Source organism: Kineosporia rhizophila (assembly GCF_021277265.1).
Classification (GTDB): domain Bacteria; phylum Actinomycetota; class Actinomycetes; order Actinomycetales; family Kineosporiaceae; genus Kineosporia; species Kineosporia rhizophila.
On record NZ_JAJSOH010000027.1, the window covers coordinates 1 to 105695 of the forward strand.

At 71.3% G+C, this 105695-nt stretch carries 100 protein-coding genes and 1 riboswitch; of the genes, 41 read left to right on the plus strand and 59 right to left on the minus strand.

All coding sequences use genetic code 11. The annotated features are described in order from the left end of the window. From LWF15_RS28265 to rpsD, 4 genes are all read right to left on the minus strand, one after another. Positions 1-1084, minus strand: a 1084-nt coding sequence (locus LWF15_RS28265) for a methyl-accepting chemotaxis protein (RefSeq protein WP_232813998.1), incomplete at its 3' end; no start/stop codon positions are given. A gap of 122 nt (positions 1085-1206) precedes the next feature. Then, entirely contained in the window at positions 1207-2031 is an 825-nt protein-coding gene (locus LWF15_RS28270) for an SGNH/GDSL hydrolase family protein (RefSeq protein WP_232813999.1), read from the minus strand. Positions 2032-2076: 45 nt separating this feature from the next. After that, a complete protein-coding gene (locus LWF15_RS28275) occupies positions 2077-2769 on the minus strand; it encodes a (2Fe-2S)-binding protein (protein ID WP_232814000.1) in 693 nt (230 codons plus the stop codon). 184 nt (positions 2770-2953) lie between these two features. Beyond that, positions 2954-3562 carry a 30S ribosomal protein S4 gene (gene rpsD / locus LWF15_RS28280; RefSeq protein WP_232814001.1) on the minus strand — a complete coding sequence of 203 codons (609 nt, stop codon included), beginning with the start codon at positions 3560-3562 and terminating at the stop codon, positions 2954-2956. A 361-nt stretch (positions 3563-3923) separates the two neighbouring features. Between rpsD and LWF15_RS28285 the strand changes: the two genes are divergently transcribed. From LWF15_RS28285 to LWF15_RS28310, 6 genes are all read left to right on the plus strand, one after another. Then, entirely contained in the window at positions 3924-4358 is a 435-nt protein-coding gene (locus LWF15_RS28285; protein WP_232814002.1) for a DUF2470 domain-containing protein, read from the plus strand. A gap of 88 nt (positions 4359-4446) precedes the next feature. After that, positions 4447-4851, plus strand: a complete 405-nt coding sequence (locus tag LWF15_RS28290; protein ID WP_232814003.1) for a RidA family protein — start codon at positions 4447-4449, stop codon at positions 4849-4851. An 18-nt stretch (positions 4852-4869) separates the two neighbouring features. Then, a complete protein-coding gene (locus LWF15_RS28295; protein ID WP_232814004.1) occupies positions 4870-6261 on the plus strand; it encodes an acyl-CoA synthetase in 1392 nt (463 codons plus the stop codon). An 11-nt stretch (positions 6262-6272) separates the two neighbouring features. Continuing rightward, positions 6273-7211 carry a ribose-phosphate diphosphokinase gene (locus tag LWF15_RS28300; RefSeq protein WP_232814005.1) on the plus strand — a complete coding sequence of 313 codons (939 nt, stop codon included), beginning with the start codon at positions 6273-6275 and terminating at the stop codon, positions 7209-7211. 70 nt (positions 7212-7281) lie between these two features. Further along, entirely contained in the window at positions 7282-7806 is a 525-nt protein-coding gene (locus LWF15_RS28305; protein ID WP_232814006.1) for a MarR family winged helix-turn-helix transcriptional regulator, read from the plus strand. A 220-nt stretch (positions 7807-8026) separates the two neighbouring features. Next, on the plus strand, positions 8027-9007 hold the full coding sequence (locus LWF15_RS28310) for an EAL domain-containing protein (RefSeq protein WP_232814007.1): 981 nt from the start codon (positions 8027-8029) through the stop codon (positions 9005-9007). Between the two features lie 15 nt (positions 9008-9022). Here the strand turns inward: LWF15_RS28310 and LWF15_RS28315 are convergent, their stop codons facing one another. Further along, a complete protein-coding gene (locus tag LWF15_RS28315; RefSeq protein WP_232814008.1) occupies positions 9023-9835 on the minus strand; it encodes a TrmH family RNA methyltransferase in 813 nt (270 codons plus the stop codon). Positions 9836-9847: 12 nt separating this feature from the next. Next, positions 9848-11425, minus strand: coding sequence for a cryptochrome/photolyase family protein (locus tag LWF15_RS28320; RefSeq protein WP_269810970.1), 1578 nt, complete (start codon positions 11423-11425; stop codon positions 9848-9850). 72 nt (positions 11426-11497) lie between these two features. Between LWF15_RS28320 and LWF15_RS37875 the strand changes: the two genes are divergently transcribed. Continuing rightward, the gene (locus LWF15_RS37875; RefSeq protein WP_232814010.1) at positions 11498-12703 is read left to right on the plus strand and encodes a lytic transglycosylase domain-containing protein; all 1206 of its coding nucleotides are present in this window, start codon (positions 11498-11500) and stop codon (positions 12701-12703) included. Here LWF15_RS37875 and LWF15_RS28330 read toward each other — a convergent pair. Genes LWF15_RS28330 through LWF15_RS28340 form a run of 3 tightly spaced genes read right to left on the minus strand, consistent with a single transcriptional unit; the run spans position 12676 to position 15194 of the window. Continuing rightward, a complete protein-coding gene (locus LWF15_RS28330; protein ID WP_232814011.1) occupies positions 12676-13809 on the minus strand; it encodes an SPFH domain-containing protein in 1134 nt (377 codons plus the stop codon). The two genes, LWF15_RS37875 and LWF15_RS28330, sit on opposite strands and share 28 nt — an antisense overlap. 2 nt (positions 13810-13811) lie before the next feature. Then, positions 13812-14363, minus strand: a complete 552-nt coding sequence (locus tag LWF15_RS28335; protein WP_232814012.1) for an NfeD family protein — start codon at positions 14361-14363, stop codon at positions 13812-13814. A gap of 42 nt (positions 14364-14405) precedes the next feature. Then, positions 14406-15194: an ABC transporter ATP-binding protein gene (locus LWF15_RS28340; protein ID WP_232814013.1), complete on the minus strand. Its 789-nt coding sequence runs from the start codon at positions 15192-15194 to the stop codon at positions 14406-14408. Between the two features lie 125 nt (positions 15195-15319). Here LWF15_RS28340 and LWF15_RS28345 point away from each other — a divergent pair, with 125 nt between their 5' ends. Next, entirely contained in the window at positions 15320-16129 is an 810-nt protein-coding gene (locus tag LWF15_RS28345) for a hypothetical protein (RefSeq protein ID WP_232814014.1), read from the plus strand. 128 nt (positions 16130-16257) lie between these two features. Here LWF15_RS28345 and glgA read toward each other — a convergent pair whose 3' ends face one another. After that, positions 16258-17439: a glycogen synthase gene (gene glgA / locus LWF15_RS28350; RefSeq protein ID WP_232814015.1), complete on the minus strand. Its 1182-nt coding sequence runs from the start codon at positions 17437-17439 to the stop codon at positions 16258-16260. A 47-nt stretch (positions 17440-17486) separates the two neighbouring features. On the opposite strand from glgA, the gene glgC reads away from it, so the two are divergent. Both glgC and LWF15_RS28360 read left to right on the plus strand, forming a co-directional pair. Next, positions 17487-18728: a glucose-1-phosphate adenylyltransferase gene (gene glgC / locus LWF15_RS28355; RefSeq protein ID WP_232814016.1), complete on the plus strand. Its 1242-nt coding sequence runs from the start codon at positions 17487-17489 to the stop codon at positions 18726-18728. Between the two features lie 49 nt (positions 18729-18777). Further along, complete coding sequence (locus tag LWF15_RS28360) at positions 18778-19548, plus strand: LLM class F420-dependent oxidoreductase (RefSeq protein WP_232814017.1); 771 nt, start codon at positions 18778-18780, stop codon at positions 19546-19548. Here LWF15_RS28360 and LWF15_RS28365 read toward each other — a convergent pair. The 6 genes from LWF15_RS28365 to LWF15_RS28390 form a co-directional block, all read right to left on the minus strand. Next, positions 19545-20516 carry an NAD(P)-dependent alcohol dehydrogenase gene (locus LWF15_RS28365; protein WP_232814018.1) on the minus strand — a complete coding sequence of 324 codons (972 nt, stop codon included), beginning with the start codon at positions 20514-20516 and terminating at the stop codon, positions 19545-19547. The two genes, LWF15_RS28360 and LWF15_RS28365, sit on opposite strands and share 4 nt — an antisense overlap. Beyond that, positions 20464-21138, minus strand: coding sequence for a DUF2306 domain-containing protein (locus LWF15_RS28370; RefSeq protein WP_232814019.1), 675 nt, complete (start codon positions 21136-21138; stop codon positions 20464-20466). Before LWF15_RS28370 ends, LWF15_RS28365 begins: the two co-directional genes overlap by 53 nt. Before the next feature lie 95 nt (positions 21139-21233). Beyond that, positions 21234-21899, minus strand: coding sequence for a response regulator transcription factor (locus LWF15_RS28375; RefSeq protein ID WP_232814020.1), 666 nt, complete (start codon positions 21897-21899; stop codon positions 21234-21236). Beyond that, positions 21896-23050, minus strand: a complete 1155-nt coding sequence (locus LWF15_RS28380; protein ID WP_232814021.1) for a sensor histidine kinase — start codon at positions 23048-23050, stop codon at positions 21896-21898. Before LWF15_RS28380 ends, LWF15_RS28375 begins: the two co-directional genes overlap by 4 nt. 190 nt (positions 23051-23240) lie before the next feature. After that, positions 23241-23873 carry a class I SAM-dependent methyltransferase gene (locus LWF15_RS28385; protein ID WP_232814022.1) on the minus strand — a complete coding sequence of 211 codons (633 nt, stop codon included), beginning with the start codon at positions 23871-23873 and terminating at the stop codon, positions 23241-23243. Further along, positions 23870-24817 (minus strand): NAD(P)/FAD-dependent oxidoreductase, encoded by a 948-nt coding sequence (locus tag LWF15_RS28390; RefSeq protein WP_232814023.1) that lies wholly within the window; start codon positions 24815-24817, stop codon positions 23870-23872. The genes LWF15_RS28385 and LWF15_RS28390 overlap by 4 nt, the downstream gene beginning before the upstream one ends. Before the next feature lie 93 nt (positions 24818-24910). On the opposite strand from LWF15_RS28390, the gene LWF15_RS28395 reads away from it, so the two are divergent. From LWF15_RS28395 to LWF15_RS28405, 3 genes are all read left to right on the plus strand, one after another. After that, positions 24911-25513 carry a helix-turn-helix domain-containing protein gene (locus tag LWF15_RS28395; protein WP_232814024.1) on the plus strand — a complete coding sequence of 201 codons (603 nt, stop codon included), beginning with the start codon at positions 24911-24913 and terminating at the stop codon, positions 25511-25513. Positions 25514-25635: 122 nt separating this feature from the next. Then, a complete protein-coding gene (serB, locus tag LWF15_RS28400; RefSeq protein ID WP_232814025.1) occupies positions 25636-26961 on the plus strand; it encodes a phosphoserine phosphatase SerB in 1326 nt (441 codons plus the stop codon). Continuing rightward, positions 26958-27536, plus strand: a complete 579-nt coding sequence (locus LWF15_RS28405; protein WP_232814026.1) for a SixA phosphatase family protein — start codon at positions 26958-26960, stop codon at positions 27534-27536. The genes serB and LWF15_RS28405 overlap by 4 nt, the downstream gene beginning before the upstream one ends. Before the next feature lie 85 nt (positions 27537-27621). Here LWF15_RS28405 and fabI read toward each other — a convergent pair whose 3' ends face one another. Both fabI and fabG read right to left on the minus strand, forming a co-directional pair. Further along, positions 27622-28395 (minus strand): enoyl-ACP reductase FabI, encoded by a 774-nt coding sequence (gene fabI, locus LWF15_RS28410; protein WP_232814027.1) that lies wholly within the window; start codon positions 28393-28395, stop codon positions 27622-27624. 70 nt (positions 28396-28465) lie between these two features. Next, positions 28466-29170, minus strand: coding sequence for a 3-oxoacyl-[acyl-carrier-protein] reductase (fabG, locus tag LWF15_RS28415; RefSeq protein ID WP_232814028.1), 705 nt, complete (start codon positions 29168-29170; stop codon positions 28466-28468). Positions 29171-29533: 363 nt separating this feature from the next. Here fabG and LWF15_RS28420 point away from each other — a divergent pair, with 363 nt between their 5' ends. From LWF15_RS28420 to LWF15_RS28430, 3 genes are read left to right on the plus strand one after another with little or no spacing between them, the layout of a single operon-like run. Next, positions 29534-30514, plus strand: coding sequence for a quinone oxidoreductase family protein (locus LWF15_RS28420; protein ID WP_232814029.1), 981 nt, complete (start codon positions 29534-29536; stop codon positions 30512-30514). Further along, positions 30507-32021 (plus strand): TldD/PmbA family protein, encoded by a 1515-nt coding sequence (locus LWF15_RS28425; RefSeq protein ID WP_408624211.1) that lies wholly within the window; start codon positions 30507-30509, stop codon positions 32019-32021. Before LWF15_RS28420 ends, LWF15_RS28425 begins: the two co-directional genes overlap by 8 nt. Then, a complete protein-coding gene (locus tag LWF15_RS28430) occupies positions 32018-33412 on the plus strand; it encodes a metallopeptidase TldD-related protein (RefSeq protein ID WP_232814031.1) in 1395 nt (464 codons plus the stop codon). The genes LWF15_RS28425 and LWF15_RS28430 overlap by 4 nt, the downstream gene beginning before the upstream one ends. Before the next feature lie 69 nt (positions 33413-33481). Here LWF15_RS28430 and LWF15_RS28435 read toward each other — a convergent pair whose 3' ends face one another. Further along, positions 33482-34246, minus strand: coding sequence for an SDR family oxidoreductase (locus LWF15_RS28435; RefSeq protein WP_352396661.1), 765 nt, complete (start codon positions 34244-34246; stop codon positions 33482-33484). A 172-nt stretch (positions 34247-34418) separates the two neighbouring features. Between LWF15_RS28435 and LWF15_RS28440 the strand changes: the two genes are divergently transcribed. After that, positions 34419-35273 (plus strand): prephenate dehydratase, encoded by an 855-nt coding sequence (locus tag LWF15_RS28440; RefSeq protein WP_352396662.1) that lies wholly within the window; start codon positions 34419-34421, stop codon positions 35271-35273. Here the strand turns inward: LWF15_RS28440 and LWF15_RS28445 are convergent. The 5 genes from LWF15_RS28445 to LWF15_RS28465 form a co-directional block, all read right to left on the minus strand. Beyond that, complete coding sequence (locus LWF15_RS28445) at positions 35264-36184, minus strand: SURF1 family cytochrome oxidase biogenesis protein (protein ID WP_232814034.1); 921 nt, start codon at positions 36182-36184, stop codon at positions 35264-35266. The genes LWF15_RS28440 and LWF15_RS28445 overlap by 10 nt on opposite strands. Continuing rightward, entirely contained in the window at positions 36181-36387 is a 207-nt protein-coding gene (locus LWF15_RS28450) for a hypothetical protein (protein ID WP_232814035.1), read from the minus strand. Before LWF15_RS28450 ends, LWF15_RS28445 begins: the two co-directional genes overlap by 4 nt. Positions 36388-36547: 160 nt before the next feature. Continuing rightward, positions 36548-36994, minus strand: a complete 447-nt coding sequence (locus LWF15_RS28455; protein ID WP_232814036.1) for a DUF3099 domain-containing protein — start codon at positions 36992-36994, stop codon at positions 36548-36550. Between the two features lie 185 nt (positions 36995-37179). Further along, the gene (locus tag LWF15_RS28460; RefSeq protein WP_231442330.1) at positions 37180-37398 is read right to left on the minus strand and encodes a helix-turn-helix domain-containing protein; all 219 of its coding nucleotides are present in this window, start codon (positions 37396-37398) and stop codon (positions 37180-37182) included. Between the two features lie 180 nt (positions 37399-37578). Continuing rightward, positions 37579-39177 (minus strand): ABC-F family ATP-binding cassette domain-containing protein, encoded by a 1599-nt coding sequence (locus tag LWF15_RS28465; protein WP_232814037.1) that lies wholly within the window; start codon positions 39175-39177, stop codon positions 37579-37581. A 186-nt stretch (positions 39178-39363) separates the two neighbouring features. Between LWF15_RS28465 and ypfJ the strand changes: the two genes are divergently transcribed. Continuing rightward, entirely contained in the window at positions 39364-40278 is a 915-nt protein-coding gene (ypfJ, locus tag LWF15_RS28470) for a KPN_02809 family neutral zinc metallopeptidase (protein WP_456298978.1), read from the plus strand. Here ypfJ and LWF15_RS37880 read toward each other — a convergent pair. The 11 genes from LWF15_RS37880 to LWF15_RS28525 form a co-directional block, all read right to left on the minus strand. Beyond that, a complete protein-coding gene (locus tag LWF15_RS37880; RefSeq protein ID WP_232814039.1) occupies positions 40224-41516 on the minus strand; it encodes a GGDEF domain-containing protein in 1293 nt (430 codons plus the stop codon). The two genes, ypfJ and LWF15_RS37880, sit on opposite strands and share 55 nt — an antisense overlap. 38 nt (positions 41517-41554) lie before the next feature. After that, positions 41555-42886: a GGDEF domain-containing protein gene (locus tag LWF15_RS37885; RefSeq protein WP_232814040.1), complete on the minus strand. Its 1332-nt coding sequence runs from the start codon at positions 42884-42886 to the stop codon at positions 41555-41557. 3 nt (positions 42887-42889) lie between these two features. After that, a complete protein-coding gene (locus tag LWF15_RS37890; protein WP_232814041.1) occupies positions 42890-44122 on the minus strand; it encodes a GGDEF domain-containing protein in 1233 nt (410 codons plus the stop codon). 59 nt (positions 44123-44181) lie between these two features. Next, a complete protein-coding gene (locus LWF15_RS28490; protein WP_232814042.1) occupies positions 44182-44529 on the minus strand; it encodes a metal-sulfur cluster assembly factor in 348 nt (115 codons plus the stop codon). Continuing rightward, complete coding sequence (gene sufU, locus LWF15_RS28495; protein ID WP_232814043.1) at positions 44526-45026, minus strand: Fe-S cluster assembly sulfur transfer protein SufU; 501 nt, start codon at positions 45024-45026, stop codon at positions 44526-44528. Before sufU ends, LWF15_RS28490 begins: the two co-directional genes overlap by 4 nt. A 1-nt stretch (position 45027) precedes the next feature. Next, positions 45028-46308 carry a SufS family cysteine desulfurase gene (locus LWF15_RS28500; RefSeq protein ID WP_232814044.1) on the minus strand — a complete coding sequence of 427 codons (1281 nt, stop codon included), beginning with the start codon at positions 46306-46308 and terminating at the stop codon, positions 45028-45030. A 79-nt stretch (positions 46309-46387) separates the two neighbouring features. Further along, entirely contained in the window at positions 46388-47146 is a 759-nt protein-coding gene (gene sufC / locus LWF15_RS28505) for a Fe-S cluster assembly ATPase SufC (protein WP_232814045.1), read from the minus strand. A 6-nt stretch (positions 47147-47152) separates the two neighbouring features. After that, positions 47153-47497, minus strand: a complete 345-nt coding sequence (locus LWF15_RS28510; protein ID WP_232814046.1) for a non-heme iron oxygenase ferredoxin subunit — start codon at positions 47495-47497, stop codon at positions 47153-47155. Then, entirely contained in the window at positions 47494-48666 is a 1173-nt protein-coding gene (gene sufD / locus LWF15_RS28515; protein WP_232814047.1) for a Fe-S cluster assembly protein SufD, read from the minus strand. The genes LWF15_RS28510 and sufD overlap by 4 nt, the downstream gene beginning before the upstream one ends. Before the next feature lie 48 nt (positions 48667-48714). Further along, positions 48715-50127, minus strand: coding sequence for a Fe-S cluster assembly protein SufB (sufB, locus tag LWF15_RS28520; RefSeq protein ID WP_232814048.1), 1413 nt, complete (start codon positions 50125-50127; stop codon positions 48715-48717). Next, positions 50105-50923: a helix-turn-helix transcriptional regulator gene (locus LWF15_RS28525; protein WP_232814049.1), complete on the minus strand. Its 819-nt coding sequence runs from the start codon at positions 50921-50923 to the stop codon at positions 50105-50107. Before LWF15_RS28525 ends, sufB begins: the two co-directional genes overlap by 23 nt. Positions 50924-51132: 209 nt before the next feature. On the opposite strand from LWF15_RS28525, the gene LWF15_RS28530 reads away from it, so the two are divergent. The 15 genes from LWF15_RS28530 to LWF15_RS28600 all read left to right on the plus strand — a co-directional run bounded on the left by LWF15_RS28530 (position 51133) and on the right by LWF15_RS28600 (position 66694). Continuing rightward, complete coding sequence (locus LWF15_RS28530) at positions 51133-52134, plus strand: ABC transporter ATP-binding protein (protein ID WP_232814050.1); 1002 nt, start codon at positions 51133-51135, stop codon at positions 52132-52134. A gap of 11 nt (positions 52135-52145) precedes the next feature. Continuing rightward, positions 52146-52931 (plus strand): ABC transporter permease, encoded by a 786-nt coding sequence (locus LWF15_RS28535; RefSeq protein ID WP_269810993.1) that lies wholly within the window; start codon positions 52146-52148, stop codon positions 52929-52931. Position 52932: 1 nt separating this feature from the next. Then, positions 52933-53478 (plus strand): flavoprotein, encoded by a 546-nt coding sequence (locus LWF15_RS28540; RefSeq protein ID WP_232814052.1) that lies wholly within the window; start codon positions 52933-52935, stop codon positions 53476-53478. Between the two features lie 592 nt (positions 53479-54070). After that, complete coding sequence (locus tag LWF15_RS28545; protein ID WP_232814053.1) at positions 54071-55744, plus strand: ABC transporter substrate-binding protein; 1674 nt, start codon at positions 54071-54073, stop codon at positions 55742-55744. Then, entirely contained in the window at positions 55737-56573 is an 837-nt protein-coding gene (locus LWF15_RS28550; RefSeq protein WP_232814054.1) for an ABC transporter permease, read from the plus strand. Before LWF15_RS28545 ends, LWF15_RS28550 begins: the two co-directional genes overlap by 8 nt. Then, positions 56570-57667, plus strand: a complete 1098-nt coding sequence (locus tag LWF15_RS28555) for an ABC transporter permease (RefSeq protein ID WP_232814055.1) — start codon at positions 56570-56572, stop codon at positions 57665-57667. The genes LWF15_RS28550 and LWF15_RS28555 overlap by 4 nt, the downstream gene beginning before the upstream one ends. 1 nt (position 57668) lies before the next feature. Continuing rightward, the gene (locus tag LWF15_RS28560; protein ID WP_232814056.1) at positions 57669-58352 is read left to right on the plus strand and encodes an alpha/beta fold hydrolase; all 684 of its coding nucleotides are present in this window, start codon (positions 57669-57671) and stop codon (positions 58350-58352) included. Further along, the gene (locus LWF15_RS28565; protein ID WP_232814057.1) at positions 58349-59341 is read left to right on the plus strand and encodes an ABC transporter ATP-binding protein; all 993 of its coding nucleotides are present in this window, start codon (positions 58349-58351) and stop codon (positions 59339-59341) included. Before LWF15_RS28560 ends, LWF15_RS28565 begins: the two co-directional genes overlap by 4 nt. Further along, on the plus strand, positions 59338-60336 hold the full coding sequence (locus tag LWF15_RS28570; RefSeq protein ID WP_232814058.1) for an ABC transporter ATP-binding protein: 999 nt from the start codon (positions 59338-59340) through the stop codon (positions 60334-60336). The genes LWF15_RS28565 and LWF15_RS28570 overlap by 4 nt, the downstream gene beginning before the upstream one ends. Further along, on the plus strand, positions 60326-61084 hold the full coding sequence (locus tag LWF15_RS28575; protein WP_232814059.1) for an amidohydrolase family protein: 759 nt from the start codon (positions 60326-60328) through the stop codon (positions 61082-61084). Before LWF15_RS28570 ends, LWF15_RS28575 begins: the two co-directional genes overlap by 11 nt. After that, positions 61081-61509, plus strand: coding sequence for a cytidine/deoxycytidylate deaminase family protein (locus LWF15_RS28580; RefSeq protein ID WP_232814060.1), 429 nt, complete (start codon positions 61081-61083; stop codon positions 61507-61509). The genes LWF15_RS28575 and LWF15_RS28580 overlap by 4 nt, the downstream gene beginning before the upstream one ends. 13 nt (positions 61510-61522) lie before the next feature. Continuing rightward, positions 61523-62308: a creatininase family protein gene (locus LWF15_RS28585; protein ID WP_232814061.1), complete on the plus strand. Its 786-nt coding sequence runs from the start codon at positions 61523-61525 to the stop codon at positions 62306-62308. Between the two features lie 12 nt (positions 62309-62320). Then, positions 62321-62950 (plus strand): cyclase family protein, encoded by a 630-nt coding sequence (locus LWF15_RS28590; RefSeq protein ID WP_232814062.1) that lies wholly within the window; start codon positions 62321-62323, stop codon positions 62948-62950. Positions 62951-62965: 15 nt separating this feature from the next. Beyond that, the gene (locus tag LWF15_RS28595; RefSeq protein WP_232814063.1) at positions 62966-64645 is read left to right on the plus strand and encodes a gamma-glutamyltransferase; all 1680 of its coding nucleotides are present in this window, start codon (positions 62966-62968) and stop codon (positions 64643-64645) included. A 462-nt stretch (positions 64646-65107) separates the two neighbouring features. Then, on the plus strand, positions 65108-66694 hold the full coding sequence (locus LWF15_RS28600; protein WP_232814064.1) for an amidohydrolase: 1587 nt from the start codon (positions 65108-65110) through the stop codon (positions 66692-66694). Between the two features lie 4 nt (positions 66695-66698). On the opposite strand, the gene LWF15_RS28605 is transcribed toward LWF15_RS28600, so the two are convergent. The 7 genes from LWF15_RS28605 to LWF15_RS28635 all read right to left on the minus strand — a co-directional run bounded on the left by LWF15_RS28605 (position 66699) and on the right by LWF15_RS28635 (position 73567). Beyond that, the gene (locus tag LWF15_RS28605) at positions 66699-67760 is read right to left on the minus strand and encodes a dipeptidase (protein ID WP_232814065.1); all 1062 of its coding nucleotides are present in this window, start codon (positions 67758-67760) and stop codon (positions 66699-66701) included. A gap of 56 nt (positions 67761-67816) precedes the next feature. After that, positions 67817-68518 (minus strand): PilZ domain-containing protein, encoded by a 702-nt coding sequence (locus LWF15_RS28610; protein WP_232814066.1) that lies wholly within the window; start codon positions 68516-68518, stop codon positions 67817-67819. A 120-nt stretch (positions 68519-68638) separates the two neighbouring features. Beyond that, a complete protein-coding gene (locus LWF15_RS28615; RefSeq protein ID WP_232814067.1) occupies positions 68639-69286 on the minus strand; it encodes a fasciclin domain-containing protein in 648 nt (215 codons plus the stop codon). Positions 69287-69420: 134 nt separating this feature from the next. Then, positions 69421-70128, minus strand: a complete 708-nt coding sequence (locus LWF15_RS28620; RefSeq protein WP_232814068.1) for an anti-sigma factor — start codon at positions 70126-70128, stop codon at positions 69421-69423. Next, positions 70121-70723 (minus strand): ECF RNA polymerase sigma factor SigK, encoded by a 603-nt coding sequence (gene sigK / locus LWF15_RS28625; protein ID WP_232814069.1) that lies wholly within the window; start codon positions 70721-70723, stop codon positions 70121-70123. The genes LWF15_RS28620 and sigK overlap by 8 nt, the downstream gene beginning before the upstream one ends. Positions 70724-70834: 111 nt before the next feature. Further along, positions 70835-72055 carry a magnesium and cobalt transport protein CorA gene (locus LWF15_RS28630; protein ID WP_232814070.1) on the minus strand — a complete coding sequence of 407 codons (1221 nt, stop codon included), beginning with the start codon at positions 72053-72055 and terminating at the stop codon, positions 70835-70837. Between the two features lie 24 nt (positions 72056-72079). Then, a complete protein-coding gene (locus LWF15_RS28635) occupies positions 72080-73567 on the minus strand; it encodes a glutamate-cysteine ligase family protein (protein ID WP_232814071.1) in 1488 nt (495 codons plus the stop codon). Between the two features lie 204 nt (positions 73568-73771). Between LWF15_RS28635 and LWF15_RS37895 the strand changes: the two genes are divergently transcribed. Together LWF15_RS37895 and LWF15_RS28645 are read left to right on the plus strand one after the other, a co-directional pair. Then, positions 73772-75034: an exonuclease SbcCD subunit D gene (locus LWF15_RS37895; protein WP_232814072.1), complete on the plus strand. Its 1263-nt coding sequence runs from the start codon at positions 73772-73774 to the stop codon at positions 75032-75034. Further along, positions 75034-78360, plus strand: a complete 3327-nt coding sequence (locus LWF15_RS28645; protein WP_232814073.1) for an AAA family ATPase — start codon at positions 75034-75036, stop codon at positions 78358-78360. The genes LWF15_RS37895 and LWF15_RS28645 overlap by 1 nt, the downstream gene beginning before the upstream one ends. Before the next feature lie 11 nt (positions 78361-78371). Here the strand turns inward: LWF15_RS28645 and gcvP are convergent, their stop codons facing one another. Next, positions 78372-81296 carry an aminomethyl-transferring glycine dehydrogenase gene (gcvP, locus tag LWF15_RS28650; protein WP_232814074.1) on the minus strand — a complete coding sequence of 975 codons (2925 nt, stop codon included), beginning with the start codon at positions 81294-81296 and terminating at the stop codon, positions 78372-78374. Positions 81297-81388: 92 nt separating this feature from the next. Continuing rightward, positions 81389-81477: riboswitch (glycine riboswitch) on the minus strand. 282 nt (positions 81478-81759) lie between these two features. On the opposite strand from gcvP, the gene LWF15_RS28655 reads away from it, so the two are divergent. After that, a complete protein-coding gene (locus LWF15_RS28655) occupies positions 81760-82566 on the plus strand; it encodes a ParA family protein (RefSeq protein ID WP_232814075.1) in 807 nt (268 codons plus the stop codon). A 73-nt stretch (positions 82567-82639) separates the two neighbouring features. On the opposite strand, the gene LWF15_RS28660 is transcribed toward LWF15_RS28655, so the two are convergent. From LWF15_RS28660 to LWF15_RS28700, 9 genes are all read right to left on the minus strand, one after another. Then, positions 82640-83161, minus strand: coding sequence for a MerR family transcriptional regulator (locus LWF15_RS28660; protein WP_232814095.1), 522 nt, complete (start codon positions 83159-83161; stop codon positions 82640-82642). Between the two features lie 267 nt (positions 83162-83428). Next, a complete protein-coding gene (locus LWF15_RS28665; protein ID WP_232814076.1) occupies positions 83429-83917 on the minus strand; it encodes a bifunctional nuclease family protein in 489 nt (162 codons plus the stop codon). A 64-nt stretch (positions 83918-83981) separates the two neighbouring features. After that, the gene (ftsR, locus tag LWF15_RS28670) at positions 83982-84620 is read right to left on the minus strand and encodes a transcriptional regulator FtsR (RefSeq protein ID WP_232814077.1); all 639 of its coding nucleotides are present in this window, start codon (positions 84618-84620) and stop codon (positions 83982-83984) included. Positions 84621-84724: 104 nt separating this feature from the next. Continuing rightward, positions 84725-85198, minus strand: a complete 474-nt coding sequence (locus LWF15_RS28675) for an FHA domain-containing protein (RefSeq protein ID WP_232814078.1) — start codon at positions 85196-85198, stop codon at positions 84725-84727. Positions 85199-85324: 126 nt separating this feature from the next. Next, positions 85325-85711 carry a glycine cleavage system protein GcvH gene (gcvH, locus tag LWF15_RS28680; RefSeq protein ID WP_232814079.1) on the minus strand — a complete coding sequence of 129 codons (387 nt, stop codon included), beginning with the start codon at positions 85709-85711 and terminating at the stop codon, positions 85325-85327. An 18-nt stretch (positions 85712-85729) separates the two neighbouring features. Continuing rightward, a complete protein-coding gene (locus LWF15_RS28685; protein ID WP_232814080.1) occupies positions 85730-86962 on the minus strand; it encodes a DUF881 domain-containing protein in 1233 nt (410 codons plus the stop codon). 3 nt (positions 86963-86965) lie between these two features. Then, the gene (locus tag LWF15_RS28690; RefSeq protein WP_232814081.1) at positions 86966-87298 is read right to left on the minus strand and encodes a small basic family protein; all 333 of its coding nucleotides are present in this window, start codon (positions 87296-87298) and stop codon (positions 86966-86968) included. Further along, complete coding sequence (locus LWF15_RS28695; protein ID WP_232814082.1) at positions 87295-88182, minus strand: DUF881 domain-containing protein; 888 nt, start codon at positions 88180-88182, stop codon at positions 87295-87297. Before LWF15_RS28695 ends, LWF15_RS28690 begins: the two co-directional genes overlap by 4 nt. Further along, positions 88179-88790 (minus strand): CDP-alcohol phosphatidyltransferase family protein, encoded by a 612-nt coding sequence (locus LWF15_RS28700; protein ID WP_232814083.1) that lies wholly within the window; start codon positions 88788-88790, stop codon positions 88179-88181. The genes LWF15_RS28695 and LWF15_RS28700 overlap by 4 nt, the downstream gene beginning before the upstream one ends. A gap of 242 nt (positions 88791-89032) precedes the next feature. Between LWF15_RS28700 and LWF15_RS28705 the strand changes: the two genes are divergently transcribed. Beyond that, complete coding sequence (locus LWF15_RS28705) at positions 89033-91288, plus strand: putative bifunctional diguanylate cyclase/phosphodiesterase (protein WP_232814084.1); 2256 nt, start codon at positions 89033-89035, stop codon at positions 91286-91288. On the opposite strand, the gene LWF15_RS28710 is transcribed toward LWF15_RS28705, so the two are convergent. Beyond that, on the minus strand, positions 91282-92841 hold the full coding sequence (locus tag LWF15_RS28710; RefSeq protein WP_232814085.1) for an amino acid permease: 1560 nt from the start codon (positions 92839-92841) through the stop codon (positions 91282-91284). The two genes, LWF15_RS28705 and LWF15_RS28710, sit on opposite strands and share 7 nt — an antisense overlap. 196 nt (positions 92842-93037) lie before the next feature. Here LWF15_RS28710 and LWF15_RS28715 point away from each other — a divergent pair, with 196 nt between their 5' ends. Further along, positions 93038-94225: an RtcB family protein gene (locus LWF15_RS28715; protein ID WP_232814086.1), complete on the plus strand. Its 1188-nt coding sequence runs from the start codon at positions 93038-93040 to the stop codon at positions 94223-94225. A 71-nt stretch (positions 94226-94296) separates the two neighbouring features. On the opposite strand, the gene LWF15_RS28720 is transcribed toward LWF15_RS28715, so the two are convergent. Then, on the minus strand, positions 94297-95121 hold the full coding sequence (locus LWF15_RS28720; protein WP_232814096.1) for a PHP domain-containing protein: 825 nt from the start codon (positions 95119-95121) through the stop codon (positions 94297-94299). A 34-nt stretch (positions 95122-95155) separates the two neighbouring features. Here LWF15_RS28720 and LWF15_RS28725 point away from each other — a divergent pair, with 34 nt between their 5' ends. The 3 genes from LWF15_RS28725 to argG all read left to right on the plus strand — a co-directional run bounded on the left by LWF15_RS28725 (position 95156) and on the right by argG (position 98957). Continuing rightward, entirely contained in the window at positions 95156-96010 is an 855-nt protein-coding gene (locus LWF15_RS28725; RefSeq protein WP_232814087.1) for an NAD-dependent protein deacetylase, read from the plus strand. Positions 96011-96206: 196 nt separating this feature from the next. Continuing rightward, positions 96207-97448, plus strand: coding sequence for a matrixin family metalloprotease (locus LWF15_RS37900; RefSeq protein WP_232814088.1), 1242 nt, complete (start codon positions 96207-96209; stop codon positions 97446-97448). A gap of 93 nt (positions 97449-97541) precedes the next feature. Continuing rightward, the gene (gene argG / locus LWF15_RS28735) at positions 97542-98957 is read left to right on the plus strand and encodes an argininosuccinate synthase (protein ID WP_232814089.1); all 1416 of its coding nucleotides are present in this window, start codon (positions 97542-97544) and stop codon (positions 98955-98957) included. 72 nt (positions 98958-99029) lie between these two features. Here the strand turns inward: argG and LWF15_RS28740 are convergent, their stop codons facing one another. The 5 genes from LWF15_RS28740 to LWF15_RS28760 all read right to left on the minus strand — a co-directional run bounded on the left by LWF15_RS28740 (position 99030) and on the right by LWF15_RS28760 (position 105521). After that, on the minus strand, positions 99030-99686 hold the full coding sequence (locus LWF15_RS28740; RefSeq protein ID WP_232814090.1) for a hypothetical protein: 657 nt from the start codon (positions 99684-99686) through the stop codon (positions 99030-99032). A gap of 115 nt (positions 99687-99801) precedes the next feature. Further along, positions 99802-100827, minus strand: a complete 1026-nt coding sequence (locus LWF15_RS28745) for a class I SAM-dependent methyltransferase (RefSeq protein ID WP_232814091.1) — start codon at positions 100825-100827, stop codon at positions 99802-99804. 111 nt (positions 100828-100938) lie between these two features. Then, positions 100939-101415 carry a phosphoribosyltransferase gene (locus tag LWF15_RS28750; RefSeq protein ID WP_232814092.1) on the minus strand — a complete coding sequence of 159 codons (477 nt, stop codon included), beginning with the start codon at positions 101413-101415 and terminating at the stop codon, positions 100939-100941. Between the two features lie 28 nt (positions 101416-101443). Further along, on the minus strand, positions 101444-102916 hold the full coding sequence (locus LWF15_RS28755; protein WP_232814093.1) for a DUF7379 domain-containing protein: 1473 nt from the start codon (positions 102914-102916) through the stop codon (positions 101444-101446). Then, positions 102894-105521 (minus strand): CHAT domain-containing protein, encoded by a 2628-nt coding sequence (locus LWF15_RS28760; protein WP_232814094.1) that lies wholly within the window; start codon positions 105519-105521, stop codon positions 102894-102896. The genes LWF15_RS28755 and LWF15_RS28760 overlap by 23 nt, the downstream gene beginning before the upstream one ends. Positions 105522-105695: the final 174 nt, after the last annotated feature.

A 105695-nucleotide genomic window follows, 5' to 3' on the forward strand; every position in this document is an offset into this window, starting at 1 on the left:
TCACGTCGCCGATCTCCCGGGACGACTCCCCCAGCTTGTTCATCGTGCTGGTGGTCGACTCCACCGCGCTCACCGCCGCGGTGGCCTCGCGGGCGGCGTCGCCCGCGCTGCGGGCGATCTCGCCGATCGAGGCGCCCATCTCCTCCGAGCCGGCCGCCACCGTCTGGATGTTCGCCGAGACCTCGTTGGCCGTGGCCGAGACCGAGCCCATCTGCGCCGACGAGCGGTCCGAGGTGGCCCCGACCTCGGTGAAGATGCCGCTCAGGGTGGTCGCCGAGTCGCCCAGCCGGTTGCTGGAGTCGACCAACTGCCGGAAGATCTGCGCCAGCTTGAGCCGCATGTTCTCCAGTGCCCCGGCCATCTGGGCCAGTTCGTCCTTGCCGTGCGCCGGCACCGGGTGGGTCAGGTCCCCGGCCGAGATCTGCTCGACCGCCGTCTTCAGGGCCTCGATGCCACCCGCGATCCGCCGGCCGTAGGCCAGCAGCAACCCGCCGATCAGCAGGGCGGTGACCACGCACAGGGTGAGCGTGGTGATGTTGCTGCTGCGGCCCGCGTCGTCGATGTCCGCGTCGAGCTTCTGCACCCGGGCGTAGGCGGTCTCCAGCGCGGCGGCGATGGCCTCGTTGGCCGCCGTGCTCTTGGCGGTGAAGTCCTCGCCCTGCTGCGCCGTCTCGGCCGCGTTCTTCGGCGGGGCCAGGCCGACCAGGAAGTCGCCCAGGTCGGTGTAGGCCGTGCCGACGGCGGCGATCTGCTGCTTCAGGTCGTCCGGGATGTCGAGGCCGGCGCTCGAGGCCACCAGTTCCTTCATCTTCGCGATGTCGGTGTCCAGGACCGAGCGGTACTGTTCGGAGGCCTGCGGCACGTAGGTGATGATCGTGTTGTCCAGCACGATCTTCGTCCCGGTGTTCTCCATGTCCTTGACGTTCACGTACGCGACGATCGTCTGCTCGTACTGGTCCCGGGAGTCGGTCTGGGAGCGGTGCGAGACTGTGACCGCCACCACGATCGCGGCCAGGGCCAGCACGGTGATGGCGACCAGGACCCGGAACACGATCCGGATCGGCCAGGCCGAGAGACGAGACATCAGGCAGCAACTCCGTTCAGCGCAGAGCGCGCCCGCGGGTACGCGGAGCGGGCCCCTCGGGTGGACGTAGTTGACATCGACGCGCGGCAGGCTTTCTGAAGGCGCCCGACGCGGCCGTACGCCTAGGGGCGGGCCGTGATCTCCACCAGATCGGGACGTTTCGGCAGAAGCGCGTCACCGCTGGAGACGCCCCGCAGCCGCCGCCCCACCCAGGGCAGCAGGAAGGTACGGGCCCAGCGCAGGTCGCCGGCCAGGTCGTTGACGCGCCCGGCGGCGACCTTGGCCGGGAGCGGTTCGCGCCACCAGCCGGTGTCGCCGGCCAGGAGGGCCGGGTCGTCCAGGCCGAGGCTCTCCATCACCGCCGCCGCGATCCGGGCGTGACCTTCCGGGGTCAGGTGCAGGCGGTCCTCGTGCCACAGCCGGCGGTCGCGCAGCACCTGCACGTCGCCGATGTCGGCGAGAACGCAGCCGTACCGGTCGGCCACCCGCCGGGCACAGGTGCTGAACGCGGCGAACGGCCCGTCCAGCCGGCTCCGGCGCGGGCTGCGGCTGGTGTCGCGGGGTGTGCCGCCGACCGTGAACAGCAGCACCTGGCTGCCGTTCTCACGCAACCGGGCCACCGTCTCCTCGTACTTGCCCAGCAGCCGCGGCACGTCCACGCCGGGGCGCAGGATGTCGTTGGCGCCGGCGTGGAAGGAGACCAGGGCGGGCTTGAGCGCCATGGCCACCGGCACCTGCTCGGCGATCACCTGGTCGAGCAGCCGTCCGCGGATGGCGAGGTTCGCGTAGCGCACCCGGCCGTTGGCGGTGGCCAGCCCCTCGGCCACCCGGTCGGCCCAGCCGCGGTGCCGCCCGTCCGGTCCCAGCTCGTCGTGCAGGCCCTCGGTGAACGAGTCGCCCAGGGCGACGAACGTGTCCAGGGTCGAAGCGTCGGCGTTCATGGCCATCAGTGACTCCTTGAGGACGATCGGTCGGGCTTTGGGCGAGCCGGTTCAGTAGGGGCTGTTGCGGGCGTGCGCCTGCAGACGTTCGGCGCGTTCGGCCGGGGTCTGGCGGGGGCAGCTCAGGCACTTGCCCATCGGGACGCGGTAGAGCAGACAGCACGAGACGCGGTGGACGTAGGTGCGCGATGCACCGGCCCGGCCGGGAACCCGGACGAAGCGGGGAGACGGCTTCAGCCGGAGGGAACCGGCCGCGATGTCGTGGGCGAGCCGCTCCGCGGCGTCGGCAGCCCCGGTGACCTGCGTCTCAGCCAGCAGACGGGTGGCCAGGGAATCCGACGTAATCGCCCACAACGACTGGGGAGTGACCCCACCGACGCGCCCGAGAGCGTCCACCATCGGGGCGACCGCGTGATCGAGGTGAGCCCCGAACGCCGACCCGCCGGGCTCGAGAGCCGGGCCCGGGACGACGCGTTCGAGACCGGCCCGCCGGGGCGACAGACGCACGTCCTGGGCCCGCACCGAGGTGGCCCGGCCGAGCAGCACGTACTCGTGCACCGAGGGGCCGAGCAGGACGGCGCTCGCCGAGTACCACCAGAGGGTGGCGTTGAGGCGGGGTTCGGTGCAGCCGTAGAAGGTGCCGGTGTCACGCACCTGGCCGGACAGCCAGTCCTCGTCGAGCAGCAGGCTGCCGGGCAGCAGGGCGACGGGTCCGGGCAGGCCGCCGGTGCTGGCAGCGCCCATGGCCCGAACTCCCATCAAAGGATCTGATGTTCCCTCCCGGGTGACGAAGGTCACGGCAAGAAGCCAACGACCGTAGCGGTGCAGGGACCCAAAGTTCCGGGCCCTGCACCGCGTACGTCACCCGTGGAGGTGAACAGTCAGAGGTCGTGCTGGTCGTGCTGGTGGTGCGGGTACTACGGGCGGATCAGCGCGAGTAGTACTCGACGACGAGCTGCTCGTTGCAGGTCACCGGAACCTCTTCGCGCGCCGGCTGGCGGACCAGACGGGCGTGCAGCTGCGGCAGCAGCACCTCGAGGTAGGGCGGCGTGGTGGCGAGCTGGTGCGCACCGGCGGCGGCGACCTGGAACGGCGTCTTGTTCCGGCTGCGCGGCGCGACCGCGATCACGTCTTCCGGCTTGACCTGGTACGACGGCTTGTCGACGAGGATGCCGTTGACGGTGATGTGGCGGTGCGTGACGGCCTGACGGGCCTGGTAGATGGTGCGGGCGAAGCCGCTGCGCAGCACCAGGGCGTCGAGCCGGGTCTCCAGCGAGGTGACCAGCGCCTCACCGGTCTTGGCGGCGCTGCGGTGGGCCTTCTCGAAGGCCCGGGCCAGCTGCGTCTCGCTGATGTTGTACTGGTAGCGCAGGCGCTGCTTCTCGAGCAGACGGACCTTGTAGTCCGAGGTGGACTTGCGGGCCCGGCCGTGGTCACCCGGCGGGTAGGGACGCTGCTCGAAGTACTTCACGCACTTCGGGGTGAGCGGGATGCCGAGGGCGCGAGACAACTTCGCCTTGGGACGGGGGTTATTCACTGACTGATCTCCACGGTAGGTTAGGTAAGGCTTACCTATGTTGCTGGAGGCGCAAGTGGACACTCGCACGCACACCCCCACCCGCCCGTCACAGGCGGAAAGAGCTCGAACTGTTCTGGCCGCGGCCGCCTCGGTGTCGGTCCGGTGGGACGGCGGTCGCGTCGACCTTCTCGGGTGTCATCACGACGACCCGTTGGGCGACGTGATCCTAACGCTTGAAACGAGCAGCACGTTAGCTCGGGCAGCGCAAGCAGCCCGAGGGACTTCCGAAGAAGATATTGCAGTCACCGTAGAGCTTACCGAACTCTGCGCGGTCAGTGTGCGCGACCGGGTCCGGTCGAGGGTCTGCCTGGGTGGCTGGATGTCGATCCCTCACCCGGTCCGGCCGGGGCGCGCCGCCTCCACCGGCTCGGTGGGCCTGCGGATCGACGTGGCCGAGGTCATGCTCGAGGGGGACGGCCGCCACGACTGGGTCACGGTGGAGGACTACCGGCGCGGCGAGCCGGACCCGCTGCACCTGGGCGCCGCCGAGCAGCTGCAGCACCTGGTCGCCCACCACCCGGACGCGATCGACACGCTGTCCCGGCTGTGCGAGCCGCAGGCCCTGCTCGGGGTGGTCCGGGTGCTGCCGGTGGCCCTGGACCGTTACGGGATCGTGCTGCGGGTGGAGAAGCTGCGCGAGCACTGCGACGTGCGCCTGCCGTTCCGCCGCCGGGTCGACACCGGCACCGAGGCGGCGGCCGAACTGCGTCACCTGCTGGCCGAGGGCAGCCGCCGGCGCCCGTGCGCCCGCTGAGAACACCGAGGGGTGGGGCGTCTGCAATGCTGGGCGCCCGCTCTTTCCGCGTTTCCTCCCCCTTACCTTTTTGCGAAGGATCGTCTTCATGACCGAGCGCTCCGCCCTCACCCCGGCCGACGCCGCCGCCCCCACCCTGCCCTTCTCCGTCGGGGTGCGGGTGGGCAACACCGTGCAGGTCTCCGGTCAGGCGCCGACCGACCCGCAGACCGGTGAGTTCGTCTTCGTCGGCGACGTGAAGGCGCAGACCGTGCGCGTGCTGCAGAACGTCGAGGCGGTGCTCACCGCGGGCGGCGCGACCTTCGACGACGTGATCATGCTGCGCGTGTACCTGACCACCCGCGACCACTTCTCGGCGATGAACGAGGCCTACGCCGAGTACCTGACCGGCCGCTGCGCCTCCGGCGTGCTGCCCTCGCGGACCACCGTGATGGTGGGCCTGCCGCACCCGGACATGCTGGTCGAGATCGACGCCCTGGCCGTGGTCGGCTGAACCTGGTGAACTGACCGCATGGCTGAGCTGCTGACCTCGCTGACCTCACAGACCTCGCCCGGCTCACCGGCGCAGGACCGGGCCGAGGCCCTGAGGGTCGGCGAGGTCGGCCTCGGCCGGGCGCAGTTGCTGGCCGCCGCCGGGGCGGTGGCCGATCGGGTGCACGGCGCCGGCGCGGTGGCGGTCGAGGCCACCGCGGACGCCCGTACCGTCACCGCGATCGTCGGGTGCCTGCTCGCCGGGGTCCCGGTGGTCCCGGTCCCGCCCGACAGCGGGGAGACCGAGCGGGCGCACATCCTGAACGACTCCGGTGCCGAGCTCACCCTTCGCGCCGAGGACGTCGACCTCACCGCCCAGGGCCGGGGCAGCCACCCCGAGCCGGCCGGGGAGAGCACGGCGCTGATCCTCTACACCAGCGGCACCACCGGTGCACCCAAGGGCGTGCCGGTCACCCGCTCGGCCATCGCCGCCGGTCTGGACGCACTGGCCGACGCCTGGTCCTGGACGCCGGAAGACCGTCTGGTGCACGGGCTTCCGATCTTCCACGTGCACGGCCTGGTGCTGGGCGTGCTCGGCCCGCTGCGGGTCGGCTCGCCGCTGGTGCACACGGTCCGGCCGAGACCGGCCGCCTACGCCGAGGCCGCACAGGCGGGCGGGTCGCTCTTCTTCGGCGTGCCCACGGTCTGGTCGCGGATCGCGGCCGACCCGCAGTCGGCCGACGCCCTGCGCGGGGCCCGTCTGCTGGTCTCCGGCAGCGCTCCCCTGCCGGTGCCGGTCTTCGAGCGCCTCACCCGGCTCACCGGGCACCAGCCGGTCGAGCGCTACGGGATGACCGAGACGCTGATCACCGTGAGCAGCCGGGCCGACGGCGAGCGCCGCCCGGGCCAGGTCGGGGTGCCGGTGCCGGGCACGCAGACCCGGCTGGCCGACGACGACGGCACGGTGCTGCCGCACGACGGCGAGGCGGTGGGCGAGCTGCAGATCCAGGGGCCCACCGTGTTCTCCGGTTACCTGCACCGGCCCGAGGCCAACGCGAAGGCGTTCACCGCCGACGGCTGGTTCCGCACCGGCGACGTGGCCACGATCGGCGCCGACGGCTGGCACCGGATCGTCGGCCGGGCCTCCACCGACCTGATCAAGAGCGGTGGCTACCGGATCGGCGCCGGTGAGATCGAGGACGTCCTGCTCGGCCTGGCCGGGGTGCGTGAGGTGGCCGTGATCGGTGTGCCGGACGAGGACCTGGGCGAGCGGGTCCGGGCCTTCGTGGTGGCCGACGGGCTCACCTCGGAACAGGTGATCGACCATGTGGCGCAGCGGCTTTCGGTGCACAAGCGGCCGCGTGAGGTGGTCTTCGTGAGCGAACTGCCGCGTAACGCCATGGGCAAGGTGGTCAAGCAGCGTCTGCGCTAGGGTCTGCGCATGTGAGAGACATCGCCATCTTCTCCGGCAGTGCCCACGTCGAGCTCGCCGAGGAGATCTGCCAGTACCTCTCGGTGCCGCTCCTGCCCTCCCGCACCTCCCGCTTCGCCAACGACTGCCTCGAGGTGCAGTTGCAGGCCAACTGCCGCGAGCGGGACGTCTACCTGATCCAGCCGCTGGTGCCGCCGGTCCAGGAGAACCTGGTCGAGCTGCTCCTGCTGCTGGACGCCGCGCGGGGCGCCTCGGCCGCCCGCACCACCGTGGTGATGCCGCACTACGCCTACGCGCGCTCGGACAAGAAGGACGCGCCGCGGATCTCGATCGGCGGCCGGCTGGTGGCCGACCTGCTGAACACCGCCGGGGCCGGGCGGGTGCTCACCATGACCCTGCACTCGCCCCAGGTGCACGGCTTCTTCAGCGTGCCGGTCGACCACCTGCACGCCCTGCGCGAACTGGCCGCCCACTTCCAGCCCTACGACCTGTCCAACACCGTGGTGGTCTCCCCCGACCTGGGCAACGCCAAGGCGGCCACCGCCTTCGCCCGCATCCTCGGGGTGCCGGTGGCGGCCGGGGCCAAGCAGCGCTTCTCCGACGACCAGGTGGTGATCACCGACATCATCGGCGACGTCACCGGCCGGGACGTGATCGTGCTGGACGACGAGATCGCCAAGGGCAGCACGGTGTTCGAGCTGCTGGAGCGGCTGCGCGAGCGCGGCGCCGGGCAGATCCGGGTGGCCTGCACGCACGGGCTGTTCTCCTCCAACGCCCTGGACCGGCTCCAGGCCCAGCCGGACGTGCTCGAGGTGATCTGCACCAACACCGTGCCGATCGGCAAGGAGAAGCGGGTGCCCAAGCTCGAGGTCCTCTCGATCGCCCCCGCGCTGGCCGAGGCGATCCGGCGGATCCACAACGGGGAGTCGGTGTCCTCGCTGTTCCACTGAGGTCAGCCCATATGGGTGAGCGTTCAACCTTCCCGCGCGCGGTTACAGACCGAAAGGTACAGTGCTGCGTATGGCGCAACCGCGGTGGCTGGACGAGGAAGAGCACCACACCTGGCGTTCCTATCTGGCCGCCACCCGGCTGCTGGCCGCCCAGCTCGACCGCGAGCTGCAGCACGACTCGGGCATCCCGCAGTCGTACTACGAGATCCTGGTGCGCCTGTCCGAGACCCCCGGCCGACGGCTGCGGATGAGCGACCTGGCCGACGCCAGCGACTCCTCCCGCAGCCGGCTCTCGCACGCGGTGGCCCGGCTGGTGGCCAACGGCTGGGTCGAACGGGAGAGCTGCCCGACCGACCGGCGGGGGGCCTTCGCGGTGCTCACCGACGCCGGGTTCGAGGCGCTGTCCAACGCCGCCCCGTCGCACGTGGCCAGCGTGCGCGCGCACCTGTTCGACCGGCTCACCCCCGAGCAGGTGGTGCAGCTCGGCCAGATCAACGACGCGATCCTGGCCGGCCTGCGGGAGGCCTCGGCCGAGATCGACCAGGAGTGCACCGCCCGCGAGCAGGAGCGCACTGCTCCTCCCCAGGTGGCCTGAGACCGACCCGACCCGACTTCGGTCGGCGCGCAGACTCGTCCTCAGTTGGCCCTTTTCGGTGCCGCCGCGCTCTGTGGTCCCGATCTGCTCCGGCTGGCCCCGATCGTCCCCCGGCGGCAAACGACGGCGAGCCGGACAGTTTCACCATATTGACAGAGCGTTATCGAATGTTGACGTCCAGTAATGGACTGTGGTGCGCAAGCGCCCTAGCGTGTCGGCCGTGACGACTGTCCTTCCGGGGCGCCCCCAAGAGGATCCGCCGGCGTACTCGACCTCGTCGGAACTCGCCGTCATCGCGCCGCGCGAGCCCGAGATCGCCGAGCCGATCGCGCAGACCCTGGCGCGGCCCGCGACCATCCGCAGCATCCACCGGCCGGTGGTGGCCCTGGCCGACGGCACCTGTCTGGGCTACCAGGCCACGGTGCGGGTCGGGGACTGGGCCGCCCGCTCGGCCGCGCCCTACTTCGAGGCGGCCGCCCAGGCCGGGCTCTCCGGACAGCTCGGGGCCCTGGCCCTGCAGTCCGCGGTGCGCGAGCGGGTCGCCCTGCCCGCGGACAAGTTCCTGGCCGTCGAGATGGACGCGGACGCCCTGACCCACCGCGACGTGCTCGACGTGCTGGAGCGGGCCGGTGAGATCAGCGACCTGGTGCTGAGCCTGATCAGCCCGTACCTGGCCCCGCGGCACCCGGCGATCGAGGTGGTCTCCGAGCTGCGCGGGCGGGGCCTGCTGGTCGCGGCCGGGGCCGGCGGCGCCGGGCTGGACGACCTCACCGCGCTCGAGCACCTGGTGCCCGACCTGGTGCGGGTGCCCGCCGAGCTGGTGCGGGACGTGCACCTGCACGCGGTGCGGCGCCGGCTGGTGGAGAACGTGGTCGACCTGGCCGAGGAGCTCGGCGCGGCGGTGCTGGCCGAGGACGTGGAGAGCCTGGACGAGGCGAGCGTGCTGCGTGGCTGCGGTGTCCGGCTGGCCTCGGGCTGGCTCTTCGGACGGGCCCGGCCGGGTTTCGCGCCGCCCTCCCCGGAGGTCTGCGAGTGGCTGCGGGTCTGGAACACCCGGCCTGGGCTGATCCCGCGGCAGTTCGTTCCGTCGCCGCCGCTCTCGCCCGAAAGTCCCTCGGAAGGGGGCCGTTACATCGACCTGGACAGCTATCGCGTGCCCGAGCCGGTGACCACCGACGAGGACGGCCCGCGCCTGCTCTGAGCAGCTGCTGACCGCCTACCCCACGCGCAGGCTCCACATCGCCACGGCCGCCGCCGCGGCCACGTTGAGCGAGTCCACGCCGCCGGCCATGGGGATGGTGACGGCCCGGTCGGCGTGCTCGATCGTGACCGGGCTCAGGCCGTCGCCCTCGGTCCCCAGGACCAGGGCGACCTTCTCCGGGGCCTTGGCCACGTACTCGTCCAGGCTCACCGCGTTCGGGCCCAGGGCCAGGGCGGCCACGTCGAAACCGGCCTTCTGCAGGTCGTCCATGCCGCCGGGCCAGGGGTCGATCCGGGTCCACGGCACCTGGAACACCGTGCCCATCGAGACCCGCACCGAGCGCCGGTAGAGCGGGTCGGCGCAGCGCGGGGTGACCAGCACGGCGTCGGCCCCCAGGCCGGCCACCGAGCGGAAGATCGCGCCCACGTTGGTGTGGTCGGTGATGTTCTCCAGCACCACGATCCGCCGGGCGCCGGCCACCACCGACTCCACCGAGGGCAGGACCGGCCGGTGCATCGCCGCGATCGCGCCCCGGTGCACGTTGAACCCGGTGATCGCCTCGACCAGGTCGATCGGGCCGGTGAACACCGGGGCCCCGGCCGCCTGCACGTCGCGGACCAGGTCGTCGAGCGAGTCCCGCCACTTCTCGGCCAGCATCATCGAGCGCGGCCGGTGCCCGGCCCGCAGCGCCCGGCGGATCACCTTCTCGCTCTCGGCCATGTAGAGGCCGCCGGCCGGCTCGAGCCGGGTGCGCAGCACCACGTCGGTCAGGCCGACGTAGTCGCTGAGGCGTTCGTCGTGCGGGTCGTCCAGGTGGATCAGGGTCACCGGACGATTTTATTAGGGTGCCGAGGCGCCCCGGTGACGCTCCTGCTCCAGCACCGCCTCGAGGTCGTTCAGCCGGCCCATCCCGGCGTACGACCGGCTCATCCGGTGGTTGTTCGCGAACTCCTCCCGGTTGCGGTCGAGGAAGGCCCAGTAGCCGGCGGTGAACGGGCAGGCGTCCGGGCCCAGCCGCTTCTTCGGGTTGTACCGGCAGCCGCCGCAGTGGTCGCTCATCCGGTTGATGTAGGCACCCCCGGCCGCGTAGGGCTTGGTCATCATCGCCCCGCCGTCGGCGTGCAGGGCCATCCCGACCACGTTCGGCACCATCACCCAGTCGTAGCCGTCGACGAAGGCCCGGTGGAACCAGTCGGTGACCGCCACCGGGTCGTAACCCTGCTGCAGGGCCCAGTTCCCGAGGACCATCAGCCGGGGGATGTGGTGCGCCCAGCCGTCCTCGCGGACCGAGGCCAGCGCGCTGGACAGGCACTTGGCCCCGACCTCGCCGTCGGGGTCAAGCTCGGCGAACCACTTGGGCAGCTTCCGGCGAGCCTTCAGGTGGTTGCGTCGCCGGTAGTCGTCACCGAAGTGCCAGTAGACGTGCCAGACGTAGTCGCGCCAGCCGACCACCTGCCGGACGAAGCCCTCGGTGCTGGCCAGGCCGGCGTCGCCCTCGTGGTAGGCGCGCTCGGCCCGCTGGGCGACCTCGACCGGATGCAGCAGGCCGAGATTCAGCGGCACCGAGAGCAGGGAGTGCGCCATCCAGCGGTCGTCGGTCAGGATCGCGTCCTCGTAGGGGCCGAAGTCGTGCAGCCGGGTGGTGACGAACGACTCCAGGGCCTTCAGCGCCTCGTCGCGGGTGACGGCGAAGCGGCGGGGCCCGTCCTCGCCGAGGAACTGGATGCCCTCGTCCCGTTCCCAGCGGTCCAGGTCGGCCCGGACCTGCTCATCGATCTCGTCCTCCTCCGGCCACCAGGGGGCGTCGAGGCCCCTCGCCTGGGCGAGGGTGGGTGCCTTGGGCGGAGGTTCGCGGTTGTCCTGGTCGTAGTTCCAGCGGCCGCCGACCGGCTCGCCGTCGCCTTCCAGCAGAAGACGATGGTGCTTGCGGACGTCGCGGTAGAAGTCCTCCATCAGCAGCTTGCGGCCACCGCGGCGTTCGGCCCAGTCGGCGAACTGCGCCTCGTCGACGGCGTAGCCGCGGGAGGGAAGCATCTCGACGTCCAAGGACCCGATCAGGCGGCGGGCGGCGTAGGTGGTGGGGGCGCAGACGCTGAGCCCGGACGTGTCCGGGGGCAGGCCTTCCCGGTAGGTGCGGGTCTGCTGGAAGGTGGCCTGGTCGCCCAGTTCGGCGGCGCGGTGGCGCAGGGCCGAGAGGACGAGATGGGCCTTGCGGCGGTGGAATCGGCGGCGCCGGAACACCTGCTGCGACTCGATCAGCAGCACCGGCTGGTCCGGCGAGTCCAGGTAGTGCGGCCCGAGCTGGTCGGCGAACAGCCACCGCCGGGCCTCGGCCTGCTTGCTGCTGGATCGCTTCTGACCTGCGTTCTTGTCCCCGCCCACGGCGACCACCCTGCCGTTCGGCGGGCTCGGCGGCATCCCGAGGCGTTGCGGGTGAGTGGGACGGGGCCGAGGGTCAAGGCGGGGCGGGAGGAGCCCGACTGTTGTGGGGTGGAGGGGATCGAGCCGGGCGCCGGGCACCGCCGACCCGGCCTGCGCCTGGCCGGGTCGTGCGGGGGGATCGTCGGCCTTCTGGTTGCGGCCGTGGTGTTCGCGGCGCCGGCTGGGGGTCGTGAACCTGCGCGCGGGCAACCCGTTGCCATTGCTTTCACCACCGACACCTCGGCAGGCACCTCGGCAGGCGCCGAGGCCCGGGCGAAGCGCGCCCGGGCCCGGGTGGAGGCCCTGGTCGAGGAGTACACCGACGCAGAGCGGGCCGTCGCCCGCGGGCTTACCCGGTTGTCGAAGTCTTTCGAGGCGGCGGACGCAGCCGTTGTGGACGCCGACCAGGCCGCCGCCGCGCGGGCCGCGGCGGAGGTCCAGCGGGGGCAGGACATCCGCGCGATCTACGCCTCCGGCGGCTCGGCCGGGCTGACCGCGACGCTGCTGGCGGCCGACTCCCCCACCGAACTGCTGTGGTGGCAGAGCACCAACCAGCGGCTGCTCAGCGGGGTGATGACCTCGAACGAGCGGAGTCTGCGCAGTGCCGACGCCGACTCCCGGCTGGCCGAGCGGCGGGCGGCCGAGGCCGAGCGGGCGGCGGACGAGCACCTGGCCGCCCTGAACGAGCTGCAGGCCGAGGCCGACCGGGCGGAGAGTACGCTGCAGGACGCCCGGCTCACGCTGCGGCGGCTGGACCGTCAGGCGAAGCAGGCCCGCGCGGCGGAGCAGGCGCGGGCGGAGCTGGCGCGGGCGCAGCGCACGGCCCGGGCCGACCGGCAGACCGCCACCGGAAAGGTCACTGCGCTGGGCATCCCCACCGAGTACGAGCTGGCCTACCGGGCGGCGGCGGGCGCCTGCCCAGGGCTGCGGTGGACCCTGCTGGCGGCCGTGGGTCAGGTGGAGAGCGGGCACGGGCGCAACGTGGGGCCCTCCTCGGCCGGGGCCAAGGGACCGATGCAGTTCATGCCGGCCACCTTCGCGGCCTACGGGGTGGACGGCGACGGTGACCGGGTGGTCGACATCTGGGACGCCGAGGACGCGATCTTCTCGGCCGCCCGCTACCTGTGCGCCACCGGCCTGCGCGACACCACACGCGACAGCGCGGCCCGGGACCGGGCCGCGCTGTACGCCTACAACCGTGCGGGGTGGTACGTGGACCTCGTGCTCTCGACCGAGCAGTCGATCATCTACGCGTTCTCGGGGGGCGTGCCGTAACCGCTCGGCCCCGGGCCGGGGGGCGTGGCCGAGCTGCCCAGGCCACCGGCCCCCGACACCTTCCGTGCGTCCGCGTCGGCCTCGGCCGAGGCCCCGGCAGCTTCCTGCCGGGCCCGCTCCAGCGCCTCGTTCGGGTCTTCCAGCTCGGTGCCGTCGAACGGGTTGTCGCTGATGCCGGTGTCGCGCTCGCGGTACCGGGCCGCCGACGGCGCCGCGATCGTCTCCGGGTCTCCCCCGAGCGCGCCGCTGATGCTGCCCAGCGCCTGGGTGAGCTCGGTCGGCACGATCCACATCTTGCTGGCCGTGCCGTTGGCGATCTGCGGCAGCATCTGCAGGTACTGGTAGGCCAGCAGCTTGGGGTCGGCGTCGCCGCGGTGGATCGCGTCGAACACCTGCAGGATGGCCTTGGACTCACCCTGGGCCTTCAGCACCGCGGCCTGGGCCTGGCCCTCGGCCCGCAGGATGGCCGACTGCTTGTCCCCCTCGGCGGTGAGGATCTGTGACTGCTTGACGCCCTCCGCGTTCAGGATGGCCGCGCGCCGGTCCCGCTCGGCCCGCATCTGCTTCTCCATCGAGTCCTGCACCGAGGCGGGCGGGTCGATGGCCTTGAGCTCGACCCGGTTCACCCGGATGCCCCAGCGGCCGGTCGCGTCGTCCAGCACCCCGCGCAGCTGCCCGTTGATCTGGTCGCGGCTGGTCAGCGTCTGCTCCAGGTCGAGCGAGCCGATCACGTTGCGCAGCGTGGTGACGGTGAGCTGCTCGATGCCCTGGATGTAGTTGTAGATCTCGTAGACCGCGGCCTTGGGGTCGGTCGGCTGGAAGTAGATCACCGAGTCGATGCTCACCACCAGGTTGTCCGATGTGATCACCGGCTGCGGCGGGAACGAGACCACCTGCTCGCGCATGTCGACCACGGCGCGCGGCCGGTCGACGAACGGGACCAGGAAGTGCAGGCCCGGTTCCAGCGTGCGCGAGTACCGGCCCAGCCGTTCGACCAGCACGGTGGTGGCCTGCGGGACGATCCGGATCGCCTTCGCGATGGTGGTGCCGACCATCAGCACCACCAGGGCGAGGACGACGAGGAGCACGATATCGCCTGGTTCCATGACTACTGCCTTCCTTCGGGGCTCTCGGGACGCTCGGGACGCTCGGACTGCGGGGAGGGCTCGTCGGCCAGCTCGGGGATCTCGGCGAGCTCGGGGATCTGCGGGATCTCCTGGTTCGAGGCCACCACCGCGGTGGCCCCGTCGATGCGCACCACGTGCACCGGGCTGTCCACCTCGAGGGTGAGGCCACCGGGCAGGATCCGCGCGGTCCAGGTCTCACCGGCCAGCTTGACCAGCCCGGTGTGCTCGGTGACCGGCTCGAGCACCAGCGCCGGGGCGCCGACCAGCGCGGCGGTACCGGTGACGGTGTCCTGCCCGCGCGTCATCCACGCCTTCAGCGGCGGGCGGACCACCCCGATCAGCACCCCCGAGGCGAGCGCGAAGGCCAGCACCTGCAGCGGCAGACCGCCCCCGAGGGCGTCGGCCCCGGCCGCGGCCAGGGCGCCACCGGCCAGCATCAGGAAGAAGAAGTCGAGCGTGGTGATCTCGACCAGGCCGAGCACCACGGCCGCACCGATCCAGATCAGCCAGGCCTTGTCGCCCCAGTCGTCCACCCGCACTCCTCCGCTTGGTCCCGGCGGAGGGTGACCCCTCCGCTACTCCTGACGCAGAACCGCCGTCCAGCGTTGCGCCACCTGCTGCACATTCAGAGGAACGTCGAAGGTCTTGGTCAGGTTCTCGTCGTTCAGCGTGGCTCCGATCGGCCCGGCGGTGACCACCTGACCGCCCCGCAGCATCAGCACGTGGGTGAACCCGGGCGGGATCTCTTCGACGTGGTGGGTGACCAGGACCAGCACCGGCGAGCGGCGGTCGCCGGCCAGCTCGGCCAGGTCGCGCACCAGGGTCTCGCGGCTGCCCAGGTCCAGGCCCGCGGCCGGCTCGTCGAGCAGCACCAGTTCCGGGTCGGTCATCAGCGAGCGGGCCAGCTGGACGCGCTTGCGCTCGCCCTCGCTCAGGGTGCCGAAGGTGCGCTCGACGAGGTGCTCCACCCCGAAGGCGGCGAGCAGGTCACCGGCCCGGCCGTGGTCGAGCTTGTCGTACTCCTCGCGCCACCGGCCGGCGATCGCGTAGGCCGCGGTGAGGACGACGTCGCGCACCACCTCCTCGGCCGGGATGCGTTCGGCCAGAGCGGCACTCGCCAGGCCGATCCGCGGACGCAGCTCGAAGACGTCGGTCCCGCCCAGGGTCTCGCCCAGGATCACGGCGCTGCCCCTGGTCGGGTGCATGCGGGCCGCGGCGACCTGGAGCAGCGTGGTCTTGCCGGCGCCGTTGGGGCCCAGCACCACCCACCGCTCCCCCTCGCTGACCTGCCAGCTCACGTCGTCCAGGAGTGCGTTGCCGCCACGCATGATCGTGACGCCGTCCAGATCCAGCACGTCGGCCATGCGAGGACCCTATGACACCGGCGATCACCCGCGCCCCCGGGTGGGCCGGTTGTGCGCAGATCCGCCGCAGATCACAGTTCTCAGGACCGGCCGGTGGGGTGCCGGACAGGCTTTAGGCTGACGTGATGCTGTTGCTGCCCCGGTCCGCCCGTCTCGCCGCCTGGGGCACCGCCGTGCTCGCCGACGGTCTGGATCCCGCCCTGGCGGTGGCCGCGGTGACCCGTGACGACGAACCGCACGAGGTCACCGCCGACTTCGAGGTGTCGGCCACGCTCGGTCTGGCGCCCAAGGGCGGTCTGCTCGGACTGCTCACCAGCCTCCAGCGGCACGGCACCCCCAGTCTCACCGTGGCTCTGCCCGCCCCCTGCGACCTGCTCGGCCTGCCCGGCCCGCCGAGCTTCAACGAGGCCGCGGTGGAGGCCGGCGAGTGCGTGCTGACCGGCGAGGGCCCGGACGGGCCGGGCGGCCCGGCGATCGGGATCGTGGCCGAGATCACCGAGTTCGGCTCGGTCTACGAGCCCGGCGCGATGGTCTCCTGGCAGGCGCACTCGGTCGGCCGGCGCCGGGTCACCGACCTGGGCAGCGTCGGCGAGGCCGACCGTGAGCTGCGCACCGCGCTGGCCGAGGCGATCGAGGAACTGGGCCGGCTCGACGTGGCCCGCTGGCGTGAGGACGCGGCGGTGCGGGTCGCGGCGATCCGCGACGGCGGGCTGGAGCAGGGGATCATCCCGCCCACCACCCCGCAGCGTTGCGTGCAGGTGCTGGCCCGGGCCGCCCGGGTGCGCGCGATCGTGGAACTGGCCAGCGAGGACGACGGGGCCGCGGTCACCCAGCACGAGGCCGAGCGCCGCGCCCAGGCCCTGCGCCGGCTCGACGGGGTCTCGCGCCGGGCGATGGTCGCCGCGGTGAACGGGATGCTCGAGAAAGACGACTGAGGACTTCGGTCCCCGGCGAACGCAGTGGGACTCGATCGGTGGAGCCGGTAGTCCGGTTCGGAGCGGGGACGCCGGCCGGTGCGGCCCGCCACCCGAGCGGGACCGCAGCGGACCGACGTCTTCAGGCTCTACAGCACCGAGCGGTAGACCTCGAGCGTGCTGTCGGCGATCGCCGACCAGGAGAAGTGCTCCTCGGCGCGCTGCCGGCCGGCGCGGCCCCACGCCCGGGCCCGTTCGCGGTCGGTGCACACCTCGGTGAGCGCGGCGGCCAGGTCGGCCACGAACCGGTCCGGATCCAGCGGGGTTCCGGTGCCGTCGCTGACCTGCTCGATCGGCACCAGCAGGCCGGTGACGCCGTCCTGCACCACCTCGGGGATGCCCCCGGTGGCGGTGCCGACCACGGCCGCCTCGCAGGCCATCGCCTCGAGGTTGACGATGCCCAGCGGCTCGTAGACCGACGGGCAGACGAACGCGGTGGCCGCCGACAGCACCGTGCAGAGCTCCTCGCGGGGCAGCATGCGCTGGAGCCAGACCACCCCGTCGCGGGTCTTCTGCAGGTCCTCGACCAGGGCGCTGACCTCGGCCATGATCTCCGGCGTGTCGGGGGCCCCGGCGCACAGCACCAGCTGGATCTCCGGCGGCAGCTGGGCGGCCGCCCGCAGCAGGTAGGGCAGGCCCTTCTGCCGGGTGATCCGGCCCACGAACACGATGCTCGGGCGCTCGGGGTCGATCCCCAGGGCGCGCACCGTGGCCTCGTTCTCGATCCGCTTCCAGCCGGAGAGGTCGATGCCGTTGTGGACGACCCTGACCTTCTCCGGGTCGACCGAGGGGTAGGAGCGCAGGATGTCGTTGCGCATCCCGGCACTGACCGCGATCACCGCCGAGGCGGCCTCGTAGGCCGTCTTCTCGGCCCAGGAGCTCAGCGCGTAGCCCCCGCCCAGCTGCTCGGCCTTCCACGGCCGCAGCGGCTCCAGGCTGTGCGCGGTGAGCACGTGCGGCACCCCGTGCAGCAGTCCGGCCAGGTGCCCGGCGAGGTTGGCGTACCAGGTGTGCGAGTGCACCAGGTCGGCCCCGGCGCAGTCACCGGCGATGGCCAGGTCGACCCCGAAGGTGCGCAGGGCGGCGTTGGCACCGGACAGCGTGGCCGGCTCGGGGTAGGCGGTCACCGACCGCTCGTCGCGCGGTTCGCCGAAGGTGCGGACCTCGACGTCGATCCTGCTGCGGAGAACCTCGACGAGATTCTCCACGTGAACACCCGCCCCTCCGTAGACATCCGGCGGGTATTCACGAGTGAGAACGTCGACGCGCATGGGCACCACCGTAGTGCGGACGAGGACCTACGGCCTATGGTCAGCACATGGCGAATCCGAAGGTTCTGGCGATCGTTCTGGCCGGCGGGGAAGGCAAGCGGTTGATGCCACTCACGGTGGACCGCGCCAAACCCGCCGTACCCTTCGGAGGCGTCTACCGCCTCGTCGATTTCGCGCTGAGCAATCTGGTCAACTCCGGGTACCTGCGGATCGTGGTGCTGACCCAGTACAAGTCGCACAGCCTCGACCGGCACATCGCCCAGGCCTGGCGGATGTCGACCCAGCTGGGCAACTACATCGCGCCGGTGCCGGCCCAGCAGCGGGTGGGCAAGCGGTGGTACCTGGGCAGCGCGGACGCGATCTACCAGAGCCTGAACCTGGTGAACGACGAGAAGCCGGACATCGTGGTGGTGGTCGGGGCCGACCACGTGTACCGGATGGACTTCGCCGCGATGGTCCAGCAGCACATCGACTCGGGGGCGGGCTGCACGGTGGCCGCGATCCGCACGCCGATCGAGGAGGCCAACCAGTTCGGTGTGATCAAGACCTACGACGAGGACCCGCGGCGGATCGAGGCGTTCCTGGAGAAGCCGACCGACCCGGTCGGCCTGCCGGACTCGCCGAACGAGGTGCTGGCCTCGATGGGCAACTACGTGTTCGACGCCAAGGCCCTGATCGAGGCGGTCACCAGCGACTCCGACGACCCGGGCTCGCGGCACGACATGGGCGGCGACATCGTGCCCTACTTCGTCGGCCGGGGTGAGGCCGCGGTGTACGACTACAAGGACAACGACGTGCGCGGCTCGACCGACCGCGACCGCCACTACTGGCGTGACGTGGGCACCATCGACGCCTACTTCGAGGCGCAGATGGACCTGGTGTCGGTGCACCCGGTGTTCAACCTCTACAACTACGACTGGCCGCTGTACACCCACCAGGGCCCCTGGCCCCCGGCCAAGTTCGTGCACGGCTGGCAGGGCCGGATCGGGCACGCGGTGAACTCGATCGTCTCGCCCGGCACGGTGGTCTCCGGCTCGTTCGTGGAGAGCTCGGTGCTCTCGCCCAACGTCAACGTCCGCTCCTGGTCCACGGTCAGCGAGAGCGTGCTGATGGACGGGGTGGACATCGGCCGGCACGCGGTGGTGCGCCGGGCGATCCTGGACAAGAACGTGATCGTGCCCGAGGGCGCCCGGATCGGGATGGACCCGGACGCCGACCGCGAGCGGGGCTTCGTGGTCACCGAGTCGGGGATCACGGTGATCGGCAAGGGGCAGCGAGTCACCGTGTAGCCGTGTCCTGCCTGCCCGGGGCGTCTGGTCACGCCTACAGTTTCGCGGCGTGACCATTCGTATTGCAGTGCAGTTGAAGCCGCAGCACTCGGACTACGCCGACATCCGCCGGGCGCTGGCCCGGGCCGAGGAGGCCGGGGTGGACGTGGTCTTCAACTGGGACCACTTCTTCCCCCTGTACGGCGAGAGCGACGGCAAGCACTTCGAGTGCTGGACCATGCTCGGCGCCTGGGCCGAGGCCACCTCCCGGGTCGAGATCGGCGCGCTCGTCACCTGCAACAGCTACCGCAACCCGGAGCTGCTGGCCGACATGGCCCGCACCGTCGACCACATCTCCGGCGGCCGGCTGATCCTGGGCATCGGGGCGGGCTGGTTCGAGCGCGACTACGACGAGTACGGCTACGACTTCGGCACCCCGGGCCGCCGGCTGGCCGACCTGGAGCAGGCCCTGCCGCGCATCCAGGCCCGCTGGAAGAAGCTCAACCCGGCTCCGGTGCGCGACATCCCGATCCTGATCGGTGGGGGCGGCGAGAAGAAGACGCTGCGCTACACCGCCCGGCACGCCGACATCTGGCACTCCTTCGGTGACGTGGAGACGCTGCGCCGCAAGGGCGCGATCCTCGACGAGTGGTGCGGCACCGAGAACCGCGCCCCCTCCGCGGTGGAGCGTTCGATCGGGGTGGACAAGGCACCCGAGGAGGTCGGCGACGAACTGGTGGCGGCCGGGGCCACGCTGTTCACCCTCGGCCTGGACGGCCCCGACTTCGACCTCGGCCTGACCCGCGAGTGGCTGGCCTTCCGCGACCAGAAGAACGGTTAGGGCACCTCGATCACGGCCTTGCCGCGAGTGTGTCCCTGTTCGAGTTCGGTCAGGGCCCGGGCGGTCTCCGGCAGGGCGTAGGTACGGCTGATCACCGGGCGCAGCCTGCCCTCGGTGATCAGCCGGTTCACCTCGAGCAGGTCGTCCCGGTGCTCACGGGTGGGCAGCAGGGTGATCCGGGGCCCGACGAACCAGTTCAGCACCACGCCGCGCAGCATCGGTCCGATCGGCCCGAAGAAGCCGCCGGGGGTGCCCCCGTCGTTCAGCACCAGGGTGCCGGTGGGGGTAAGTGCTTTGAGGACGATTCTGGGCGCCTTTGCGCCCGCGTTGTACAGGATGGCGTCGTAGCGTTCGGGAGCGGCGGTGAAGTCGCTGGCCCGGTAGTCGAGCACCTGGGCCGCACCGAGCTCGCGGGCCAGGTCGGCGTTGGCGGCGCTGCACTCCGCGGTCACCTCGGCCCCCAGGGCGACCGCGACCTGCACCGCGAAGTGCCCCACCCCACCCGAGGCCCCGGTCACCAGCACCCGCTGCCCGGCCCGCACCCCGGCGATGTCACGGATGCCGCGCAGAGCGGTGGTCGCCGCGACCGGCAGAGCGGCGGCCTCGGCGAAGCTCAGAGCCACGGGTTTGGGCGCGATCTTGGTCACGTCGGCCACCGCGTACTCGGCGAAGGCCCCCGCCACGAACCCGTAGACCTCGTCACCGGTTTCCACCCCGGAGACCCCCGGCCCGACCCGTTCCACCACCCCGGCCGCGTCGAGCCCGGCCACCCGATTCCGGGGCCGCCGCCCGCCCATCCCGGGGCGGGCGATCACCGGAGACCCCCGCAGCAGGTGCCAGTCGGCAGGATTCAGCGCCGCCGCCCGGACCCGCACGAGAACCTGCCCCTCCCCGGGAACCGGCTCACCGACGTCTTCAAGCCGCAAGCTTTCCGGCGGGCCGAACCGTTCCTGCACGATCGCTTTCATGCCTGCTCCTCCTCGATCCGGCTGCGCGTGAGCGCAGGTACCACTCGGCCACCGCAAGATTGATCAGCCACCCGGCCGCCATCGCGAGCGCCCGCAGCAGCCCGCCCGGCTGGTGCCCGAGCGCCACCGCGAACGGGCCGACGGTGAGCACCTGAGTACCTGCCCCCAGGCCGATTGCGTAGCCCCACAACATCCAGCGTTGGTGGCTGCGGAAGTTCCGGCGCCGGGCGGCGCGGTAGCCCAGGTAGAGGGACACCGCCATACCGATGCCGAAGACCAGCCGGAAAGCGTTCAACAGGGCGCTGTCCCACTCCGGCAGGTCGTAGGCCAGGGTCATCCACAGTCCGCTCAGCGCTGCGGCCATCCCGGCCGGCAGCAGCACGACCCGCCCGAGCCGACCGTGGCCCCGGCGATGCCCGGTGACCTGGAAGGCCCCGAGCACACAGAACAACGTCGCCCCGACGATGTGCACCACGATCGGCACCGGGGAGTGGAAGAACCGGGCGTTCTCCTCGGTGATCCGGGCCCCGCCGGTCAGCTCGCCGAGCCGGGTCGCGCCGGCCACCACCGGGATCGCGGTGAGCAGCAGCAGTCCGGTGAGTGTCGTGTTGTTCCTGGCCATGCGGTCAATGGTGGACGCGGGTGGGTCACCGTCTCATCGGAGCCGAGGCCGGACCTATGCCGTACCGCGGACCGAGCCGGCGCTCGTACTTTCGGTCAGGAACGGCGCCCGGCCCGGCCGGTCTCGTAGGCCCAGATCGCGATCTCCACCCGGTTCCGCACCCCGAGCTTGGCCATCAGGCTGGCGATGTGCGTCTTCACCGTGCTCAGGCTGATGTGCAGCTCGGCCGAGATCTCGGCGTTGGTGCGGCCCTGGGCCACGGTGAGCAGGATCTGCTCCTCACGGTCGGTCAGCGGCTCCACCGGCTGCTGCCCGCCGGTGCGCGGCCCGGACGAGGCGAAAGCGGTGAGCAGCCGGGCGGTCACGCTGGGCGCGATCAGGGCGTCGCCGGCCGCCGCGGCGTGCACGGCCTGGGCCAGCAGCGCCGGCCCGGCGTCCTTGAGCAGGAAGCCCCGGGCTCCGGCCCGCAGTGCTGAGTACACGTACTCGTCCAGGTCGAAGGTGGTGATCACGACCACCGCGACCGGGTCCGGCACGTCCGGGCCGGCCAGCCTGCGGGTGGCCTCCAGCCCGTCCATCCCCGGCATCCGTACGTCCATGAGGACGACGTCGGGCTTCAGCGAGCGCGCGGCCTCCAGCGCCTGCAGGCCGTCCGCGGCCGTGCCCACCACCTCGATGCCGGGCTGGACCTGCAGGATCATCTGCAGCCCGGTGCGCACCAGCTCCTGGTCGTCGGCCACCAGCACGCGAATGTCGTTCATACCGACCAGCCTGCCCGGGGTAGCAGCGCCGTCACCACCCAGCCCCGGACGTCTCCTGGCCCGGCTGCGCAGGTTCCTCCCAGAAGGTGCGCACGCTCGGCCATCCCGATCAGCCCGTACCCCGGCGAGAGCGCCGGACGTACGGCCGCGACCGGCTCCCCGTCGTCGGTCACTGACAACCGAAGGTGCTCGGGGTCTCCTTCGACCAGCACCTCGATCCGGGTGGCGCCGCGAGCATGGCGCCGCGCATTCGTCACTGCTTCCTGAGCCAGCCGATACACCGCCGAACCGACCCCGGGAGGCACCTCACCGACGTCCCCAATGATCTTGACCTCGACCGCCGGCCCCTCGCCCGGACCGGCCAGCTGGGCGATGTCGGCGACCCCCGGGCTGGGCAGCAGCTCGGCCTCCTCGTCGCGACGCAGCATCCGCACCATCGTGCGCATCTCGGTGAGCACCTTCGACGCCTCGGCCTCGATCACGCCCAGGGCCTGCACCGCCGGCTGCTGGTCGCCCGTCACCGCCGCCTGGGCCAGCCCGGCCTGAGCCCGGATCACCATGGCCGAGACGTGATGCGCCACCACATCGTGCAGGTCACGAGCCAACTGCTCCCGCTCCAGCAGCTTCACCCGCTCCAGCTCGCGCTCGTAGGTGCCCGCGCGATAGCGCACCGCCAGGGCCACCGCGCCCAAGGTGGTGAGAACTCCCGCCCCGCCCAGCAACTCGACCCACTCGGTGGCCCCGGCCGGGTCGTACACCTGCCACAGGAGCAGCTTGACCGCCACGAAGGCCAGGCCGATCACCGCCTCCCGCCCCGATCCCCAGCGCAACAGCGCATAGATCAGGAGCAGCATCGCCGCGAGCGCGCCCATGTCCGGCTCGCGCCCCCCGGCGGCTATGGGGACGACCGTAAGCACGGTGAACGCGATGGCGACGGTGTGCATGGGGTACGCCCGGCGCCAGTAGAGCAGCGGGGTGAGCGCCAAGGTTGTGACGACCGAGAGGACGCGGTTGGGCAGGTCGGGACGGAGGACGCCTTCCAGCAGGGTGACCAAGGCCGCCGCGAACACCAGCGCGGCGTCGAACCGGTGGGGGGCGCGGGCGCCGGGCGGACGGGGTGCGTTCCAGATGGAGCGCAGGAGGGCGGTCACGGTTTCAAGGTAGGCGACGTCGGGCCAGGGCGGATCGGCCGGAAGTACGCCTGAATCTGGGGACCGCGCAAAGCCCGCCCTCCCCCAACGCCTCCGGCTCCGGGCGGTACCCCCACCGGGAAGACACAGGCAAGATCGGGAAAGGTTGAGGCGCGGAGCCAGAGCCCACCCGACTCCGCAGTTCTCCGCCTCAGATCCGCCGGGCCCGGAACACCGTGTCGTGGATGGTGATCTCGCGGCCTTCCGGATCGGTGGCCGGGCGCGGCCGGGCCTCGGAGGTGAGCACCTCCCAGCCGTCCAGGTCGAGCGCGGCGGCGATCTGCTCCGCCGTCCAGAAACCTTCCGGAACGTTCGGGCGTCCCATGGTGGTCTCCAGATCCAGCGGGCTGTGCAGCACGATCAGCAACTGCCCGCCCGGCGCCACCGCACTGGCCAGACGGCGGAACAGGTCCTGCCCGCTCTGGTGCAGGAAGTGGCTGGTGACCAGGTCGTACTGGCCGCGCGGCGGGGTCCAGGTGCGCAGGTCGGCGTGGATCCACTCGGTGCGGGTGGCGATCTCCTGGCCCAGTTCCGCGGCCCTGGCCGCGTTCTTCTCCAGCACCACCGACGAGAAGTCGGCGCCGGTGACCCGCCAGCCGCGCGAGGCGAGCCAGAACACGTCACCCCCCTCACCGCAGCCCGCATCGAGGGCCGAGCCCGGGGCCAGGTCCGAGATCTCGTCCACCAGCTGCGGATTCACCCGGCCGCTGAACAACGGCTCCGCCGCGCGATACCGCTCTTCCCAGGCCGGGGCCTCGAACCAGATGCGCGGGTCCTGACTCACTGTGTGCCCGCCATGGCTGCCCGGACCTCTTCCTGGATCAGGTCGCCGTTGATCGCCGCCCCGGCCATCAGGCCCTGCCCGGCCGAGACCATCACCTGCGCCATCGGATTCGCCACGTTGCCGGCCGCCCAGACCCCGGGCACCTCGGTCCGGCCGGTCGGGTCCACCTTCAGCGAGGTACCCAGCACGAAGCCCTCCACCTCCATCGGGGCGGTCTCCAGCCCCAGCCCCTTGAGCCCGTCCAGCCGGGCCTCGAACCTGGGCCCGACCGCCACAACCTGCCGCGCGACAACCTCGCCGGAGGTCAGCCGCAGACCGGTGACGCCGCCGGGCACGCTCTCCACCGCGGCCACTTCGCCCTCGACCACCCGTACCCCGACCGCCGCCAGCTGCGCCCGGCCGTCGGCACTGATCTCCGGACCGGTGTGGGCGAACACCACCACGTCGGCGGACAGTTGCCGGAACATCAGCGCCTGGTGCACCGCCATCGGGGTGGTGGCCAGCACGCCGATCGCCTGGTCGCGGTGCTCGTAGCCGTGGCAGTAGGGGCAGTGGATGACGTTCTTGCCCCAGTGCTCGGCCAGACCCTCCACGGCAGGCAGTTCGTCTTTCAGGCCAGTGGCGATCAGCAGCCGGCGGGCCTGCACCTCGCGACCCTCGTCCAGGGTGACCGCGAACCCGGAGTCCCGGCGTGAGACCTCGCTCACCCGGCCCTTGACGGTGGTGCCGCCGTACCGGGCCACCTCCTCGCGACCGACGGCCACCAGCTCCAGCGGGTTCAGGCCTTCCCGGCCCAGGTAGTTGTGGATGCCCTCCGCCGGGGCGTTGCGCTGCTCCCCCGCGTCGATCACCAGCACCGATCGGCGCGAGCGCCCCAGCGCCACCGCCCCGCTCAGCCCGGCCGCACCGCCACCGACCACCACGACGTCGTACTTGTCGTTCATCTCGGACCACCTCTCTGGGAACGTCTGTGCCGCAAAGGTGCGCCTCGAGTTCCAGGGTTGACAAGCTTTGTTGCCGGAACGGCAAATAGAGGGGTGAGCGACACCGGTGACTTCGAGGACGTCCTGCACGCCGTGGGCCCCCGGCTGCGCCTGCTGAGGCAGCAGCGCGGCACCACGCTGGCCGAACTGGCCGAGGAGACCGGCATCTCGGTGAGCACGCTGTCCCGTCTGGAGGCCGGGCAGCGGCGCCCCACCCTGGAACTGCTCCTGCCGCTGGCCCGGGCGCACCAGGTGCCGCTGGACGAACTGGTCGACGCCCCGCCCACCGGCGACCCCCGGGTGCAGCTGCGCAGCTTCGAGCGCAACGGCGCGGCGTACCTGCCGCTGACCCGCCGGCCCGGTGGTCTGCAGGCGTACAAGATCGTCTATCCACCCCACTTCCCCGGTCGCGAGCCCACCCCGGAGGACCAGCGCGTGCACGAGGGCTACGACTGGATCTACGTGCTGCAGGGCCGCCTGCGACTGGTTCTCGGCGAGCACGACTTCGTGCTGGAGCCCGGCGAGGTGGCCGAGTTCGACACCCGCACCCCGCACTGGATGGGCAATCCGGGCGACCGGCCGGCCGAGGTGATCGGTCTGTTCGGGCCCCAGGGCGAGCGGCTGCACGTGCGCGCCCGGCCCCGGGCGGGCACCTGAGCGAGGCCACCCGCACGGGTGGGAAAGGCGGGTCCGATGGGATGAAGCCCGGCTGAAGTCAGGCCGAAGTCAGAGAGGGTGGGATGGTTTCAATCCGGCAACGCTCGACTAGCCTCGATGCCGTGACCACGCAGCAGGACGTCATCCCCGCCCTCCCGGCGCCCGCCCCGGCGGCGCCCCGCACGGTGCTCTTCACCCTGACCGGCCCGGACCGCCCGGGCGTGACCACGGCCGTCTTCCAGGTCCTGACCCGTTCCGGGGTCGAGGTTCTCGACGTCGAGCAGGTCGTGGTGCGCGGGTACCTGACGCTGGCCGTCCTGGTCACCGCGGGCGCCGACGAGGCCGGGATGATCTCGGCGGTACGCCTGGTCGGCGGCGAGCTCGGGCTGGACGTGAGCGGCGAGCCGGGTACCGGCGACAACTCCCCGCGCCGGCGCAACCGGCTGGCCGTCACCCTGCTCGGGGCGCCGCTGCGGCCCTCGGCGGTGGCCGGGGTGGCCGGGCGGATCGCCGAGCACGGCGCCAACATCGACCGGATCCGCCGGATCTCCCGGTTCCCGGTGACCACGCTCGAGCTCGACGTCTCCGGCGGCGACGGTGAGGTGCTGCGCCGCGAGCTGGCCGCCGAGGCGATGGCGCACGGCGCCGACCTGGCGGTGTGCCCGGCCGGGCTGGCCCGCCGGGGCCGCCGACTGGTGGTGATGGACGTGGACTCCACGCTGATCCAGGACGAGGTGATCGAGCTGCTCGCGGCCCACGCCGGGCCGGAGGCGGAGACGAAGGTGGCCGCGGTCACCGAGCGGGCGATGCGCGGCGAGCTGGACTTCGAGCAGAGCCTGCACGAGCGGGTGGCCTGTCTGGCCGGCCTGCCCGAGAGCGTGCTGACCGACGTCTACCGTTCGGTCCGGCTGAGCCCGGGCGCCCTCACCCTGACCCGCACCCTGCGCCGCCTGGGCCTGACCCTGGGCGTGGTCTCGGGCGGGTTCATCGAGGTGGTCGCCCCCCTGGCCCGCGACCTGGGCATCACCCACGTACGGGCGAACCAGCTGGGGATCGAGGACGGGCGGCTCACCGGCCGGGTGGTCGGCGAGGTGGTCGACCGGGCCGCCAAGGCCGCCTCGCTGCGGCACTTCGCCGAGCTGGAGGGCCTGCCGCTCTCGCGCACCGTGGCCATCGGCGACGGCGCCAACGACCTGGACATGCTGGCCACCGCGGGCCTGGGGGTGGCGTTCAACGCCAAGCCGGTGGTGCGTGAGCAGGCCGACACCGCGGTCACCGTGCCCTACCTCGACGCCGTGCTCTACCTGCTGGGCATCCCGCGCGCCGAGATCGAGGACGCGGACGAGGAGCCGGACACCATCCCCGACAGCACCCCGGCAGGCACATCGGCAGGCACATCGGCAGGCACATCGGCAGAGCTCGAGGACACCGGAGGGACCCGACGATGAGCACCACCACCCCGACCCGCAGGCTGATCCTGATCCGGCACGCCAAGGCGGAGCAGCCGACGCCGGGGCAGGCCGACACCGACCGTCCGCTGGCCGCCCGGGGCCTGCTCGACGCCGAGGTGGGTGGGCACGAACTGGCCCGGATCGCGGTGCCCGACGTGGTGTTCTGCTCCCCCGCCCGGCGCACCCGCCAGACCTGGCGCTCGGTGCTCGACGGCCTGACCACCGAGGTGAAGAGCCAGGAGGGCCCGGCCGAGCCGCATCCCGAGGTGCACTACGTGCCGGCGCTCTACGAGGCCGGCACCTTCGACGTGATCGAGACGGTGCGCCAGGCCGCTCCGTCCGCCTCGGTGGTCGTGGTGGTCGGGCACGAACCGGCCATGTCCGAGACCACCGTCGCCCTGGCCGGGGCGGGTTCCGACCCCGACGCGGTGCAGCACGTCAAGAACGGCTACCCCACCGGCGGCATCGCGGTGCTCGCGGTGGAACGCGAGTGGGCCGACCTGGCCCCCGGCGACGGGCGGCTGGAGCAGTTCGTGGTGCCGCGCGCCGAGGGCGGCGGCTCGATCGGCTGAACCACCTACCAGACCCAACGATGGACGCCCGAGTCGCCTCGGGCGTCCATCGTTCGGTTCTGGGGTTCCGGGGTTATGGACGTTTCTAGACGTTGCCGGCCATCGCCTGGAACCCGCCGTCCACGTACACGATCGTGCCCGTGGTGGAGGGGAACCAGTCGGACAGCAGGGCCACGCAGGCCTTCGCCGTGGGCTCCGGGTTGCGCACGTCCCAGCCCAGCGGGGCGCGGGTCTGGAACAGCTCGTCGAACGCCTCGAAGGTCGGGATCGCCTTCGCCGCGGTGGTGCGCAGCGGGCCGGCCGCCACGATGTTGCTGCGGATGCCCTTCGGGCCCAGGTCGCGGGCCACGTAGCGGCTGGTCGACTCCAGGGCGGCCTTGGCCACACCCATCCAGTCGTAGGCCGGCCAGGCGATCCGCGCGTCCAGGGTGAGGCCGACGATCGCGCCGCCCGACTTCATCAGCGGCAGCGCGGCCACTGCCAGCGACTTGTAGCTGTAGGCGGAGATCTGCAGCGCGGTGGCGACGTCCTCCCACTCGGTCTTCAGGAAGTTGCCGCCCATCGCGGTCTGCGGGGCGAAACCGATCGAGTGCAGGACACCGTCGAGGCCGTCGACGTGCTCACCGACGCGCTCGGGCAGCTTCTGGAGGTCCTCGGTGCTGGTCACGTCCAGCTCGATCACCGGCGGGGTCTTCGGCAGCCGCTTGGCGATGGCCTGGGTGAGCTTCATCTGCCGGCCGAAGGAGCTGAGCACCACCTCGGCGCCCTCCTGCTGGGCAACCTTCGCGGCGTGGAAGGCGATGGACGTGTCCATCAGCACACCCGTCACGAGCAGCTTCTTGCCCTCGAGCAGTCCCATTCGTGCAGTCCCTTTCAATTGACGCGAAAGCGCCCGCGGCCGGTCTGGCCGCGGGCGAAAAGCTGGGGGCTCAGTGGCCCATACCGATGCCACCGTCGACCGGGATGACCGCGCCGGTGATGTAGGCGGCCTGCTCGGAGGCGAGGAAGCGCACCGTGGCGGCGATCTCGTCGACGTTGCCGAAACGCCCGGCCGGGATCCGGCTCAGGTACTCGTTGCGCAGCTTCTCCGGCAGTTCGGCGGTCATGTCGGTGTCGATGAAACCGGGCGCCACCACGTTGGTGGTGATGCCCCGGCCGCCGATCTCCCGGGTGATCGCCCGGGCCATCCCGACCAGACCCGACTTGGTGGCCGCGTAGTTGACCTGACCGGGCGAGCCCATCAGCCCGACCACGCTGCCGATCAGGATGATCCGGCCCCGGCGGGCCTTGATCATCGACTTGCTGACCGCCCGCACGCAGCGGAAGGTGCCGCCCAGGTTGGTGTCGACGACGGTGTCCCAGTCGTCGTCGCTCATCCGCATGAGCAGGGTGTCGCGGGTGACGCCGGCGTTGGCCACCAGCACCTCGATCGGGCCCTGGTCGGCCTCGACCTGGGCGACCGCGTTCTTCACCGACTCGGCGTCGGTGATCTCGCAGATCACGCCCTTCAGCCCGGCCGGCGGCTCGCCGCTGCGGTGGGTCACGGTGACGTCGTCGCCGTCCTCGGCCATCGCGCGGGCGATTGCCAGCCCGATCCCCCGGTTACCACCTGTCACCAGCACGCTGCGCGCCACGATCACCCTTCCAGGAGCGGAATCTCTTGTCTGTCCGGTCACACCACGCTCAGCCCGTGTTCGCTGTCCGTGACGCCCGGCCGGTCGGACCGGAATCGGCGACCGAAGGCCCGGGGTGACGTTATCCGACCGTGGAACCGCGACGCACCAGCGCACCGGGGGCAAAGGTCGGATCGGAAAACTGTAGGAACCGTACAAGGACGGCTTCCCGGCGCCCGGTCCGCACCGGAACAGACAGTGTTGCCCGGGCCCGGCGATTCGCCCGGGTGTGCGACCTGGACCACACCGCGGCCGCCAAAGGGGTAGGTTCGCGCCGTGCGAGCTGTGCAGATATCCGAGTTCGGCGGACCCGAGGTACTCAGGGTGACCGACCTCGAGGACCCGGCGCCGGGCGCGGGCGAACTGTTGGTCGAGGTCGACTCGGCGGGGGTGAACTATGCCGACACCCACCAGGCCGAGGACACCTACCTGACCCGTCAGACGCTGCCCTTCGTGCCCGGCGGCGAGGTGGTCGGGCGGGTCCTGACCGACCCCACCGGCACCTTCGCGGAGGGCACCCGGGTGCTGGCCCTGACCGCGGGCGGCGGCTACGCCGAGCGGGCCGTGGCCAAGGCCGCGCTGGCCTACCCGGTGAGCGACGAGCTGGGCGACGCCCAGGCGCTGGCCCTGCTGGTGCCCGGCACCACGGCCTGGCACCTGCTGCGGCGCAGCGCCCAGCTGAACCCGGGCGAGACCGTGGTGGTCCACGCCGCGGCCGGCGGCGTCGGCACGATGGCCGTGCAGCTGGCCCGGGCCTGGGGCGCGGGGCCGATCGTGGCCACCGCCTCCGGCGAGGCCAAGTGCGAGCTGGCCCGTTCGCTCGGGGCCACCACCGCGATCGACATCTCGGCCACCACCACGGCCGAGGAGGTGCGCGAGGCGCTGCTGCAGGCCACCGGCGGCAAGGGCGCCGACGTGGCGCTGGAGATGGCCGGCGGCCACGTGTTCGACGGCACCCTGGCGGCGATGCGCCCGCTGGGGCGGCTGGCGGTCTTCGGCATCGCCTCCAAGACCCCGCCGGAGCCGGTGCAGGTGGGCCGGCTGATGAAGCGCTCGATCACGCTCACCGGTTTCTGGCTCCCGCACGCGGTGGCCCGGCCCGGGATGCTGGCCGGCGCGCTGGAGGAGCTCAGCTCGATGGTGCGGGCCGGGGTGCTGCGCCCGATCGTGGGCGGCAGCTACCCGCTGGCCGAGGCCGGCCGGGCGCACGAGGACCTGCGCAGCCGCCGCAGCACCGGCAAGCTCGTGCTGGACGTCTCCGGCCAGGGCCGTCCCACCCCGGTGAAGGAGAACCCCGCTGACTGAGCAGGCGATCGACCAGGACTTCCTCGACCTTCCCCTCGACACCCTGGCCGACGCCGCGCTGCAGCACGCGCGCACGGCCGGGGCCGGTCTGCTGCAGCACGCCGACCTGCGGGTGCAGCGGATGCGCACGTCGACCACGCAGATGCGCGACGCCCGGCTCTCGTCCAGCTCGGACTCCTCGGCCGCCGGGCTGGCGGTGCGCGTCCTGCTCGACGGGGTCTGGGGTTTCGCCGCCACCGACGAGCTCACCCCGGCCGCCGCGGTGGCCACCGCCGAGCGGGCGCTGGAGGTGGCCCGCATCTCCCGGCCCCTGGTGGCCGAGCGGGTCGAGCTGGCGCCGGAGCCGGTGCACGCCGACGCCCGCTGGGTCTCGTCCTACCGGCAGGACCCGTTCGCCGTGCCGGCCGCCGAGCGCACCCGGCACCTGGCCGGCTGGTCGCACCCGCTGCTGGCGGCCGCGGGCGTGGACCACTGCGACGTGCTGCTGCACATGGCCAAGGAGCAGAAGTACTACGCCGACCTGGCCGGTACCGTCACCCGGCAGCAGCGGGTGCTGGTCGAGCCGGAGATCACGGTCGTGGCGATCGCCGCCGACGGCCCGGAGTCGATGCGCTCGCTGGCCGGCCCGACGGCACGGGGCTGGGAGTACCTCACCGGTGACGGCTGGGACTGGGACGCCGAGATCGCCGGCCTGCCGGAGCATCTGGCCGAGCGGGTGAAGGCGCCGAGCGTGCAGGCCGGCGACTACGACCTGGTGATCGACCCGACCAACCTGTGGCTGACCATCCACGAGTCGGTCGGCCACGCCACCGAGCTGGACCGCTCACTGGGCTACGAGGCCGCCTACGCCGGAACCAGTTTCGCCCGCCTCGACGGGATCGGAGCGTTCCGTTACGGCAGCCCGCTGATGAACGTCACTGCCGACCGCACGGTCGAGCACGGCGGCGCCACCACCGGTTTCGACGACGAGGGCGTGGCCACCCGCTCGTGGGACCTGGTCTCCGAAGGAGTGCTCCAGGGCTTCCAGCTCGACCGGGCGATGGCCGCACGCTGCGGTTTCGAGTCCTCGAACGGCTGCGCCTACGCCGATTCGGCGCTCAACGTGCCGGTGCAGCGGATGGCCAACGTCAGCCTGCGGCCCTCGGCCGACGCCACCACCACCGCCGACCTGATCGCCGGGGTGGAGAACGGCCTCTACGTGGTGGGCGACAAGTCCTGGTCGATCGACATGCAGCGGTACAACTTCCAGTTCACCGCGCAGCGCTTCTACCGGATCCGGGGCGGCAAGCTGGCCGGCCAGGTGAAGGACGCGGCGTACCAGGGCTCCACGCCCAGCTTCTGGGGTTCGCTCAAGGGCCTGGGCGGGGCCGGCTCCTACTACCTGGGCGGCGCCTCGAACTGCGGCAAGGCCCAGCCCGGTCAGTCGGCCTGGGTCAGCCACGGCGCCCCAGCAACACTTTTCGAGCAGGTCAAGGTGCTGAACACGCGCGCTGAGGGGGGCCGATGACCACGTCCGCGGAGCTCGTCGAGATCGCCCTGGCCGAGGTCGGCCCGGGTCTGGGTGCGGCCGTGCTGGTCTCGCAGTCGTCCACGGTGAACCTGCGCTGGGCGCTGAGCGGGCTGACCACCAACGGCCTCACCAGCTCCCGCACCGTCACCGTGATCGTCGGCGCCCCGGTCTCCGGCGGTACCAGCGCCGGGGTCCTGAGCCGGGAAGGGCTCGACGCCGAAGGCGTGCGGGCGCTGGTCCGCGACACCGTCGCCCTCGCCCGTGAGGGCGAACCGGCCGAGGACGCAGCGCCTTTCGTCACCGGTGACCAATTGCCCGGATTCACCGACCCGGCCGCCGAGACCGGCGCCTCCACCCTGGCCGGGGTGGCCGAGGCGCTGGGCGAGGTGTTCGGCCGCTCGCGGGCGGCCGGGCGCGAGTCGTTCGGTTTCGCCCTGCACGAGGTGGTCACCACCTGGCTGGGCACCACCGGCGGCCTGCGCTACCGGCACGAGCAGCCCCGCGGCACCATCGAGCTGACCGGAAAGGCCGCGGCCCGCAGCCGTTCCGCCTACGTGGCCGGGGCCACCCGCGACTTCAGCGACGTGGACGTGCTGGCGCTGGACGACGAGATCGCCACCCGGCTGCGCTGGCAGGAACGCCAGATCGAGGTCGAGCCGGGCCGTTTCACCACCATCCTGCCGCCGACCTCGGTGGCCGACCTGATGATCTACTACCTGTGGTCGGCCGACGCCCGCTCGGCGCACGAGGGCCGCAGCGTGTTCTCGAAGCTGGGCGGCACCGGGGGCGGCACCCGGGTCGGCGAGAAGATCAGCGACACCCCGCTCAGCCTGCTCAGCGACCCGTACCACTTCGGGCTGGGTTGCGCCGACCGGGTTCTGGCCGGCGCCTCCTCCCCCACGGCCTCGGTGTTCGACAACGGCCTGCCCGCGCCCGCGGCCACCTGGCTCGACCAGGGCACGATCAGCGCGCTGCCCACCACCCGGTTCAGCTCGGAACTGACCGGTCTGCCGGTGGTTCCGCCGGCCGACAACCTGGTGCTCACCGGGACCGACGGCACCGGAAGCACCCTGGACCTGCTCGAGGGGGTCGACCACGGGCTGCTGCTGAGCTCGATGTGGTACATCCGCGAGGTAGATCCGCAGACCCTGCTGCTGACCGGGCTCACCCGGGACGGCGTCTACGTGGTCGAGAACGGCGAAGTGGTGGGCGCCACCAAGAACTTCCGCTACAACGAGAGCCCGGTCGACCTGCTGGGCCGGGTCGAGGCGTACGGCGCCACCGAGATCTGCCTGAGCCGCGAGTGGGGCGAGTGGTTCACCCGCACCGCCATGCCGGCCCTGCGGATCGAGGGCTTCAACATGTCCACGGTGGCCGAGGGGTCCTGAAAGGCAACCACTTTGAGGACGTTTGTGGGCACCCATAGTGCTCACAAACGTCCTCAGGTTCGGCAGTTTCTAGAGCCCGTGGGAAAGGCCGCCGTCGACGGTCAGCATCGTGCCGGTGACGAAACTGGCTGCGGGAGAGAGCAGGAACACTGCGGGCCGGGCGAACTCCAGCGGTTCGCCGTAGCGCCCCAGCGGGATCCGCGATTCCTGTTGCCGCCGGGCCTCTTCCGGACGGCCACCGGACGCGTCCAGGGTGCGCACCCGGTCGGTGTCGATCCGGCCGGGCAGGATGCCGTTCACCCGGACGTTGCGCTCGCCCAGCTCGTTCGCCAGCGACTTGGCGGCCATCGCCAGACCGGGCCGCAGCCCGTTCGACAGGGCCAGGCCCGAGATCGGCTCGCGGACCGAGGTGGAGAGCACCATCACCACCGAGCCGCCCTCGCGCGAGGCCAGCTTGCCGATCGTGCGGGCCAGCCGGAGCGGGCCCAGGAAGGTCTCCTCGAACGCCACCCGCCAGGCGCCGTCCTCCAGGTCCATCACGGTGCCCGGAGCCGGCCCGCCCACGCTGATCAGCCCGCCGTCGAGCCGCCCGTAACGCGCCACCGCGGCTGCCACCAGGCAGGTCTCGATCCCGGGATCACTCAGGTCACCCGGCACCGCGATCGCCCGTTCCGAGCCCCCGAGCGCGGCCGCGGTGGCCTTGAGCTCCTCCTCGTTGCGGGAGCAGAGCACCATCCGCGCCCCCTCCGCCGCCAGCAGCTCCGCACAGGCCCGCCCCAGCCCCTTGGACGCCCCGGTGACCACGTACACCCGGTCCGACAGCCCCAGATCCATCGAGTTCATCCCGTTCTTCACGCGCGCGACGGCGCCCCCTGACGCACAGTGACTGATCGAACACTCTAGAGTGATTGGCCGGGCGGATCGTGCTGCACACCTCGTCCGATCGGACGGGCCTGAAAGTACTGTGCTCGCGGCCGGAGCCATGCGGCATCATTTGGGCATCATGATGACCCGTACCCGGCGGATCGCGTTCCAGGGAGACCTGGGCGCCAATTCGCACATCGCCTGCCGTGACGTCTATCCCGACTACGACCCGCTGCCGTTCCGCACCTTCGAGGAGTGCTTCGGGGCGCTCGGCGACGGCACGGCCGACCTGGCGATGATCCCGGTGGAGAACTCGACGGCGGGCCGGGTGGCCGACATCCACTACCTGCTGCCCAAGTCCGACGTGCACATCATCGGCGAGTTCTTCCTGCCCGTGCGGCACCAGTTGCTCGGCCTGCCGGGCGCCCGGCTGGAGGCGGTCAAGACCGCCCGCAGCCACCCGCAGGCCCTCGACCAGTGCCGTAACTCACTGCGTGAGCTGGGGATCACCCCGGAGGTGGCCACCGACACCGCGGGCAGCGCCCGTGAGCTGGCCGAGTCCGGTGACGAGTCGGTCGCCTCGATCGCCACCACGCTGGCCGCCGAGGTCTACGGCCTGGAGATCCTGCGCGAGAACATCGAGGACGAGGACCACAACACCACCCGGTTCATCATCCTGTCCCCCGAGAACCTGCGGGCCGCGCCCGGAGTCGGGCCGATCGTGACGACCTTCGTGTTCGGGGTGCGCAACATCCCGGCGGCGCTGTACAAGGCGCTGGGCGGTTTCGCCACCAACGGGGTGAACATGACCAAGCTGGAAAGCTACATGGTGGGTGGGCAGTTCACCGCCACCCAGTTCCTGGCCGACATCGACGGCCACCCGGACGAGCCGCACGTGGCCCGGGCGTTCGAGGAACTCGGCTTCTTCGCCGAGGTGCGGATGCTCGGTGTGTACCGGGCCAGCCCGTTCCGCGAGCGGCAGCGGCCTCAGCGGTAGGTGGCGCGGGTCAGAGTCGGGGGACCCTCGTCCTCCGGCTCCGCCTCGTCGTCCTCCGCCTCCTCGTCGCGACGGCGCACCTCCCGCACCAGCGCCACGCCGAACAGGATGTAGGCGATGATCGCGAAGCTGTCCCACTGCACCGAGTAGGACAGGTTGATGCCCAGCCCCGTCTCCGGCGCCTCCGCCGCCTCCGGCGTCTGCGGCGCCGGCGGGTCCTCGCTGACCAGCGCACCGTAGGCCTGCACCACCGGATCGGTGAGCCCGGCCTGCTCGGTCAGCGCGGGCACGTTGATCCGCACCGCCTGTCCGGCCGGGGCACCCCGGTCGGACGTGGGCTCGCTGGGGCGCAGCCGGGCCACCACGGTGACCTCCCCCGACGGCGGGGCGGGCACGCTGTCGGGCCGGGAGGCGTCGGTGTTCCCGGCCGGGATCCAGCCCCGGTCGACCAGCAGCACCGAGCCGTCCTCGGCCCGCAGCGGCACCACCACCAGGTAGCCGTTCTGCTGGTCCCCGCCGCTGACCCCGACCTGCCCGGCCTGGCCGGCCTGCTCGTGCGGCCGGTTGCGGATCAGCACGGTCTTCTCCGGCAGGTACTCACCGGTGACCTCGACCGGGCGCCACTGGAGCTCGCCGGGCAGGGCCGCGCCCGGGGCCAGCAGATCGGCCAGCGGCACCGGCGCGGCGTCGTAGTTGGCCTCGATCACGTGATTGCGCTCGGAACGGGCCTCGTGCCGGCTGAACTGCCAGCGCCCCAGGAAGACGAACACGATCGAGATCACCACGATCCCGGCCAGGGCCACGGCCCAGCCGCGCTCGCGCAGCAGACCGGCCGCCGCCCGCGCGGTGCCCCAGAATCCGCGCCGAACGGTCGGGCCGGGCTCCTGCTCCGGTGTGGTCTCGGGACTCATGCCAGCTCCTGGGTGCTCACCGTGTCGCGCAGAAAGCCCCGCAGACTCAGGAACTCCTCCAGCGAGAGGCGGTGCTCGTCGCACGCCGTCCAGATCTTGCGGCGATCGGGCGTGTGCAGCTTGGGGTTGTTCCACCGCAGGGCCCACACCGCGGGGCGCCGGCACCCGCGGGCGCTGCAGATCGGGTCGTGCGGTTCGCTCACCCGGGACAGTCTGCCAAAAGGCGAACGCCGGGCGGCCACGGGGGATGCCGCCCGGCGTTCTGGTGCGCGGCCCGACGGGGGATGCAGGCCGCGCCCAACAAGTATGACACGACTCGGTGTCAGTCTGACCCACGAATCAGCGGGGCCATTCGTGTGACGCTCACTCGGACTGATCGGGCGAGACGGGCGAATCCGGGCGTACCGAACCGGGATTCGTTCCCGGGGCAGCAGCGGAATCCCGCGAATCGGGCGCATCCGGACCAGCCGGGCGCTGGGGCGGATGGATCGTCATGGTGATCTCATCGTCGGCCACCGGCGGCAGCACGTAACGGGTCTGCGGGGTGACCGGCGGCGCACCCGGCCCGCCGCGCTTCTTGTCCACCGCGTTGGCCATCACCACGGCCACGTAGGGCAGGACGACCGCGCCCAGCGCGAAGATCCACCAGGACCAGTGGCCCCAGCGGGCGTGCACCACGATGGCCATGACGACGCAGACCACGCGCAGGCTCATCGAGATCAGGTAGCGACGGATCCGCGCGTCCAGATCGTCCGAGTGCGGAGAGACGGCTCCGGTGATGCTGTGGACCGGTTGCTCGCCTCTGTTCACCAGACCAACCGTACGCCTGACGGCGAACACTTCCAGTCGTGGGTGACGACCGGGCCGACGGCCCGGGAGCGCAGGTGGTACGACGCGCCCCCGGCCGTCGGCACTGCTCGGACTCGGTGAGGAGTCCTGATGATCACAAACTTCGGATCGCTGACGTGCTCTTGGTGCGGTTGGTGCTGTACGGGCTAGTGCTGTTTGGCCTTTCCGCGGGTCGCCCCGCCACGGCCGCGCAGCTGAACCTCGTTCTCCGTGAGGATGCGATGGACGAAACCGTAGGAACGTCCTGTCTCCTCCGCCAGGGCCCGGATACTCGAGCCCGACGTGTACTTCTTCTTCAGTTCGCCCGCCAGCTTCGAACGGTCGGTGCCCGTGATCCGGGCTCCCTTCTTGACACTCTCGGCCACGAATCCTCCTCGAACGTGTGTCGTTCCCGACCATGGTGATCTCGAGTCGGTGATCCGGCCATTCGACGCGCCACGCAAAGTGACGCCTCGGACATTCTTTTCAGGCACACGCAGGGCAGATGAATCGGAATCCGTTGTGCGGCGGGGTGCTGCCGGGCCGGGTGTGACGGCTGCGCGGACTCAGGCGAGGGTGACCAGATCGAGGTAGTCCTTGCTCCACAGGTCCTCCTCGCCGTCGGGCAGCAGAACCACCCGTTCGGGGTTCAGTGCCTCCACCGCGCCCTCGTCGTGGGTGACCAGGATGATCGCGCCCTCGTAGCGGCGCAGGGCGTCCAGGACCTCCTCCCGGCTGGCCGGGTCGAGGTTGTTGGTGGGCTCGTCGAGCAGCAGCACGTTGGCCCCGGAGACCACCAGGGTGGCCAGCGCCAGGCGGGTCTTCTCACCGCCGGAGAGCACCCCGGCCGGCTTCTCCGCGTCGTCGCCGCTGAACAGGAACGAGCCCAGCACGGTGCGCACCTGGGTGTCGGTCAGGTCGGGCGAGGCCGAGCGCATGTTCTCCAGCACGGTGCGGTCGGTGTCGAGCGTCTCGTGCTCCTGGGCGTAGTAGCCCAGCCGCAGGCCGTGACCGGAGATCACCTCGCCGGTGTCCGGCTTCTCGATGCCGCCGAGCATCCGCAGCAGGGTGGTCTTGCCGGCGCCGTTCAGGCCCAGCACCACCACCCGGGAGCCGCGGTCGATGGCCAGCGAGACGTCGGTGAAGATCTCCAGGCTGCCGTAGCTCTTGCTGAGCCCCTCGGCGGTCAGCGGGGTCTTCCCGCACGGCGCCGGCTGCGGGAAGCGCAGCTTGGCCACCTTGTCGGCCTTACGGGTGTCCTCCAGGCCGGACAGCAGCTTCTCGGCCCGCTTGGCCATGTTCTGCGCGGCGGTGGCCTTGGTGGCCTTGGCCCGCATCTTGTCGGCCTGCTGGAGCAGGATCGAGGCCTTCTTCTCGGCGTTCTGGCGCTCGCGGCGGCGGCGCTTCTCGTCGGTCTCGCGCGCCTCGAGGTACTTCTTCCAGCCCACGTTGTACACGTCCAGCGCGGAGCGGTTGGCGTCCAGGTGGTAGACCTGGTTCACCACCACCTCCAGCAGCTCCACGTCGTGGCTGATCACGATCAGCCCGCCGTTCCAGACCTTGAGGAAGTCGCGCAGCCAGGCGATCGAGTCGGCGTCCAGGTGGTTGGTCGGCTCGTCGAGCAGCAGGGTGTCGGAGCCCGAGAACAGGATCCGGGCCAGCTCGACCCGGCGGCGCTGACCGCCCGAGAGGGTGCCCAGCGGCTGCTCGAGCACCCGGTCGGGCAGGCTCAGGCTGGCGCAGATCGTGGCCGCCTCGCTCTCGGCCGCGTAACCGCCGCCGGCCGTGAACTCGGCCTCCAGCCGGGAGTAGCGTTCCATCGCGGCGTCCCGGGTCTCGTCGACCACGCTGGCCATCTCGCCCTCGGTCTCGCGCATCCGGCGGATCACGTCGTCGAGGTTGCGGGCGCTGAGCACCCGGTCGCGGGCCAGGATCGACAGGTCGGCGGTGCGCGGGTCCTGCGGGAGGTAGCCGATCTGGCCGGTCCGGGACACCGTCCCGGCCGCGGGCTGGCCCTCCCCCGCCAGCACCTTGGTCAGGGTGGTCTTGCCGGCCCCGTTGCGGCCGACGAGGCCGACCCGCTGGCCCGGGCCGACCCGGAACGTGGCGTTCTCCACCAGCAGGCGGGAGCCGGCGCGCAGCTCTACGGCGTTGGCGGTGATCATGTGGGACCTACTCCTGCGGGAAGATCTCGGACGGCTGAAACCTGCGCCCGGTGCTTACCTGTCAGTGAGCAGTCGAACCGGACCAAACGTGGCCCCAGCATTCTACGCGGGCGGCCTCGCCGGTACGCCAATGCATATCCGTGCGGAGCAGCTCCGCCCAGTACGCGACAGGGGAAAACGGTGGGTATCGAGTTCGACGACGATCGGGTGGACGTCGGTGGAGTGGACGACCGGCGCGGTGGCGGCGGGATCGGCCTGGGCCGCGGCGGGGCCGCCATCGGTGGCGGCGCCGGGGTGGTCGGCCTGGTGATCTACCTGCTGGTGGCGGTGCTCGGCGGCGGCTCCCCCGAGGGCGGCGGGCTGCCGCAGCTGGGGGCGGGCAGCGCGAACAGCACCGGCCAGCAGGAGTCGCGCGAGGAGCTGTCCGACCGGTGCAACGCCGAGGGGGCGCTGAAGAAGTACACCGACTGCCGGCTGATCAAGGTCTACGACATCGCCGACAACACCTGGGAGGACGAGTTCGGCAAGCGCGGCCTGGAGTACCGGCCCGCCTCGCTGGTGTTCTTCGCCGACGCCGTGAGCACCGGCTGCGGGCAGGCCTCGGCGCAGGTCGGGCCGTTCTACTGCCCGGCCGGTGAGGAGATCTACCTCGACCTGGACTTCCTCGACCAGCTGCAGCGCGAGTACGGGGCGCCCGGGGAGTTCGCGCAGGCCTACATCGTGGCCCACGAGTACGGCCACCACCTGCAGACCGTGCTGGGCACCGAGCAGCAGGTCCGCCAGGCCCAGAAGAGCAACCCGGACGCCGAGAACGAGTACTCGGTGGCGATGGAGCTGCAGGCCGACTGCTACGCCGGGGTCTGGTCCACCCTGGCCGACCAGCAGAGCAGCGGGATCGACCTGACCCGGGAGAACATCGCCGAGGCGCAGAAGGCGGCCGAGGCGGTGGGTGACGACCGGATCCAGAAGAAGGCCACCGGCTCGGTCGACCAGGACTCCTGGACGCACGGCTCGGCGGCCCAGCGCAAGCAGTGGTTCACCACCGGCTACTCCAGCGGTGACATCGACCAGTGCGACACGTTCGGGGCGATGGGGCTCTGAGTCTCCGGCCGGTGGCTGGCCCGCCGGCCGGCGCCGTCGAGCAGGGCCGGGCCGAACACCACCACCCGGTTGCGGCCCAGCTCCTTGGCCCGGTAGAGCGCCACGTCGGCGAACTCCACCAGCTCCTCGGTGCCGAGGCGGCCGTCGTCCAGCGCCAGGCCCAGGCTGGCGCTGATCCGCACGGTGCGCCCGGCCAGGCCGAAGGGTTCCTCCAGGACCCGCCGGATCCGCTCGGCGAGCGCCTCCCCGGCCGCGGTGATCACCACGAACTCGTCGCCGCCGAGCCGGGCCAGCACGTCGGAGCTGCGCAGGACGGCGGTCACCCGGTGGCCGACCTGGCAGAGCAGGTCGTCGCCGGCGCCGTGGCCGAGGGTGTCGTTGACCGCCTTGAACTTGTCCAGGTCGAAGTAGATGATGCCGAGCGTGCGCCCGGCCCGCCGGCTGCGGGCCAGGGTGCTGGCCAGGTGGTCGGAGAACAGCGCGCGGTTGGGCAGGCCGGTCAGCGGGTCGCGGGTGGCCTGGTGCCTGAGCTCGGCGTTGGCCTCGGCCAGGCGCAGGTTCATCTGCTCCACCGCCTCCCGCTCCTGCCGCAGCTCGCCCACCAGCAGGGAGTTCTGCCGGGCCAGGAGCCGGGCCCCGGCCACCTGCTGGTAGCCGTAGCGGGCCAGCGGTGGCGCTCCTCCGGCCCCGAACACGACCAGCGCGACCAGGCCCCAGTTCTGCTGCAGGGCCAGGCCCAGCCCGCCGGTCAGCACGATGGAGGCGTGGAAGAGGCGGTAGGCGCCCGGGGTGGCCGCGCAGAACAGCAGGTTGGCCGCGTTGGCGAGCACCAGCACGGTGATCGGGACGGCGATCAGCTCGGGGGCCGCCTCGACCGGCCGCAGGAACACGCAGCCGCTGCCCCAGGCCGCTCCGGTGACGCACTGCCCGAGGGCGAACCGGCGGGCGATCCGGGCCGGTGAGTGCCCCACCTCCAGGGCCCGGGCCGGGCCGGTGACCAGGGCGGGCACGAAGAACTGGAAGATCAGCAGCCAGGCCAGGCAGAGCAGGCTCCAGACCACCAGGCCGGTGGTCGGGCCCTGGGACAGCAGCATGATCGCGTCGACGGTGCCCAGCAGGCCGAATCCGAGCAGGTTGCTGAACCGCGCCGCGTCGCCCGACTGGATCAGCAGTTCCCGGCGGACGACATCGTCGAGTTCAGGGTCCGGGGCCCGGACCACCTGCAAGATGTCCTGCACCCCTCAGGCCTCGACATCCGCAGGCACCCGATTGAGCCCTACGGCGGGGGCGGTCGGTCGGTCACCGGGTCCTGACGCGGCCGGGGCAGGGGCGGCGGCGGCCGCCCGGCCAGCAACCGGTTCAGGTGCTCCTCGTCGATCCGCCCGATCCGCCCGGTCCCGGCCCGCATCCCCGGCCCGTACACCGCCACCTGGTTCCCGCCGAGCTCCTTGGCCCGGTACAGGGCCACGTCGGCGCGCTCGACCAGGCGCTCGCCGTCCAGGGCGTCGTCGTCCAGGGCCACCCCGAGACTGCTCGAGACCCGCACCGTCCGCTCCCCCAGGTCGAACGGCTCCTCCAGCACGGCCCGGATCCGCTCCGCCACCCCGGCCGGCTCGCTCTGCCCCGAGGTCAGGACGACGAACTCGTCACCGCCCAGCCGGGCCAGCACGTCGGAACCGCGCAGCACCCCGCCCACCCGGTCGCCGACCTGGCGCAGCAGGTCGTCCCCGGCGCCGTGGCCCAGGGTGTCGTTGACGATCTTGAACCGGTCGAGGTCGAAGAAGATCACCCCGAGCGCCCGCCCACCGGCCCGGCTGCGGCCCAGGGCGCTGGCCAGGTGGTCGAAGAACAGCGAGCGGTTGGGCAGGCCGGTCAGCGGGTCCCGGGTGGCCTTGTGCTCCAGTTCGGCGTTGGCCTCGGACAGCCGCAGGTTCACCTGCTCCACCGACTCGCGTTCCTGCCGCAGTTCACCGGCCAGCAGTGCGTTCTGCCGGGCCAGCAGCATGGCCCCGGCCACCTGCTGGTAGCCGTACCGGGCCACCGGCAGGGCGGCGAACGCCGCGAACACGATGTAGCCGGCCAGGCCCCACAGCCGCTGCGAGGCCAGCCCGGCCAGCCCGACGAGCACGATGCTGACGTGGAAGGCCCGGTAGGCGTTGGGGGTGGCGGCGCAGAACAGCAGGTTCGCGGAGTTGATGATGACCATGACCACCACCGGTGCCGCGGCCAGGACCGGGTTGTCCTCCTCGGCCCGCAGGAACAGCGCGGAACTGCCCCACATCGCGCCCGCCCCGGCCTGGAAGAGCACGAACCACACGGCGGGGGCAGCCGTCGAGGCGCCGGGCCGGGCCCGGGCCGGGCGGATCACCAGGGCCGGGACCAGCCAGTGGTACCCGGTGAGCCAGAGGGCGGCCAGGGCGCTCCAGGCCAGCAGCCCGGCGGTCGGTCCCTGCGACCAGAGCATCACCAGATCCGTGGTGGCCAGCAGACCGCCGCTCAGCAGGCTGCACAGGCGCCCGGCGACCGCGGACTGGACCAGCAGCTCCCGGCGCACGACATCGTCGAGTTCCGGGTCCGGGGCCCGGAGCAGCTGCCAGATGTCCTGCACCCGTCAGGACTCGACACCCGGACGCGGCCGATTGAGGGTCTGGTCGAACTCACTGACCCGATTGCGGCCCTGCTGCTTGGCCCGGTACAGGGCCAGATCGGCGCGTTCGACCAGGTCCTCGCCGCTCAGCCCGGTCTCGTCGACCGCCACCCCGAGGCTGCCGGAGATGCTCACCGGGTTGCCGGACAGGCTGAACGGCACCTCCAGCACCTGCCGGATCCGCTCGGCCACAGCGGTCGGTACCTGGGCCCCACCGCCCCCGAAGTCGTGGGTCAGCACGACGAACTCGTCACCGCCGAGCCGGGCCAGCACGTCCGGGCTGCGCAGCACCGCCGTCACCCGGTCGGCCACCTGGCACAGCAGGTCGTCGCCGGCGCCGTGCCCCAGGCCGTCGTTGACCGCCTTGAACCGGTCCAGGTCGAAGTAGATCACCGCGACCGGGGTGGCGTTCCGCCGGCCGTGCCGCATCGAGCGGTCGAGGTGGTCGAAGAAGAGGGTGCGGTTGGGCAGCTGGGTCAGCGGGTCGCGGGTGGCCTGCTGCCGCAGCTCGGTGTTGGCCTCGGACAGCTCCAGGTTGATCCGCTCCACCGCCTCCCGCTCGGCCCGCAGGTCGCTGGCCAGCACCGCGTTCTGGCGGGCGACCAGCTGGGCCCGGGCCACCTGCTGGTACATGTACCGGGCCAGCGAGAAGGCGGCCAGCAGGGTCAGCCCGTTCAGGGCGGCCACCCCGCTCTCGCCGTGGGCGACCAGCCCGAGGGTGGCGGTCAGCAGCGCCCCGAGGTGGAAGGAGAGCCACGGCAGCGGGGTGCCGGAGGCGAAGACCACGTTCGCGGCGACCGCCAGGGTGGTCGCCGCACACGACACCGAGACCACCGCGGGCTCGCCCGGGACCGGCGCGACGATCACCGGCAGCAGCCCCCAGCTCAGGCCGCCCGCGCCCTGCAGCACGACGAAGGCGCCCAGCCGGCTGCGGTAGGGGCGGCCCGGGCCGGCGACCAGCCAGCCGACCCCGAACACGTAGACGACCGCCGTCGCGACCGCCAGGACCGACCAGACCAGGCTCTGACGGGCCGAGGCCCCGCTCGCCCCCAGCACCACGAACACCACGGCGGTCACCGGCAGGCCGAGCAGACCGCTCAGCCGGGAGGCCTGGGCCGACTGGGCCAGGAGCTCCCGGCGGACGACGTCGTCGAGCACCGGGTTCGGTGCCACCACGAGCCGCCAGATGTCCTGCACCCAGGGTGTTTCGTCCGCCCGCCCGGCCTCATTGAGCCGGGCGGGGTACTACCGGCGGATCAGAGGTTGAAGCCCAGCGCCCGCAGCTGCTCGCGGCCGTCGTCGGTGATCTTGTCCGGGCCCCACGGCGGCATCCACACCCAGTTGATCGCCATGCCCTTGACCAGCGGGTCGAGCGCGGTCTGGGCCTGGTCCTCGATCACGTCGGTCAGCGGGCAGGCCGCCGACGTCAGGGTCATGTCGATGGTGGCGTGGTTGTGCTGGTCGATCGTGATGCCGTAGACGAGCCCGAGGTCGACCACGTTGATGCCGAGCTCGGGGTCGACGACGTCGCGCAGCGCCTCCTCGACGTCGGCCACGTCGGCCGGCCGGTCGGCCGGGTTCGTGTCCACTACCTGCTCGCTCATGACGCTTCCTTTGCTGTAGCGGTCGGGCTGTCCTGGCGGGAGGCCTCGATACGCAGCAACGCGTCCTCGAAGGCGGTCCATCCCAGGATCGCGCACTTGACGCGGTTGGCGTGCCGGCTCACCCCGGCGAAGGCCACGGCGTCGCCGAGCACCTCCTCGTCGGGGGTGGCCGTGCCGCGGCTGCGCAGCATGGCCCGGTAGTCGGCGAGGATGCCGCGGGCCTCGTCCACCGGCTTGCCGACGATCAGGTCGTGCATCACCGAGGTGGCGGCCTGGCTGATCGAGCAGCCCTCACCGGTCCAGGCCACCTCGTCGACGCGCTGCCCGCCGAGGGTCAGCTGCACGGTGACCTCGTCACCGCACAGCGGGTTGTACTGGTGGCTGCGCACGGTGCTGGCCGGGTCGAGAACGGCGTCGTCGGCCAGGTCGGTGCGCCCGTGCTTCTCCTTCGAGTGATCCAGGATCACCTGCTGGTAGAGGGCTTCGAGAGAGGACACGTCAGCTCCTGCCGAAGAATCCGCGGACGGTGCCGAGCGCCTGCACGAAGCGCTCCACGTCGGCGTCGGTGGTGTAGAGATAGGCGCTGGCCCGGGTGGAGGCGTTGACCCCGAACCGCCGGTGCACCGGCTGGGCGCAGTGGTGGCCGACCCGCACCGCGACCCCGGCCGCGTCGAGCACCTGGCCGACGTCGTGCGGGTGCACGCCCTCGACCTCGAAGGCCACGGTGGCGGTGCGGTCGGCGGCGTCGGCCGGGCCGATCACCCGTACGCCCTCGACCCCGGCCAGGCCGTCGAGCATGAGCTGGGCCAACTGGTGCTCGCGGGCCGCGATCCGCTCCATGCCCACGTTGCTCAGGTAGTCGACCGCGGCGCGCAGCGCGACCGCCTGCGCCACCGGCGGGGTACCGGCCTCGAAGCGCTGGGGCGGCTCACGGAAGGTGGTGCTCTGCATCGTCACCCGCTCGACCATCGACCCGCCGGTGAACACCGGGGGCAGGGCCTCGAGCAGTTCGGGACGGGCGGCCAGGCCACCGATCCCGGTCGGGCCGAGCATCTTGTGTCCGGAGAACACGGCCGCGTCGACGCCCAGCTCGGTCAGGTTCACCGGAAGGTGCGGCACCGACTGGCAGGCGTCGAGCACGGTGAGGGCGCCGACCGCGCGGGCCCGGGCGGCCAGCTCGGCGACCGGGGTGACCGTACCGAGAACGTTCGAGGCGTGCGCGAAGGCGAGCACCTTCGTCCGGGAACTGATCAGTTCGTCGATGTCCGACAGGTCGAGCCGGCCGTCGTCGGTGAGCGGGATCCAGCGCAGGGTGGCGCCGGAGCGGGCCGCGGCCCGCTGCCAGGGCACCAGGTTGGCGTGGTGCTCCAGCTCGGTGACCAGGATCTCGTCACCCGGCCTCAGCGCGTACCGGCCGGCCTCGGGGTCGGTCAGCGCGAAGGCCAGCAGGTTCAGGCCCTCGGTGGCGTTGCGCAGCCAGACCAGGCCCTCGGTGGGCACGCCGACGAATCCGGCGACCCGCTCCCGAGCGTCCTCGAAGGCGTCGGTGGCCTCGCCGGCCAGGGTGTGGGCGCCCCGATGGACAGCGGCGTAGGAGGTGGTGGCGAAGTCGTACTCGGCCTGCAGCACCTGCTTCGGGCGCTGCGAGGTGGCACCGGAGTCGAGGTAGACCAGCTGCGCGCCGTCCGCCACCGTGCGGTGGAGGATCGGGAAGTCCGCGCGGATCGCCTCTACCTCGGCCGCGGCCAGGGGCTGGGCCTCGGTGTGCGTGAGGGTCACGTCGGATCCTTAGTGTTCAGATCGAAATTGGGGACGTCCGTGCGCGAGGCGCGCACGGACGTCCACCATCGGTTGTTGCTCAGACGGACGCGCTGGTCCAGCGGTCGTACCCGTTCGCCTCGAGCTCGTCGGCCAGCTCGGGACCGCCTTCGGCGGCCACCTTGCCGTCGACGAACACGTGCACGAAGTCCGGCTTGATGTAGCGCAGGATCCGCGTGTAGTGCGTGATCAGCAGGACGCCGACCTCGCTGTTCTCACGCACCCGGTTGACGCCCTCGGAGACCACCTTGAGCGCGTCCACGTCGAGGCCCGAGTCGGTCTCGTCGAGCACCGCGAACTTCGGCTTCAGCAGCTCCATCTGGAGGATCTCGTGGCGCTTCTTCTCACCGCCGGAGAAGCCCAGGTTGACGTCGCGCTCGGCGAACTCCGGGTCCATCTTCAGGTCGTCCATCGCGCTCTTGACGTCCTTGACCCAGTGCCGCAGGCTCGGCGCCTTGCCGTCGATCGCGGTCTTGGCCGTGCGCAGGAAGTTCGACACGGTGACACCGGCCACCTCGACCGGGTACTGCATGGCCAGGAACAGGCCGGCCCGGGCGCGCTCGTCCACGCTCATCTCGAGCAGGTCCTCGCCGTCGAGCGTGACCGTGCCGGAGGTGATCGTGTACTTCGGGTGCCCGGCGATGGAGTACGCCAGGGTGGACTTGCCGGAGCCGTTCGGGCCCATGATCGCGTGCGTCTGCCCGGAGGCGATGGTCAGGTCCACGCCGCGCAGGATCTCCTTGGGGCCCTGCTCGGTCTCGACACTGACGTGCAGGTCGCGGATTTCCAGTGTGGCCATGACGGTTCAGTTCTCCTTGGCAGTTTCAGCGTTCACAATGACGTCGGTGTCGACGTACACGTCGTCCCCCTCGACCGAGACGGCGTACACGTCCACCGGGGTGATGGCGGGCAGTGCGGTGGGCTTGCCGGTGCGCAGGTCGAAGGCCGAGCCGTGGAGCCAGCACTCGATGGTGCAGTCCTCGACCATTCCCTCGGAGAGCGAGACGGCGGCGTGCGTGCACAGGTCGGCGACCGCGTGCACGTCGCCGTTGGCCTGGCGGGCCAGCGCGACGAGCTCGCCACCGACCCGCACCTGCACGGCCTCGCCCGGGGTGAGGTCGTTCAGTGACGCGACGCGCTCGCGGGTCACTTGCTGTCCTCGGTGACCGCGCTGATCGCGGCCTCGGGCTCGCCGCCCAGCTCGGCCTCGATCGCGGTGAGCAGGCGCTCCTGCAGGTCGGGGACGCCGATCTTGTGGATCAGCTCGGCGAAGAAGCCGCGCACCACCAGGCGGCGGGCCTCCTCCTCCGGGATACCGCGGGCCTGCAGGTAGAACAGCTGCTCGTCGTCGAACCGGCCGGTGGTGCTGGCGTGCCCGGCGCCGAGGATCTCGCCGGTCTCGATCTCCAGGTTCGGCACCGAGTCGGCCCGGGTGCCGTCGGTCAGCACCAGGTTCCGGTTCATCTCGTAGGTGTCGGTGCCCTCGGCCGAGGCGCGGATGAGCACGTCACCGATCCAGACCGTGTGCGCGCCCTCGCCCTGCAGCGCGCCCTTGTAGACCACGTTGCTGCGGCACTTGGGGGCGCTGTGGTCGACGAAGAGCCGGTGCTCGTGGTGCTGCCCGGCGTCGGCGATGTAGAGGCCGGCCATCTCGGCGTCGCCGCCCGGGCCGGTGTACTCCACGTTCTCGACGAAGCGGACCAGGTCGCCGCCCAGGGTGACCTGGGTGGAGGCGATCGTCGCGTCCTTGCCCAGGCGCACGTTGACGTGCTGGGCGTGGACCGCGTCCCGGTCCCAGCCCTGCACGCCCACCAGCGTGAGCCTGGCGCCGTCGCCGACGAGCACCGACAGCACGCCGGAGTAGCGGGCGCTGCCGCTGTGCTCGATCACGATCTGCGCGCGGGAGTTGGCGCCGACGTCGAGGACGACGTGGCCCCAGACGATCTTGTCGCTGTCGTCACCGTGCAGCTTGATCACGACCGGCCGGTCGAGCTCGGCGTTCTGCTTCACCCGGACGACGACGGCGCCGTCCTTGGCGTTCTGCAGGGCCAGCGCACCGACCCGGTCGAACACCTTGGGCAGGGTGCGCAGGAACGGGTCGCCGGCGCCGACGGTGGTCAGCTCGACGCCCTCGGGCAGGTCGGTGGTCCAGGTCAGGTGGCCGTCGGAGGGCTGGTCCTCGAGCAGGCCGCGCAGCCGGTCCAGCGGGGTGAACCGCCACTCCTCCTCGCGCCCGGTCGGCGTCGGGAAGTCCGCGACGTCGAAGCTCGAGCGGTGCAGCTCGACCGGTCCGCCTTCGATCGTGTAAGTCTCAGTCATGGCTCTCTACTTGTGGTTTGAGGGTGGGGCAGGCGGGGCAGGGCGGACCTAGCCGACCGCGCCCTCCATCTGCAGCTCGATCAGGCGGTTCAGCTCGAGCGCGTACTCCATCGGCAGCTCCCGGGCGATCGGCTCGACGAAACCGCGCACGATCATCGCCATCGCCTCCTCCTCGGTCATGCCGCGCGACATCAGGTAGAACAGCTGGTCCTCGCTCACCTTCGAGACCGTGGCCTCGTGACCCATCGCGACGTCGTCCTCGCGGACGTCCACGTAGGGGTAGGTGTCGGAACGGCTGATCGTGTCGACCAGCAGCGCGTCGCAGCGCACGGTGCTGGCCGAGTGGTGCGAGCCCTCGAGCACCTGGATCAGGCCGCGGTAGGAGGTCCGGCCACCGCCGCGGGCCACCGACTTCGACACGATGCTCGAGGAGGTGTGGGGGGCGGCGTGCACCATCTTGGCGCCGGCGTCCTGGTGCTGGCCCTCACCGGCGAACGCGATCGACAGCGTCTCGCCCTTGGCGTGCTCGCCGAGCAGGTAGATGGCCGGGTACTTCATGGTGACCTTGGAGCCGATGTTGCCGTCGACCCACTCCATGGTGGCGCCCTCGGCCGCGGTGGCCCGCTTGGTGACCAGGTTGTACACGTTGTTCGACCAGTTCTGGATGGTCGTGTACCGGACCCGGGCGTCCTTCTTGACCACGATCTCGACCACGGCCGAGTGCAGCGAGTCGGAGCTGTAGATCGGCGCCGTGCAGCCCTCGACGTAGTGCACGTACGAGCCCTCGTCGGCGATGATCAGGGTGCGCTCGAACTGGCCCATGTTCTCGGTGTTGATCCGGAAGTAGGCCTGCAGCGGGATCTCGACGTGGACGCCCTTGGGCACGTAGATGAACGAGCCGCCGGACCAGACCGCGGTGTTCAGCGAGGCGAACTTGTTGTCGCCCACCGGGATCACCGTGCCGAAGTACTCCTGGAAGAGCTCCGGGTACTCGCGCAGGCCGGTGTCGGTGTCGACGAAGATGACGCCCTGCTTCTCGAGCTCCTCGTTGATCTGGTGGTAGACCACCTCGGACTCGTACTGGGCGGCGACGCCGGCGACCAGGCGCTGCTTCTCGGCCTCCGGGATCCCCAGCTTGTCGTAGGTGTTCTTGATGTCCTCGGGCAGGTCGTCCCAGGAGGTGGCCTGCTTCTCGGTGGAGCGCACGAAGTACTTGATGTTGTCGAAGTCGATGCCCGACAGGTCGGAGCCCCAGCTCGGCATGGGCTTCTTGCCGAACAGCTTCAGGCCCTTGAGACGCTGGTTCAGCATCCACTCCGGCTCGTTCTTCTTGGCCGAGATGTCGCGCACCACGGCCTCGGAAAGGCCACGCTGCGCGGCAGCTCCGGCGACGTCGGAGTCGGCCCAGCCGAACTCGTAGTTACCGAGGCCCTCGAGTTCAGGATGCGAAACGGTGCTCATCGGCTGCGTTCTCCTCGCAAGATGTGACGTCCGGCTCGACGCGTGCTGGCGGCCGGCTGGTCGCGGTGCTGGTGTTCGGGTTCTGGCTGAGCTTGGAGGTGACCGCGCTCAGAGGGATGTGGGTGGTGCAGACGTGCTCGCCGTGCGCCAGCGTGGCCAGACGCTGCACGTGGACCCCCAGAAGACTGGAGAACGCGTGCGTCTCGGCCTCGCACAGCTGCGGGAACTGCGCCGCGACCTGCTGCACCGGGCAGTGCCCCTGGCAGAGCTGCTTGCCGGTGACCTGGGTCTCGCCCCGCCGGCCCCGCTCCTCCACGGAGCGGACGCTGGCGGCGTACCCGTCGGTGCTGAGGGCCTGGGCCAGGGCCCCGGCCCGGTGGAGCGGATCGGCCCCGGCGGCCTCGACGGCCGGCCGGTACCGCTGGGCCAGCCGCTCGGCCCGCACGGTGGCGAACTCGCGCACCGCCTCGGGCCCGGCCGTCTCGGCCAGGAACTCCAGCAGGTGGACGGCCAGGTCGTCGTAGGCGGTCGACATGGCCGAGTGGCCGGTGTCGGTGAGCACGAACAGGCGGGCCGGACGGCCCCGGCGCCGCGGAGCTCCCTCCGGCGGGTCCCAGGTGCAGACCAGGCCCTGTTCGGTCAGGGTGTCGAGATGACGGCGCACCGCCGCGGGCGTCAGCCCCAGCGTGCCCGCCAGATCACTTGCGGTGACCGGACCGTGATGGAGGATCTCGCGGGAGACCCGGTCACGGGTCCCCCGGTCCTCCGTCCGATCGTCCAGATCAGTCTCCGCCATTTCCACCACATCAGTGTGACGTTATTCGGCGCCCGGCTCAAGCCGATCCGCCGGGGCAGGCGCTCACCAGTTCTGTCTGGTGCGTCACGGAAGGTAAACCTAACTACCACCGTCCCGGAACCCGTGCCGCACAAGGAAACCACGAATTGCCGGGCCCGCCGTGCGGGGCCGGAGCCACCGCGTCCGGCGCTCTTCCCTATGGTGGAGGTGTGCCAGGTTCTCCAGCGTCATCCTCGGGCAGCACCGGGGCCAACGGTGCCGCCGTCGAGGTGAGCGCCCTGGTGAAGCGTTACGGGACGAAGGTCGCCGTCGACGGCGCCTCGTTCACCGCCGCCGCCGGAGCGGTCACCGCCGTCCTCGGGCTCAACGGCGCCGGCAAGACCAGCACCATCGAGTGCTGCGAGGGGCTGCGCCGGCCCGACGGGGGCAGCGTGCGCGTGCTGGGCCGCGACCCGGTCACCGACGGTGCCTGGCTGCGCCCCCGGGTCGGCGTGATGCTGCAGGACGGCGGCATGCCCCAGGCCGCCCGGGCCGGCGACGTCCTCGAACTGGCCGCCGCGATGTACGCCCGGCCGCACCCGGTGAAGGACCTGGTCGAGACCCTCGACCTGGGTTCCCGGCTGCGTACCCCGGTGCGCCGCCTGTCCGGCGGCGAGCGTCAGCGCCTGGCCCTGGCGGTGGCCCTGGTCGGCCGCCCCGACGTGGCCTTCCTCGACGAGCCCACCGCCGGTCTCGACCCGCAGGCCCGGATCGCGGTCTGGGAGCTGATCGGCCGGTTACGCCGTTCGGGGGTGGCCGTGGTCCTGACCACGCACCTGCTCGACGAGGCGGAGCGGCTGGCCGACCACGTGGTGCTGATGGCCGAGGGCCGGGTGGTCGCCGCGGGCACGCCGGGCGAACTCACCGGCGGAACCGAACGCACCCTGAGTTTCGGGGCGCCGGCCGGTCTGGACCTGACCGAACTGGCCCCCCTGCTGTCCGCCGGGATCGCTGCCACCGAGGTGCGGCCCGGTCACTACGTGGTCGCGAACCGCACCCCTGAGGCCCATCTGCTCCCCGGCGACGTGGCCGCCACCACCGCGTGGTGCGCCCGGCTGGGGATCATGCCCGAGGGTCTGGTGCTCGGCCGGAGGAGTCTGGAAGACGTGTTCCTGGAGATCGCCGCCCGCCGCTCCGGCGCCGCACAGGTCGTAGGGGTGGTCGGGGCGTGAGTGCTCTGGAGATGACGGTGCCCGGTTCCCAGACGGCGCTCAGCGGCGACGGTGACGAGCGCGCGGCCCCGCCGCTGCGCCGGGTGCTGGCCCAGGCCCGGTTCGACGCCCTGGCCATGCTCCGCAACGGTGAGCAGCTCCTGCTCACCGTGATCCTGCCGTTGTTCGTGCTGGCCGGCCTGGCCCGCAGCGGAGTGGTCGACCTGGGCGAGGGCCGCCGCATCGACCTGGCCACCCCGGGTGTGCTGGCGCTGGCCCTGATCTCGACCTCGTTCACCGGCCAGGCGATCAGCACCGGCTTCGACCGCCGGGCCGGCCTGCTGCGTCTGCTGGGCACCACTCCCCTGGGCCGCTCCGGGCTGATCGCCGGCCGCCTCGGCGCGGTGGCCGCGGTCTCGGCGATCCAGGTGGTCCTGCTCGGTGCGGTCGGCCTGGCCCTGGGCTGGCACCCGGCCGCCTCCGGCCTGCTGCCCGCCCTGCTGGTCGGGGTGCTGGGCTCGGCCGCGTTCGTCAGCCTGGGCCTGCTGCTGGCCGGGACCCTGCGCGCCGAGGCCGTCCTGGCCGCGGCCAACCTGATCTGGGTGCTGCTGCTGGCCGGCGGCGGCGTGGTGCTGGCCGCCGACCAGCTCGGGCCGCTGGGCGACGTGGTGCGCTGGCTGCCCTCCGGTGCGCTCGGCGACGGCCTGCGCGTGGCCCTGACCGACGGAACCTGGCCCTGGGCCGACCTTCTGATCCTCTCCGCCTGGACCGCCGCGGGCACTGCGGCCACGATCCGCTGGTTCCGCTGGGACAGCTGACGTGCCCGTCCTGAGCCTGATCGCCTGCGCCGCCGGGGGTCTGGCCGGACTCCGCCCCGGCCTGGTCGAACCCCTGGCCGAGGCGGGCTGGCAGGTCGCGATCACGCTGACCCCCACGGCCGGCACCTGGCTCTCGGAAGACGGCGAGGCCGAAGCACTGGCCGAGCTCACCGGTCTGCCGGTGCGCTGGACCTCCCGTCGCCCCGGCCAACCCCGCCCCCACCCCGAACCGGATGTCTGCGCGGTGGTTCCGGCAACCGCGAACGCCGTGGCCAAGCTGGCCCTGGGCATCAGCGACAACCAGGCCATGACCGCGGCCAACGAGATGATCGGCCGCCCCGACGTGCCGGTGGTGCTGTTCCCTTGCATCAACCTCGCCCACACCCGCCACCCCGCCTGGCCCGGTCACATCGCCGCCCTACGCGCGGCCGACGTGCACCTGCTGACCGGCGAACACTGGTGGCCCCTTACTTCCCCCCGCCAGGAACCCGGCCTCCCCTGGGCCCGCATCCTCACCGAGATCCAGACCGCCCTACCCCGCCCCTGACCTACCCCTGCGTTCCGAAACGCAGCGATAAGCAAGTCACGGGCCACCTCTCATCGAGACCCAGCGGCAAGGCCGGAACGATCTACGGCCTACACCTCAACAAAGTGTCGCTATAAGGCTCCTTATTCATACCTAGGCGCCTGAACAATCGATCAAAAGCCTGTTATCACGTAGAGGCAGGCGTTCACGAGTGCCAGGTTCGTACCCACTCGTGGCGCCAGGTGCACCCCGCCGGTACGCACCGCCTCACGGGCCACCGGCGTTCGCCCCGGGTCGACGCAGACCAGTGCGGCAGCACGGTCGGGACGCTCCCGCCTCGACCCACACCCAGACCAACCGCGAATTAGCTCCCGACCACCCCGGCGGGCACCCACCAGCCCCGAGCCCCGAGCCCCGAGCCCCGAGCCCCGACGCCACCCCTAACAGCCCAAGGCTGGCGCACCAGAAGCACCACCCAACCCTCCGCGGCCTCGCAGATCACTCTAGACGCGACCTCCTATTCAGGATACGTTCCCTTCATAGATGGATCCAATCTGCGTCGATTGCTATCCAGGCTGTCCCCTGCCGACCTGCCCGTCTCGTAGGAGCTCTCATGCCGCGACCCGCCAGCGCCGCACCCCAGCCGTCCTCCGGATCCACCCCCGAAGACGTCTCGCGAAGGACCATGCTCCGTGGAGCCGGCCTTCTCGGGATGGGCCTGACCTTCGGCCTCAGCGGCCTGCTCTCGGCCTGCGGCGTGGCCGCGGGCGACGACACCGCCGAGGCCGGCGAGAACCGGACCGGGGGCACACTCACGCTCGCCGTCGACGGCACCAGCGCGGTGAACGACCCGGCGTTCTACACCACCCTCGGCGACTGGATGGCGGTCGACTGCATCTGCCGCGGCCTCACCTTCATCGACTTCGAGAGCAACGAGCCGCAGCCGGACCTGGCCGAGTCCTGGGAGGTCTCGGACGACCAGCTCACCTACACCTTCAAGCTCCGCAGCGGGGTGAAGTTCCACGACGGAACCGATTTCACCTCCGCCGACGTGCTCGCCAGCCTCGGCCGGCAGTTCGACGAGAACGACAAGACCCTCCCCGAGGGCTCCTCCCGCCCGCTGCGCAGCCTCGGCGACAACGTCAAGTCGCTGACCGCCCCCGACGACCTCACCGTCCAGATCGTGCTCGGCGTGCCGGACCGGATGATGCTCTCCGACCTGTCCGACATCGGCGGCCGGATCATCTCCAAAGCCGCTCTGGACAAGGCCGGTTCGGACATCGGCAAGGCGCTGGTCGGCACCGGCCCGTTCAAGTTCGTCTCGGCCACCCCCGGCCAGTCGGTCGTGCTCGAGGCGTTCGACGGCTTCCGGCTCGGCCGCCCGCCGATCGACCGCCTCGTCCTGCAGCAGGTCACCGATCCCTCCACGATCGTGAACTCGCTCATCTCGGGCGACATCTCGGCCACCCAGTTCACCCCGTACTCCTCGCTGCAGTCGCTGGAGAAGAACGACGCGGTCACCGTGCAGGACACCACCATGGGCTTCGACGCGATCATGCTGATCGACGCCCGCCGGATCACCGAGCTGGAGGTCCGCCAGGCGATCAACCTGGCGGTCAACCGGGAGGCCATCGTCTCCCAGGCGTTCTTCGGAAAGGCCCAGCTGCCGGAGGGTTACACCATCCCGCCCTCGCAGGACGGCTACGACCCGAGCCTGGCCGACCTCAGCGCCTACGACCCGGCGAAGGCCAAGCAGCTGATCGAGCAGGCCGGCGCCACCGGGCGCACCGTGCACCTGATGGCGGCCAGCGACAGCTGGCACCCCAAGGCCCAGCAGATCGTCGAGCAGAACCTCACCGACATCGGGCTGAAGGTCGAGGTCACCTCGGTCGACCCGGCCACCTACTTCGGGCGGGTCACCGATCCCGAGGACGACGCCCACGACCTGATGATCTGGGAGCGCAACTCCTACGTCCCCGACCCGGACAACATGGTCGGCTCGATGGCCAGCCCGTCCGGCGTCTACGGCGACTACGCCACCGGCATGGTCACCCTGAAGGGCGCCGAGAAGTTCGCCGACGAACTGTTCGCGGCCAAGAACCTCGAGGTCGGCGACGAGCGCACGGCCACCTACAGCGACATCCAGCGCCGCTGGGCCGAGCAGTACATGACGCTGGTGATGCTCGCCTACTCCACCAACCCGGTGGTCAGCGGCGCGAACGTCCAGGGCATCAGCCCCAACGCGCTGGGCAACCACCGGTGCTTCATGGAGAAGGCGAGTGTCTGACCTGCTGAGGAACCGCCGGATCGCCACGAACTGGCTGTCGATGCTGTCGTGGCTGATCCTGGCGTTCTTCGTCCTCGTCGCGCTGTTCGGCCCGTTGCTGGTCAGCGCCGACCCGGTGCGCCAGAGCAGCGACCCGTTGCTGCCGATCGGCAGCGGCGGGCACCTGCTGGGCACCGACGACCTGGGCCGTGACGTGCTGGCCCGGCTGGTGCACGGCTCCCGGCCGCTGCTCACCGTGGCCGTGCTGGCCACCGCCCTGGCCACGCTGATCGGCCTGCTGGTGGGGGTGGCCGCCGGGTACTTCGGCGGTCTGGTCGACCAGGCCGTGATGCGCACGGTCGACCTGGCCCTGGCCTTCCCGTCGATCCTGCTGATCATCCTGCTGGTGGCCGGCGCCGGGGCCGGCCCGACCACGCTGGTGATCGGCATCGGGGTCTCGCTGGCGCCGGGGCTGGCCCGGCTGGCCCGGGCGCTGAGCGCGCGGGAGGCGGCCCGCGACTACGTGCTGGCGTCGAAGCTGGGCGGCAGCCGGGGCCCACGGATCATGCTGCAGGAGATCCTGCCGAACATCGCCGGGCCGATGATGGCGCAGGTGGTCATGACCCTCTCGATCGCCGCCGGGTTCGCGGCCGGTCTTTCCTACCTCGGGCTGGGCATCCCGCCGAGCACCCCCGACTGGGGAAACATGGTGCAGGCCGGGCAGGAGTTCGTGCTCACCACCCCGTCGCTGACCGTGCTGCCCGCCACCGCCACCCTGATCTTCGTGGTCGCCTGCAACTTCGCCGGTGACGACCTGCGCGACGCGCTCGACCCCCGGGGGCTCACGTGACCATCGCTCCAGTCTCCCGGGTTTCGGCCAAGCAGCCCGGTAAACGCCTGCAGCGGGCCACCACCGGCTTGCCTCGGATGATCGCGCTGCGCCTGCTCACGGTACCTCTGGTGCTGTGGGCGCTGGCCACCCTGGTCTTCGTGGCCCTGCGGCTGCTGCCCGGATCGCCCGCCAAATCCCTGGCTGCGGGCGGCGCCTCGGACCAGACCGCGGCGCAGATCACCGCCAACGCCGAGGAGATCACCCGCAACCTGGGTCTGGACAAGTCGCTGCCCGAGCAGTACCTGATCTATCTGAAAGACCTGCTGAGCGGCGACTTCGGCGAGTCCTACTTCGGTGGCAACGACGTGCTCGGCCTGATCGGCAACGCGCTGCCGGCCACGATCGAGCTGACCGTGGCGGCCATGCTGATCGCGGTCGCGATCGGCGGCGTCACCGGGTTGTGGGCGGCGCTGCGCAAGGACACCTGGGTGGACACCGCCACCCGGGCCGCCGCCACCGTCACCTTCAGCCTGCCCTGGTTCGCCCTGGGCGTGCTCGGCATCGTGGTGTTCGGCGTGTGGCTGGGCTGGCTGCCGGTGATCGGCCGGGTGCCCAACCGCCTGGAGTACGACCCGTTCACCAACTTCGTCCTGCTCGACGCGATCCTGCAGGACCGGCCCGAGCTGATCTGGCCGTGGATGCAGCACCTGATCCTGCCCGCCTCCACCCTGGCCCTGTCCACCGCGGGTTTCATCACCCGGATCGTGCGGGCCAGCGTGCTGGAGGTGCTCGGCGACGACTTCGTGCGCACCGCGCAGATGAAGGGCCTGGACGAGCAGCAGGTGGTGCGCCGGCACGTGCTGCGCAACTCCGCACTGCCGATCATCACCGTGCTCGGCCTCCAGTTCGGCACTCTGCTGGGCGGTTCCACGGTCACCGAGACCGTCTTCTCCTACCCCGGCGTGGGCGTGCTGCTGGTCGACGCGGTGCTGCAGCGCGACTACCCGGTCGTGCAGGGCGCCGCCCTCGCGATCGCCCTCCTGTTCACTTTGGTCAATGCGGCCGTGGACGTCCTGTACCTGGTGCTGGACCCGCGGCTGGGAGAGAGCTGAGATGGAAATCGTTCTCGTGCACGGCGCCGGCGGTACCCCCACCACCTGGACCCTGGTGCTTCCAATGGTGGACGAACGTGGGCACGCGGTCACGGCGGTCACCAATCCGTTGACCTCCCTTGAGGACGACATCGCCACCACCACGGCGTGGATCGACGAAAACACCACCGAAGACGTCCTGCTGGTCGGCCACTCCTACGGCGGGGCGGTGATCACCGGAGCCGGCCACCACCCGAGGGTCAAAGGTCTGGTCTACGTGGCGGCCTGGGCGCCGGACGAGGGCGAGTCGATCCAGGACATCCTGGTGAACTATCCCGAAGCACCGGTGAGCAAGCACATGGGCCGCGGGCCGAACGGCGAGTGGTTCTCCCAACGCACGCCGGAGTACTACGCGGAGATCGCCTGGGACCTGCCGGAAGAGCGCCGTACGGTCTGGGACGGCGAGTCCCGCAAGAGCTCCAACCTGATCTTCGAGCAGAAGTCCGCCTCCCCCGCCTGGCGGGCGAAGCCGGCCTGGTACCTGGTCGCCGCCCAGGACAAGACCCTTCGGGTGGACACCCAGCGCGACATGGCGGCACGGATCGGCGGCCCCACCTACGACGTGGACGGCAGCCACTTCGTGCCGCAGGTCAGCCCGGGCCGGGTCGCCGACCTGATCGACGAGGCCGCGGAAGCGCTCTCGTGAGCACCGTTCTCAGCATCCGCGACCTCAGGGTCGAGTTCGACGTACCGGCCGGCCGGCTGCCCGCGGTGAACGGGGTGAGCCTCGACCTGCAGGCCGGCGAACTGCTGGCGCTGGTCGGCGAGTCCGGCTCGGGCAAGTCCGCCCTGACCATGGGCCTGACCGGGCTCAACCGCGGCCCCCGCAGCCACATCTCGGGCACCGCCGACTACCAGGGCACCGACCTTGTCGCGGCGAACACCCGGCAGCTGCAGAAGATTCGCGGGGCCGGTATCGCCGTGGTGTTCCAGGACGCGCTGGCGGCCCTGAACCCGGTGCAGCGGGTGGGCCGGCAGGTGGCCGAGATGATCCGGCAGCACCAGGACATCAGCAAGGCCGACGCCACCCGCAAGGCCGAGGACCTGCTCCGGGACGTGGGTATCGCCAACCCGGCCCAGAGCGCCCGGGCCTACCCGCACCAGCTCTCCGGGGGCATGCGCCAGCGCGTGATGATCGCCATCGCGCTGGCCAACGACCCGGGGGTGCTGATCGCCGACGAGCCCACCACCGCCCTCGACGTGACCATCCAGGCCCAGGTGCTGGCCCTGCTGAAGCGGATGCAGTCCGAGCACGGCAGCGCGATCGTGCTGATCACCCACGACCTGGGCGTGGTGGCCGAGGTGGCCGACCGGATCGCGGTGATGTACGCGGGGCGGATCGTCGAGATCGGCACCCGCGACGAGGTGCTGGGCAACCCGCAGCACCCGTACACGATCGGTCTGCTCAACTCCATGCCGCGGATCGAGGGCCCCCGGCCGAAGCGGCTCAGGGCCATCCCCGGCAGCCCGCTCACCGGTGTGAACCGGCCCGAGGGCTGCGCTTTCGCCCCGCGTTGCCCGCAGGCCGAAGACGGCTGCACCCAGCGGCCGGAACTGGAGCAGCGGCACGGCGAACCGGGTCACCTGGACGCCTGCCTGCGCAACGACGAGGCCCGGAAGGCCGGTGCGGCATGAGCACCCCGCTGCTGAAGCTGACCGGCCTGCGGGTCGAGTACACCCGCCCGGGCGGCCGCCGGGTGCGGGCCGTGCGCGACGTCGACCTGGAGATCGCCGAGGGTGAGACCCTCGGCCTGGTCGGCGAGTCCGGCTGCGGAAAGTCCAGTCTCGGCCGGGCCGTGCTGCGGGCGATCGAGCCCCAGGCCGGGCGGATCGACTTCCTCGGGCTGGACATCACCCACCTGCGCGGGGCCGCGCTGCGCCGGGTCTGGGCCGACCTGCAGATGATCTTCCAGGACCCGTTCGGCTCGCTCAACCCGCGCCGGAAGATCGTCGACATCATCGCCGAGCCGGTGATGCGGGCTCGCGGCGCCACCCGCGCCGAGGCCGAGGACCGCGCCGGCGAACTGCTCGACCTGGTCGGCCTGGGCCGCGAGGCCGGGCACCGCCGCCCGCGGGAGTTCTCCGGCGGTCAGCGACAGCGCATCGCCATCGCCCGGGCCCTGGCCCCCTCGCCCCGGTTCGTGGTGGCCGACGAGCCGGTCTCCGCCCTCGACGTCTCGATCCAGGCCCAGGTGGTCAACCTGCTCGCCGACCTGACCGAGGAGAGCCGGCTGACCTGCCTGTTCATCTCGCACGACCTGGGCGTGGTGCGGCAGCTGGCCGACCGGGTGGCGGTGATGTACCTGGGGCAGATCATCGAGGTCGCCGAGCGCGACGCGTTCTTCGCCGGCCCGGCGCACCCCTACAGCAGTGCCCTGCTGGCCTCGGTGCCCCGGGTCACGGCCAAGGCCGAATCCCGGCCGGCCCAGTTGCCGGGCGACCCGCCGGACCCGGCCGACCCGCCCAGCGGGTGCCTGTTCTCCACCCGCTGCCCCAAGGTCACCGACCTGTGCCGCACCGAGCAACCGGTGCTGCGGGAACTCGAGCCGGGACGAAGCGTCCGTTGTCATTTTCCGCTAGCCACAGCAGGTCTGGAAACCAGCAAGGAGCACGCCCACAGTGATCATTGATGCCTACAACACCACCCAGGACGTCCGGGGCCGCTCCGACTACCTGACCGGCGCCCGGCCGGGCGAGAAGCCCCCGGCCCACGTGCCCTTCGACCCGCAGCGGATCCTGACCCGGATGGACGCCGCCGGGGTGGACATGGCGATGGTGTGCTCGCTGGCCCAGCGCATCGAGAACGACTTCCTGATCGGCATGGTCGCCGAGTTCCCCGACCGGTTCATCGGTTTCGGCCAGGTGATGCCCCAGGCCGACAACGCCCTGGAGGAGATCGAGCGGTTCGCCGCGGCCGGCCTGAAGGGCCTGAAGCTGCACCCGAGCATGCACGGCTACCACGTGGCCGACCACGGCCTGCTCGACCCGGTCTTCGAGAAGTGCGCCGAGCTGGGCCTCCCGGTGCTGATCAACGCGCTCGACGACGCGTTCTGCGCCCCGCTGGCGATCGAGGAGATCGCCAAGGACCACCCGGGCGTGCCCACGATCATCGCGCACATGGGCGCGGTCTGGAACGTGCCCGAGGCGATCATCGTGGCCGAGCGCCAGCCGCACGTGTACCTGGAGACCTCGGCCACCCTGATGAGCGACGTGAAGCGGGCCTACGCCCGGCTCGGCGCCGAGAAGATCCTGCTGGGCAGCGAGTGGCCGGGTTCGGACTTCGACCTGGAGCGGATGAAGATCGCCAAGGCGATCCCCGACGAGGCCGACCGGGCCCTGGTCGAGGGCGGCAACTTCGCGAAGATCCTCGGTCTGTGATCACCCGCCTGGTGGCCCCTTCGGCCATGTCCGCGGCCGACGTCGAACTGCTCGAACGGGCCCAGGACGTCCTGGGCCGGGTCTGGGTGGACGGTCGCCACGAAGTCGCCACGGCTTTGCGGACGAGCGACGGCGCCATCCACACCGGCGTACACGTGGAGGGTTCCTGCCGACGTAGTTCGATCTGCGCTGAGGGGGTGGCCATGGGGACGGCCGTGGGCGCGGGCGTGCTGTCTATCGAGGCCGTGGTGTCGGTCCAGATCAAACCCGCCGACCGGTTCCGAGTCATCGCCCCCTGCGGGGTGTGCCGGGAACTGATCAGCGACTACTGCCCCGACGCGCGGGTCTGGGTGACCGCGGGCGAAGAGATCAAGGCTTACGCCGCGCTCGATCTCCTGCCGGAGAAGAGCAGACGCAAATGGTGAATGGAGGACGTTCGTGAGCGACTTGGGTGGCTCGGGTGGCACTGGCAGCCCGGTGCGTTGGGAACAACAGACCTGGCCGGAAGCCGGCGAGGTGGTGAAACGCACCGACGCCGTGATCATCCCGGTGGGGGCGATCGAGCAACACGGCCCGCACCTGCCCCTGGCCGTGGACACGCTGATCTGCCAGGCCGTGGCCGAGGGGGTCTCGGCCCTCACCGGCGTCCCGGTGCTCCCGCCGGTCACCTACGGGGTCTCCGGTTCGCACGGCGACTTCCCCGGCACGGTGGCGCTGCGCCCCGAGACGCTGATCGCGGTGATGGAAGACCTGATCGACTCGCTGTACGCCTCGGGCGTACGACAGTTCGTTCTGCTGAACGGGCACATCTGGAACAACGGTTCGCTCGACGTGACCGCTGAGAAGCTGCGGGTGCGGCACAAGGACGCCCGGGTGCGGGCGCTGGGCTACGTGACCATGTACCCCGGCCCCGAAGTGAACGGCCGGGTGCAGTTCGGCCGGGGCCTGATGCACGCCAACTTCTTCGAGACCTCGGTGATGCTGCACCTGCACCCCGAACTGGTGCACATGGAGAGGGCCACTTCCCACGTGGACGTGGACTCGTTCTGGGACTACCGGATGGACCAGGTCAGCGACACCGGCGTGTGGGGCCGCGAGGTGGCCGAGGCCGACCCCGACCATGGCAAGACCGAGTTCGAACGGTGCGTACGCACCACCGCCGAGGCGGTGGCCAAGGCCGTGGCCGAGTCCTGGCCCGACCCCACGCACCGCCCCAGCGTCTAGGAAGGAACCCGCATGAAGATCTACGACATCACCCTGCCCATCCACCCGAAGATGCTGCACTGGGGCCGCAAGCCCGAGGTCGAGGTGGTCGAGTCGGTGGCGAACGGCGACGCCAGCAACGTGACTCGCTGGCGCATCGGCGCTCACACCGGCACCCACGTGGACGCGCCCGCGCACTTCGTCGACGGTGCCACCCCGATCGACAAGGTCTCGCTCTACTCCCTGGTGGGCCCGTGCATCGTGGCGGACCTGACGCACGTGGAAGGCGAGGTGCTGCCCGAGCACTTGGAGGCCGCCGGGGTGGCCGGGCACAAGCGCGTCCTGCTGAAGACCACCAACTCGGCCGGCCCGCTCAAGCAGACCGAGCGCGCCGAGACCTGGGTGGGCGTGGGCCCGGAGGCGGCCAAGTGGCTGGTGGCCAACGAGGTCGAGCTGATCGGCACCGACTACATGACCCTGGAGCACCACACCCGCACCGACACCTGGGACTCCCACCACGTGCTGCTCAACGCGAACGTGCTGATCCTGGAGAACGCCGACCTGGACGAGGTGGCCCCCGGGGAGTACGAGTTGGTGTGTCTGCCGGCCAAGCTGGTCGACGCCGACGGCTCGTTCACCCGGGCCATCCTGATCGAGCGCTGAGGTAAGGAAACCGAGATGACTGGTGTAGCGATCGCGGCCCCCCACTCCGACGCGGTCACCGCCGCCGAGGCCGTGGTGAGCAAGGGGGGTGGGGCGGTAGACGCGGCGATCGCCGCCGCTGCCGCCCTGACCGTGGCCTACCCGCACCAGTGCTCGATCGGCGGTGACCTGATCGCGCTCTTCCGCTCCCCCGACGGCGAGGTCCGCGCCGTGCTCTCGGCCGGGGCGGCAGCCGCCGGATTCGACGTGACGGCGGTTGCCGGGCTGGACCGGATGCCGCCCGGTGGGCCACTGGCCATCACCGTTCCGGGCGTGGTGGCGGGCTGGGCCCGACTGGCCGAACTGGGCGCCCGCCTGCCGCTGGGCGATCTGCTCCAGCCCGCGATCGGGCTTGCCCGCGACGGCGTGGCCGTGAGCCCCGGCCTGGCTCGGGGTACACACGACCGCCTCGCCGTGGTCCGCCAGGATCCCGGCCTGTCGGCGCTGGTACTCGACGAGGCGGGCGAACCGCTCCCCGTCGGCGCGACGCTGCGGCAGCCGGTTCTGGCCGCCACGCTCACCGAAGTCGCCGGAGACTGGAAGTCGTTCTACACCGGACCTCTGTCGCAACGCGTAGCCGCGGCCCTGGAGAAGTTCGGCAGCCCCCTGCGGGCATCCGATCTGGCGGCGCACGAACCCGAGGTCTGCGAACCACTTTCAACAACTAAGGACGGGGTGGTCTGGTCAGTCGCTCCCCCACCCAGTCAGGGGGCGGCTCTGCTGGCAGTGCTCGCGGCTGCCCCCGCAGAACGACTGGCCGCCGCACGCGAGGCAGAACTACGTAGGGACGCTCTCCTCGGCGATCCGGCCATGGGCCCGATCGATGTGGCTGGGTTGCTCGGAGCAGCCTCCCGGTCGGTCGAGGCTCTTCCCACCGGCCCGAAACCGGCCGGGGACACGGTCGCCGTGACCGCCGTGGCCGAGGACGGCAGCGCGGTCACGCTGATCCAGAGCGTGTTCCAGACCTTCGGCTCCGGCCTGCTCGACCCGGGCACCGGCATCGTGTTCCACAACCGCGGCTCGGCCTTCAGCATCGACCCGGACCACCCCGGCCGGGTCCGGCCCGGCGCCCGCCCACCGCACACGCTGTGCCCGGTGATCGCGGTGTCGGACGAGAGCGTGCTCGCGCTGGGCTGTCAGGGCGGCCGGGCCCAGGCGTGGATCCTGTCGCAGGTGGCCGAGGACGCGATGGTGGCGCCGAACCTGCGGGCCGTACTCGACCGCCCGAGGTGGGTTATCGGCTCCCGGGACATCGACATGCCCCGCCCCACCCTGCTCCTGGAGCCTGGGGTGCCCACAGCAGAAGCCCTGGAGGCAGCCGCCGACAGCCTGGGGCTCGACGTGGTGACCTCAGAGACCAAGCGCGACGACGCCGGCCACGTCCAGGCCTGCAGACTGGATCGGCGCCCCCGACCGGACACCCTGCTGGACGCGGCGCCGGACGGGGCGCTGAATGCGGCGCTGGATGGGGCGCTGGATGCGGTGCCACGCCCCGGCGGCCAGACGGGACCGGATAGCCACGCCGAACCGGGTAGCCAAACCCAACCCGGTAGGGAGGCTGAGCCGGCCCAACCGAGTCAGTCGAAGGCAGGAAAACTCTTGGCCGCAGCCGACCCCCGCGCAGACGGGCTGGGTGCTGTCTTCACCGCGAACTGAGGCCCGCCTCGCCGGGAACACCGATAACTGCCACGGCTCCACTCACCACCAAACCACCGCCCCGCCATCGCAGACCCGATCGCGCCGCCGTCCAGATCACCTCCGGCCCGAACCCAAGAACCACCGCGCCACCAGAGCCGCCCGCACCACCCACAACGGCCCGCACCACCCCAGCCACCTGCACCGCACAGCCACCCGCACTACCGCACCACCACACGGCCACCCGCACCACCCCACAGCAGCCCGCACCACCACAGCCGCCCTCACCGCTCAGAGCAGCCCGCACCGCCCGCAGTCACCCGCACCACTCCCCGCACCACCCACAGCGGCCCGCACCCGACTGCCCACCCGACACCGACACCGCCGTTCCCGCACATCAACACGGCCCACCCACCACCAAACACATCAAACGGCAGTACCGAGCCGTGATCCGGACCGCCCCTCGGCCATGAGTGGACCCCCATGCCTGACACCCTCATCACCGGCACGATTCACACCCTCGCCCCGCTCGCCAGTGGCATCCCTCCCGTGGTCGAGGCCGTCGGGGTGCGCGACGGCCGGATCGTGAACTGGGGCTCCCCGGGCTGGGTTCGGGCCGATCTGGGTGGCCGGGTGAGCGAGGTCGACCTTCCGGGAACAACGGTACCCGGCTTCACCGACAGTCATGTGCATGTGCTCTGGGCCGGGCGGCGGGCCGATCGGTGCGATCTGACCGGCGTCCGCAGTGGTGCTGAAATCGGCCAGCGCCTCAGTGAATACGGTCAGCAGCATGCGGGCTGGATCGAGGCGGATGCCGAGTTCGAAGCCATCGACCTGAGCGAGCGGCGCCTGCCTGACCGCCACGACCTCGACCGGGCCTGCCCCGGGCGTCACGTGGTGCTCGACCGCAAGGGGCACGACGCGATCGTCAGTACTGCGGTGCTACAGGCAGCCGGGATCGACGCAACCACGGCTGACCCACCTGGCGGGCGGATCGAGCGGGACGCCGACGGCTCGCCGACCGGGCTGCTGATCGAGCATCCGGCCGTCGATCTGGCCCGGAAGGTTCAGCCCGAGCCGGATCTGGCCACCCGGCAGCGCTGGATCGAATTAGGGCAGGCCGAGCTCCTCAGTCTGGGCATCACCACGGCGATGGATCCGGCGGTCAGCCTGGCCGAACTCCCGGCCTGGGTGGCCGCGGCCCGCAACAACCGGCTTCGGCAGCGGGCGGTGGTGATGCCGCGGGGTGACGACGCGATCGGCCCTGACAAGATTGCCGATGCGATCAAGAACCTGGACGCGTTCGACCAAGAGTGGCTGCGGATCGGTCCGACCAAGCTGTTCTTGGACGGCGGGGGTTCGCTGGGTACGGCCTGGCGTTCCACCCCGTGGCCCGGAACCGACGGCTATCACGGCAATCAGAGCATCATGCTGGAAACGCTGCGGGCGCACTGCGCGGCGGAGGTGAACGGGCGCGGGGTGGGGGTGCACGCCGTGGGCGACGCCGCGATCGACGCGGTGCTGGACACCCTCGAGGTACTGAACTGGACTGGCGATCAACCTTACCGCGGCACCGGTTTTCACATCATCCACGGCTATCTCTCCCCGGGCCGGGCCGCGATGGAGCGGGCCGCCCGTCTCGGCGTGGCGGTCTCGGCCCATCCGGCGCTGCAGTGGAGCTTCGGCACCGCGCTGATCGACCGGCTCGGAGAGGCCGAAGCCGCCGTGGCCAACCCGCTGCGCGCCTGGCTGGACGCCAACGTGCTGGTCGGCGGCGGCAGCGACGGGCCGGGCCCGCCGATGTCCCCGCTGTTCGGCATGTGGCAGGCCCGCACTCGCCGGGTTCGTGACCGGGCCGAGGCTCTCGGCCCCGAGCAGGCCGTCGACGCCGCCGAGGCCCTGGCCCTGTTCACCTCGGGTGCCGCCGCGGTCACCGGCTCGGCCACCCACCTGTTCCGCGGCGGCCCAGCCGATCTCGTGACCCTCGACGTGAACCCGCTCTTCTGTGAACCCGACGCACTGCTCGAGGCGAGCGTCCAGGCCACGGTGGTGGCGGGCGTCCTCAATTAGACAATCAGAGGAAACGCCCGCCGGAAGCCGACAAGAACGCTTCGTCGGTCTGCCTCAACACCCGTAAAACGTTGCGTCCGCACAGGTCTGCCAGGTCTGATGCGGTCCAGCCCCGACGCGCCAGCTCTTCCAGGAGCTTCGGATAGCCTGACACGTCTTCCATCCCAGCCGGGAACGTGGGCGCGCCGTCATAGTCGCCGCCCAGACCCACGTGCGCCAATCCGGCGACGGAGCGGACATGTTCGACGTGGTCAGCGGCCTGTTCGATGGTGGGCAGGGGTTCTGGGCTGCTCCGGTCGGTGTACCACCAGTCTGCCGCCTCCTGCGAGAGGAACGACGAGACGAACGAGACCATCTGCACGCCGCCGTTCTCGGGGAGACGGGCGATGACGTCGTCGGGGACGTTGCGCACGCTGGAAGAGAGCGCAGTGCAGGAGGAGTGCGAGAAGATGACCGGCGCGGTGGACACGTCCAAGGCCTGATGCATGGTCGCGTGCGAGACGTGCGACAGGTCGACCAGCATGCCCAGCCGGTTCATCTCGCGTACGTACTGCACCCCGCGCTCGCTGAGCCCGCCGTGCACCGGGGTGTCGGTGGCCGAGTCGGCCCAGGTGGTGTTGGCGAAGTGGGTGAGGGTGAGGTAGCGCACCCCGAGCCGGGCGAACATCCTCAGCACGCCGGGAGAGTCGTTGAGCGAGTGCCCGCCCTCGGCGCCGAGGAGCGAGGCGATCCGCCCCTCGCCCTGGGCCTGCTCGACCTCGGCGGCGGTGCGGGCCAGGGCGAAGTGCTGCGGGTGCTCACCCACCAGCCGGTACACGAAGTCGATCTGCTCGAGCGTGGCCTGCACCGCGGCCGCCCCCTCCAGGTCGGAGGGCACGTAGACCGACCAGAACTGCCCCTGCACCCCGCCGGCCCGCAGCCGCGGGACGTCGGTCTGCAGACCCGCGACCGAGCTGTCCAGACCGTCCGTGCCGTAGCCACGTTCCTCGCGACTGGCCCAGGGCAGGTCGTTGTGCCCGTCGATCACACCACACAGCGCAAGGGCTTCCGCCACCACCTGATTCATTGCCTCAGGCTAGCCAGCCAGCTCTCGGACTCGCGCGGCAGGTCCGGGGACATTTCTCAACCCCGCTTGGCCAGACCGCTGCGCTCGCGGTCGAACACCAACCGCACCAGGCGCTCGGAGTCGATCGGTGAGATGTCGGTGAACTCGGCCCGGAACCCCTGTGGCGTCTGCTCCACCACCAGGAGCAGGGCCGGCACCAGATCGCCGTTGGGCAGGGTGATCTCGCCGTACAGGGTGAGCCCTTCGGCCAGCGGCCGGCCCTGCTCCAGGTCGACGCAGACTCCGCCGGCCGAGACCGAGGTGGTGGTGCCGACCAGGTCGGCCTGGGCGCCGTCGCCCGGCCCCAGCGCGGCCAGGTAGCCGGGGCTGCGCCGACGGCCGCGGGGAGTGGTCGGCGGCCTCTGCATCAGGGTGCCGCGGAACTCCAACTGCACGGGCCCACGGACGTTCTCGCGTCGTTGGTCGGTCAGCGCGGCCGCCCGGATCGCCCGGGTGGGCCTGGCGCGCGGTGCGCGCAACGTCAGATCGGCCTCGGTGACGACGAGTTCGGCCTCCACGCGAAGCGGCCCGTCTTCCGCCGGGATCTCCACCACCACCCGCAGACCGGCGTCCACCAGGCTTTTCAGGTGTTCCAGATCGGCCAGCACCGGCACGGCCCAGCCCGCTCGGCCCACGTCGACGCCGCGCAGTACCCGCAACGTCACGCCGACCTCGCCCGAGCGCACCACCAGCCTGCTGCCCGCGGCGACCGACGCCATCTGCAACTCCCACCCTCGACCCAGCCAGCACCTGCCCGGTCCAGTGTGCGCCGGTCACCGCCCGTGCCGATCCGGCCCGCCGGGCAATCACCCGTTAGCAGCAACCGGTGACCAGGAGGCTCAGGCCTTGGCCGGGTCGAGCACCTTGTCGATCAGGTACACGGTGGCGTTGGCGGTCTTGATCCCGCCGCAGACCACGTTCGCGTCGTTGACCTTGAGCTCGTTGCCCGAGCCGGACACCTTCACCTTGCCGCCCTGAACGGTCACCTGTTCGCCGACCACCTTGCCGGGCGCCAGTTCCCCGGCCACCACGTGGTAGGTGAGGGTGGCCACCAGCGCCTGGTCGTCCTTCTTCAGCCGGCTCAGGCGCTTGGCCGGGACTGCGGCGAAGGCGGTGTCGACCGGGGCGAAGACCGTGTACTCGTTGCCGTTCAGGGTGTCGACCAGGTCGACCTTCTTGTTCAGCTTGCCCGACACCGCGGCGGTGAGCTGCTTCAGCATCGGGTTGTTGGAGGCCGCGGTGGCCACCGGGTCGTTGGCCATCGCCTCGACCGAGCCCTTGCCGGTGGGCACCTGGGTGGCGTAGGCGGAACAGCCCGGGCCGACCAGGTTGGCCATCTCCACCGACTGGTTGGCGGCGGCGGTGGTGCGGGAGGCACTCGGCGTGGTCTCGCTGCCCTCGTCACTGTCGCTGCTGCACGCCGCCAGGGCGAGGGTGGCCGCGACAGCGGCCCCGGCGGCGAGCGTACGGCGGATCGACGGGTTCATCTCAGGCAAAGCCTTCCCTAGTAAACGCCCGGCGGGGAGCGGGTTTCCGATGAACCAGGATCCCCGCCCCGGCGCCGGGCGCCGGCGAGCAACACACCCGGTGCGCTGCTCGTCCGATCACCCGAGGAAGGCCGTCAGGTCGCCGCCAGGCGGACCACCGCCGGTGTGGTGGGCTGCTTCGAGCCGCCCTCGGGCTCGACCGAGACCGCGAGCTGGGCGTCGGTGGGGATGTCGCTCATGAAGGCCGACCCGTCGCCGTTCTCCAGCTTCAGCATCCCGCCGGACGTCACCTGGCCGTCGGACCCGATCACCCACATCTGGTAGCCGTGCCCGTGCGGCGCGTCCGGTACCCCGGTGGCGGCCAGCACCGCGTCGCCCTCGGCCATCACCATGGTGGCGGTGCCACCACCGGTGACGGTGTGGTCGACCTCCACCCGCTCGGGCGAGGTCAGCACCCGGGCCATGCCGTCGGCCAGGTTGCGCGCGTCTTCGGCGGCCTGGTGCTGCTGCCAGGCGACTCCCCCGAGGGTGGCCCCGGCGGCGATCAGCAGGGCGGCTGCGGCGCCGGTGAGCGCCTGCCGCCACGACGGGCGCCGCACCACGCGGGAAGACCGGGCCGGCAGCTGACGGGTCCGCGACACCTCGGCCATCACCCGCTGGTGCAGGCCGTGCGGGGCGGGCTGGGAGACCCGGTCGGCCAGGGAGGCCGCTGCCTCGGAGAAGTCGCGTACCTCGGCCGCGCAGGCCGGGCACTCGCGCAGATGGTGCTCGAACCGCCGCTGCTCGACCTCGTCGAGCGCGTCCAGCGCATAGGCCGCAGAAAGATCGTGCAGGTCAGGCATCCGAACCCACCCCCAGGCAGTCGCGCAGGCGGATCAATCCGTCCCGCATCCTGGTCTTCACCGTGCCGAGCGGCAGTTCCATCACGTCGGCCACGTCGGAGTAGCTGCGCCCGCCGTAGTAGGCCAGCGTGACCGTCTCGCGCTGACGCGGGGTCAGCCCGTCCAGGCAGTGCCGCACCCGCTCGGCCTCCAGGCGGCGTTCCACCTTCTCCACCACTTCGTCGTACTCACGCTCGTTGCTGCGCGCGGCCACCGCCTGGTCGCGGTTACGGGAGGCCTGCGAGCTGCGCACCCGGTCGACCGCGCGGCGGTGGGTCAGCGTGGCCACCCAGGCCCGCGCGCTCCCCCGGGCCGCGTCGAAGCGGGCGGCGCTGCGCCAGATCTCCAGCAGCACCTCCTGGGCCACTTCCTCGGCCTGGTGCGGATCCCGCAGCACCGACCGGGCCAGGCCGAAGACCACGTCCGCGACCCGGGCGTAGACCTGCTCGAAGGCCGCCTCGTCGCCCCGGCCGACCCGGCCCAGGAGCACCTCGGTCGTCTCCGCGGCGTCCGGCCCGCGGGCCGGGACCGGTACGGGCTCTCGCCGTCCCACCATCTGCGCACTGCCCTTCCACGGCCGTTCTCCTGCGAGGTCGGCGCAAGTTCGGCGCCGACCGGGGCGGCGGATTGGTGCAGGTTACCGGTGGATCAGCGGGCGGGACGAAGCTCACAGCCAGTCGTTGCGCTTGAACAGCGCCCACAGCCCGACGCTGATCGAGACGATCAGCGTCAGCGCGTAGGCGTAACCGTACTTCCAGCCCAGCTCCGGCATGTGCTCGAAGTTCATCCCGTAGACCCCGGCGATCGCGGTCGGCACCAGCCCGATCGCCGCCCAGGCGGAGATCTTGCGCATGTCGTTGTTCTGCCGCATGGCCACCTCGTTCTGGGTCACCGAGAGCCGGGCCACGTTGGCCTGCAGCACGTCCGAGAGCAGGCTGTCCTGCCGCTCGATCTCGTCGGTCACCCGCATGATGTGGTCGTGCACGTCGCGGAAGTACTTGCGCGCGCTCTTGTCCGACCCCGGCACCCCGCCGGTCATCAGCTTGAACATCGGCTCCCCGAGCGGCAGCACCGCCCGGCGGAACTCCAGCACCTCGCGTTTGAGCTTGTAGATCCGCTCGGTGTGGTCGCCCTCCCGTAGGCCGAACACCTGCTGCTCGATCTGCCCGATGTCGTCGTCGATCGAGGCGGCGACCACCTCGTACTCGTCCACGATCAGGTCGGCCACCCGGTGCAGCACGGCGATCGGGCCGCGCTCGCTGGCCTCCAGCCGGCCGGCGTCCAGTTCGCGCCGCACCCGGCTGAGCACGTCGGTCTGCCCGTGCCGCACCGAGACCAGGAAGTGCTCGCCGACGAACAGCGCGATCTCCTCGACCTCGACGATCTCCTCGCTGTCCACGTAGCGCACCGGCCGCAGCACCATGAACGAGACCTTCTCGTCCTCGTACACCTCCAGCTTGGGCCGCTGGAGGGCGTTGATCGCGTCCTCCACCGCCAGCGGGGGCAGCCGGAACTCGCCGGCGACGTGCTGCACGTCCTCGGCCGAGGGGTTCTGCAGTCCGATCCAGACGAACCCGTTGGTGCGCCGGGCCGCCTGCGCGGCCTGCTGCATCGGCAACCGGGTGCTGCTGCGCAGTCCGGTCTCGTAGACCGCGCAGTCGCCGATCACGTCCTCCACGTTGCGGTGCCGGGTCCGGCGGGGGATGCCGTTCTCGTGGCCGTTGTCGTCCACGACGCCGTTCAGGCCCTGCGGATCCCGGTCGTCCACGACGAAACTCCCCCACAGCGGTGCCGACAGCTCCCGCACCCGGCGCAGCCGGTGCAGTGCCTTACCCGACCACCGGGCCGGTGGTGTCGTGCCCTCGAACCAGCGCGTCGGCGTCTTCAATGCGGTGTTCTCCCAGCGAACGATCTACGGCAGCGCCCAAGTGTGCACCGGTTCGTTCGCATGCATGCCCTCGCAGTACTGCTCCACCATCCGGCGCAGGGCCTCGGCCCGTTCCATGCCTGAGCGCCCGGACGTGCCGTGCTCGAGCCGCTCCACCGCCGCCACCTGCCAGGACGCGCCGTTGCGGCCGGACTTGACCCGCCCCTCGACGATGCCCAGGTACCGATCCACATCCTCGGCGGGCACCCCGGCGGACTGGAGCCCCTCGGCCGCCATCGGCAGCAACCGGCGCAGCACCAGCTCGTCCACCCCGGTCTGGCCCAGCTGCGGCGAGTACACCGTGGCGTCCAGACCGTCTTTCGCGCACGCCAGGAAGTTCTCCTCGGCCGCCGCGAAGGACATCTTGGACCAGGCGGGCCGCCCGTCGTCCATCAGCGAGCGCAGTGCCCCGTGGAAGAACGCCGCGTTGGCCACCGTGTCGACCACCGTGGGCCCGGCCGGCAGTACCCGGTTCTCCACCCGTACGTGCGGCTCACCGTCGACCACCGCGTAGATCGGCCGGTTCCAGCGGTAGACCGTGCCGTTGTGCAGCCGCAGCTCCTGGAGCGTGGGCGCGCGGCCCGCGTCCAGCTCGGCCACCGGGTCCTCCTCGCTCAGTTCCGGCAGCAGCGAGGGGAAGTACCAGCCGTTCTCGGCGAACAGGTCGAAGATCGAGGAGATCCACTTCTCGCCGAACCAGACCCGCGGGCGCACCCCCTGGTTCTGCAGTTCCTGCGGGCGGGTGTCGGTGGCCTGCTTGAACAGCTCGATCCGGGTCTCGGCCCAGAGCCGGCGGCCGAAGAAGAACGGGGAGTTGGCGCCGACCGCCAGTTGCGGGCCGGCCAGGATCTGCGCGGCGTTCCAGGCCCGGGCGAAGTCTTCGGGCTGCACCTGCACGTGCAACTGCACGCTGGTGCAGGCCGACTCGGGCGCCAGCGAGTTCGCGAAGGTGGACAGGCGCTCCACCCCGTGGATGTCCAGGTGCAGGTTCTCGCCCCGGGCGGCCAGGATCGAGTCGTTCAGCGCCTTGTAGCGCGGCGAGGGAGTCATCCACTCCGGGTCGCTCAGGTGCTCGGGCATCGTGGTGGGCAGGATGCCGACCATGACGATGTGCGCACCGTTGCGGTTGGCGGCCTGCTCGGCGTTGTTCAGCACCTCACGCAGCCGGGTCTCGGTGCCGGCCAGGTCGCTCAGCGGCGAGGGCTCGACGTTGAGTTCGATGTTGTAGGCGCCCAGCTCGGTCTGGAAGTTCGGGTCGCCGATGCCCTCCAGCACGGCGGCGTTGCTCAGGGTCGGCCGGAAGTCCGGGCCGACCAGGTTGAGCTCCATCTCCAGCCCGGTCATCGGGCGGTCGTCGTCGAACGGCCAGGTGGCCAGCAGGCGCTCGAAGACGTCCAGGCAGAGGTCGACTTTCTCGCGGTAGCGCTGCCGCTCCTCGGCCGAGTAGCGGATCGCCGAGATCTCGTCACCCATACCTCGACCAAACCACACCTTCGCGGCCCTGGCGAGGGGAGATGATCTACGAAGGCGCCGGGCGGAACATCACTTTAGGACGATTGGGAACTCGGCTCCCGCTTCCGATGGGTGAGACCGGGCCTGTCCGGACACTCCGCTTTTGCCCGGATCGCGGCGCGCCGATAAGGGTTTTGTCGGTGGGGGTGCCTACCGTGTCCTCTCGTGCGCATCCTTCACAGCTCCGACTGGCACCTGGGCCGGTCGTTCCACCGGGTGGATCTGCTGTCCGCACAGGCCGCGCACCTCGACCACCTGGCCGAGGTGGTGCGCGCCGAGAAGGTCGACGTGGTCCTGGTGGCGGGCGACATCTACGACCGGGCGCTGCCCGCGGTCGACGCGGTCACCCTGCTCGACGAGGGCTTGCACCGACTGGTGTCAGCCGGGTCCCAGGTGATCCTGTCCAGCGGCAATCACGACTCGGCCCGCCGGCTCGGCTTCAACTCCCGCCTGCTGGGTGCGGCCGGGCTGCACATCCGCACCGATCCGGCCCAGGTGGGCACGCCGGTGCTGCTGTCCGACGAGCACGGCGAGGTGGCCTTCCACCCGCTGCCCTACCTCGAGCCCGCGCTGGCCGCCGGGGTGCTGGGCGCCGAGCGCAGTCACGCCGGCGTGCTCGGGGCGGCCCTGCAGCGGGTGCGCGCCGACCTGGCCGAGCGGCCAGGCCTGCGCTCGGTGGTCTCGGCCCACGCCTTCGTCATGGGCGGGGCCGCCTCGGACAGCGAAAGAGAGCTGGCCGTGGGTGGTCTCGGGCAGGTGCCTCTGGCCCTGTTCGAGGGCGTCGACTACGTGGCCCTCGGGCACCTGCACGGCCGGCAGAAACTGGCCGGGCAGGCCCGCTACAGCGGCTCCCCGCTGGCCTTCTCGTTCTCCGAGGCCGATCACCACAAGGGCAGCTGGCTGGTCGATCTCGACGCGAACGGGCTGGCCGGGGTCGAGGCGGTGCCCGCCCCGGTGCCCCGGCGGCTGGGCCGGTTGCGCGGCGAGCTCGCCGAACTGCTCACCGAGGCCCGCTTCGCCGCCCACGAGCAGGAGTGGGTGCAGATCACCCTCACCGATCCGCGGCGCCCGGCCGAGCCGATGGAGCAGCTGCGCCGGCGTTTCCCGCACCTGCTCGAACTGCGGCTCGACCCGCAGCGGGCCGGCCGCGCCAGCGCGGCCGGTTACACCGAGAAGATCGCCGGACTGCCGGATCTGGACGTCTGCTGCAGTTTCCTGGAGCACGTGCGCGGCCGTACCGCCTCCCCCGCCGAGACGGTGCTGCTGCAGCAGGCCCTGGAGGCGGCGCTGATCGAGAGCATGGAAGGGGCGCCCGGTTCGGCCTACCGCGACCTGGCCGCGATGGCCGCCGAGTCTCCGGTGAGCGATGCCGAACTGCAGCAGCTGCTGAGCCCCAAGGCGCCGGGCCGGCGCGGGCGGAGCGCCTGATGCGCCTGCACCGTCTCGAGATCACCGCCTTCGGCCCGTTCGCCGAGCACCAGCAGATCGACTTCGACGAGCTCAGCGGCGCCGGCCTGTTCCTGCTGCACGGCCCCACCGGCGCGGGCAAGACCAGCGTGCTCGACGCGCTCTGCTTCGCCCTCTACGGGCGGGTCCCGGGCAGCCGGGGGGCCTCCGGCCGCTACCGCAGCGACCACGCCGATCCGGCGGTGCGGGCCGAGGTGGTGTGCGAGTTCACCGTGGCCGGGCGGCGTCTGGAGGTCACCCGCTCACCGGAGTGGCAGCGTCCGAAGAAGCGCGGCACCGGTTTCACCCGCGAGCAGGCGCACGTGGTGGTGCGTGAGTGGGTGGCCGACGGCTGGGTCGGCCGGACGAACCGTATGGACGAGGCGGGAGACCTGATCGGGCAGCTGATCGGGCTCGGGCCGGAACAGTTCACCAAGCTGATCCTGCTGCCCCAGGGCGAGTTCGCGGCGTTCCTGCGGGCTTCGGCCGAGGAGCGGCGGCCGCTGTTGCAGAAGCTCTTCGGCACCGACCGTTTCGCCGCGGTGGAGAGCTGGCTGGGCGAACGCCGCCGGGAGGGGGCCGGTTCGGTGGCGGCCGCCCGCGCCGGGACGGCCCGGCTGTTCGCCCGGGCCCAGGAGGCCCGCCCCGACCAGCCCGGCCAATCCGACCAGTCCGACCAGCCCGACCAGGGCCCCGGCAGCGGTCACGAGGATCTGGATCTCGACGACACCGAGGCGGTCACGGCCCTCGTCCGTGAGTGGGCCACCCAGGCCCACGCCCAGTTGCGCGCCGCCCACACCGCCGCGGTGAAGGCCGAGGCCGCACACGAGAAGGCCCGCGCCGAGCACGAATCCGTGGCCGAGACCGTACGGCTGCGCGACCGGCGCCGCGAACTGGTGGCCGAACATGGTCTACTGATCTCGCAGTCACCGGAGCAGGCGGTCCGTAAGGCCCGCCTCCAGGCCGCCGGGCACGCCCCGGTCCTGCTCCCGTTGCTGGCCGAGCTCGACGCGGCGTCGGTGGAGGTCGAGACCGCCGAATTCCGCGTCGAGTCGGCCCGGCGGCGCCTCGCCGACCACGGGCTGGAAGGTCAGGTCGACGACGGCGGTGGCCGAACCAGCCCGGGCCACCCACACCAGGCCGAACCGGCCGACCAGGCCGAACCGGCCCGGCTACGGCAGGAACTGACCCGGCTGCGGCAGGAACTGGCCGCCCTCACCGCCCTTCTCCCCGCCGACCTGGAACTGCGCCGGCTCGACCGGCAGGCCCTGGCCACGCAGGAGCAGCTGCAGCAGACCGAGGCCGCCCGGGTGCAGGCCGAGAAGGCCGCCGCCCGGCTGAACGAGCAGGCCGAGAAGCTGCTGGCGGCCCGGGGCGAGAGCGAGATGCTGGCCTCCGCCGCCGAAGACCGCCACCGCGACCTGGAGCGGGCCAAGCGGGTGGCCGAGGCGGTACTACGGGCCCAGCGCCTCACCGAAGAACAGACCAGTCTGGAAGACACCCTGCGTGCCGTCACCGACGTGCACCAGGCCGCCGTCGCCGCCCAGCAGGAACTGCAGGCCCGGCGTCTGGCCGGGATGGCCGCCGAACTGGCGGCCGGGCTGGGGCGCGACGAGGAGTGCCCGGTGTGCGGCAGCCTCGACCACCCGCGCCGGGCCAAGCACCGCGCGCGTCCGGTCACCGAGGAGGAGCAGGAGCGCGCGGCCCATCAGGAGGCCCAGACCTCGGCCCGCCGTGAGCAGGCCCGTCAGGCCGTCGAGGCCGGGCGGCGGCAACTGGCCGCCCTCACCGCCCTCACCGGCGGGGCCGACGCCGAGGCAGCGATGGCCGAGCTGGCCGGCGCGCAGTCCCGGCTGTCCGAGGCCAACCGGGCCGCAGCCTCGGCCCAGAAGCTCAACGCCGAGGTGGCCGGTCTGGCCGCCCGCCTGGAAGCGGCCCGGGCCCGGCTGGAGGCCGCCACCGATGCGGCCTCGGCCGGGCGGGAAGCCTTGGCCGCCCTGGAGAGCCGGCGATCGGACCTGCGCGGACGGCTCGACCAGGCCCGCGGCGACAGCGCCGACGTGCAGTCCCGTCATGCCCGGGTTACGGCCGCGGTCGAGGCGCTCACCGAGCACGAAGAGGCCCACCGCGCGCTCCAGATCGCGCGAGACCGGCTGGCCCGGGCCCGCGGTGCAGCCGACAACGCCGCCACCGCAGCCGGTTTCACCGACCGTGAGGCAGCCGCTGCGGCCGCCCTACCGGAGGCCGACCGAGCCGAGCTGGCCCAGGTCATCGCCGACCACGACGCCCAGCGGGCCCGGGTCGAGGCGCTGCTCGAAGAACTCGGCCGCGAGGAACAGGCCTCCGCCGCCGCCCGCCGGGCCAAGGAGAAGCAGGCCGCCCGCAAGCCCCGCCGCAAGAAGCCCCGCAAGGCCGATCCGGGCCAGCCCATGCTCGACCTCTGGGCCGAGCTCGTACCGATCGCCCCCGAACCCGGCCCAGCCACCCAAGAGCCCACCACAGCAGCCAAAACCGACGGGACCGACGGGCCCACCGACGTCGTCAGTTCCAGCACTCCCGAAGAGGCCGAGCCTGACCTCGACTCCCTGGCCGAGGCCCTGAACGAGATCCTCCAGAACGCCCGCACCGCCCACCAGAGCGCGCAGCAGCGCCACACCCTGCTCACCCGGGCCGCCCAGGCCCTCACCAACCTGACCATCGAGCTGGAGCAGCACGCCAAGCAGACCGCCGACCTGCGGGCCTCCTTCGCCACCCTCGACGCGGTCTCCCGCTGCATCGAGGGCACCGGCGGCGACAACCAGCTGCGCATGCGCCTGAGCTCGTACGTGCTGGCCGCCCGGCTGGAACAGGTGGCCCAGGCCGCCACCCTGCGACTGGCCGCGATGTCCGGCGGCCGGTACTCCCTGGTGCACACCGACGGCCCCTCCCGCGGCGGCGCCCGGTCCGGCCTGGGGCTGGCCGTGATCGACGGCTGGACCGGCGTGCAGCGCGACCCGAGCACCCTCTCCGGCGGCGAGACCTTCTGCACCTCCCTGGCCCTGGCCCTCGGCCTGGCCGACGTGGTGCAGGCCGAGGCGGGCGGCGCCACCATCGAGACCCTGCTGGTCGACGAGGGTTTCGGCAGTCTCGACCAGGACACCCTGGACGAGGTGATGGACGTGCTCGACGGCCTGCGCAGCGGCGGCCGGGCGGTCGGCCTGGTCAGCCACGTGGCCGACCTGCGCGACCGGATCCCGGCCCAGCTCGAGGTGGTCAAAGGCCGCGACGGCTCCCACCTCAGGGTGGGAGCCGCCGCACTCATCGCTTAGGAGCGAGAACCTCAGTCCTCGAACGCCTCCGGCGCCGGGCAGGAGCAGACCAGGTTCCGGTCGCCCCAGGCACCGTCGATCCGGCGCACCGGCGGCCAGTACTTGAACCGCGGCGTCACCCCGGCCGGGTAAACGGCCTCTTCCCGGGTGTACGGGTGCTCCCACTCACCGGTCAGGCTCTGCGCCGTGTGCGGGGCGTTGGCCAGCGGGTTGTCCCCGGCCGGCCACTCCCCCGCGGCGACCTTGTCGATCTCGGCCCGGATCGCGATCATCGCGTCGCAGAACCGGTCCAGCTCGGCCAGGTCTTCGCTCTCGGTCGGCTCCACCATCAGCGTCCCGGCCACCGGGAACGACATCGTCGGGGCGTGGAAGCCGTAGTCGATCAGGCGCTTGGCCACGTCGTCCACCGTCACCCCGGTGGCCTTGGTCAGCGGCCGCAGGTCGAGGATGCACTCGTGCGCCACCAGGGCGTCCCGGCCGGAGTAGAGCACCGGGTAGTGCTGACGCAGCCGGGCCGCCACGTAGTTGGCGGTGAGGATCGCGGTGCGGGTGGCCCGGGTCAGGCCCTCCAGCCCCATCATCCGCACGTAGGCCCAGGAGATCGGCAGGATGCCGGCCGACCCGTACGGCGCGGCCGAGATCGGGCCGATGCCGGTGGCCGGACCGGCCAGCTCGTCCAGCGGGTGGTTGGGCAGGAACGGCGCCAGGTGCGAGCGCACCGCCACCGGGCCCACGCCCGGGCCGCCGCCGCCGTGCGGGATGCAGAACGTCTTGTGCAGGTTCAGGTGCGAGACGTCGGCGCCGAACTGGCCCGGACGCGAGAGCCCCACCAGCGCGTTGAGGTTCGCGCCGTCGACGTAGACCTGACCGCCGGCCTCGTGCACCTCGGCGCAGATCTGGCCGATGCCCTCCTCGAACACGCCGTGCGTGGAGGGGTAGGTCACCATGATCGCAGCCAGCGCGTCCCGGTGCTGCCCGATCTTGGCCGACAGGTCGGCCAGGTCCACGTTGCCGTTCTCGTCGCAGGCCACCACCACGACCTTCATCCCGGCCATCACCGCGCTGGCGGCGTTGGTGCCGTGCGCGGACGACGGGATCAGGCAGACGTTGCGGCCCTCGGCACCGTTGGAGCGGTGGTAGGCCCGGATCGCCAGCAGGCCGGCCAGCTCACCCTGCGAGCCGGCGTTCGGCTGCAGCGAGACCGCGGCGTAGCCGGTCAGCTCGGCCAGCCAGTTCTCCAGGTCCTTCACCAGGGCGCGGATGCCCTCGGTGTCGGCGCTCGGCGCGAACGGGTGCAGCCCACCGAACTCCGGCCAGGTGATCGCCTCCATCTCGGTGGTGGCGTTCAGCTTCATCGTGCACGAGCCCAGCGGGATCATGCCCCGGTCGAGCGCGTAGTCCTCGTCGGCCAGGCGGCGCAGGAAGCGCAGCATCGAGGTCTCGCTGTGGTGCGTGGTGAACACCGGGTTGGTCAGGTATTCAGACGTACGGACGAGGGTGGCGGGCAACGCCGGCTCGCTCACCTCGGTCGCGGGGGAACCTCCGAAAGCCTGCGTCACCAGCGCCAGGTGGGCCGGCGTGGTGGTCTCGTCGCAGGAGACCCCGACGTGGTCGGCGTCGACCCGGCGCAGCAGCACGCCGAGCTCGTGCGCCCGGTCCACCACCTCGGCGGCCCGGCCCGGCACCTCGGCCAGGACGGTGTCGAAGAAGTTCTCGTGCACCACGGTGACGCCCTGCGCCCGCAGACCGGCGGCCAGCGTGGCGGCCGAGGAGGCGGTGCGCTCGGCGATCCGGCGCAGCCCCTGCGGGCCGTGGTACACCGCGTACATGGCGGCCATCACGGCCAGCAGCACCTGCGCGGTGCAGATGTTGCTGGTCGCCTTCTCCCGCCGGATGTGCTGCTCGCGGGTCTGCAGGGCCAGCCGGTAGGCCGGGTTGCCGTCCGCGTCCTTCGAGACCCCGACCAGGCGGCCCGGCAGCGAGCGCTCCAGGCCCTTGCGCACGCTCATGTAGCCGGCGTGCGGTCCGCCGAATCCGAGCGGCACCCCGAAGCGCTGGGTGTTGCCGACTGCCACGTCCGCGCCGTCCTCACCGGGCGCGCGCAGCAGCGTCAGCGCCAGCAGGTCGGCGGCCACGGTCACCAGCGCCTTGCGCTCGTGGGCGGCCTCGATCAACGGACGGAGGTCGGTCACCTTCCCGGAGGCCCCCGGGTACTGCGTGATCACGCCGAAGACACCGTCCTCGACCGCGTCGAGAGCCTCGGCCGGGGCGTCGGTGAGGTCGGCCACGACCACCCGCAGGCCGAGCGGTTCGGCACGGGTCTGGATCACCGCGAGGGTCTGCGGAAGGACGTCGGTGTCGACCAGCAGGGCGGCCCCGGCGGGCAGCTTGGAGGCCCGGCGCATCAGCGTCATCGCCTCGGCGGCGGCGGTGGCCTCGTCCAGCAGGGAGGCGCTGGCGGTGTCGAGCCCGGTCAGGTCCGAGACCATGGTCTGGAAGGCCAGCAGGGCCTCCAGCCGGCCCTGTGAGATCTCCGGCTGGTACGGGGTGTAGGCCGTGTACCAGGCCGGGTTCTCCAGCACGTTGCGCAGGATCACACCGGGCGTGTGGGTGCCGTAGTAGCCCAGCCCGATCATCGGCACGCCCACGGTGTTGCGGGCGGCCAGGGCGCGCAGCTCGGCCAGCGCCTCGGCCTCGCTCACCGGCTCGGGCAGGGCGGGCACGCCGCCGTCGCGGATCACCGGGGGGATCACGGCGTGCTCGAGGGCGTCCAGCGAGTCCAGGCCGACCGTGCGCAGCATGGTGGCCACCTGCGGGGCGTCGGCGCCGATGTGCCGGTCGGCGAAGGCGTCGGCGCGGTGCCCGGTGCCCTGGGGGGCGTCCTGCGGCGGCTCGGTCAGGTCCGGCTGGTTCCCGGCATCGATGAAGGTCGTCATCGGAGGCTCCCACGCTTCAGGCGTAGCGGCCGCTGAGTAGGGCCGCACGGATACCTCCCCATCCGTCGGGCCACGTCGCCCTTCGGAGATGCCTCGCCCTGGCGGTCCTTGGCGCCTGAGAGGTTCCGGGGAGAGTTGCCCCTTCGGCGCCCCTTCACGGGGTCTCTCCCGCCGGGGTCTTCAGCTGTCGGCCTCCGTCACTGACGGACCACCCACGGCCCTGACGTTACCAGCGCGGCATGTCACATTCATCTTCGCCCGGTTCCGCACACCCCACAGAGGGCCCGGTCGGCGTACGGCGGGCGAACGGAGGGTTGCGAGGGGACCCGGCGAGGCGATGCAATTGGGTCTTCCCGAGCCCTGACCCGGACGGCCGTCACCCTGAGTGGGACGGCAATCACGTCCGTTCCGTCGCGGCCCGGATCGTCGGCCGGAACTTGATAACGAGGTAGCGTCGAATACCGTGATCGTCGTCAGCGTGTGCAGTTTGAAGGGTGGCGTCGGGAAGACGTCGGTGGTCCTGGGCCTGGCCTCGGCCGCGCTGGCCCGTGGCGTCCCCACGCTCGTGGTCGACATCGACCCGCAGGCCGACGCGACGCTCGGGCTCGACATCACCGCCGAGATCACCACCAACGTGGCCACCGTGATGGGCGCCTCCCGCCGCAACGCGCAGAAGGTGAACGTCGTGCCCAGCGGCTGGGCGGCCGGCGGCGGCACGCTCGACGTGCTGCCCGGCTCGCACGACATGGCCGCGCTCGACCGGCCCACCGGCAGCGAGCGCACCCTGGCCCGGCTGTCCCACGCGATCAGCCAGCTCGAGGGCTACCAGCTCGTCCTGATCGACTGCCCGCCCTCGCTGGGCACGATCACCCGCTCCGGCCTGGCCGCCAGCCAGCGCGCCCTGGTGGTCTCCGAGCCGGCCCTGTTCTCGGTCACCGCGGCCGACCGGGCCCTGCACGCGATCGAGGACGTGCGCCGCAACATCGCCCCCACGCTGCAGCCGCTGGGCGTGGTGGTCAACCGCTACCGCGAGCGCTCCCCCGAGCACCGCTACCGCCTGCAGGAGCTGTCCGACATGTTCGGCCCGCTGGTGCTCGGCCCCTCGATCCGCGAGCGCAGCGCCCTGCAGCAGGCCCAGGGCGCCAGCCAGCCGATCCACCGCTGGCCCGGGGCCCCCGCGCAGGAGCTGGCCGGAGCGTTCGACGCCCACCTGGCCCGGGTGCTGCGGGCCAACACCCGCGGCCGCCGCCCGGCCGCCAGCGCCAGCTGATCCCCTGAAGCCAGACAGCAGAAAGCCCCCGGGTACCGGATCCCGGGGGCTTTCTGCTGGACCGTAAGGCTTTTCAGCTGATCGCGCGGGTCTTCCGGCGCGCCGCCAGCTCGTCTCCGGCGACCATCGCGGTGTCGTCCCCCGCGCGCTCGGCGGGCAGCTCGGCCAGCGTGCCCTCGACCTCGCGCCAGACCCGGCCGACGGCGATGCCGAACACGCCCTGACCGCCCTGGACGAGATCTATCACCTCGTCCGCCGAGGTGCACTCGTAGACGCTGGCGCCGTCGCTCATCAGCGTGATCTGGGCCAGGTCCTCGACGCCGTGGTCGCGCAGGTGGTTCACCGCGATCCGGATCTGCTGCAGCGAGACCCCGGTGTCGAGAAGCCGCTTGACCACCTTCAGCACCAGCACGTCGCGGAAGCTGTACAGCCGCTGGGTGCCCGAGCCGGTGGCGTTGCGGACGGTGGGCTGGACCAGGCCGGTGCGGGCCCAGTAGTCGAGCTGACGGTAGGTGATGCCCGCCGCCCGGCAGGCGATCGGGCCTCGGTAACCGGCCTCCTCGTCGAGCTCGGGCAGGTCGTCGGTGAAGAGCATTCCCTGCGCCTGCGCGACGACGTGACCGGGCACAGCATCTCGCTCGCTACGCTCGCTCACGGCGGCTCCATTCAACGTTCCGAGTCCGGCACGCTGGTCCGAGGGACGGATCTCAGCGGGAGAACTACACCGGGGTCGTTTCATTTGAACCGTAGGCCGCCCACCCGGCCCCGTCAACGAAGCGGGTCCCGAGGGGGGCGGCGTGTCGGCAGATCACCCCTCTTTCGGACCAATCGGAACCGTTCCGGCGCCGGTGGCGAGGGGGTTTCAGGAGTCCTGCGGGCCCTTGCCGGTCTCGCCGAAGTCCTCCGGGGAGATGTTGTCGAGGAACTCCCGGAACTTCTCCACCTCGTCCTCGTCCTCGTCCGGCACCGAGACCCCACCGGCCTCCAGCACCTCCTCGGCACCGACGATCGGGCAGCCGACCCGCAGCGCCAGGGCGATCGCGTCGGACGAGCGCGAGCTGACCGACAGCCCGCCGTCGAAGACCAGCTCGGCGTGGAAGACGTTCTCCTTCAGGGCGACGATGCGCACCTGGGCCAGCCGCCGGCCGAGCGCCTCGATCACGTCCTTCATCAGGTCGTGGGTGAGCGGGCGCGGCGGCACCAGCCCCTGCTGGGCGTTCGCGATCGCGTTCGCCTCGGGCGCCCCGACCCAGATCGGCAGGTAGCGATCCCCGTCGCGCTCCTTGAGCAGCACGATCGGGTTGTTCGAGGGAACCTCGACCCTGACACCAACCACATCAAGCTCCCGCACACCGCAAACGTACCCCGCGGCCCGGCGCCTAGGCGACCAGAGTGGGCCCACAGTCAGGCCGCGGTCAGGACTGTCCGCGCTCCAGGGCCGCTTTCAGCAGTGCGGAGTGCAGTTGCACGCACAGCGCGGTGAGCTCGGGGGCGCTCTGCCCGCCCGCCTGGCCCCGGCCCCGGGTGACCTGTTCGATCAGCCCGGCCTCGCGGTCGGCGGCGGTGCGGAAGGCCCGCAGGTGGCGCGGTTCCAGGCCGAAGGCGCCCAGTTCGGCCGCGGCGCGGGCGACGGCCGCCGCATCGGCGTCGAAGTCCCCGCCCGGCCGGGCCACCACCAGACCGTGCGACTCCAGCTCGGCCAGCAGCGCCTCGTCGACCGCGGCGGCGGCCAGCACCTCGCCCCGGGTGAACCGGCGCCGGGTCCCGGTCTCGACCGGCGGCTCGGGGGCCACCTCGACCAGCCGGGGCGCGGCCGGCGCGCCCTGGTCGAGCGCGTCGAGGTGCTCGCGGATCACCCGCAGCGGCAGGTAGTGGTCACGCTGTACCCCGAGCACGTACCGCAGCCGCTCCACGTGCTCGGGGGTGAACTTCCGGTAGCCCGCGGCGGTGCGCAACGGCTCGACCAGACCCTGGTCCTCCAGGTACCTGATCTTCGAGATGGAGATGTCCGGGAAGTCCTGCCGCAGCAGTTCCAGGACCGCCCCGATGCTCATCGCCCGGGAGCCACTCGCATCACCCAAGTCACCCGAGTGACCTGACTCGCCGGTCGCGCCGTTCGCGCGCCGGCCCGCAGCCGCGCCGACCATCCCGGCTGCCGTCAGGCGGTCCGGCGGCTGGGGTGGAACACCAGCCGGTACTTGCCGATCTGGACCTCGTCCCCGTCCTTCAGCAGCGCCTCGTCGATCCGGTCGCCGGCCAGGTAGGTGCCGTTCAGGCTGCCGGCGTCGCGGACGAAGAACTGCCCGTCCCGCCGGACGAACTCGGCGTGCTTGCGCGAGACGGTGACGTCGTCGAGAAAGATGTCGCTGTCGGGCTTGCGCCCGGCGGTCGTGCGCTCGGCGTTCAGCAGGAACCGGGCCCCGGCGTTCGGGCCGCGCTGCACCACCAGCAGGGCCGACTGCCCGGGCAGCGCGTCGACCGCGGCCTGCTCGGCACCGGAGAGCCCGCTGGGCCGCTCCTCGTCGATCCCCGGTATGGCACCGAAGGAGATCGTCGTCTCGACCAGGGGCGCGTCGAAGTCACGCCTGGCACCCTCCGGCCCCTGACCGCTCAGGAACCTCGGTTCCGACATCTCGGTCTCCTGTCTCGTGAAGTCTGGCTAGCGTAACTCTCACCCCGTGCTCGAGGCATGTACCGGTCGCCTCCTGTTCACCCGGGTGAGGTGACCGGAGGCGGGCTCGGGCGCGGCGGCCCGGTCTCAGTCGAGCTGCGTCCGGTACTCGGCGGCGCTCAGCAGGCCGTCGAAGGCCTCCGGGCCGGCCACCGTGACCTCGAACATCCAGCCCTCGCCGTAAGGGTCGCTGTTGACCAGCTCCGGCGTGGTGTCGAGGGCCTCGTTCCGCCTCGACACGGTACCGCTGACCGGTGCGTAGACGTCGCTCACGCTCTTGGTCGACTCGACCTCGCCGCAGGTCGAGCCCGCCTGCACCGGGGTGTCGCCGTCCGGCAGCGTGACGTACACGATGTCGCCGAGCGCGTCCTGGGCGAACGCGGTGATGCCGACCCGGGCGACGTCGCCGTCGATCCGCACCCACTCGTGGTCGCCGGTGTACTTCAGGTCTTCCGGGTACTCGAAGTCGCTCACTGCGCCCTCGTCTTCCTCTCAGTCCTGGGGCTCGTCGGTGCGGGGTACGGCGTAGGCCGGGCCGGCCGCCTCCCGCACCGCGGACACCTCGAGATCTTGCTTGCGCTGAACCGTACCGCTCGCACCCACCTGGTGCAGCGTCTCCAGCACGCCACCGGGGATGTTGAGGGCGGATTCCATGGTCGCCGGGTCGCCGATGGCCAGCAGCCGGTAGGGCGGTGACTGGGTGACGCCGTCGGCGACCACCGCACCGCCGGTGGGCGGATCGGTGAACGAGGTGCCGGCCACCACCCGCACCTGGCCGAACTGGATCGCCTCGGCCCCCGCGTCCCGCAGTTCCTGGACCGCGTCGAGCACGGTCGCGGCGTCGACCAGGGCCTGCGGGTCGTCGATCCGGATGCTCACCCCCGGCCCCTGGGCGGGCTCGGTGCCGGCCAGGATGCCGAGCACGTCGAGCCGTTCGCGCGTGGCCTTCTCGGCCGCGGCGGCCCGGTCGGTGCCGGACTGCAGCTCGTTCCGGGTGGTCTCCAGGGCGCGGGCCTCGGCGTCCAGCCGCTCGCTCTGCCGGCTCACGTCGTCCAGCACCCGCACCAGCTCGCTCTGGCTCAGCGAGGAGAGGTCGTCGGACTGGGTCTGGCGGGCCTGCACGATCAGCCCGAACCCGAGCGCCCCGAGCAGCACAGCAGCGAGCACCTGGAACCGGGTGACGCGGAACCGCGAAACCGGCTTGTCCGGAACAGAGGACGACGGGCGCGCCTCGGGTACGTCACCGACAACGGACGAGGTGGTCGCCTCAGGATCGTCGGCTCCCCCGGGCGCGGTGGTCACCTCTACGTCGTCGGAAGTCTCGGACGGCGTGGAACTGTCGGCCTCGGGCACCTGAGGAGCAGCGGTTTCGCCCACCGGAGGGGAACTTTCGGGGCGGCTCGCCGCCTCGGCGCCCACACCCGTCCTTTGTTCGGCTTTTTGTTCGTTCAGATCGACCGCCGTCATCGGCATGGTGTCGTCCGGATCCCGCTCGGCACCCGCCTGAACCGCCTTACCCGAACTCGGGCTCCCCTGACCGCCACCCACCAGCGGCGGTCCGGGACGACGTCCCCCTGCGGGCCGGATCACCCGCGTACGCACCGGGCTCACCGGACGCGACACCGGCATCGGCGCCGTCTCGGCACCGGCCTCGTCGTCCGTAACAGCATCCGGCTGAACATCCGGCTCGTCCACGGGCTCCTGCTCGGGCTTCTCCTCGGCCATCGCTCAGGCCTTGAAGATGTGCCGACGGATCGCCGCGGCGTTGGAGAAGATCCGGATACCGAGCACCACGACCACCCCGGTGGACAGCTGCGCCCCCACTCCCAGGTGGTCCCCCAGGAACACGATCAGCGCCGCCACCACCACGTTCGACAGGAACGACACGATGAACACCCGGTCGTCGAAGATGCCGTCGAGCAGCGCGCGCAGACCACCGAACACCGCGTCCAGCGCCGCCACCACGGCGATCGGCAGGTAGGGCTGCAGCCAGAGCGGGACGGTCGGCTGCAGGACCAGCCCGGCCACCACCCCGATCAGCAGTCCGATCGCCGCGATCACGTACGTCCTCCAGAGTCAGCAGTCTTTCCCACAGCGTCTTGCTTCGCTTCTTCTTCCACCGGCCGGGCCGCGCGCAGGGCGAACTGCCCGGCGCCCGGCAGGACGAGCTCGTCGGCCGCCGCGATGTCCGCGCGGATGCCGTTGTTGTCCCGCAGCGACTGCACGTAGGGCCCGGCCTGCCCCTCGGCGAACCGGCTCTGCAGCGCGCCCGGATCGCCGATCACCGAGATCACGTAGGGCGGCACCAGCGGGCGGAAGTCGACCAGGATCGCCTCCCCCGCCGAGCGGATCGCCGAGACCGCGGTCAGCCGCTCGCCGTTGATCGAGATCGCCTCGGCGCCGGCCGCCCAGAGCCCGTTCACCACCACCTGCACGTCGGCGTCGAGCACCACGCCCTCGTCGAAACCCACGTCTTCGCGCGGATCTCCACCGACCTGGTCACGTCCCGGCGCGTCGTCCAGCGTGACCTGCACACCCTTGCCGCTCACGGCGATCTCGCCGGTGAGCGCCCCCAGCTCCTGCACCTGACGGCTGAGCGCAGCCCCCCGCGAGCCGAGCAGCGTCTCCTGCGCCGCCGCATTGGCGGCGGCCAGTTCGGCGTTGCGGCGCTGCTGCCCGTTCACGTCTTCGGTGCGGCGCTGGATCTCTTCGCGCAGTTCCTGGCTGACCGCGTCGGACTCGCGCTGCGGCACCCGGATCGAGCCCACCGCCACGGCGAAACCGGCCCCGGCCAGGATCGCCAGGACCAGGGTGATCGCGGTGCGCCGGCGGGTGCTCGGCCGCGGATGGGCGGCCGCGGCCGCGTAGCCGGGGTCGAGCGGACGTTCCATCACCTCGCGCAGCAGAGTCATCGAGGCGTCGAGCGGGCGGGATCGCTCGCTCATCCGGCGGCCTCGCTCTGCGGGCGCCGGGTGAGCTGGTCGCGCCGGGCCATCACGGCGGCGGCCTGACGCAGGTAGATCAGGGCCGACCACCAGTACAGCGCGGTGCCCCACCAGGCGAAGGCCCAGCCGACCGTCATGGCGACGTCGCCCGCCCGGCCGTCGATGTCACCGAGCAGCAGCAGCGGGAAGGCGTAGAGCAGGTTCGCGGTGGCGGCCTTGCCGAGGAAGCTGACCTCCAGCGGCCGGCGCTCCTCGTGCGTCATCAGCAGCAGGGAGCCGACCAGCACCGCGTCGCGGGCGATCAGCAGCAGCACCAGCCACCAGGGGATCACGTCGCGGTAGGCCAGGCCCAGCAGCGTGGTCAGGATGAAGAGGCGGTCGGCGATCGGGTCGAGGATCTGGCCCAGCCGCGTGGTCTGCCCCCAGCGCCGGGCCAGGTTCCCGTCGAGGTAGTCGGTGAATCCGCTCACCATCAGCACGACCACCGCCCAGCCCACGTGGTCGACCACGATCAGCACGGCGAAGACCGGCACCAGCAGCAGCCGGCCGAAACTGAGCAGGTTGGGAATGTTGAGCACCCGTGTGCCACCCACCGGGTTCTCTCCCACCGGCACGTTCCTCCTTCGCATTTTCCCCCCGGGCGTAAGCCAGGAGACAGCCTACGGCCCACCGCGCCCGCTCCCGCCCGACGCCCCGGTGATCCGGCGTCCCGGCGTTGCCCGGAGGGCGGTCAGGTATAAATCTCACTCCGGCAGACCGGGCGATTTGGTGGCATTAACTCCTTATGCTGTGTTGGAGGTTGCACGCGGTGTAACCGGCGGGCTCAGTGTGCAGGGGTGAGGGAGGCGGCGTGGGCTTGACCCCGGGCGGTGCCGTGTCGAGCCGGGTCGCCGCCGCCGTCTACGTCCTGGACGCGCTGGCCGTGGCCGGGTCCTTCTTCGTCCTGCTCTGGAGCACCAGCCCGGGCAGCCGCGACTCGGCGGCCGGCGTGCTGGTCATCGCCCTCACCGCCCTGCTGCTGATCGGCCTGGTGGTGGTGCTGGCCCGGCTCGGCGCGCAGGCCCGTCCGGTCCTGCTCCCCCGCGCCGTCACACCCCCGGGCGCGGTGCCCCCGGCCCTGCTCTGGCTGCCCCTGATCGCCTCGGCCCTGGTGGTCTCCTGGCACCTGCTGGCCGGGGTCGAGCTGGGCCCGGCCCAGACCGCGGTCTCGCTGGGGCTGCTCCTGCTGGTCATCCTGCGCCAGTCGTTCACCGGGCTGGACAACGTGCGGCTGCTGCGCGAACTGCAGGAGAGCCAGGACCGGCTGCGCACCCAGGCCTACCACGACTCGCTCACCGGCCTGGCCAACCGGGCCCTGTTCGACCAGCGGCTGCGCCGGGCGATCCGCGGCGGGCGTCCGCTCGGCCTGATCTTCTGCGACCTGGACGACTTCAAGGCGGTGAACGACCGGTTCGGCCACAACGCCGGCGACGACGTGCTGCGCGCGGTGGCCGGCCGGCTGAAGGCCTGCGTGCGGCCCACCGACACGGTGGCCCGGCTCGGCGGCGACGAGTTCGCGATCCTGATGGAGGATGCGGCCTCCTCGCCCGACGTGATCGGGCAGGAGATCCTCGGCGCCGTCGGCAGGCCGTTCCAGCTGATGCACCGCGGGCGTCAGACGCGGGTGCGGGTGGGGGCCAGCGTGGGCGTGGCGGTGCTCGACCGGGTCGATCCCGACGCCTCGCCGGAGAGCCTGCTGGCCGGGGTCGACCAGGCGATGTACGCGGCCAAGCGGCGCGGCAAGAACCAGATCGTCACCTTCAGCCACGGCAGCCCCGAGGAGAAGGACCGCTACCTGCCTCTGGTCGACCCGGCCGCCGCCCCGGTCACCGATCCCCCCACCGGCCCGGTGCCCCGGCCCACCCCCACCCCGGTGGCGGAACCGGCCGGCCTGAGCACCCCGGCGGCCCAGTACCGCGGCTCGGGCCAGGCCCGGCCCGAGCCGGTGCGCCGGCCGGCCACCGAAGAGGAGAAGAAGGCCGAGGAGAAGGCCCGGCTGGCCGCGGCCGCCCAGCGCTCGGTGGAACGCACCCTGGCCGAGTTCCAGGCCCTCGAGCAGGAGTCGGAACGCAAGGCCGCCGAGCGGGCCGCCGCCGAGCGCCGCGCCCGTGAGGCGCTGGAGATCGAGGCCGAGGTCCGGGCCGGCACGCGGGCCGAGGCCGAGGTCATCCCGTTCAGCCGCGCGGCCGACCTCCGCGCGCAGAAGAAGGCTCAGGAACAGGCCGGCGAGAACACCACCGAACCGGGCCCCGGCCGTCAGCAGTCCGCCGCTCTGGTCCTCGACGCGCTCCCCCAGGACGAGAAACGGCAGCAGGCCGAGCAACTCACCACCCTGTCGTTCGATCACATCGACGTGCTCTACCGCCCGGTGCGCGGCCTGCGCTCCGGGCACCTCGCCGCGCTCGCCATGGACGTGCGCTGGCAGCACCCGGTGCACGGGGTGATGCCGCCCGACGCCCTGCTCGCCGCGGCCGAGCAGGCGGGCCTGCGCCGGGCCCTGGAAGAGCGGTTGCTCGACTCGGTCTGTTCCGACATCGCCCGGCTACGTAGGGCCCCCGGCCAGAACGCACTCACCGCCCAGGTCCCGCTGGCCACCCTGCACCTGGCCGACGAGCGGCTGGCCGCCGTGGTCGAGCGCATCCTGCGGCGGCACGAACTGCCCGGTGAGGCCCTGCTGCTGCAGATCACCGAGGACGGCCCGGCCCCCGACCTGACCGCCGCCGACCGGGTGCTGCAGCAGGTGCGGGCGCTCGGCGTGCGGGTCGGCCTGGAGTCGTTCGGCGCCGGCCCGGGAGACCTCGGCTTCCTGACCCGGCTCCCGATCGACACCCTCACCCTCGACGAGTCGCTCACCACCGCCGAGCCGGGCAGCCGGCCGGAGGCCGTGCTGGCCGGCGCGGTGGCGATGACCCCGGGCCTCGACCTCACCCTGATCGCGGCCGGGGTCGAGCACCAGGAGCAGGCCGACCGGCTCACCGCCCTGGGCGTCCACCTCGCCCAGGGCTCGCTCTACGGTGAGCCGGTCCCGCTGCCCGAACTCGATCTGCCGCGTCTGTCAGCTCACTGATCGATGTTGCTGCGCGGCCCGGTGAACCAGTGCTTGACCGAGGCGTGCCACCCCACGAACAGCGCCCCCATCAGCAGGGCCAGCACGATCGGCGCGTAGTTCACCGCCGTCCAGGTGAAGTCGTCGTTCAGCGGCCACCCGGCCGGTGAGAACGGCAGCACGAAATACACTGAGGTGATGGCGATCTCGACCACCGCGAGCACACACAGCCAGCGGTACCGGGAGCCGAGCGTCCACGGCCCGGGCTGCCAGGCGTCCCCGGCCCGCCACCGCAGGTAGATCGGGATGGCGAAGGCCAGGTACAGCCCGATGACGCCGATCGAGACCACTGCATAGAACGCGGTCGGCGCTCCGGAAGGGCTTTCGTACAGGGCGGGCAGTGTCAGCACCAGAGCTGCTGCCGCAGCGGCGAACACAGCATTGCGGGGTACACCCTTGGCGTCCACCGAGGCCCACAGCCCGGAACCAGGCACCGCCCGGTCGCGGCTGAACGCGAACAGCATCCGCGAGGTGGACGTCATACAGGCGGTGGAGCAGTAGATCTGGCCGCTCATGCTGATGAAGACGACGAGCTTGAACAATGCCGGCGACAGCGCGCTCGACAGCACCGCCAGCACGCTGCCCCCGCCGTAGGGGTTCACCTCGGGATCGAAGGAGTTGATGAAGTCGGTCTCGGTCGCCGCGAAAAGGAAGGCCAGCAGCAGGATCCAGCCCCCGATCGCGGAGTACAGGATCGACTGCCAGATCCCCTTGGCCGCCGCGTTCGCCGCCCCCTGGGTCTCCTCCGAGAGGTGCGCGGAGGCGTCGTACCCGGTGATCGTGTACTGGGTCAGCAGAAAACCCAGAGGCAGCACGTAGAACCAGAAGGTGCCGTCGCCGTCGCCACCGATGCCGGAGTTGTTGATCCGCTCGGTGAACACGAACGACAGGCTCTGGTGCGAGTCCGGCCCGAAGACCAGCACGCCGACCACGATCAGCGCACCGAACACGTGCCACCAGACCGAGACGTTGTTGATCACCGCCAGCAGGTGCGAGCTGAAGATGTTCACCGCGGTGATCAGCCCGAGCAGCAGCACGAACCAGAAGAACTGCTGGTACAGGTAGTTCCCGCCGAGGAAGCCGGTGGCGTAGCCGTCGGAGAACAGGTCGATGAAGGTGTTCAGGTAGATCGCGGCCCCGTAGGCCACCGAGGCCAGGATCGCCACCAGCCCGACCAGGTTGAGCCAGCCGGTGTAGTACCCGGCCTTCGCCCCGCCGAGCCGGGCCGCCCACCAGTAGATCCCGCCCGAGGTCGGGTAGGCGGAGACCAGCTCGGCCAGGCACAGCCCGATGATCAGGATGAACGCCGAGATCACCGGCCAGCCCAGCGAGATCGCGATCGGGCCGCCGTTGTTCCAGGCCTGCCCGAAGGTGGTGAAGCAGCCGGCCAGGATCGAGATGATGGAGAACGAGATGGCGAAGTTCGAGAAGGCCGACCAGGAGCGGTGCAGCTCCTGCTTGTAGCCGAGCCCGGCGAGGACCGATTCGTCGTCGCTGATCGTGCCGTCGGACATGGTTCCCCTTCAAGGTCGAAGAGCACAGGGCGCAAACCATCACTCTGAAGCGTTTCCGGCACCGGCACGGTGGATCACATCCGGATGAAGCGCCGAACGGTGTAAATGGGTGGACCTCCCGGCAACCCGCGCGACATGCTCATCACCGCACTTGCTCCCGGAACCGAGTGGGGTGAGGACGAACAGGAGGTGGACGGTGACGGTCGAACGTCTGGGGAAGAAGCTGTACAACTGGGCGAGCATCCTCGAGGAGAAGACGCGCGAGCAAGCCGCCCGCACCGCCGAGATGCCCTTCGTCTTCCCGCATCTGGCCCTGATGCCGGACGCCCACCTGGGCCGGGGGGCGACCGTCGGCTCGGTCATCCCGACCGACCGGGCGATCATCCCGGCCGCGGTCGGGGTGGACATCGGGTGCGGCATGATCGCGGTGCGCACCCAGTGGACCGAGGCCGAGGTGCGGGCCAAGGGCGACCTGAGCGCGCTGCGGGTGGCGATCGAGCAGGCCGTCCCGCTGTCGGCCGGCGGCTACAACAGCGACGAGCGGACGACCGAGAGCGTGGTCGCCGCCCGGCTCGACGTGCTCGAGGCCAAGGCCGACAAGGCGGGCTTCGACCCGGCCTCCTACACCGGCAAGTGGAAGCGGCAGCTCGGCAGCCTGGGCTCGGGCAACCACTTCATCGAGGTGACGGCCGACGAGACCGGCACGGTCTGGCTGTTCCTGCACTCCGGCTCGCGGGGCGTGGGCAACCTGATCGCCCAGAAGCACATCAAGGTGGCCCGGGCCCTGATCGACAAGTGGCACATCAACCTGCCCGACCTCGACCTGGCCTACCTCGTGCAGGACACCGACGAGTTCTGGGCCTACATCAACCAGATGCGCTGGGCCCAGGACTTCGCCCTGGCCAACCGGGAGGAGATGATGCACCGCCTGATGCTGTGCGTCGCCGACTTCATGGGTGAGCCGGTGCAGGACCTCGAATCCATCAACTGCCACCACAACTTCACCCAGCAGGAGAACCACTTCGGCAAGAACCTGTGGGTGAGCCGGAAGGGCGCGATCCAGGCCGACGCGGGCCGGCCGGGCCTGATCCCGGGCTCGATGGGCACCGCCAGCTACGTGGTCGTGGGCAAGGGCAACAAGCTCTCGCTCAACTCCTCACCGCACGGCGCGGGCCGGGAGTACTCCCGCACCGCGGCACGCAAGAAGTTCACGGTGGAGGATCTGCGGGCGGCGATGAAGGGCATCGAGTACCGCGACACGGACGCCTTCGTCGACGAGATCCCGGGCGCCTACAAGGACATCGACCGCGTCATGGCCGACGCCGAGGACCTGGTCGAGGTGAAGCACACGCTGCACCAGCTCCTGAACGTCAAGGGCGACTGACAACTGCAGACAACAAAATGGTGGACGTTTGTGCGCACCGAGCGCACAAACGTCCACCATTTGTTGTTGTCTCAGCGCCGCCAGAAGTCGAAACGGTCGCGCCCGGGCCGGAATCCGGCACTCTCCACCACGTCGACGGCCAGCTCGAACTGCGCTCCCACCCGGTAGGGCACGTGCGCGTCGCTGCCGAACGAGACCGCCTCGCCGCCCTCCTCGTACCACCAGCGCATCAGCTCGGCCGACCACAGCGGGCTGCGGGTGTTGATCTCGAGGGCGCGGCCGGAGGTGGCGAGCACGCGGAAGACCGTGCGGTACTCCTCCTCGAACAGCTTCTCGTCGTAGGCGTTCGCGCTCTGCGGCCAGTAGCGGCGGGGGAAGTCGCAGTGCGCCAGCACCTGGAACACGTCCGAGCCCTTGATCAGGTCGAGCAGGCCCTCGAAGTAGCGGCGCATCAGGTCTTCGGTGGGCATCGCGTTCAGCCCGAAGACCCGCTCCGGGGAGAGCATGCGGCCCTCGTGCACGACCGAGTGCAGCGAGCCCAGGACCCGCTCGAACGCCCCCGAGCGCAGCACCGCGGCCACGCTGCCGGGGAACAGGTGCGGCTCGCCGGTCTCGATGCCGGAGAGGATGCGCAGGTCGGGGTACTTGTCGCGGCAGCGCTCGAGCTCGGCCTGGTAGGCCTCGACGTCGAGCGGCTGCACCCGGTCGCGGAAGGCGATGGTGGTCTCACCGGGCGGCAGGTCCTCGTGACCCCAGGCGGTGAAGTCGAGGTGCTCGGTGAACGCGATCGCGGGCAGGCCGATCTCGACGGCCCGGGCGCAGGTCAGATCCATCGAGCCGTTGCTGCGGGTGTCCCAGCTGAACTGGGAGTGCACGTGGTTGTCGGGGGGAAGCATCGCCACGATTCTCTCATCGGCGGAGAATGAACGGGTGAACACCCTCGTAACCCCGGCGTTCGAGAAGCTTGTCGATCTGCTCGCCGAAGGCCGGGTGCTGGTCCTCAGCGGCGCCGGAATCTCCACCGACTCGGGCATTCCGGACTACCGCGGGCCCTCCGGGGCGCTGCGCCGGCACACTCCTATGACGTATCAGACATTCATGAAAGATCCGCAGGCCCGGCACCGCTACTGGGCCCGCAGCTATCTGGGCTGGCGTCAGGTCGCCCTGGCCAGGCCGAACGCCGCCCACGAGGCAGTGGCCCGACTGCAGGAACAGGGCGTGCTCCAGGGCGTGATCACGCAGAACGTGGACGGGCTGCACCAGGCGGCCGGGGCGAGCGGGGTGATCGAACTGCACGGCGGGCTCGACCGCGTCGTCTGCCTGGAGTGCGGGGCCGTCATCTCCCGGGCAGCCCTGGACCAGACCCTCACCGCAGCCAACCCGGACTTCACCGCCCGGGCCCAGCAGATCAACCCGGACGGCGACGTCGACCTGGCCGAGGACGAGCTGGACGGTTTCGTGATGGTCGCGTGCGAGGTGTGCGGAGGCGGGCCGCTGAAGCCGGACGTGGTGTTCTTCGGCGAGACGGTGCCCCGGCCGCGAGTGGCGGAGTGCTTCGCACTGCTGGACGGGGCGAAGGCTCTGCTCGTCCTGGGTTCGTCACTGAAAGTGATGTCCGGCTTCAGGTTCGTGCTTCAGGCGCGCAAGAACGGGACCCCGGTGGCGATCGTGAACCAGGGTGAAACCCGTGGCGATACGTACTGCGACGTCCGGATTGATGCCCCTCTGGGCCGGCTCGTGCCCGCCCTGCATCACGCAGTGACCGCAAAGTGCATGATCAACTAGCCCGAACGGGCACTTTGTGCTCCCTCGAGCGGGTAGGTTGACCTCGGCCGACTGGTGGACAGCCGGTGCACAGACTCCCCACCCGTAGCCGCAGATCGACGGTCTCGCAGCATGTGATTGCATCCGTCGCCGCCGCTGAAGAGAGCGAGAGCCGCAGTTGCCGAGCCCCGTCGCTGACATGAGAAGTTCACGCATCGTGACCAGAACCGTTCGTGCCCTGAGCATCGGCGGTCTCCTGGTCCTCCCGGTCGCGGCCGGTTTCCTGGCTCCGGCCGGGGCCGCCGAGAAGACGCCGGTCACCCGTGACCCGGGCGTCATCGGCACGGTCACCCCGAACGGGGTGTTCAGCCCGGTCGAGGGCGCCGAGGCCGACGCGAGCGGCGACTACCGGGCGGCGGCCGCCCGGGTCTCGGTCTCCGGCCCGTCGACCCTGACGAAGGACGCCAGCTACAAGGTGAGCGTCAGCGGCGACAGCCGGGTCTGCGGGATCATCGAGCAGAGCGTCCCGCGGCAGGACATGAAGAAGCCGTTCACGCTCCCGGTCACGCTGAAGGACCTGAAGGCGGGCAAGACCAAGATCACGGTCTACGCGGTCGGCTGCTCCAGCAGCAACCGCTACCCGGTCTACGGCATCGGTTACAAGACGATCAACCAGCCGGTGCACGTGAACAAGGGCAACCGCTGGATCGCCCCGGTCTCGGAGAAGAAGGCCGACCGTACGCTCTCGCTGTCGCTCTCCTCCTCGAAGTCCGGGATCAGCGCCAAGCTGTACAAGGGCTCCAAGCTGGTCAAGAACCTGGGCTCGAAGAAGGCCAAGAAGGCCACCTTCACCTGGAAGCCGGGCAAGGCCGCCCCGGGCAACTACACGGTCTCGATCAAGTCCGGCGGCAAGACGGTCAGGTTCGCCACCGGTGTCACCACCGGCTGGGCGCCGATGAACTGGCCGTTCGCCCGCTGCAAGACCATCACCTGGTCGTACAGCGCGAAGAACGAGCCGGACCGGGCCGAGGGCATGATCGACGACATCTCGGCCGGCTTCAAGCAGATCAACAAGGCCACCGGGATCAAGTTCAAGAAGGTCAAGAAGAAGGGCACGATCACCCTCAGCTGGGCCGGCACCAAGCACTTCCCTAAGGGTGAGACCGACGCGGACGGCCTGGGCGGCTCCTCCTCGGTCGACGGCGTGGTCGCCAACAAGGGCACGGTCTGGTTCAACACCGCCTCCCGCTGGGTCGGCCAGCCCGGCTACGGCCGCTACAACGGGGTGCCCGGGCGGGGCGCGCTGGTCGTGCACGAGGTCGTCCACTCCCTCGGCCTGGGTCACGTCACCGCCAAGAGCGCGCTGATGTACCCGATCTCCAGCGTCGGTTCGCCGACCGGCCTGACCAAGGCCGAGATCGCCGGGCTGAACACCCTGTACAACGCGAAATCCTGCTGATCAGGGGCTGAACCGCCGCAAAATCTCAGGCGCAGCGTAGGGCATGTCTCCGGGAGGTAAACCGCCCGGGGACATGCCCTATCTTTGTCTTCCGTGTCCAAGGTATTGACAGCTCTCCCCGTCGGTGACCGAGTCGGCATCGCCTTCTCCGGTGGTCTCGACACCTCCGTCGCCGTGGCGTGGATGCGCCACCACGGCGCCGTGCCCTGCGCCTACAGCGCCGACCTCGGTCAGTACGACGAGGACGACATGGAGTCGCTGCCCGGACGCGCCAAGCAGTACGGCGCCGAGATCGGCCGGCTGATCGACTGCCGGGAGGCCCTGGTCGAGGCCGGCCTGGTCGCCCTGTCGTGCGGCGCCTTCCACATCCGCTCCGGCGGCAAGGCCTACTTCAACACCACCCCGCTGGGCCGCGTGGTCACCGGCACCCTGCTGGTCCAGGCCATGCAGGAGGACGGCGTCTCGATCTGGGGCGACGGCTCGACCTACAAGGGCAACGACATCGAGCGGTTCTACCGCTACGGCCTGCTGGCCAACCCGGCGCTGCGGATCTACAAGCCCTGGCTGGACGCGGCGTTCGTGAACGAGCTGGGCGGCCGCGCCGAGATGTCGCAGTGGCTCACCGAGCACGACCTGCCCTACCGGGCCAGCAAGGAGAAGGCGTACTCGACCGACGCCAACATCTGGGGCGCCACCCACGAGGCCAAGACCCTCGAGCACCTCGACGAGTCGCTCGAGATCGTCGAGCCGATCATGGGCGTCAAGCACTGGGACCCGTCGGTCGCGATCGAGACCGAGGACGTCACGGTCCAGTTCGAGAACGGCCGCCCGGTCGCGATCAACGGTGAGAAGTTCGGCTCCGCGGTCGATCTGGTGATGAAGGCGAACCAGATCGGTGGCCGTCACGGGCTCGGGATGTCCGACCAGATCGAGAACCGGATCATCGAGGCCAAGAGCCGCGGGATCTACGAGGCGCCGGGCATGGCCCTGCTCTTCATCACCTACGAGCGCCTGGTCAACGCGATCCACAACGAGGACACGGTCGACTCGTACCACACCATGGGCCGTCGCCTCGGCCGGCTGCTGTACGAAGGCCGCTGGCTGGACCCGCAGTCGCTGATGCTGCAGAGCAGCCTGACCCAGTGGGTGGCCCGCGCGGTCACCGGCGAGGTCACGGTGCGGCTGCGCCGCGGCGACGACTGGACGATCGTCAACACGGTCGGCCCGAACCTGAGCTACCACCCCGACCGGCTCTCGATGGAGCGCACCGAGGACGCGGCCTTCGGCCCGGTCGACCGGATCGGCCAGCTCACCATGCGCAACCTCGACATCGCCGACTCCCGGCAGAAGCTCGAGCTGTTCGCCGGTCTGGGCCAGCTCGAGGGCCAGGCCCGGATCGTGGGCGAACTGGAGCCGGGCGGCGCCGACCGGATCAGCCGCAACAGCGAGGTCGAGGCCGGCGAGGACGTGCTGCTCGACCAGGCGGCGATGGAAGCCGGCACCGACTGATCCGAACCGAGGACGCCGGTGGTCACGTTCGGTGCCCACCGGCGTCCTTGGTTGTCGGCAGTTGCTTTTCGGCTATTCGCGCTCGGCCACGTTGCCCAGGATGATCCGGGCCAGCTCGGCCGAGGCCTGCTCCTGCTCCTCGCTGGAGGGCAGCTTGTCGTCGTAGTCGTTGTTGTCGAGGGTGAGCTCGTACTGCACACCGTCGCTGATGAAAACCATTCTGTGGTCGGGCCGGTCGAGCGCGGCGATCTCCCCCACGTCCTCGATCTCGACCGCCTCGGTGGAGGTGATGTCGTCCTCGACCGACTGGCGGTAGTAGTCCCCCAGATCGGCGTCCAGTTCCCTGCGGTCCAGCCGGAGATCCAGGTTGTAGCCCAGGTCGGTCTGCATCGAGAGGTACTGGCAGCTGTCGCCGTCGTAGATCCGGTCGTCGTAGGCGGCGCTCCCGCCGAGCACCGAGTCGACCTCGGCCGGCGTGAGCAACTGGCACATGCCGCTGTCCTGCGGGGAGATCGGGTCGTAGCCGGACGACGAACCGTCCTGGTTCTGCATGACCGCCCAGCCCACGCTCACCACGCCCAGCACCGCGGCCAAGGGGACCCAGCTCTTGCGGCGGCGTCTCTTCCCCACGCCGGACTCGCTGCTCCGGTAAGGGAGTGGCGCCTCTTCCTGATGGCCGGACTTCTCGCCGTTACCGGGGGTTCCCCAGATCGGGTTCTCGGACGACACTCGGGCAACCTTCCGTGGTCTGTGGCCTGCACTGCGAACCCCAAACTAAAGGACGTCGGTGGGCACCTGGGTGCCCACCGACGTCCTTTGATGGAAATAGGGTCAGAACGCGGTTTCAGCGCTTCTGTTTCGGCCGCTCCGGCTCGGTGAGATCGGCCGAGCGGGCGGCCGGGAGGGTGATGGCCGACGGTTTACGGCCGGAGGGGGCGAGGGGCTGGGCCCGCAGGAACGCCGCCGTGGCCACCACTCCGACCAGTTCGAAGCGGGTTCCGCCGGTCAGGTGCGAGTCGGTGGCCTCCTGCACGCCGGGCCAGTTCCGGTCGCCGTAGTCGTCCAGGACCACGACTGCACCCGGCGCGGCGACCTTTTCGGCGAAGCGCAGGTCGTTGGCCACCCCGCGGGCCGAGTGGTCGCCGTCGATCACGATCACGCCGTACTTGCGGTCGCTCACCTGGGCCTGGATCTTCGGGTCCTCGGAGAAGCCCTTGACCAGGCGCATGCGGTTGGGGCTGACGCCGGCCAGGGAGAGGTTCTCGCGCACCACCGTCTCGGTGACCGGGTTGCCCCCGGGCTCCACGTCGGCCAGCGGATCGATGATGGTCAGCTGGTACTGCAGGCCGATCCGGCTGACCTGCCGGGCCATGCCGCCCGAGAAGAGCCCGAAATGGGTTCCGATCTCCAGGATCTCGCCGTTCGGCGGGTTCAGCAGCGGGGTGGTGGCGAGCTTGCCCAGGATGTTCGGGGCTGCACCGGCCAGCCGGTCCACGCCGCGCAGCTCGAGCTCGAAGAGGGTGCGGTAGGCCTGCACCACGCGTCCGTAGGCGTCCGGCGCCTTCGACGCCTTGGCCACCTGCGCAGCCAGGTCGCGCAGCTTCTCCTCACTGATCAGCCGGGTGCTGCGGCGGCCCTGGGCGCCGAGCAGGAGGTCGACTGCGTAGCCGGGGGTGCGCACCTGGCTACGCATCCGCTCCAGCTCGGTGCGCAGCTGCAGCACCTCGGTGCGCAGGTCCAGCACCTCGGTGCTCTCGCTCAGCACCTGCCGGGCCCGGTTGCGCACCAGCCGCTCGATCCGCCGGTCGAGCACGGTCAGGACGGGCCGGATCGCCCGGGCCGTGGTGTGGTGTGCCCATCGCTGCGCCATGACCTTATGCAATCAGATGATCACGCTCTGGTCTCGGCGGCGCGAGCGGGCATCCTCCGAAGACCCGATCCGGACTTGTTCGAGGCTTGTTCCAGATTGGTTCAGGCTGGTTCAGGCCACCGGCGGCCGGCTCGACCACGGGAAGTTGATCCACAGGTCGGTCTCCCGCCAGAAGTAGTCGGGCTGCACGATGGTGCGCGGCTTGGTGTAGAGCACGGCCGAGCGCACCTCGTCGGGGTGGTGGTTGCGCAACAGCTCGAGCACCAGGTCGAGGGTGCGGCCGGAGTCGGCCACGTCGTCGACCACGAGCAGGCGCTTGCCCACGATGGCGGCGGTGTCGAGCAGCGGCTCGAGCAGCACCGGGTCGGGCAGGGTCTCCTCCACGTCGCTGTAGAACTCGACGTTGAGCGTGCCGGCCGCCTTGACCCCCAGGGCGTACGAGATCGACCCGGCCGGGAGCAGTCCGCCACGGGCCACGGCGATCACCATGTCGGGCCGGAACCCGCTGTCCGCGATGCTCTGGGCCACCTCCCGGCTCGCCTCGCCGAACAGGTCCCAGGTGAGGATCTCGCGATCAGGGCTACTCATCCGGACAATGTAGTGCTCCCCCGACCGTTCACCGCAGCCAGGCCGTCAGCCTCTCGCCCACCGCCGGGTCGGTGAAGTATGTGGTGTGGTCCACTCCCGCGTGCGACTGCAGCAGCAGCGGATCGGGCACCGGGAAACCGGGTACGCCGTCGAGCCGGTACACCCCGTGGGTGGGCACCACCAGATCGTTGCCGTCTCGTCCGAACACCAGATCGGTCAGGCCGTTGCGGCTGACCCGGGCGAGTGGGGAATTGGCCGGCGGGTCGTAGTCGGAGGTGATCGCGTAGAGCACCTCCGGCGCACCGGCGTCCGGGGGAAGCGGCCGGTTGAGACGTTCGCGCAGGTAGGCACCCGCCGGATCCATCGCCGCGAGCCCGTCCAGCCCTCGAACAGCCCCCAGGGCCAGGTGCTTGAGCACGGTGAGCACGGCGTCGAGGGTGTCGGTCACCGGGTTGTCCGGCACGAACTGCAGCAGGTTGGTCATCCGGTCGATCAGGGCGCCCCAGTGCTTGGAGTCGGCCAGGACGGTGCCGGCGTTGGGGGTACCCACCATGACCAGGCGCCGCACACTGGGCCCCTGAACGTGCTGGGCGAGTTCCCGCCCGACCAGACCGCCCCGGCTGTGCGCGATCACGTCGAGCTGCAGCTTGCGGTCGGCCGGGATGCGGGCCACCAGTTCGTGCGCATTCGCGGCCGGATCGGCCGACAGGGTGGGGTGGTCGAAGGCGAACACCCGGCCCTGGTACAGCTCGTAGAGCTCCTCGAACCGGTGCGGGGGCAGATCGCGGAAGGCCAGGTCGGAGCGGCTGAAGGTGCCGTGCAGGAAGAGCAGGGCCGGGCCCTGGGCGAACCGGGCCCAGTCTTCGGCGTCCAGGCCGCGCCCCTCGGTGTGGGTGTAGTCGTCGGGGCCGAAGGTGCGCAGCAGGTACGGCCGGTGCTCGGCCTCCCAGCGCGTGGCCAGCCGTTCGGCCACCACCGCGGTGCCCCGTTCGAGCAGCGGAAAGGCCAGTACCTTGAGCAGTTTCCGGCCCACCGCCCAGATCAGGCCGCGGTGCACCGGGCCGCCCCCGGCCTCGGCCGGCTGCACCGCCCGGGGGATCGTGTAGGTGAGCGAGGTGGTGGCCCGCACCGTACGGCCCGGCTCGCCCTGCGGTTCCCGGGGCAGGTGCCACGACTGGGTGCCGTCTTCGGCGGTGTAGAGCAGCACCTGGGCGAAGTAGCGCCCCGGGTCGGGCACCGAGACAGTGATCTCCGGCCCTCCCCCACCGCGCAGCCCGGCCACCGAGGCCACCTCGGCGGGCCGGCTGATCTCGATGGTGAGCTGCTCCATGAACCCGGCCGAGGCGATCGCCGCCACGAACGCGTCGGCCGCCCCCTCACGCATCCGCAGCCCGGGAGCACCGGCCGGCAGAACCTCCACCTCGCCGGTCAGGCCCGGCGTGCTCAGGGTGACCCCCTCGACGGTGACCGGAGTGCCGTCAGGACTGAGCGCCTGTGCCATCGCTGCCCTTTCTGGTGCTGGTGGTGACGACTCCGGCCAGCTGCAGCCGGGGATGCCCGAACAACTGGAAAGAGACAAGCGTGGCGTCGACCCCCGGCGCCTCAAGCCGCACTGCCCGCTCGGTGTACCGGGCCCGGATCCGGCGCAGCAACTCGGCCACCGGCAGCCGCTGACCCGCGGCGAGCTCCTGGCCCACGGTCAGTTGCGGGGCCGCCGGCAGCCCCTGGGCGGCGAGCTCTGACCCGTCCATTGTTTGCCCTGGCTCTTCTTCCGGATCGCCGAACACCACCGAAAGGCAACGCCGGTAGAACTCCTCGGCCATCCCGGCCGCGGTGTGGTCGGCGATGTTCCACAACGGCGCCACCACCGCTCCCGCCCCGGCCTCGAGAAACGCCGCCGCCATGCCCCCGTAGTCGCCCAGCACCCGCCCGTCGCCCGCGCCGATCTGGCAGGCATTGAGGTAGACGAACGGCGTGGAGGTGAGCCGACGACCGCGGATATGGTTCTCGTGCAACAGGTCCGGCGACCCCGGCAGGCCCGACTCCGGGGGCAGCAGCAACCCGCCGTGCACACCCAGCGGGTCGAACCGGCCGTGCAGGGCGAAGTGCATGAGGTCGACCGAGGGCCGGCCGCCGACCAGGTCGAGCACGTCGGTGAACAGCGGGCGCACCGCCACCACCTCCGGCTGCAGCGCGGCGATCAGCCGGGCCGCCTCGAGCTCGGCGTGCGGGAGCGGGCCCGCGCCGAGAACCGCCTCGTAGCGGGCGGTCACGACCGCCGAGGAACGAATTTGGAGCACCGATGGTGGACGAGGGGACGGCGGCGGTTCGTCGGTCAGCAGCCAGCGGCTGATCGCGACCTGGGCTCCCAGGAAAACGGACTCACCACCCGGCGCCTCCCCGCCTTCGCCACCGAGCCAGCCCTCCGGCCGCGCCGCCAGCTCCCACGGCACGTACGGCTCGTCGCTCAGCACCAGCACGGTGGCCGGGCGTTCGGCCGTTCCGGTGGCCACCGTGGCCCGCAGCGCCGCGCGGACCGGCGCCGGGATCGACCGGTAGATGCGATGCCCCAGCCCGAGCAGCCAGACGTACAGATCGAGCTGGTTCGCGGTGACCGCCACCTTGGCCCGGGCCTGCGCGCCCAGCTCGTGCGGGGTGGTGCCCACGCCGGACTCGCCCACGATCGTCTCGCTGCGCGGTTCCCACTGGTCGGTGACGTGCTGGTGACGGCTGAAGGCGGTGAAAACGAGCCGTGTGCCGGACACTTCGTCGCTGCGCCGGATCACGATGAGCAGGTCGGGGCGGTCGGAGTCGAGCAGCGGCCCCAGGTGCAGGGCGCCCCAGCGGTCAACTTCAGAGTCTTTAAGGACGGGGTGGTCCAGTTCGGGTACGACGGCCAGGTTGTCGGGGGCCCACGGTGGTTGCACAGGACGTCGGTGCCCGGTTTCCGGTCGTGTCTGCGGTCTGGAGTACCGGGGCTGGAACGGCGCGGGCCCGGACTCGTCCGAGACTGTCGACGGACGGGCTGCCTCTTCCCGGACAACGCTGAGCGCTGGCCCGTCGGGGGCGATCACCACCGCACGGGAGGCGAAGCCGATCAGGGTGCCCTCGCGCACGAAGCTCACGTCGATCCGGCGCTCCGCGGCGAGACCCGGGCGGGCCAGGCCGACGAAGGTGACCTCGACGGACGGCCACGGATCCTGCGGAGTGCGATGCAGCGTGTGCACCCCCAACTGCCCCGGGAGCAGGATGAACGCCTCGGGGTCGAACTGGAACGCTACCTGCAGCTCGACCGCCTCCGGCCGCTGGGGCAGGCGCACCCGCGCCGGGCCGACCAGCACCGGATCCCGATCCGGGCGCAACCCCGCCACCACGGTGAAGGGGACGCCCGGGGCAGCCCGCTCGGGAGCGTCGAGCCTTGGATGCACGACCGGGGCCGGCTCCGGCTCCGGCTCCGGCTCCGGCTCCGGTTCCCGTTCCGGTTGTTGCGGCACCGAGCGCTCGACCGGCCTCTGATCAAGGATGACCTCGTCCGGCGGCCCCGCCTCGGGTGGCGTGTCGACCTCCGGGAGCATGCCGAGCTGCTCAAGATCCGACAGGCTCAGCTCGTCGGACAGCTCACGCCGCGCCAGTCCGTCCCTGACCGGGGGTGGCTCCACGTCGATGCGCTCGTACCCCGGCGCCCCCGATCGGCCAGGTCGGCCCGGCTGCTCCTCGAAGTCGATCGCCACCCCGGGATGCACCACCCGGCCCCCCGCCCGACGCACCCGGAACAGCTGCACCGGCGGCGGGAACCCGTCCCGCCGCAGGCTGGTCAGCAGCACCCGCATCACCGTCGAGTCGTCCGGATCCGTTGCGTCGCGGGCCAACTCAAAGAGCACCGTGTATTTCCGCAGCACCGGCATGCGGGCGATCAGCTCGATGAACTCGCGCCGCCGGGCAGTACCCGGCGGAACCTGGGCCACCCGCAACGCCGGACGCCCGAACTCCGCCCACAGGTTCGGCGGCAGCTCCCCGATCAGGCGGAGCAGCAGAAGCAGCCGGGTCTCACTGTTCGCCCTGGCGGCAGTGTGGAGCAGTTCCTCGGCCTCGGCCCGGCTCAGCATCAACGCTCTCCCCCCACCCGCTCCGGCTCAGCTGATCACAACCGCCCGAAACCACGCAAACGGGTTCGCCCGGTGGTCTGGGGCAGGTGGGCCACGCCGGGGACCGGGCACGCGTGGGGGGTGGGGTTGGCCCTCGGGGTCCGCCGGAGCGGGTTGGTGAGGGCGGGTTGGTGG

Coding starts and splice junctions, on each gene's coding strand:
- LWF15_RS28270 (WP_232813999.1), bottom strand. CDS start 2,031: ATGGCCATGAACGCCGACGCTTCGACCCTGGACACGTTCGTCGCCCTG.
- LWF15_RS28275 (WP_232814000.1), bottom strand. CDS start 2,769: ATGGGCGCTGCCAGCACCGGCGGCCTGCCCGGACCCGTCGCCCTGCTG.
- LWF15_RS28285 (WP_232814002.1), top strand. CDS start 3,924: ATGTCGATCCCTCACCCGGTCCGGCCGGGGCGCGCCGCCTCCACCGGC.
- LWF15_RS28290 (WP_232814003.1), top strand. CDS start 4,447: ATGACCGAGCGCTCCGCCCTCACCCCGGCCGACGCCGCCGCCCCCACC.
- LWF15_RS28295 (WP_232814004.1), top strand. CDS start 4,870: ATGGCTGAGCTGCTGACCTCGCTGACCTCACAGACCTCGCCCGGCTCA.
- LWF15_RS28305 (WP_232814006.1), top strand. CDS start 7,282: ATGGCGCAACCGCGGTGGCTGGACGAGGAAGAGCACCACACCTGGCGT.
- LWF15_RS28320 (WP_269810970.1), bottom strand. CDS start 11,425: ATGCCGCCGAGCCCGCCGAACGGCAGGGTGGTCGCCGTGGGCGGGGAC.
- LWF15_RS28330 (WP_232814011.1), bottom strand. CDS start 13,809: ATGGAACCAGGCGATATCGTGCTCCTCGTCGTCCTCGCCCTGGTGGTG.
- LWF15_RS28340 (WP_232814013.1), bottom strand. CDS start 15,194: ATGGCCGACGTGCTGGATCTGGACGGCGTCACGATCATGCGTGGCGGC.
- LWF15_RS28345 (WP_232814014.1), top strand. CDS start 15,320: ATGCTGTTGCTGCCCCGGTCCGCCCGTCTCGCCGCCTGGGGCACCGCC.
- glgA (WP_232814015.1), bottom strand. CDS start 17,439: ATGCGCGTCGACGTTCTCACTCGTGAATACCCGCCGGATGTCTACGGA.
- glgC (WP_232814016.1), top strand. CDS start 17,487: ATGGCGAATCCGAAGGTTCTGGCGATCGTTCTGGCCGGCGGGGAAGGC.
- LWF15_RS28365 (WP_232814018.1), bottom strand. CDS start 20,516: ATGAAAGCGATCGTGCAGGAACGGTTCGGCCCGCCGGAAAGCTTGCGG.
- LWF15_RS28370 (WP_232814019.1), bottom strand. CDS start 21,138: ATGGCCAGGAACAACACGACACTCACCGGACTGCTGCTGCTCACCGCG.
- LWF15_RS28375 (WP_232814020.1), bottom strand. CDS start 21,899: ATGAACGACATTCGCGTGCTGGTGGCCGACGACCAGGAGCTGGTGCGC.
- LWF15_RS28390 (WP_232814023.1), bottom strand. CDS start 24,817: ATGAACGACAAGTACGACGTCGTGGTGGTCGGTGGCGGTGCGGCCGGG.
- LWF15_RS28405 (WP_232814026.1), top strand. CDS start 26,958: ATGAGCACCACCACCCCGACCCGCAGGCTGATCCTGATCCGGCACGCC.
- fabI (WP_232814027.1), bottom strand. CDS start 28,395: ATGGGACTGCTCGAGGGCAAGAAGCTGCTCGTGACGGGTGTGCTGATG.
- LWF15_RS28430 (WP_232814031.1), top strand. CDS start 32,018: ATGACCACGTCCGCGGAGCTCGTCGAGATCGCCCTGGCCGAGGTCGGC.
- LWF15_RS28435 (WP_352396661.1), bottom strand. CDS start 34,246: ATGGATCTGGGGCTGTCGGACCGGGTGTACGTGGTCACCGGGGCGTCC.
- LWF15_RS28440 (WP_352396662.1), top strand. CDS start 34,419: ATGACCCGTACCCGGCGGATCGCGTTCCAGGGAGACCTGGGCGCCAAT.
- LWF15_RS28445 (WP_232814034.1), bottom strand. CDS start 36,184: ATGAGTCCCGAGACCACACCGGAGCAGGAGCCCGGCCCGACCGTTCGG.
- LWF15_RS28465 (WP_232814037.1), bottom strand. CDS start 39,177: ATGATCACCGCCAACGCCGTAGAGCTGCGCGCCGGCTCCCGCCTGCTG.
- LWF15_RS28490 (WP_232814042.1), bottom strand. CDS start 44,529: ATGAGCGAGCAGGTAGTGGACACGAACCCGGCCGACCGGCCGGCCGAC.
- sufC (WP_232814045.1), bottom strand. CDS start 47,146: ATGGCCACACTGGAAATCCGCGACCTGCACGTCAGTGTCGAGACCGAG.
- sufD (WP_232814047.1), bottom strand. CDS start 48,666: ATGACTGAGACTTACACGATCGAAGGCGGACCGGTCGAGCTGCACCGC.
- sufB (WP_232814048.1), bottom strand. CDS start 50,127: ATGAGCACCGTTTCGCATCCTGAACTCGAGGGCCTCGGTAACTACGAG.
- LWF15_RS28525 (WP_232814049.1), bottom strand. CDS start 50,923: ATGGCGGAGACTGATCTGGACGATCGGACGGAGGACCGGGGGACCCGT.
- LWF15_RS28535 (WP_269810993.1), top strand. CDS start 52,146: ATGACGGTGCCCGGTTCCCAGACGGCGCTCAGCGGCGACGGTGACGAG.
- LWF15_RS28545 (WP_232814053.1), top strand. CDS start 54,071: ATGCCGCGACCCGCCAGCGCCGCACCCCAGCCGTCCTCCGGATCCACC.
- LWF15_RS28560 (WP_232814056.1), top strand. CDS start 57,669: ATGGAAATCGTTCTCGTGCACGGCGCCGGCGGTACCCCCACCACCTGG.
- LWF15_RS28570 (WP_232814058.1), top strand. CDS start 59,338: ATGAGCACCCCGCTGCTGAAGCTGACCGGCCTGCGGGTCGAGTACACC.
- LWF15_RS28590 (WP_232814062.1), top strand. CDS start 62,321: ATGAAGATCTACGACATCACCCTGCCCATCCACCCGAAGATGCTGCAC.
- LWF15_RS28595 (WP_232814063.1), top strand. CDS start 62,966: ATGACTGGTGTAGCGATCGCGGCCCCCCACTCCGACGCGGTCACCGCC.
- LWF15_RS28600 (WP_232814064.1), top strand. CDS start 65,108: ATGCCTGACACCCTCATCACCGGCACGATTCACACCCTCGCCCCGCTC.
- LWF15_RS28605 (WP_232814065.1), bottom strand. CDS start 67,760: ATGAATCAGGTGGTGGCGGAAGCCCTTGCGCTGTGTGGTGTGATCGAC.
- LWF15_RS28610 (WP_232814066.1), bottom strand. CDS start 68,518: ATGGCGTCGGTCGCCGCGGGCAGCAGGCTGGTGGTGCGCTCGGGCGAG.
- LWF15_RS28615 (WP_232814067.1), bottom strand. CDS start 69,286: ATGAACCCGTCGATCCGCCGTACGCTCGCCGCCGGGGCCGCTGTCGCG.
- LWF15_RS28620 (WP_232814068.1), bottom strand. CDS start 70,128: ATGCCTGACCTGCACGATCTTTCTGCGGCCTATGCGCTGGACGCGCTC.
- sigK (WP_232814069.1), bottom strand. CDS start 70,723: ATGGTGGGACGGCGAGAGCCCGTACCGGTCCCGGCCCGCGGGCCGGAC.
- LWF15_RS28635 (WP_232814071.1), bottom strand. CDS start 73,567: ATGGGTGACGAGATCTCGGCGATCCGCTACTCGGCCGAGGAGCGGCAG.
- LWF15_RS28645 (WP_232814073.1), top strand. CDS start 75,034: ATGCGCCTGCACCGTCTCGAGATCACCGCCTTCGGCCCGTTCGCCGAG.
- gcvP (WP_232814074.1), bottom strand. CDS start 81,296: ATGACGACCTTCATCGATGCCGGGAACCAGCCGGACCTGACCGAGCCG.
- LWF15_RS28660 (WP_232814095.1), bottom strand. CDS start 83,161: ATGCTCTTCACCGACGACCTGCCCGAGCTCGACGAGGAGGCCGGTTAC.
- ftsR (WP_232814077.1), bottom strand. CDS start 84,620: ATGAGCATCGGGGCGGTCCTGGAACTGCTGCGGCAGGACTTCCCGGAC.
- LWF15_RS28675 (WP_232814078.1), bottom strand. CDS start 85,198: ATGTCGGAACCGAGGTTCCTGAGCGGTCAGGGGCCGGAGGGTGCCAGG.
- LWF15_RS28685 (WP_232814080.1), bottom strand. CDS start 86,962: ATGGCCGAGGAGAAGCCCGAGCAGGAGCCCGTGGACGAGCCGGATGTT.
- LWF15_RS28695 (WP_232814082.1), bottom strand. CDS start 88,182: ATGAGCGAGCGATCCCGCCCGCTCGACGCCTCGATGACTCTGCTGCGC.
- LWF15_RS28710 (WP_232814085.1), bottom strand. CDS start 92,841: ATGTCCGACGGCACGATCAGCGACGACGAATCGGTCCTCGCCGGGCTC.
- LWF15_RS28720 (WP_232814096.1), bottom strand. CDS start 95,121: ATGCTTCCCCCCGACAACCACGTGCACTCCCAGTTCAGCTGGGACACC.
- LWF15_RS28745 (WP_232814091.1), bottom strand. CDS start 100,827: ATGGCGCAGCGATGGGCACACCACACCACGGCCCGGGCGATCCGGCCC.
- LWF15_RS28750 (WP_232814092.1), bottom strand. CDS start 101,415: ATGAGTAGCCCTGATCGCGAGATCCTCACCTGGGACCTGTTCGGCGAG.
- LWF15_RS28755 (WP_232814093.1), bottom strand. CDS start 102,916: ATGGCACAGGCGCTCAGTCCTGACGGCACTCCGGTCACCGTCGAGGGG.
- LWF15_RS28760 (WP_232814094.1), bottom strand. CDS start 105,521: ATGCTGAGCCGGGCCGAGGCCGAGGAACTGCTCCACACTGCCGCCAGG.